A 114625-nucleotide genomic window follows, 5' to 3' on the forward strand; every position below is an offset into this window, starting at 1 on the left:
CCACCCAGACACTCTCCCTGAATCCGTTCAAGACCATGGCCATCACCGTGGAAGGGACGCTGAAACCCGGCGTCAGCTCCAAGGACATCATTCTCGCGGTCATCGCGAAGATCGGTACCGGCGGCGGTCAGGGATACGTGCTGGAGTATCGCGGCTCGGCCATCGAGCAGCTCTCCATGGATGCTCGGATGACCATCTGCAACATGTCGATCGAAGCCGGGGCCCGGGCCGGGATGATCGGCCCGGACGAGACCACCTTCGACTACATCAAGGGGCGCCCCCACGCCCCCCAGGGCGCGGACTGGGATGCCGCCGTCGAGAACTGGCGTGCGCTGCGCACCGACGAGGGTGCGGAGTTCGACGTCGAAGTGGTCATCGATGCTGATGAGCTCGAGCCCTTCGTCACCTGGGGCACCAACCCCGGCCAGGGAGTGAGCCTCTCGGGCGCGGTGCCGACTCCCGAGGACTTCGACGACCCGGTGGACCGCGACTCTGCCGAGCGGGCCCTGAAGTACATGGACCTCGCCCCCGGCACGCCGATGCGCGACATCCGGGTGGACACGGTCTTCCTCGGCTCCTGCACCAACTCCCGGATGGAGGATCTCCGTGCCGCTGCGGAGATCCTCCGAGGCCGCCAGAAGGACCCCCAGGTGCGGATGATCGTGGTGCCCGGCTCTCAGAAGGTCCGGCTGCAGGCCGAGGCCGAAGGACTGGACCAGGTCTTCAAGGATTTCGGCGCCGAGTGGCGCTTCGCGGGCTGCTCGATGTGCCTGGGCATGAACCCCGACCAGCTGCAGCCGGGGGAGCGCTGTGCCTCCACCTCCAATCGGAACTTCGAAGGGCGGCAGGGCAAAGGCGGCCGGACCCATCTGGTCTCCCCGGTGGTCGCCGCGGCCACAGCGGTGCGCGGCACCCTGTCCGCCCCCTCCGACGTCCTGACCCCTGAATCGCAGCCGGCCTGAACCGGACGCACTCACGAGGAGCTGAATCGAGCATGGAACCCATCATCCGGCACACCGGCGTCGGCGTCCCGCTGCGCGCCTCCAATGTGGACACCGACCAGATCATCCCGGCGGTCTATCTGAAGAGGATCACCCGCACCGGCTTTGAGGACGCCCTGTTCTCCTCCTGGAGGAAGGACCCCCAGTTCGTCCTCAACCAGCCGGAGTACAAACACGGCACCGTGCTGGTCGCCGGGCCGGACTTCGGCACCGGGTCTTCCCGGGAGCATGCCGTCTGGGCGCTGAAGGACTACGGATTCCGCGTGGTCATCGCCTCGCGGTTCGCGGACATCTTCCGCGGCAACTCCGGCAAGCAGGGTCTGGTCACCGCGCAGGTCGCCCAGCCGGACGTGGAGCTCATCTGGAAGGAGCTCGAGAAGGAGCCCGGCGCCGAGGTGGAGGTGGACCTCGAGGCGCGCGCAGTGCGCTGCGGTTCGGTCGAGGCCGGCTTCGAGATCGACGACTACACCAGGTGGCGCCTCATGGAGGGCCTCGACGACATCTCCCTGACGCTGACCCGTGCTGAGGACATCGCGCAGTTCGAGGCCAGCCGACCCGAATGGAAGCCGAAGACCCTCCCGGCCAGGACCTGAGCTCCACGGGAGAGTGACTCAGATCCCCTTGTTGCTGGGGATCCGCTGGAAGCTCCCTGGGAGGGGCCTCCGTCATGGAATCGTTGCCTTCCCCCATGGCGGAATTGTCCGGTGCGGCCCGCGACGTTGGATACAGTGGCATGGCCACATCTCCTGTGCATCATGAAGGGATCGTCGAGTCACTATGGCCAAACTGCTCACCATCCAGGGTGGAAAGCCCCTCGAGGGCAGCGTCCGGGTACGCGGCGCGAAGAACCTCGTGCCCAAGGCCATGGTCGCTTCTCTGCTCGGCAGCGAACCGTCGGAGCTGCGGAACGTCCCGGAGATCAAGGACGTCGAGATCGTCACGAACCTGCTGACCATCCACGGGGTGCACGTCGATGTCGACCCGGAGACCGGCGACCTGACCCTGGATCCCCGGCAGATGCGCAACGCGGAGCACTCCGAGATCGACACCCATGCCGGAGACTCGCGCATCCCGATCCTCTTCTGCGGCCCGCTGATGCACAAGAATGGGGAGGCCTTCATCCCGGATCTGGGCGGCTGCCGCATCGGCGACCGCCCGATCGACTACCACCTGGAGGTCCTGCGGACCTTCGGCGCCGTCGTCGACAAGCAGGTCACCGGCATCCACATCACCGCGCCCAAGGGGCTCAAGGGGGCCAAGCTGGATCTGCCCTATCCCTCCGTGGGAGCGACTGAGCAGGTCCTGCTCACCGCCGTCATGGCGGAAGGCATCACCGAGCTGAAGAACGCCGCCGTCGAGCCGGAGATCCATGACCTGATCGCCCTGCTGCAACAGATGGGCGCGATCATCTCGGTCAACACCGACCGGACCATCAGGATCGAGGGTGTCGACCGGCTCGGCGGATTCAAGCACCGGGCAATCCCGGACCGTAACGAGTCCGCCTCCTGGGCCTCCGCCGCCCTGGTCACACGTGGCGACATCTACGTCCGCGGGGCGGCGCAGCGGGACCTCACCGCTTTTCTGAACACCTATCGGAAGATCGGCGGCGAGTTCCAGGTCGACGACGAGGGCATCCGCTTCTGGCACGCGGGGGATCCGCTGAAGCCGCTCGTGCTCGAAACCGACGTCCACCCGGGCTTCATGACCGACTGGCAGCAGCCCATGGTCGTCGCGCTCACCCAGGCCCACGGCGTCTCCATCGTCCACGAGACGGTCTATGAGAACCGCTTCGGCTTCACCGAGGCGCTCCAACGCATGGGGGCCTCCATCCAGCTGCACCGCGAGTGCCTGGGGTCCAATCCGTGCCGGTTCGGCCAACGAAACTTCCTGCACTCGGCGGTCATCTCGGGCCCGTCCGAGCTGACGGGCACCGACATCGACGTGCCTGACCTGCGCGGGGGATTCTCCCACCTGATCGCCGCGCTGGCCGCCCAGGGCGTCTCCCGGGTGACCGGCATCGAGATCATCAACCGCGGCTACGAGCGGTTCATCGACAAGATCGCCGGACTCGGCGCCGACGTCGAGATGACAGAGCGCTGAGGCTGGGTAGGCTTTCTGCTGTGACACCTCCCCGAGACGAACCTGCCTCGCTCAGCATCCGCGCGGCCGCAGGCGTGGTCCGACCTGCACTGAACCTGCTCATGGGCAAGCAGTGGGACGGCATGGAGCGGCTCCCCCGCGGCGGCTACATCGTGGTCGCCAACCACGTCACCGAGATCGACCCGTTCGCCGTCGCGCACGCCGTCTACAACGGGGGGAGCACGCCCCACTTCCTCGCCAAGGACTCCCTGTTCAGCCTCCCGGTGCTCGGCGGCATGCTGCACCGGCTGCAGCAGATCCCCGTGGCTCGGAACCAGCGTGAGGCGCAGGGCTCCCTGGAGCGGGCCCGCGAGGTCCTCGCCGACGGCGGGGCCATCATCATCTATCCGGAGGGCACTCTCACCCGTGACCCGCAGCTGTGGCCGATGCGCGCCAAGACCGGGGCCGCTCGGCTGGCGCTGAACACCGGCGCCCCGGTGATCCCGATCACCCACTGGGGGGTCCAGGATCTCCTGGCCCCCTATGGCAAGGTCCCCAAGGTCCTGCCCCGTCGCCGCTACCGACTGTGCGTGGGGGAGGAGGTCGAACTCAGCGACCTGCGTGAGCGACCCCGGACCCGCCAGGTGCTCGCCCAGGCGACCGAGCGCATCGAGGATGCGCTCACCGCCGGAGTGGGCGCCCTGCGAGGCGAGGAGCCGCCGGAGCTGATCTGGGATCGGGCGCTGCGCCAACGTGTCCCCCGTCGCCAGGTCGAGGAAGGGTGAACCATGACCACGCTGAGCAACTCCGCACAGGCTGAGTCCGTCGGCGGGGCGGTCCCGGCCGTGCGCATCGCAGTCCTGGGTGCCGGCAGCTGGGGGACCACCTTCGCGAAGGTCCTCGGCGACGCCGCCCGATCCTCCGCCGCGCCGGTCGACGTCATGCTGTGGGCCCGGCGGGAGGAGGTCGCCCGCGAGATCAACCAGGAGCACACCAACTCCTCCTATCTGGGTCAGACCGTCCTGCCCGACTGCATCCGCGCCACCACCGACCTCACCGCGGCGGTCTCAGCCGCCGACGTCGTGGTGCTCGCCGTCCCTGCGCAGTCCCTGCGCTCGCATCTGGCGGCCGTGGGTGAGGCGCTGTGCGAGGATGCCGTGCTGGTCTCCCTGATCAAGGGGCTCGAACGTGGCACGGACATGCGCATGTCCGAAGTGATCGTCGAGGAGCTCGGGGTGGACCCCGCTCGGGTCGCGGTGATCTCCGGCCCCAACCTGGCCATGGAGATCGCCCGTGAGGAGCCCACGGCCTCCGTGGTGGCCTGTACCGAGGCCGCGGTGGCTGAACGCATCGCCGCGCTGTGCAACAACGCCTACTTCCGGCCCTACACCAACACCGACGTGGTCGGGGTCGAGATCGCCGGCATCGTGAAGAACGTCATCGCCCTGGCGGTGGGAATCTGTGACGGCCAGCGTCTCGGCGACAACTCCAAGGCTTCGGTGATCACCCGTGGCCTGGCCGAGACCACACGGCTGGCCAGTGTGCTGGGCGGACAGCTGGAGACCTTCTCCGGACTGGCGGGGCTGGGTGACCTCGTGGCCACCTGCGCCTCCCCGCTGTCACGGAACCGCAGCGCCGGCCGGCTGCTCGGCGACGGGCTGACCGCCGAGCAGGTCGCGGCAGAGCTGACCCAGACCGCCGAGGGGATGAAGTCAGGATCGGCCGTGGTCGACCTGGCGCGCCGCCACGGGGTGGAGATGCCGATCTCGGAGGCGGTCGTGGCCGTGCTCGAGGGCACCCTCGCCGTGGACCGTATCGCCTCGCTGCTGCTGGCCCGAGATCTCAAAGCCGAAGGGAAGTGACCCCCTCCATGTCAGAACCAGCACAGCCCCGCCCGCGCGTGCTCGTGCTCTACGGCGGCCGCTCCTCGGAGCATGCGGTCTCCTGCGTGACCGCAGCAGGTGTGCTCAACGCCGTCGACGAGGAGAGGTTCGACGTCGTGCCGGTGGGCATCACCGCCTCGGGGCAGTGGACGCGCCCCTCCGTGGATCCACGAGACTACTCCTTCGGGGCGGGGGAGCTGCCTCGGGTTGCGCCCACGGCCTCGACCGTGACGCTGCACAGCGGAGCCGACGGCGCCGAAGGACGCACCGGCGAGCTGCTGGAGGTCGGTCCCGACGGCGTCAGCACCGCGCTGGGACCGATCGACGTCGTGCTGCCGCTTCTGCACGGGCCCTTCGGCGAGGACGGCACCCTCCAAGGGATGCTGGAAGCGGTCGGAGTGCCCTATGTGGGCGCCGGAGTGCTGGCCTCCGCCGTCGGCATGGACAAGCATTTCATGAAGATCGCCTTCGCGTCCGCCGGGCTGACCGTGGGCCCCTACGAGACGCTGACCGCCCGGCAGTGGCGGCGCGACCCGCAGGCCGCGCTGGAGAGGGTGCGCCGGCTGCAGCTGCCGGTGTTCGTCAAGCCTGCCCGCGCAGGATCCTCAGTGGGGATCACCCGGGTGGACTCCTGGGAGCAGCTCGAGGAGGCCGTCGCGCTGGCGCAGAAGCATGATCCGAAGGTGGTCGTCGAACAGGGCGTCTCGGGCCGAGAGATCGAGTGCGGGGTCCTGGACGGTCGCGCGGGTGAGTCCCCGCGCGCCTCGCAGCTGGGGGAGATCGTCGTCCACGACGGCGGCGAGTCCCACCAGTTCTATGACTTCACCGCCAAGTACACCGACGCCGCGGCCGCCGATCTCAGCTGCCCGGCCGATCTGCCGGCCGAGGCGGCGGAGGAGATCCGGCGCCAGGCGGTCATGGCCTTCGAGGCAGTGGACTCCGAGGGCATCTCCCGGGTGGACTTCTTCTACACCGACGAGGGGGAGGTGCTGATCAACGAGATCAACACCATGCCCGGATTCACCCCGATCAGCATGTACCCGCAGATGTGGCGCGCCACCGGGATCGAGTATCCGGAGCTGATCACCGAGCTGATCACGCTGGCCCTGCAGCGGCCCGTCGGCCTGCGCTGAGCAGAGGGTCTCAGCCGTCTGACTCCGTGCCGCCAGAGGTGCCGCCAGAGGTGCCGCCAGAGGTGCCGCCCGAGGTGCCGCCAGAGGTGCCGCCGGGGTCTTCGACGACCGCGTCGGAGTCCTGGGTCTCCTCGATCTCCTGCTCGGTGGAGGTGCACTGTCGGGTCTGCTCCACACGTTCGACAGCCCCGGCGAACGCCAGCATCACCGTCGACGAGGGGGCCTCCTCCACATCCAGCAGCACTTCCACTGCGGGTTCGCGGCCGTAGCTGACCAGCCGCCAGTCGTTCCCGTCCTCCTCCATCGCGAGCCAGTCCACTCCGTCGGCGGTCACGCAGTGTTCGGGGCTGGGGCCCGGCGGCTCCACCCCGCAGCGCACCACCACGCTGCTCGGATCTCCCCAGACGGAGGTGCCCTGCGAGTCGGTCTCCCGCTGGGCATGCTCTCCGATCACCTCCGGCATGGCGAGCATCACTTCGGCACAGATCGGATCGGCGGCGTGCGGAGCGGGTTCGACGGAGGCGATCCCGCCGGAGCAGGCTGACAGCGGCACGAGGGCCGAGGTCAGCAGGGCCAGGGCAGGCAGACGGCGGCGCGAGGAGACGGTCCGATCATGGGGCATGGTCCACACGGTAGCGGAGCCGCCGCACCCGATGCTGTCATGGCTCGTCACAGTTCTGGCCTATCCTGGGAGGATGTCGACCTGCCTGCCGCTCGTCGACCGCCGGATGCCGTTCACGCGTCCCTGCCGCCGTCCGGCGGTCGGAACGCGCCCACCCGAGGAGAACCCCAGTCATGGCCGAACAGTCCGTCTCACCGCCGCGCCCTCGGCGCAGGAACCGTCGTCGGATCGTCGTCGGCGTCGTGCTGGGTTCCCTGGTCGTCCTGCTCGGCGGTGCGCTGATCGCCTCGTTGGTGTATCTGAACTCGTTGTCCCGCAGCTATGAGGACAACGTCCAGACCTTCACGGAGGAGGACACCTTCCCCGAGGAGTCTCGCCGACCGGCCAAGGAGGACGACTCCGTCAACATCCTGCTCATCGGCTCCGACGAGCATGGAGGCTCCGGAGAGTCGGAGGACCTCCCTCGGGTGCCGCAGGGTGGACGCTCCGACACTATGATGCTGGTGCACATCCCCGACGACCGGGACAGCGTGCAGGTGATGTCCATTCCTCGAGACCTCTGGGTGGAGGTTCCCGATCATGGGTGGCACAAGGTCAACGCGCCGCTGGCGCTCGGCGGCATCTCGCTGACCGTCGACACGCTCGAGGAGCTGTTCGACGTGCGCATCGATCACATCGCCTCAGTGGACATGCTCGGCTTCATCGGCCTGGTCGACTCCCTGGGCGGCGTGGCGGTGGATTCGAGCTACCCGGAGGCCTTCACCACCGGAGAGGGCTACACCTTTGAGCCGGGAACCCAGCACATGGACTCCGAAGAGGCGCTGTCCTTCGTGCGGCACCGGGCGACGTTCCCCGACGGCGACCTGCAGCGCGTGCGCAACCAGCAGGCCTTCATCCGTGCGGTGATCCAGGAGTCGCTGGCGCCGTCGAACCTGTCCAACCCCGGTCAGGTGCAGGACATGGTGGAGACCTTCTCCCCGCACTTGGTGGTCGATCAGACGTTGGACTCGTCCACCGTGGCGTCCCTGGCCTGGAGGATGCGCGGCGCCACCGGTGACATCCAGCTCTTCACCCTGCCGACCGGTGACTCAGGACGATCACCCGACGGCCAATGGATCTGGCACCAGGACACGGAGGTCATCGCGGAGATCTCCGAGGCGCTGAAGGACGGCACGCTGCAGGAGTACGTGGACGACCACGACCTCTGAGTCCGTCGGCACGAGCACACAGCACGAGGAGGACCATGAGGGGAAAGGTCAAGGGCCGCCAGGCGGTCCTGGAGTGGTTCGCACGGGCAGAACAGGCGTTGGAGACCCACCGGGGCCAGCTGGACCAGCTCAACGTCTTCCCCGTCCCGGACTCCGACACGGGGACGAACCTGCTGGCCGCGACACAGACATGTCGCCGGGCTGCGGAGGGTTCCACGCAGGAGGACCTCGGCGAGCTCCTCGCCGAAGTGGGCTCTGCGGCGATGGTCGAGGCCCACGGCAACTCCGGGACTCTGTTGGCGGTGCTGCTCTCCGGGATCGCGGAGCCCTTCCATGGTCAGGAGCGGCTCACCGCGCCACAGCTGGCCGATGCCTTGGACCGCGCCAGCCTGCGTGCCTGGACCGCACTGTCCGAGCCGGTGGCCGGCACGATGCTCTCGGTGCTCGACGCGGTCGCCGTGGAGATCCGTTCCTGTGCCGCCGAGATCCAGGAGCCGGAGAGCCGTGCCGCACTGGAGGACTGCCTGCGGCGGGCGCTGCGCACCGGACGCGCCGCGGTGGAGGCCACGACGGATCAGCTCGAGGTGCTCCGCGCCGCCGGTGTGGTCGATGCCGGGGGTGCCGGCCTGCTGCTGATCCTCGACGCCCTGCGCGCCACGGTCTGCGGAGAGGCCCTCAGCGAGGATCTGCTCGAGGGCCTGCCCGGCCTGCAGGGGGCCGAGTCTGAGACCGAGGCGCATTCGACTCATGACCAGGGTGCCCCCCAGGGAGCCTCCTGGCCGCACACAGAGCCCGCCCACGGGGCCCACCTGGTGGAGATCATGGCCACGGTGCGCCTCGATCCGCTCGGGGCCGCGTCGCTGCGGCACCGGCTCGACGAGCTCGGTGATTCGGTGATCATCACCCCGGTGGATGCTGAGCCGGATGCCGCCGGGGCCTATCGGTGGCGGGTCCATGTCCATACCGGGCGCCGTGCTCCGACGGCCGAGGCGATCCGGTCCGCCGGGTCTGTGGAGGCGCTGACCCTCACGGAGCTCGGTGTATGACGGGACATGGACCGGACACGCCGCTGGAGCGGCTGCTCGGGGAGTCGTCAGCCCGGACCCTGGAGCGGGAGCTCGGTCTGCGCACCGCCGAGGACCTCCTCGACCATATTCCGCGCCGGTGGGTCGAGCATGGGCAGCTCTCCTCCTTGGCGGAGCTGCGTGAGGACGAGCATGTCAGCTTCGTCGCGCGGGTGGTCAGCTCCTCGAAACGCCGGATGCAGCGTCGCCGTGGCTTTCTGGTCGAGGTGCTCGTCGAGGACGACGACGGCGTCCGCCTGCAGATGGCGTTCTTCCAGGGACATCAGGCGCACCGGGACCTGGGCTCCGGGGTCCGGGCGATGTTCCATGGCAAGGTCGGCAGCTACGGCGGCCGACTGACGTTGAACAACCCGGACTATTCGGTCCTGCCCTCGGACGACGGAGGGGTCTCTGACCTGGTGGACCATGGCCCGGCCGGAGCTCCGCTGCCGGGGGAGGGCCGGTCCACTCCGGTCCCGCTCTACCGGGCGACCGGAAAGGTCTCCAGCTGGGAGATCTACCGCTGTGTGCGGCTCGTGCTGGAGATGGTGGACCTGGATGCCTGGCCGGATCCGGTGCCCGCGAGCGTGGCTGAGGCGGAGGGGCTCTGCGCGCTCGCCACCGCCTATCTGCTGATCCACCGTCCCGCCGGCATGGAGGACCCCGCCGACGGGCTGCGGCGTCTCCGGTTCCAAGAGGCCTTCCTGCTGCAGGCGCTGCTGGCCCGGCGGCGTGCAGTGGCCGGCGGCGGGATCGGTGCCCCGCGACCGCAGCGCGCCGATGGCCTCCTGGGGGTCTTCGACGCCGGGATGCCGTTCACGCTCACACCGGGTCAGCAGCGCTGCGGTGCGCTCATCGCCGAGGACCTGGCCGGCGCAGAGCCGATGAATCGGCTTCTTCAGGGCGAGGTCGGATCAGGCAAGACACTGGTGGCCCTGCGGGCGATGCTCCAGGTGGTCGACGCGGGCGGACAGGCTGCCTTGGTGGCCCCCACGGAGGTCCTCGCGGCTCAGCACGAGCGGTCTCTGCGCGCGATGCTCGGCCCGCTGGCGGGCACGGACCTGCTCTCCGCCTGGGAGGGTCCCGACCACGCCCCTGCAGTCACGGTGACCCTGCTGACCGGCTCGATGAGCGCGGCCGAGCGCAGACAGGCGCTGCTGGACATCGCCTCTGGGGCCGCCGGCATCGTGGTGGGCACCCATGCGCTGCTGGGGGAGAAGGCCCAGTTCGCGGATCTGGGGCTGGTGGTGGTCGATGAGCAGCACCGGTTCGGCGTCGAACAGCGGGACGCGCTGCGGCACCGGTATGCGGTCACCCCCCACATGCTGGTGATGTCGGCCACGCCGATTCCCCGTTCGGTCGCGATGACCGTGTTCGGGGATCTGGAGCTGACGGTCCTGGACGGGCTGCCGGCAGGCCGTCAGCCGATCCGGACCCATGTGGCGCAGATGACACAGGGGCCCCGGGTCATCGGCCGAGTCTGGGAACGGATCGGTGAGGAGGTCGCCGCCGGCCATCAGGCCTATGTGGTCTGCCCGAAGATCTCCGAGTCCGACCAGCGGGAGGACCCCGGCTCAGGGGTGCAGATCGAGCAGGACGCTTCGGTCGAGCTCCTCGCCGACCGGCTCGCTGACCATCCGATCATCGGTCGGCTCCGCCTGGCCTGTCTGCACGGACGGATGGACGGAGCGGAGAAGGAGGCGGTGATGACCTCCTTCGAGCGCGGCGAGATCGATGTGCTGCTCTCCACCACGGTGATCGAAGTGGGCGTGGACGTGCCCAACGCCACGGTGATGGCGGTGCTCGACGCCGACGCCTTCGGCCTCTCCACGCTCCATCAGTTGCGTGGCCGCATCGGGCGGGGATCGGCCCAAGGGCTGTGTCTGCTGGTGACCCGCCTGCCGGACGGACATCCCTCCCTGGAGCGGCTTCAGGAGGTGGCCGCGCACAGCGACGGCATGGAGCTGGCCCGGCTGGACCTGCAGCGACGTCGTGAGGGTGATGTGCTCGGAGCCTCGCAGGCGGGCCGCAGCTCGACGTTGAAGCTGGTGCGCCTCGTCCGGGACGAGCAGATCATCGCCCGCGCCGCGGAGCATGTCCGAGCGATGACCGCGGCGGACCCGCCATGGGAGGGGCACCCCGTGCTGCGGGCTGCGGTCGATGCGTGGATCGCCCGCAGCGACGGCGCTGATGCGTATATCGAGCGTGGCTGATCAGGACCAGATCATCGAGCGGGGCGGCCGGCCCCTCCGGTGGTCTCGTGGGACCGTACGGACAGAAACTGCAGGCAGGGAGGCATGCTCGTGGCGCGGATCATCGCCGGCACGCATAAGGGCCGTCGGCTGGCGTCAGTGCCGGGGGAGGGGACCCGGCCCACCAGCGATCGGGTCAAGGAGTCGCTCTTCTCCCGGCTGGAGGTCTATGACGCGATCGGTGACGCCGTCGTCGTCGATCTCTTCGCCGGTTCGGGGGCGCTCGGCCTCGAGGCGTTGAGCCGGGGGGCACGCCACGCGGAGCTGGTGGATCGGGCCGAGCCCGCCCTGCGCACGCTGCGGCGCAATGCCTCGCTCTTCGACCCGACCCGGGTCAGCGTGCACCGCGCCGATGCCCTGCGCCATCTCCACCGCCGGGACGGCGGGAGCATCGAGCTGCTGTTCATGGACCCGCCCTATTCGTGCGCGGAGGAGGAGCTCACCGCCGTGCTGGAGGCGGCGCTTCCGCAGCTCCATCCGGCCGCCACCGTGGTGCTGGAGAGGGACGCCCGGAGTCCTGAACCGCTGTGGCCGGCCGGGCTGGAACGGTTTCAGGAGCGCGCCTACGGCACGACGCGGCTCTGGTTGGCCGAGCCGTCCTGAGAGCCGAGCCAGGCTGTCAGGTCCCGGTCGGTGAGCACCTCGCCCGGGTGCGGGCCGGCGGCCCAGACGGCCTCAGCTGAACGGGACCGGATCGGGGAGTCGGTGACGGCGACCACCAGGTTCCCGGCCGCTTCGGATGCGAGGACATCGGCCGGGGCAGTGACCAGGCACCGTGAGGGGTCCCCGTCGCCGGCGGCGGCGAGGAGCCGACGGATCAGCTCGCGGGCGAAGGTCAGGTCCGGCTCGTCTCCGAGGTTGACCACCAGCACACCGCCCGGGGCCAGCCGCGCGCGCAGGCGGCGGCAGAACTCGCCCGAGGTGATCGTCTCGGGAGCATCGGCACTGTTGAAGAGGTCGACGACGACGGCGTCGTGCACGCTGCCGGAGAGGACCCCGCCCGGTGCGAGCGCCTCCGCTGCGTCGGCGACGACGGTCCGCGGGCGGGTGCGCATCGGCAGGGCGTCGAGCACGAAGTCCATCAGCTCGGGCTCGATGTCCAGCACCGTCTGCGGGGCGATCCGCACTCCTCGGGCGACGGCCCGCTGTTCCACCCATCGGGGCAGGGTCAGCGCGCCGGCGCCCAGATGCAGCACGCGCCACGGGACCGGGGAGGCGGGACGATCGCCCAGCGAGTCGAGCACTGCGGCGATCCGCACGGTGTAGTCGTGCAACAGCCAGGCGGGGTCGTCGGTCTCCACATGGGACTGCTCGACGCCGTCGATGGTGAGCACCACGCCGGCGTCGGTGAGGTCGTCGGTCCGCAGCTCGGCCAGCGTCCCGGAGGCGGAGAGCCGGACGCTGCGTGGCAGGCTGCGCCGCACCGCCGGAGGGTCATCGTTCCTCGTCGGAGGGGCCATGGGATTCAGCCTCGCGCCTGGGGCAGACGCTGCCGGAGGCGATGCATGGCCTCATCGATGGTTCCGGGCTCCTTGCAGAACGCGAAGCGGACCATGCGCTGCAGCTCGTCCTCCGGGTCGGCGCGGTGCTGGATGGTCAGCGCGGAGACCGGGATGGCGGCGACGCCGACCTCGCGGGCCAGCCTGTGGCAGAAGTCCGGGCCGGAGAGGTCGGTGACCTCGCTGATGTCCGCGACCACGAAGTAGCCGGCCTCTGCCCGGTGCGGTCGGAGTCCCGCTGCATCGAGGCCCTCGTGCAGCCGGTCGCGGGCGGTCGCGAGAGCGGCCGCATTGGCGGCGAAGAAGCCCCGGTCGTCCTGCAGTCCGTGCGCGATCGCCCACTGGTAGGCGGGTCCTGACGAGAAGCTGAGGAACTGCTTGACTCCGCGCACCTGGTTGAGCAGGGCGGCGGACCCGGTGATCCACCCGATCTTCCAACCGGTCAGCGAGAAGGACTTCCCGGCCGACCCGACGGCGACGGCCACCTCGTCGGCGCCCGGCACCGAGAGGATCGTGTGATGGGGGTGCGCGGCGTCGTCGAAGACCAGGTGTTCGTAGACCTCGTCACACATGATGCGCAGATCATGCCGCCGGGCGATGTCGACCGCCCGGCGCAGCTCCTCGGCGCTGAACACGGTTCCGGTGGGGTTGTGCGGGGTGTTGAGCAGGATCAGCGAGGTCCGGTCCGTGATGGCGGCTTCGAGGGCGTCCATGTCGGGACGGAAGTCGGGCGCGCGCAGCGGCACGCCCTTCAGCTCGGCCCCGGCCAGTGCGGTGCAGGCGCCATAGGAGTCGTAGTGGGGTTCGAAGGTCAGCACTTCGGAGCCCGGTTCGGCGAAGGCCAGGATGGCCGCGGTGATGCCTTCGGTGGCCCCGGTGGTGATCATCACCTGCTCCACCGGGTCGAGGCTGACCCCGTAGCGTCGTCGGTGGTCTTGGGAGATCGCCTCGCGGAGCAGCGGCAGGCCCAGCCCCGGAGCGTACTGGTTCGGCGGGCCCACCTGGGGATCTGTGATGGCCTCCGCCGCGGCGGAGAGCAGCCAGTCCGGGCCGTCCCGGTCGGGGAACCCCTGGCCGAGGTTGACGGCTCCGTGGGCGAGTGCTGCGGCGGTCGTGCGCTCGTAGATGGTGGGCAGCACCGCTCCGGTCTCGAAGTCGAACGTGTTCGCCCCGATCGCGGCCTTGACCCATAGGGGGCGGTGGTCCAGCGGGATGCGGGAGAGGGCGGCGGGAGTGGAGTCGGACCGACGGTCGGCGCTGGAGGGCATGTCTCCCATCGTAGACACTTCTGCGGACACTTCTGCGGACACTTCTGCGGACACACCTGCGGACACGTCGGCCCATCCGCGTGCCGGGGGGAGCTCACCTGCAGTAGTGTCCTGTCTATGCAGTCAGCAGTGTGTCCCGGATCCTTCGACCCCCTGCACAACGGGCATGTCGAGATCATCGCCCGTGCCTCCAACCTTTTCGACGAGGTGATCGTCGCCGTCTCGCCGAACATGCACAAGAACCCCATGTTCTCCGTCGAGGAGCGCATGGAGATGGTCCAGGAGACGTTCTCCTACGTGCGAGGCGTGATCGCCAAGCCGCTGGGCGAGGGGCTGCTGGCTGACTTCTGCAAGGCGCACGGCGCCAACGCCGTGGTCAAAGGGCTGCGGGATGCGAAGGACCTCGCCTATGAGACGCCGATGGCGACGATGAACCGCCATCTCAGCGGACTCGAGACGATCTACCTCCCGGCCGACGGGCGGTACACCCATCTGTCCTCCACTCTGATCAAAGAGGTGCACAGCCTCGGCGGGGATGTCTCCGAGCATGTGCCCCGCGCGGTCCAGCGTCGGCTCACGGATCGGCGTCATGAGAGCTGATCCGCACCGGGTGTGAACCGGCACCGTGCTAGATTCCTCGATACCGTAGTCCTGCGTCTGAGGAATCCTCGCCATCCGACAGGAGTCCTCGACATCCGAGGTGCGACACAGAGAGGTCGATGCGCATCATGAAGCCGATCACCAAGGCCGTGATCCCGGCGGCGGGTCTGGGGACCCGGTTCCTGCCGGCGACGAAGGCGATGCCCAAGGAGATGCTGCCGGTCGTCGACGAGCCGGCCATCCAGTACGTGGTGGCCGAGGCCTCCGCGGCGGGGCTCGACGACATCCTGATGATCACCGGGCGCAATAAGCGCTCTCTGGAGGACCATTTCGACCGGGTGCCCGCTCTCGAGGCCACTTTGGAGGCCAAAGGCGACACCGAGAAGCTGGCCGCGATCCGCGAGGCCACCGAGCTGGGGGACATCCACTACCTGCGTCAGGGAGACCCCAAGGGTCTCGGCCACGCGGTGCAGTGCGCACGCCAGCACGTCGGAGCAGAGCCGTTCGCCGTGCTGCTCGGTGATGACCTGATCGACCCTCGTGACGAGCTGCTGACCACGATGCTGGACACCCAGCAGAAGCTGGGCGGCTCGGTCATCGCGGTGATGGAGGTTCCCCCGGAGGACATCAGCTCCTACGGTGTGGTCGACAGCGGGCAGGCTCATCTCCGGGAGGAGACCGTGGTGCCGGTGACCGGACTCGTGGAGAAGCCGCCTGTGGAGGAGGCGCCGTCGAACCTGGCGATCATCGGTCGCTATGTGCTGCATCCGGCGATCTTCGACCAGCTCGAACAGACGCCGCCGGGGCGCGGGGGCGAGATCCAGCTGACCGACGCGCTGCAGGCGATGGCCTCGCAGCCGGCCGAGCAGGGCGGAGGGGTGCATGCCGTCGTCTTCCGCGGGCGCCGCTACGACACCGGGGACAAGCTCAGCTACATCAAGGCCGTGGTGACCCTGGCAGTGGATCGCGAGGACCTCGGCGAGGACCTGCGCAGCTGGCTGAAGGAATTCGTCACCGGCCTGTGACCCCTGCTTCGCGGCTCGACACGGCCGCCAGCCGGTGGTCCGGATTCGTCACAGCTGCTCGGGGTGGGATAGACTGGCTCGTCGGTCCTCGAGGATCGAAGTGTTCGTCGTCCGCAGGGAGTGTCCGCCGTGGCTGCACCGCACGGAAGTGCCCTGGTGATCGATGTGAAGGAGCTCCGGGGCAGACCCGGGACCCAGCAGCATCTCACCAGAACCCTCGGCGTGCCCGCCGGCTTCTCCACTGTGCTGGTGGGGTTCCCCGAGGGTGAGGACCTCGAGCTGGATCTTCGGCTGGAGTCGGTGCATGAAGGCGTGCTGATGACCGGTGCCGTTTCGGCACAGATGGTCGGTCAGTGCGGACGGTGCCTCGATGAGCTGGGACATCTGCTCACCGTGGATGTCATGCAGCTGTTCACTTATCCCGAGCGTGCCTCCGAGGCGGCCGAGGACGAGGAGGACGAGCGCCTCATCGGCGAGGACCTGCTGATCGATCTGGAGCCGGTGCTCCGGGACCTGATGGTCTCGGCACTGCCGTTCCAGCCGGTCTGCCGCGAGGAATGCCCCGGGCTGTGCTCCCAGTGCGGACTCCGCATGGAGGACGACCCCGAGCATTCCCACGAGCAGATCGACCCCCGTTGGGCGGCCCTGGCCGAGCTGCGGGACGGGCTGGACGAGCCTGAGAACTGAAAGACTCCACCTGGGGAGGGGCCGTGGCTCCTCCTGCTGACCTGACCGACACCGAGAGAGAAGAGAGACACCGTGGCTGTTCCGAAGCGGAAGAAGTCCCGTGCCAACACCCGTCACCGCCGTTCGCAGTGGAAGGCCCAGGCGCCTTCGCTGGTCAAGACGGTCGAGAACGGACGTGTCGTCTACAGCCAGCCGCATCAGGCCAAGCTCGTGACCGACTCGGCCGGCACGCCGCTGTTCTACGAGTACAAGGGCCGCAAGGTCGCCGACGCGTGACCTCACCGGCTCCTTCCGGCGGACCCGTCGGAGCGGATGACCAAGAATCACTGGTGAAGAGTCTCGGGGTGCACATCGACCCCGAGACTCTTCGCTGTGCCCTGACGCATCGGTCCTACGCCTACGAGAATGATGGGATCCCGACCAACGAGCGCTTGGAGTTCCTCGGGGATTCGGTGCTGGGCTATGCCGTCACCGACTACCTGTTCCGCACGTATCCGGATCACGCAGAAGGCGACCTGGCGAAGCTGCGCTCCGCTCTGGTGAGCACCCGGGCGCTGGCGCGCATCGCCCGGGGGCTGAACGTGGGCCCGCACATCAGCCTCGGGGCCGGAGAGCGGCGCACCGGCGGACAGGACAAGGATTCGATCCTCGCCGACACCATGGAGGCGCTGATCGGGGCCGCCTACCTGTCGACCTCCTTCGAGACTGCCCGTCGGTTGGTGCTCCGACTGGTGGTGCCCCTGCTCTCCGACGCCCAGGCGATGAGCGCCGGCAAGGACTGGAAGACCACGATCCAGGAGATCTCCGCCCATCGCGGGCTGGGGGACATCCGCTACGTGCTCGAGGATTCCGGTCCGGACCATGACAAGACCTTCACCGCGACGCTGACCATCGGGGGTGCGCCGTACGCCTCCGGGACCGGCAAGTCCAAGAAGGACGCCGAGCGGGAGGCCGCTCGGCGCACTGCGGAGAAGCTCGCGGAGGGCTCCGAGGGTGACGACGTGCTCAGCGGTGGCCTGGACCGCTGAACTGCTGATCGGCCTGCCATGCCTGAACTTCCCGAGGTCGAAGTCGTCCGTCGTGGACTCGTGACCTGGGCCGCCGGTCGCGAAGTCACCGCCGTGGACGTCCACGACGAACGCAGTCTGCGTCGTCATGAGCCGCTCGACGAGCAGACCGGTGGGGATGGGCAGGGGCGCTCCTGCGGCCTGCCCCCGGCACCGGAGCCCGTCACCCGCTCCGAGGACTTCCGTGGCCGACTGGTGGGCCGCACCTTCGGGGAGCCCCAGCGCCGTGGCAAGTACCTCTGGATTCCCCTGGACCAGACCGACGCGGCGCTGCTGGTTCACCTGGGGATGAGCGGCCAGCTTCTCGTCCAGGACCGTGCGGCTCCGGTGGAGAAGCACCTGAAGATCTCCTTGGACCTCTCGGTGCGTCCCGGGGCTCCCGAGCAGCTGCGTTTCGTGGACCAACGGATCTTCGGCGGCATGCAGGTCACGCCGCTGATCGCCGCCGAGCATCCCTCCGGCGCCCTGCCGAGTCCTGCGGCGCATATCGCCGCAGATCCCTTCGAGACGGAGGCGGACGGCGCTGCTGCCGAGCGACTCTTCCGCGCGCTGCGCCGCCGACGCACCGGACTGAAGCGCGCCCTGCTGGATCAGACCCTGATCTCCGGCATCGGGAACATCTACGCCGACGAGGCGCTCTGGCGGGCGCGCCTGCACTTCGCCCGCCGCACGGAGACGATCACCCGCGCCGAGACCGCGCGGCTGCTCGAGGCGGTCCGCGAGGTCATGGCCGCCGCCCTCGAGGCCGGCGGCACCAGCTTCGATGCGCTCTATGTCAACGTCAACGGGGCCTCCGGCTACTTCGATCGCTCGCTGACCTGCTATGGGCGTGAGGGCAGACCATGCACCCGCTGCGCCGGCACGTCGCGTGCGGCGGTGATCCGCCGCACCGCTTTCATGGGCAGATCCTCCTACTGGTGCCCGAGCTGCCAGCCGCGGCCCCGCCAGGGGCGCTGGTGAGACCCCTGAGTCCGCTAGCATGGCGTGGATGACCGGAGGGCACGAGCAGGCCCGACGCATCGACGGTGCGAGCACCGACGCGCCGATGACACGACTGTTCCGTTCCGAGGGGAGGACCCGTGGCTGATCGCCACTCTGCCGCCGGGCGGCAGCCCCACCGCCCGCGTCGGGCCAAGCGCCTCAGCGAGAGCGCCGCGACGGCGGGGCCCCCGGCGGGCTCCCCGGAGCCCGCGGCACCGCAGGACACGCAGGACAAGCAGGCACGTCGTCGTCGCCGCCGTCGCATCGCGGGATGGTCAGCCGCCGTGGTGGCGGTGGTGCTCACCGTCGCCGTCGTGGCCGCCGGACTCTATCTGCGTCAGCTGCAGAGCGACTTCGACGACAACCGCAACGTGCTGCAGATGGACCTGGAGGACGAGACCGCTGACCGGACCAACGACGGCGTGATCAACATGCTGCTGCTCGGTTCGGACAGCCGCGGCGACGGCCTCGACCTTGCCGAGATCAAGGGGGAGGACGGGGAACGCTCGGACACGATGATGTTCGTGCACATCCCGGCGGACCGGTCCGGGGTCTACGTCATGTCCATCGTCCGGGACCTGTGGGTGGACGTCCCCGGACACGGGGAGGGCCGCATCAACTCGGCCCTCGACGCGGGCGGCTACGAATTGGTGATCGATACTGTCGAAGAGCTGCTGGACACCCATATCGACCACATCGGGATCATCGACTTCGACGGCTTCGAGGATCTCACTCAGGCGCTGGGCGGAGTCTACGTGGACAACCCGATGGCCTTCTCCGCCGGTCAGCTCAACCCTGCCTTCTACCCGGAGGGCACCATCCGGCTCGAAGGCCCCGATGCTCTGCGCTACGTGCGGGAGCGGAAGTCCTTCATCGAGGGTGACTTCATGCGGGTGCAGAATCAGCAGCGGGTCGTGCACGCGATCGTGGACCGGTTCCTCAGCGCCGACACGCTGACCAGTCCGCAGCGGGTCTCCGGTGCGGTCAACAGCATCGTTCCCTACCTCTGGATGGACGAGGGCCTCGACTCCTCCACGGTGGTGGACTACGCGCTGCAGATGCGGGATCTGCGCTCCGAGGACATCCACATGTTCACCATCCCCACCGGTGAGCCGACAGTGACCTCCGGGGGAGCTCAGGTGCTGCTGCAGGATGAGGACGCGCTGCGGCTTCTCAGCACATCGTTGCGCCAGGAGAACCTCGACGGCTTCCTGGAGTACATGGAGGTCCGCGAGCAGGACGAGCTGCCTGAGGACCTCACCGAGGACCCGGAGGACCAGCCCACCGAGGTGCCCCAGCCATGAGGCGCGCGCAGCTGCTGACGCATTCGTACTGGCCCGAGTCCACGCCCCCGCAACGAAGGTGGCAGCGGCTGACCGCCGCGCTGGTCGACGACGGCTGGGGGGTCGACGTCGTGACCCCCTCCGCCGACCCGCGGCACACGTCGGTGGCTCATCGCGACCAGGGGAGGATGCGGTGGCCAGCGAGCGATGGGCCCGGCGGAGAGCGTATCCTGCGGGTCCCACGGATCCTGCTGCGCGACTCGCGGGCCGGACGCTTCGCCTCGGACGCGGTGGTGTCGGTGCTGATGGTGCCGCGGGCGCTGGTCGCGCCGCGCCCGGACGTGGTCATCGCGACGGTTCCCGCCCTGCCGGTGATCTGCGCCGGTTGGCTCACCGCCCGGCTGCGCCGTGTTCCGCTGGTGGTGGACATGCGCGATGCCTGGCCCGACCTGGCCCGGGAGGCCGGGGTGCGGGCCGGGCCTGCCGGGCGGCTGATGGAGACGGTGGTCACTGGGGTCCAACGGGACGCTGACCTGGTGGTCACCGTCACTGCCGGCTTCGCTCGGCGGCTCGTCGGGCGCGGAGTGCCGCGGGTCGCCACGATCAGCAACGGGGTGGACCTGGCCGGGGTCCCCGCATTGGAGCAGCGTGAGCGCGAGCCCGACACTCTGCGGGTGACGTATCTGGGCAACCACGGCGAGAGCCAGGCCCTGGAGGCATGCATCGATGCGGTCAAGGCAGTCCATGAGACCGGGGAGGTCGACGTCGTGCTGCGGATGATCGGCTCGGGCACGCAGAAGGAGCGCCTGCGGCGGCGCGCCGCGGACTGTCCTGCGATCGAGTTCGGCGATCCCTGTCACGGCGAGGAGGTCTGGGACCACTATCGCTGGGCGGACACCGCTCTGGTGAGTCTGCGCACCGACTGGGCGTCCTTCGCCTGGACGGTGCCGTCGAAGACTTTCGAGCTGCTCGGACTGGGCAAACACATCACCGCTGCGGTGACCGGGGAGGCCGCCGAGATCCTCCGGCAGGCCGAGAACGTCACGGTGATCGATGACGCCGGTGAGGGTGGAGCCCGGGCCGAGAGGCTGGCGGCGACGTTCACCGCGCTGGCCCGCGACCGGGACTCTACACCGGTCTCCCGCCAGGGCCGCCGCTGGGTGGCCGAGCATGCGGACCTGCCCCAGCTCGGACGGCGCTATTCGGAGCTGTTGGACGAGCTCGTCCCGGACGACGGGGGCCGGTCGCCGGCCGGGGGCTCCCGGGATCCGCGGGCCGGCGCCGTGCGCCCGCCCGTGGACTGGGAGCGGCTCTGGATCTGTGTGTGCACCTACCGGCGCAATGACCTGCTCGCTGATCTGCTGAAGTCTCTGCGGGCCCAACGTGTCCCCCGCAGGCCTGGGCTGCTGGTGGTCGACAACGATCCCGACGGCGGTTCCGAGACCACGGTGCGCAGGCTCTGGCCCGAGGCTCGCTGGGTCCACCAGCCGCAGCCGGGGATCGCCACTGCCCGCAACACCGCTCTGGAGGCTCTTCCCCAGGACGCTTCGGCCGTGGTCTTCATCGATGACGACGAACGGGCCCACCCGGACTGGCTCGCCGCCCTGGTGCGCACCGCCGACGCCTCAGGCGCCGACACGGTCTCCGGTCCCGTGAGGTCCCTGATGCCGCCGGGGACCCCGGCGGGCCTGGCTGACGAGGGGTTCATCCGTCGCATCGATTTCCCGACAGGCCCCTGGGCGATGCGTCCGGCGACGAACAACGTGCTGGTCCGCGCTGACTGGTTCACCGCTGAGCCGGCCTTCCGCTTCGACGAGGACTTCAACTTCAGCGGCGGAGAAGACTCGGAGCTGTTCGGACGCATGCAGTCCGTCGGCGCCGTCAGCTGGTGGTGTGCCGAGGCAGAGGTCGTCGAAGAGGTGCCGGCTGACCGGGCCACAGTCCAGTGGATGCGCGCCCGGGGGGTCCGCGCCGGCCATGTGCGGGCGAAGAAGGCTGCCAAGGGCGGGCACGGGAGCGTCCGCATCGCCGGTGAGGCGATGGCACGTCTCAGCCTCGGAGCGGGCCGGGTGGCGCTGCGCCGCCTGCAGCGACGGCGGGTCAGCTATCAGGACAGCCTGTGGTGGCGTGAAGGCGTCGGCATGCTCCAGGCCGTCACCGGCCGGTCTCGCGACGAGTACGCCCGCTGAGCCCCGGGGTGGCCGGGGAGCCGCCCGCCGCGGGCGTCGAGTCCGGAGTCGAGTCCGGCGTCGAGTCCGGAGTCGAGTTCGGAGCTGAGGCCTGCAGGGCCTGGTCCACGACCTGCTCGGCAGCCATCACCGTCTCCCAGGGCCCGTTCGGGGCCTCGAGGCGTTCCTGGTCCTCACGCAGGTCGGCCATCATCTGCCGCTGAGCGGTGGGCTCCGGCTTGAGCGTGCGACGGTACACGGCGCCCAGCACTCGGCCGCCGGCGGTCCGCTTGAACGCCGCGGCGCGGCGGGAGACCTCGCGGAGGATCCTCCGGCGGGCCGCCCCGGCGGCGGGGCGCAGCGCGGTGGGGGCCGGCAGTCGGCCGCGCAGGGCCTCCCGGGGTCCCGCCAGACCGAAGAATCGCAGCGCCTCCGGTGTGCGCCACCGGTGGGCGCTGGGGTCCGGGACGTATTCGGCGACGATCTGGCGGATGACCTCCTCGGCCTGCTCCCGCAGCTCCGGGGCCACCTGCTCGAGCTTGCGCAGGTACCAGGTGACCAGGAAGTGTTCGAAACGGGTGTCCAGGTAGTCCTTCAGCAGTCCCGTGCGGCGCAGCCAGGCGGCGCGCGCCGCTTCGAGGATCAGGTACTTGCGGAAGTAGCGGGGGGTGACCACGTTGACGATGGAGGTGTCCACCGCCCCGTAGTAGACGTAGACCGGACGGTCCACTGCGAGGTACGCCCGCGTGTGGTGCAGCAGCTGCTGGAAGAAGAACGTGTCCTGTCCAGTGGCGCCTTCGGGCTGGGTCAGCCCCAGGCTCTGGAGCCACTCGCGGCGCGCCACCATCCCCTCGATGCTGGCCGGCCGGAAGCCGACGGCGCGGAGCGAATCCCGCGTGGGCCGGCGCAGGCCGTCGGCCTCGGGGATGCCCGCGTTGAGCCACCGGTGGACGTCGAGGACCATGCGCCCCTCGTCCCAGGTGATCTGCGTCCCTAGGGCGAAGTCGGCCTCATCGGCGTCCTGCAGCCGATCCATCAGGTGGAGGTAGCCGTCCTCGTACTGCTCGTCGTCAGGGTCGAGGTAGGTGACGAACGGGGTGAAGGCCAGCTCCAGCCCGGTGTTGCGCGGTCGGGACGCCGACCCGGAGCCGCCCGGCCGGTGGTGGAACGCCGAGACGTTGGCATGGGTACGGGCGAGCTCGTCGACCGTGGCGGCTGTGACGCCGTCGGTGGAGCCGTCATCGACGAGCAGCACGTGCATCCGGTCGAAGGACGTCGAACGTCGCAGAGAGGCGAAGGCCTTGTGGCGCAGATGGTGACCGTTGTTGTAGATCGGCACGATCACGGCAAGCTCCAGGTGGAGGCCCTCCGCGGTCCGGCGGAATCGGCGGCGGGCCTCGGCCAGGTCCTCAGGAGCGTCCACGGCACCGGTGGGCCCGTCCCCACCGGTCGGGTCCTGGGTCGGGTCCTGGGTCGGGTCCTCCGTCGGCTCGCGGAGGTCGAGGCGGCCGATGGCCTTCCGGTGCTGCAGGTGGTCGAGGGCGTAGGCGCGCTCGGCGGCCAGGGCCCGCGCGAGGTTCTCGGGGGAGCTCAGCGCCTCGCGGTCCCAGGTGCCCGCTGCGATCCTGTCAGCGGGGCGATGCAGCGCCGTGAGGTCGAGGGAGCCCCCTGCGCTGCGGAGCTCGTCGAAGCGGTGGTGGCGGTGGGCCGTCGGGTCGGTGTCAGCCGCACCGCCGTCGACGGCGACTGTCAGCGCCGCGGACTGCAGGCGGAAGGCCGCGGCGTGGTCGGCGGTGTAGTCCGGTGCGTAGCGGCGAGCCGAGCTCACCGGCATCAGGAGATCAGCCTCCTCGGCACGGTCGGGAAGCTGCTCCCAGCTGATGACCTCCACCGGCCCGCGGCTCTGCGCCGCGAGATCCGCCCGAAGCTGATCGGTGGGCTGCTGGGCCACTGCGAGCATCGTCTCACCGGGGAGGTCCACTGCGGCGCCGACGAACTCCGCCAATCGGGCGAGCAGATCGACGCCGTGGTTCTCCAGGAAGACCTGGCGGATGCCGTCGCTCTGGACGCGTCGCAGGGTCTCCAGGTCCAGGTCACGCAGCGTGGCGGCGACGTCGTCCGCGGAATTGGCGATGTGCACCTGCGGATAGTAGGAGTTCAGGCCTTGGTTGTAGGTGGAGAGCACCAGAGTGCCGGCGGCCTGCAGCTCCAGAGCACGGTTGGCGAACATCGTCTGGCTGGCCAGCACGGAGTTCAGATTCACCGCCACGTCGGTCACCCGCTGCAGGCCCATCAGCGCATGGTGGTCCAGAGAGGGGACCCGGTAGGGCCAGTACTCATAGGGCAGCAGCTGATTCGGGCTGGGCAGCGCGACGTCGTGGTAGCGGTCGACCACCGCCAGCGGGCGTCCGGCCTGGAGGACTCCGTCGAGTATCCACCGGCCGTAGGTGGCCCGTCGGGGGTACTTCCTGCCCATCCAGGACCCGGCGAAGATCACCGGCCGTCGGGCCGAGGACCAGTCGGGCTCTCCGGCGCCGGGCCGTGAACCGAGGGGCGTGTGCAGCAGCGGGTTGACCGCGAACGGCAGCACGTCCACGCTGCGGGCCTGCGGACAGTCCCGCCGATAGTCCTCCACGACCTCGGCCGCCGTGGTGAGGATGTGCTCGCAGGCTCGGGCGACATCGAGGAACTGGCGGTAGTCGGGCGGGTCCTCCTTGCCGTAGTAGACGGTGGGGACTCCGGCCCGCCGGAACGCCGGGATGAGCGTCTCGGTGAGCAGGCGACGGCGACATCGCGCCTGGGCTGACGTGACGTCCCAGGAATGTCCGTCGTGCCCGCGCCAGGTCGCGGCGACCAGCAGCACGTCGACGTCCTGGAGGTGACGGCGCCACGTGGTGGGGGTCAGCGGGATCAGCTCGGCCAGTCCGGAGAAGGTGTCGAAGAGGAACCGGTCGCAGACGATGCCGATGCGCAGCGGCAGTCGAGGGCGGGTGATGCCGTGCTCGGGGGCGGGGAGCGCGGCGGCGGCCTCGAGGGCCTCCTCGACCGCGCGGCGTGCGGTGGCCCTGGCCTGGGCGGATTCGGTCACCGGAGAGTCGGCGGTTCCTGCGGCGGTGGCACGGCGGCGCATCTGCGTGGCGCGGCGGCGGTGCGCCTCGGCCAGCGGCCTCCAGATGTCCGGGCGCCGCGTGTGCAGCATCGCCGCGGCGGCATCCTCATGGGCGCCGGCCGCGCTGACCAGCTCGGGCTCCGGGGATTGGGCGGTGCGGGGAAGCTCGGAACTCACCCCTCGAGGGTATCCCGACCGGGCCGATCGCCGATGACGCCGCGTCGGTTTTGGCCGGGGCGCGGGGTCTTGCTAAGCTGAATGACCGTGACGGCAGAGGCCGTCAACGGGGATGTAGCTTAATGGTAAAGCTTTGGTCTTCCAAACCAACGACGCGGGTTCGATTCCCGTCATCCCCTCCATCTCCTTCCTGATCTCCTCTGCCTCCTCAGGAGTGTGTATGCGAGTCCCCGGCCGTCGAGCGTCCCGGGATCGCGAGTCCCAGCCGCGGGTCTTCCTGGTCGTCCAGCCGACCGTCTCCCACTACCGTGAACCCCTGCTCAGGCGTCTGCTCGCCAGTGAGCGCCTTGAGATCGATCTGGTGGGCCGGTTCCGCAACAGCGAGGGTTCCGCCGCCGACCGGATCCAATCGGCGTCGCCGGAGCTGCTGGAGCAGGTGACGCCGCTGCGATTCCTCTCCTGGGGCGAGTTGTGGTGGGAGCGCGGACAGGTCTCCGCGGTGCTCTCCGGTGAGCATGACGTCTACGTCCTCGCCGGTCGCATCTACACGCTCTCCGCCTGGGCGGCCATGCTGGCCGGTCGGCTGACCGGCCGCACCGTGCTCCTCTGGGGGCATGGATGGAAGCGTGCCGAGGCGGGGGTGAAGCGCCGGCTGCGGCTGGCCTTCTACGCCCTCTCTGACGGCCTGCTGGTCTACGGCGACCGTGCCCGTCAGCTCGGGAGCTCCTACGGGGTTCCCGAGGAGAAGATCGCCGTGGTCTACAACAGCATCTACTCAGAGGATCAGCTCGCCGAGGGCCCGCTCGAGGAGCAGGGAGACCTTCCTGCGGGCGTCGCCGGGGCTCCGGAGCGCCCGCGACGCCCCACGCTGATCTACAGCTCGCGGCTCACCGCCCGGCATCGGTTGGACACTCTGGCTGAGGCGCTGGAGCATATGCCGGCCGAGACCCGGCCTAAGGTGTTGGTGGTCGGTGACGGCGTCGAACGCCCCCGCCTGGAACGGCGCTTCGCCGAGGCCGGGGTGGAGGCCGAGTTCCTCGGAGCCGTCTACGATCTGCCCACGCTCCGGCGGCTGTACGCTCAGGCGGACGCCGCCGTCTCCATCGGTGGGGCCGGGCTCAACGTCATCCAGGCCATGAGCCTCGGGGTCCCGGTGGTCGCCGAGGACGGCAACCCGGACTCCAGTCCGGAGATCGAGGCGGTCGTCGAGGGGCAGACCGGACGCTTCTACCGCAGCGGGGACCCTGAGTCCCTGCGTCAGGTGCTCGGGGAGCTGGTCGAGGATCCGGCCTCCCTGCGGCGGATGGCTCGCCGGGGGCTGGAAGCCGTGCGCAATCGGTACACGGCCGAGCGTCACGCGGAGGCGATGGAGGAGGCTGTCCTCGCCTTCCTGGACGCCCGAAGGGCGTGGCGGAAGACGAGGACGTCACCGCAGCCGACAGCAGACTGACCGGTCAGGACGCCGGGGTGCGCGCCCCGGAGGCGACCAGCATCGCGTCGAACTCTGCGGTCACCTCGGTGTCGTCGCGCCAGGTCAGTCGCGAGACGAGCCAGGCGGCGAGCGTGGCGAGCACGAAGCCGGGGACGATCTCGTAGAGGACCCCGGAGAGTGCATCCACGGTGCCCCAGACGCCCACAGTGACGGCCCCGGTGATCATCCCGGCCAACGTCCCCTCCATGGTCAGGCGCCGCCAGTAGAGGCTCAGCAGGATGATCGGGCCGAAGGCCGAGCCGAAGCCGGCCCAGGCGAAGCCGACCAGCTCGAGGATCGTGGAGTCGGTGTCGAGGGCCAGCAGGGCGGCGATCACGGCCACGGAGAGCACTGCGCCCCGGCCGAGCATGAGCTGCTGCCCGCGTGTGGTCTCCCGGCCCAGGGACATGTAGATGTCCTCCACCAGTGCGGAGGAGCAGACGACCAGCTGCGAGGAGATCGTGGACATCACGGCTGCCAGCACGGCGGCGAGCAGCAGCGCGGCCACGAACGGGTGGAACAGGGCCTGCGAGAGCACCAGGAACACGTGCTCGGAGTTGGCCAGCTCGGTGCCCTGCTCGCGGAAGTAGGCGACGCCGATCAGCCCGGTGAACACCGCGCCGGTGGCGGCGATGGCCATCCATCCGATGCCGATCCGCCGGGCTGCGGGCGCATCGGCCGCAGAGCGCATCGCCATGAACCGTACGATCACGTGTGGCTGTCCGAAGTACCCCAGGCCCCAGGCGGCGGCCGAGATCACGCCCAGCGCGGAGGCGCCGACCAGGAAGCTCATCCGGTCCGAGTCTGCGGCGGGGTCGGCGGCGTTCACCGCGGCGTCGGCGGCGGCGACACCGGCGGTGACCTCGCTCCAGCCGCCCAGCACCGCCAGGGCGACCAGCGGGACCAGCAGCAGTCCCAGGAACATCATCGACCCCTGGACCACGTCGGTCAGCGAGGCGCCCAGGAAGCCGCCCACCAGCGTGTAGACCACGGTGACGCCGGCGACGATGAGCATGCCCTGCAGGTAGTCCAGCCCGAAGGCCACCGTGAAGAACTCTCCGCCGGCGACCATGCCTGAGGAGACATAGAAGATGAAGAAGGCCAGGATGATGATCCCGGCGATGATGCGCAGCGAGTGATTGCTCGTGCGGAACCGCGCCTCGAGGAAGCTGGGGATGGTGATGGAGTTATTCGCGACTTCGGTGTACGCCCTCAGTCGCGGGGCCACGAACTTCCAGTTCAACCAGGCGCCGATGGTCAGGCCGATGGCGATCCAGGCCTCCACCAGCCCGTTGAGATAGATCGCGCCGGGCAGCCCCATCATCAACCAGCCCGACATGTCGGAGGCACCGGCGGACAGCGCGGCCGTGGAGGGTCGCAGCTTGCGCCCGGCGAGCATGTAGTCGTTGAGGTCGGAGGTCCGGCGGTAGGCGTAGTACCCGATGGCGACCATGCACGCGAAGTACAGGATCACCGCCACCAGCTGGACAGTGGTGTTGGCAGTCTCGATCATAGAAGCGAGTATGGCACTCGGTGAGCTGCCTCACCGATCATTGCCACGCGGGTGCGCTCATTCTGCAGGCCGGGCCGCTCAGTCCCTGGGGGCGAGGATCATGTTCGTCATCCGGGCCGTGGAGAGTCGGCGACCCTGCTCGTCGCGCATCACGATCTCATGCGAGGTCAGCGTCCGCCCCAGGGTGATCGGAGTGCAGGTGCCGGTGACCAGGCCGTCGGTGACCGCCCGGTGGTGGGTGGCTCCCAGCTCGGTGCCCACCACGGCGTGGGGCAGATCCAGGGTGAGGCGCACATGCAGGATGGCGGCCAGCGAGCCCAGAGTCTCCGCCAGCACCATGTGCGCACCGCCATGGAGCAGCCCCATGTTCTGCTCATTGCCGGCGACCGGGAGGGTGGCCACCACCCGTTCCGGGGTCATCTCCTCGAAGCGCAGCCCCATCTTCTGCCCGAGCGGGGCCACTCCGTGGGGGCCCATCAGCGGGTGCAGGTGCTCCGGGACTCCGGCGGCCTGGAGCAGGGCGGTGCGCTCGGCATCGTCGGGGACCCGGTCGGCGGCCGGCGGCAGGTGCGTCTCAGGGGCGATGCGGGCGGTGAAATCTCCACTCATGCCCACTAGAGTTGCACTGTGAGCCCGAAGAGTGAAGCCAGCCCCGAGAATCCGCCCGCCGCAGCACCCGCCTCCGGGGGTGAGAAGCTTCTCGTCGTCGACGGTCACTCGATGGCGTTCCGGGCGTTCTACGCCCTGCCGCCGGAGAGCTTCATCACTGACTCCGGCCAGTACACCAACGCCGTGCACGGCTTCACCAATATGCTGCTCAAACTCATCCGTGAGGAGGAGCCCACGCACGTCGCCCTGGCCTTCGACCTGGACACGCCCACCTTCCGGCACGAGTCCTACGATGAGTACAAGGGCGGGCGGGACAAGACCCCGGAGGAGTTCCGCGGCCAGATCACGCTGATCAAGCAGGTCGCCGAGGCGATGAACATCCCCGCGGTCACCGTCGAGGGCTATGAGGCCGACGACATCGTCGCCACCTACACCAGCCAGGCCGAGGACGCCGGCTGGCAGACCCTCATCGTCTCCGGGGACCGCGACGCCCTGCAGCTGGTCACCGACCGCACCACGCTGATGTACCCCACCTCGGGGATCTCCAAGGTCACGCTGCTGGACCCCGCAGGGGTGGAGGCCAAATACCTCGTTCCGCCAGAGAAGTACCCGGACCTCGCCGCCCTGGTCGGCGAGTCCGCCGACAACCTGCCCGGTGTTCCGAAGGTCGGTCCGAAGACCGCCGCGAAGTGGATCGGACAGTACGGCTCCGCGCAGGAGATCATCACCCAGGCCGATCAGATCGGCGGCAAGGTCGGGGAGAACCTGCGCGCCGCGCTCGACGACGTGCGGCGCAACCTCGAGCTCAACCGGCTCGTGCGCGATCTCGACCTGCCCGTCGCCCTGGAGGACACCGCGCTGCGGCTTCCTGACCGGGAAGCGATCGAGCCGCTCTTCGACGCCCTGCAGTTCAACCAGATCCGCGAGCGCCTCTTCGAGACCTTCGCCCTGCGGTTCCCCGAGGCCGCGGTCGCTCCAGAACCCACCGAGGAGCTGCCGACGCTGCGGATCCTCGGCGAGTCCGGCGAGCTCACCCAGGCGCTGGAAGCCGCCGAGGGTCCGATCGCCGTCGCCCTGTGTCTGGACCGCAGCGGGGAGGGGCTCTCCACCAAGGCCAAGCGGGACGAGGCTGCTCGGGTGGCCGAGGCGCTCGCCGTGGTGCTGGTGCCCTCGCCCGGCACGGAGGCGATGGTGATCTCGCTGACCGAGGCCGACGCCGACGTCGAAGCCGCCCTCGGGGCGTGGCTGGCAGATCCCGGACGGCCGAAGCTCATCCATGACCTCAAGGACGCCGGACGGCGTCTGGCTCGGCGCGGTCTGCGGCTGGCCGGTGCCGTCGAGGACACTCTGGTCTCCGGCTACCTCATCCAGCCTGATCGGCGCAGCTTCGCCTTCGCCGACCTGGTCACGCAGTACCTGGGCGCCTCCACCGAACCGGAGGACTACCTCAGCTCCTCCGCGGCACAGGACGTCGAGTCGGGCGGAGGAGACACCCTGTTCTCCGCCCAGGACGCCGTGTCCGGGGTGAGCCGCGCAGACCTCGAGTCCGCCGCGGTCCAGGGGATGCTGCTGCACCGGCTGACCGTGGTGCTCGGCGAGCAGGTCGCCGAGCGGGAGGCCTCGGGGCTGCTGCAGGATCTGGAAATCCCCCTGGCCGAGGTGCTGCTGCAGATGGAGCTGACCGGGATCGCAGTGAGCCGAGAGCGCCTGGAAGCCCTCGATGCCGAGTTCGAGGACTCCATCCGTGCGTCGGCGGAGGAGGCCTACGCCGCCGTCGGGCATGAGGTGAACCTGAGCTCGCCCAAGCAGCTGCAGACGGTGCTCTTCGACGAGCTGGGTCTGCCGAAGACCCGTAAGACGAAGACCGGGTACTCCACTGATGTCGAGTCCCTGCAGGATCTGCTCGCCAAGACCCAGCATGATTTTCTGGTCCATCTGATGGCGCATCGCGACGCCACCAAACTGCGCCAGACCGTCACCGGGCTGCGGGGGGCCGTCGACGATGACGGTCGGATCCACACCACCTACGCCCAGACCGTCGCGGCGACGGGTCGGCTGTCCTCCCTGCATCCGAACCTGCAGAACATCCCGGTGCGCACGGCCGCCGGACGCCGCATCCGCGACGCCTTCGTGGTCGGGGACGGCTACGAGAGCCTGCTGACGGCCGACTATTCGCAGATCGAGATGCGCATCATGGCCCACCTCTCCGGGGACCAGGCGCTCATCGCGGCGTTCCGGGCCGGGGAGGACCTGCACAGCTTCGTCGGAGCTCGGGTCTTCGGCGTCGGCACCGACGAGGTGACGGCTGAGATGCGCTCGAAGGTCAAGGCGATGAGCTATGGGCTGGTCTACGGTCTCTCCAGCTTCGGTCTGTCGAAGCAGCTGGGCATCGGGGTGGACGAGGCCCGGGACCTGATGAACGAGTACTTCCAGCGCTTCGGTGCGGTGCGGGACTATCTGCGGGAGGTGGTGGAGCAGGCCCGCACCGACGGATACACCTCCACGCTCTACGGTCGGCGTCGGTACCTGCCGGATCTCACCAGCGACAACCGGCAGCTGCGGCAGATGGCCGAGCGGGCCGCGCTCAACGCGCCCATCCAGGGATCGGCGGCCGACATCATCAAACAGGCGATGCTCGACGTCGATGCCGCCCTGCGGGAGTCCGGCCAGCGCTCGCGGATGCTGCTTCAGGTCCACGACGAGCTCGTGCTCGAGGTGGCGCCCGGAGAACGTGACGCGGTCGAGCAGCTCGTGGTGGAGAGGATGCGCGCCGCCGCGGAGCTCTCCGTCCCGCTGGACGTCCACGTGGGAGTCGGCGGATCATGGCATGAGGCCGCCCACTAGAAGGCGACGGGGGTGAGATCGAGGCGCGGAGGCGGCTCGGGGGTGACTCGGGGACATTCCTCGATAAGCTGGCCCCGTGACTTCTGAGACCACCACGCCGTTCGCCCCTGCTCCGCGTCCGCCTGCTGTGGCCCCGTTGGCCGACGGCCTGCGCGCTGAGACGTTCCCCGTCGTCGCGGACGCCGAGGGGAAGGTCGGCGACCCGCGCGTCACCGCCTTCGCCCGGGGGGTGGGTCAGGGCTTCTACGAGCGGTGGTCCGCCCAGGAGCAGGTCGACCGCTGGGTCGCCACCTTCGTGGAGGACGGCCAGGTGCTGACCGGCGTCTATGTGGACGCAGGCCGGGCGTCCAGGGAGCCGTGGGGCGAGACCCTCGAACGTCTCGGGCACGGGCCCGATCACCCGGTGGGAACCTTCGCCGAATGGGACAAGACCCTCAACGCCGGTGGGCCGGAGCTGCTGGAGGCCCGGCTGATCTCCGCGGTCACGGTGAACCCAGGTTTCCGGCGCCGGGGGATCCTGGCGCATCTGATGACCTCCCGGCTGGCGGCCGCCGTCGAGGAGGGCATGCCGCTGGCCGCGCTGACGGTCTCCGAAGGCGGCATCTATGGGCGTTTCGGCTATGGAGCGGCCACGCGCGAGCAGGAGATCCAGGTCAACGCCACGCCTGCCGGCGAGGGTTTCGGGCTGCGCACCCCGCCCACGGGGACCGTGCTGCCGGTGGACCCCACCCGGCTGGGGGAGACGCTGGACGGGCTCTTCGCCGCCCAGCACGCCGCCACCCGGGGATCAGTGGGTCGTCAGGCGGCCCACCGTGAGTTCGCGACCGCCCGGTGGAGTCCGGACGACGTCAGTGCGTGGAACCGTGCGGCCCGCGCCGTGGTGCATGTGGCGGAGGACGGGGAGATCGGCGGATGTGCGGTGTTCTCCTTCGAGGGATGGGACACCGAGCCGCCCACCCTGCGTGTGATCGACATGGTCGCGCGCGACGGCGCCAGTCGGGTGGAGCTGTGGCGTCACCTGACCAGCATGGATCTGATCCAGCGGGTGGTGCACCGGCAGGCCCCGGTCGAGGACCCGCTGGCCCACGCGCTGGTCAACCCGCGCGCCCGGAAGGTCACCGGGGTCCAGGACGTCCTCTGGGTGCGTGTGCTCGATGTGGTGCGCTGCCTGCAGGCTCGCCAGTGGGTCGCCGACGGGCGGATGCGCCTGCGGGTGGAGGACCGGCTGGGCATCATCGACGGCGACTACCGGGTGACCGTGTCCGCCGGACGCGCGCAGGTGGAGCAGCTCGAGTCGGGACGGCCGGGACAGGGCGGCGCAGGGTCGGTCGAGCCGGAGGTGCCGACGATGAGCGTGGACGCCGACACTCTGGGCACCCTGCTGCTGGGCGACGTCTCGCTGCGCACCCTCCACGCCGCCGGACGGATCGGGATCGAATCGGCCCGGGAGGCCGACCTGTCTCAGCTGGCAGCGACCTGGGACCTGCCGACTGCTCCGCATTGCGCCACGCATTTCTGAGGCGCTCCTGAGATGCTTCTGAAGCGCTGACGCCGGGGGATCCCCGCGGATGCAGTTGAACAGGATTGGGCGCGGAGTATAGACTGGGCGGGCGCGTTCTGCGCACAGAGTCGATTCAGACCTCTGACACAGATCCTGTTCGGCCCAGACGCCTCCGGCGCCCGGGCCCGGAGTATGTCATTCGTCCGTCGCTCAGTGCATGGAGAACCGTGCACTGACCAGTTCAAGCAAACGATCCATATCGGAGCCCCTACTACATGACCACCACCGCAACCGCCCCGCAGGTCGCCATCAACGACATCGGCACCGCTGAAGAGTTCCTCGCCGCCGTCGACGAGACCATGAAGTACTTCAACGACGGCGACCTCGTCGAGGGCACCATCGTCAAGGTCGACCGTGACGAGGTCCTCCTCGACATCGGGTACAAGACCGAGGGCGTCATCCCGTCCCGCGAGCTGTCCATCAAGCACGATGTCGACCCGGACGAGGTCGTCGCCGTCGGCGACCAGGTGGAGGCTCTGGTCCTCACCAAGGAGGACAAGGAAGGGCGTCTGATCCTCTCCAAGAAGCGTGCTCAGTACGAGCGCGCCTGGGGCGACATCGAGCGCATCAAGGACGAGGACGGCGTCGTCTCCGGCACCGTCATCGAGGTCGTCAAGGGCGGCCTCATCCTCGACATCGGGCTGCGCGGCTTCCTGCCCGCCTCGCTGGTCGAGATGCGCCGCGTCCGCGACCTGGCCCCCTACATCGGCCAGGAGATCGAGGCGAAGATCATCGAACTGGACAAGAACCGCAACAACGTGGTTCTGTCCCGCCGCGCCTGGCTGGAGCAGACGCAGTCCGAGGTCCGCTCCTCCTTCCTCAACAAGCTCGAGCGCGGCCAGGTCCGCACCGGCACCGTCTCCTCGATCGTCAACTTCGGCGCCTTCGTGGACCTGGGCGGCGTCGACGGTCTGGTGCACGTCTCCGAGCTGTCCTGGAAGCACATCGACCACCCGAACGAGGTCGTCGAGGTTGGCCAGGAGGTCACCGTCGAGGTCCTCGAGGTGGACATGGACCGTGAACGCGTCTCGCTGTCCCTGAAGGCCACCCAGGAAGACCCGTGGCAGACCTTCGCCCGCACCCACGCACTGGGCCAGATCGTGCCCGGCAAGGTCACCAAGCTGGTGCCCTTCGGTGCGTTCGTCCGCGTCGAGGACGGCATCGAGGGTCTGGTGCACATCTCCGAGCTGGCCGTGCGCCACGTGGACCTGGCCGAGCAGGTCGTCTCCGTGGGCGAGGAGCTCTTCGTCAAGGTCATCGACATCGACCTGGAGCGTCGCCGCATCAGCCTCTCGCTGAAGCAGGCGAACGAGGGCGTCGACCCCGAGGGCGAGGAGTTTGACCCCGCGCTGTACGGCATGGACGCCGAGTACGACGACGAGGGCAACTACAAGTACCCGGAGGGCTTCGACCCGGAGACCAACGAGTGGATGGAAGGCTTCGAGGAGCAGCGTGCTGCCTGGGAGGCCCAGTACGCCGCCGCTCAGGAGCGCTGGGAGGCCCACAAGAAGCAGGTGGCCGCCGCCATCGCCGCCGACGCCGAGGCCGCCGCTCAGGCGTCCATGGGCGGAAGCAGCTCCTCCTCCTCGCCGGCGAAGGCTGAGCCCGCGCCGTCGAACTACTCCTCCGCGCAGCCGGCGGAGGACGCAGGGACCCTCGCCTCGGACGAGGCGCTGGCCGCGCTGCGTGAGAAGCTGACCGGCAACGGCTGATCCCGCAGATCGGCTGAGCCGCACGGCTCGAGAACATTCAGGCCCCGTCCCACTTTCTGGTGGGACGGGGCCTGATGTCGTACCGGGGTCGTCTCGCAGGGAAGCGGGTTCAGGCGCGCGTCGACTCGGTGACGGTGAACTTCGGGTTGCGGGCGAGCTGGCGAGTGGGTCCGACCTCTCGCACCAAGGCGGGCCGGTGCCGCAGGTGGGAGTTCCAGACGCAGAGCAGCCGTCCCCCGGGCTCGAGCACGCGGCCGGCCTCGGCGAAGAGACGGTGGGCCACGGTGGGGTCCACGGCGTTGCCCCGGTGGAAGGGCGGGTTCAGCAGGATGAGGGGAACGCTGCCGTCCTCCCAGGAGGTCAGCGCATCATCGCGGACGGTGTGCACCCGGTCCGCGACGCCGGCGGCCTCGGCGCTGCGGCGTGTCGAGATCACCGCTGAGGCGGACTGGTCCACCGCCGTCACCTGGGCCCGCGGGTTGCGGCGTGCGGCCCAGACGGCGATGGTGCCGTTCCCGCAGCCGAGGTCCACCAGCTCTGTGCCCGCGGGAAGCAGCTCCTGGGTGGTGCGCTGGGAGGTGCCCTGGGCGAGGGTGCGCAGCAGGAATCGTGTGCCGGGGTCCAGGCCCGTTCCGCCGTAGACCGCGCCTTGAGCGCACAGCGTCAGCTCCGAGCTCAGGCCGAGCTCACCGACATCCTGGTGGGAGCGGCGGCGCGGAAACGGCGCCGTCACGCCGCGCCGCGGTCCTCGTGCGGTCAGTACACGGGCCTTGCCTCGGCCGCGGCCCGGGACGACGTCGGTGAAGTGCTCCTCCAACACGGTGTTCATCGACCGGGACATGTGCTTGTCCCGACCGCCGGCGAGCAGCACCACTTCGTCGGCGGCGTGCTCGGCCACCAGCCAGGCCCAGTCGGCGAGGGTCTCCAAGGACCGGGGGAGAGGCATCAGCACGGTGCGGCTGCCGGAGAGCATCGTGGCGGTCACCTGTGGGGTCCTGCTGATCTGGGCGAGGCGGGTCGACAGCCCCGACCGGTCCGCGTTGGCCTCGAGAGCGATCTCTGCGCTCCGGGAGTCCTGGCCGAGCCGGAGGGTCGGTCTGCTCGACGCCGGCAGGCCGGCCAGCAGGCCCAGAGTCACCGCACCCCAGTGGTCGTCGACCACGGCGATCTCCTCGCACGGATGACCGGCCGAGAACCAGGCTGCGGCTGTGTCGAGGAGCAGGCGGTCGGCGGCATCGGCGCCCGGGCCGTCGGGCGGATGCCGGGTCAGCGGGTCGAGGGTCTCCGGCCGGGCCAGCACCGAGGGCGCGACCTCGGGGGTCTGGCCTGGGGGCACGGCGGGCTGCTCTCCGGGGGAGGGACTCATGGCAGCTCCACCCACCCGACACCGTCGTCGTCGAGGACCGTCCGGCCCGCGGTCAGCTGCGCGAGGCGGTCGTCAAGGGCTCGGCGGTCCTGCGCGGTGTCGTTCACCGCCAGCCGCAGCACGGCGGAGGATCCTGCCCCGTACTCGGTCCCGAGGACCTCCACATCGCCGGAACGGAGCTCGTTCTCCCAGCGTCCCACCACGGCGACCGGGGCAGTGAGGCGCAGGTGCCGCATCCGTCGTCGACGGCGCAGCGCCCCCTGATCCCGGGCCTGGTCCACTGCGGCGACGACGGAGTCGGAGTAGGCGCTGACCAGCCCTCCCGCACCCAGCAGGGTGCCGCCGAACCAGCGGACCACCACGGCGACGACGTCGGTGAGGTCCTGCTCTCCGGCAGGCATGGTCGCTCGGCTGAGGGCCTCCAGCATAGGCGCTCCGGCCGTGCCGGAGGGCTCCCCGTCGTCGTGGCTGCGGCGGACCTCCCGGGTGGGGCCGATGAGCCAGGCGGAGCAGTGGTGCCGGGCGGTGTGGTGCTGACGGCGCAGCCCGTCGATGATCGTCTGGGCCGCCTCCGCGGTCTCGGCCCGGCGAAGGACGGTGAGGAACCGGGACTTCCTGCGCTCGAGCTCGACGACGACGGCGGCGTCCTCGGCGAGGACGGTGCACAGCCGGCCGGGGGAGGAGGACGTCATAGTCCCCCAGTCTAGTGGAGCGCACAGATGGTCAGGTTATGACCAGGAAATGATCAGCTGATGATCACAGTGCAATCACGAAGCGCCTTCTTTCGGAGTCATGAGCCGGTCCTGTTTCCGTGATCTGAATGAGACTGCCCGGATCTGGTCGCCGAGCGGGCCTGGCCGTAGAGTGTAGGCATTCACCTGGAGCTACACGCCGCCACGGCCTGAAACGTGAAAACAAACGACTATTCTTCTACGGTGAGTCCCACGATCCGGATCACCGACATCGGCGGGCCGGAGGCCAGGCAGACCCCATGAAAGGCGACCTGATGCTCGAGAGGTTCCACGACCTGTTCAGACTGCGCACGAGTCCTGTGGTGTTCTTCGTCTCGGCGGCGATCATCCTCGGGTTCGTGGTACTGACCCTGATGATGCCGGACCGGATGGGCGAGTTCTTCGGCACCGGCTCCGGCTGGATCTACGACAACCTCGGCTGGTTCTACGTCTCCGGGGTCACGATCTTCCTGCTCTTCCTGATCTACATCGCGCTGGGGCGATTCGGCCGGATGCGCCTCGGCCAGGACGACGAGACCCCAGAGCATTCCGACATCTCCTGGTTCGGCATGCTCTTCGCCGCCGGCATCGGCACCATCCTGATGTTCTGGGCGGTGGCGGAGCCGGTCAACCACTTCGCGAACCCGCCGCGCGGGATCTCGGCCGAGGAGGCTTCGGAGATCGTCGAGGGCGGCGGCTCGGTCGACCCGACCACCGTGGTCGGCGGGACGGCGGAGGCGGCCTCCGAGGCGATGGGTTTCACGCTCTATCACTTCGGACTGCACACCTGGACGATCTTCGCCCTGCCGGGGCTGGCCTTCGCCTACTTCATCTACAAGCGCAATCTTCCGCCGCGGGTCTCCTCGATCTTCCAGCCCTTGCTGGGGGAGAAGATCCACGGGCCGGCCGGCAAGGCCATCGACATCCTGGCCATCGTCGGCACCGTCTTCGGCGTCGCGGTCTCCATCGGTCTGGGCACGATGCAGATCAACTCCGGGCTGGCCGAGCTCTTCGGCCTTGAGGAAGATGCGCTCTCTCAGATCATGATCATCGCCGCGGTGACGATCGTGGCGCTGATCTCCACGCTGCTCGGAGTGAACCGGGGCATCAAGCGGCTCTCGAACTTCAACATCTGGGTGGCGATCGCGCTGCTGGTGTTCATCCTGATCACCGGCCCCACCATCTATCTGTTGCGCGGGATGATCGAGTGGACCGGCGTCTACGCGTCGATGCTGCCCGAGCTGGCGTTCTGGAACGACACCATGGCCGACACCGGCTGGCAGGACAGCTGGACGATCTTCTACTGGGCCTGGACCATCACCTGGTCACCCTTCGTCGGCATCTTCATCGCCCGCATCTCTCGCGGGCGCACGGTCCGGCAGTTCGTCGCCGGAGTGCTGGGACTGCCGACGCTGTTCACCATCGTGTGGTTCGGCATCTGGGGAACCGGGACCTTCGACATCGAGATGCACGGCGACGGCGGCCTGGTCGAACGGGTCGTCGGCGAAGGGGACATCCCGGGGGCGCTGTTCGCCTTCCTCGGCGACTTTCCGCTGGTCACGCTGACCTCGGCGGTGGCGATCATGCTGGTGTCCATCTTCTTCATCACCTCCATGGACTCCTGCGCCCTGGTGCTCAACGACATGTGCTCCGGCTTCGAGGGCAAGGTCCCGGCGCACCAGAAGGGCTTCTGGGCCGTGGCCATCGGGCTGATCGCCGCTATCCTGCTCACCGCCACCGGAGACGGAGGGCTCGGCGCGCTGCAGAACGTGGCCATCGTGCTGGGACTGCCGTTCTTCCTGCTGGGGTACCTGATGATGTTCAACCTCTCCCGGGCCATGCGCGAGGACGCCGGCGAGATCGGTCTGCTCCGGACGAGGCGCTGGCTGAAGACCCTCCCGCCGGAGGAGTACGAGCGTCGGATGGAAGAGGCCGACGACTCGCTCGTCGAGGCCGTGGTCGCCCCGGACTTCCAGGAGGGGACCCAGCCCGAAGGGGCGCCAGAGGTGGACCATGTCGAGCAGCCGGAGATCGTCGAGGAGTACCGCATCCGCACCGGCGAGGCCCCTGTGGTCGATGCCAGGGATGCCGGCGACGTCCGCAGCACAGGGGACTCGGACCGGAGCTGAGTCCGCGGGTGCTCACTGCGGCGGCTGCACGCAGCGCAGCGGGGCTCCGTCTCGGGGGACGTTGGTGATGTTGCGCAGCCGGGTGCCGGCCGGCCGCTCGGCCACCGGCTCCACCTGCCGCAGCACTTCGCGGAGCACCTCGACCCCTTCCATCTGGGCGAAGGCCGCGCCGAGGCACCGGCGCACCCCGCCGCCGAACGGGATCCAGGTGTGCGGGTCCAGGGAGCCGTCCAGGAAACGCTCGGGGCGGAAGTCCTCCGGAGCGTGCACATGGCGAGGATCCGACTGGGTGAGCATGATCGCCGGGGCGACCGTCACACCGGCAGGAAGCGTCCAGCGGCCGACCCGCTGCTCGCTGCGCAGCGTGCGGGCGACGAAGTCGATGATCGGATGTAGCCGCAGGGTCTCCTTAAGACAGGCCTCCAGAAAGTCGTCATCGCCGCTCTCCGCGGCCTGACGGGCGCGTCGGCGCACCTGAGGGCGACGGCCCAGCTCATGCAGGGTCCAGGCGAGCGCGGAGGCCGTGGTCTCGTAGCCGGCCAGCACCAGGGTGACCAGCTGGTCCCGCAGCTGCGCGTCGTCCAGTCCTGCGGCGATCAGCAGAGCCAGCACGTCGGGGCGGTGCGGGACGTCCTCGGCGTGCTGCTCCGCCCGTCGGGCGGCCAGCTCCTCGGCGATCAGCTGGTCCACCTCCTGCAGGTTCCTTCGCTCGCCCCGCCACGGGGGCACCCCACGCAGCGGGGGATACAGCCATCCCAGGGCCACCACCGGACCGACGTCCACCAGCCGCAGGAGGCGGGGGCGCAGCCGCTCCAGGCGCTCGGTGGAGCTCACCCCGAAGACCACCTGCAGCATCACCTCCAGGGTCACCGCACTCATCCGGGCCGACGTGTCGACGGTCTCCCCGGGGCGCCAGCCGGAGACCTCGTCCTGCACGAGACGGCGGACCGTGTCCCGATGCGAGCGCACAGCCTGCGGGGAGAAGGCGGGCATGAGGGCCCGACGGAGCGCTCGATGGTCCTCGCCGTCGGTGAGCATCACCGATCGATCACCCATCGCCGCACGGAGCACCTCGTTGCCCCCGGCGCCGCTGAACTCCCAGGAGTCTCCGGCGAAGATCTCCCGGACATCGGCGGGATCGGAGAACAGGACGACAGTCTGCGGTCCCGGCAGCAGTCGGAGCCTGATCGTGCTGCCGTAGCGGGCCCGCCATCGGGGAAAGGCCCGGCGGCGGTCGCCGTACGCCATCAGTGTCTGCACGAGTGCGGGCAGCCGTGGCCCGGGAGGAAGCGCCATGAGCGGATTCTTGCATAGACTCACCCCATGATCGGCAGTTCCACCGCCCGCCCGCCTCACTCCGGCGGGGAGTCAGGCGCTGACTCCCACGCTGCGTCAGCCGAGCCCCCCACGCCCGCACGTGCGGGACCCGCCGCCGACACGCTCCTGGTCGGCCTCACCGGCAGCATCGCCTCCGGAAAGTCCGCCGTCGCGGCCCGGATGGCCGCACGGGGCGCCGTCGTGATCGATGCCGACGTCCTCTCCCGCTACGCGCTGCAGCCCGGCGGTGAGGGGCTCACTGAGGTCGCTGAGGCCTTCGGGGGGTCGGTGCTCCAGGCCGACGGCGCGCTGGACCGGGCGGCACTGGGAGCGATCGTGTTCGCCGACCCGGCGGCCCGCCGGCGGCTGAACTCCATCGTCCACCCCAAAGTCCGCCGACAGGCCCGGGAGCTGCGCGAGAAGGCCCCTCCCGGCAGCGTCGTCGTGGAGGACATCCCTCTGCTGGTGGAGACCGGTCAGGCGGATCGCTTCGATCTGGTGGTGGTGGTCCACGCCCCGGAGGAGGAACGCATCCGCCGGATCGTCGAGGACCGGGAGGGCACCGAGGCCGACGCCCGGGCCCGCATCGAAGCCCAGGCCACCGATGCCCAGCGGGCGGAGGTGGCCGATGTGGTGCTGGACAACTCGGGAACCCTGGAAGAGCTCTATGCCCAGGTGGACGAGCTCATGGACCGCCTGATGCGGCCGGACCGCGGCGGTCTGGTCGACCCAGCCCGATGAGCCGGGCGCGTCGGGCGGACAGTCCCGGGGGCGGGCTCGGCAGGAGACGTGGGTCGAAGACTTCTTCGAGGTGGACGCGGTAGGCTGTCCGGGGCGGATCGGAGCCCCGGTCCGCCGCATCCACGAGACGGGAGGCGAGTGGACGATGTCTCTGGCGCCGAAGATCAGTCGCACGGTGGCCCCCTTCGAGGTGATCAGTCCGTACCAGCCCTCCGGAGACCAGCCGAAGGCGATCGAGGAGCTGGCGGAACGGATCGAAGGCGGCGAGAAGGACGTCGTGCTCATGGGTGCCACGGGCACCGGCAAGTCGGCCACGGCCGCCTGGCTCGTCGAAAGGGTCCAGCGTCCCACCCTCATCATGGTGCAGAACAAGACGCTGGCCGCCCAGCTCGCCAACGAGTTCCGAGAGCTGCTGCCGAACAACGCAGTGGAATACTTCGTCTCCTACTACGACTACTATCAGCCCGAGGCCTACGTCCCGCAGACGGACACCTTCATCGAGAAGGACTCCTCCGTCAACGAGGAGGTCGAGCGGCTGCGCCATTCGGCGACCAACGCCCTGCTGACCCGCCGTGACGTCGTGGTCGTCGCGACCGTCTCCTGCATCTACGGACTCGGCACCCCGGAGGAGTACATCGCGCAGATGGTGCCGGTACGTCGGGGGGACATGCTCGACCGGGACGAGCTGCTCCGCCGCTTCGTGACGATGCAGTACGTCCGTAACGACACAGACTTCCACCGCGGCACCTTCCGGGTCCGCGGGGACACGGTGGAGATCATCCCGATGTACGAGGAGCTCGCCGTGCGCATCGAGTTCTTCGGCGACGAGATCGAGGCGATCCACACGCTCCACCCGCTCACCGGCACCGTGGTGCGCGAGGAGGAGGAGATGTACATCTTCCCCGCCAGCCACTATGTCGCCGGCGACGAGCGCATGGCCCGAGCCGTCACAGCCATCGAGGACGAGCTGCGGGACCGCCTCGAGGAGCTGGAGTCCCAGGACAAGCTGCTCGAGGCGCAGCGGCTGCGCATGCGCACCACCTACGACCTCGAGATGATGCAGCAGATGGGCTTCTGCAACGGCATCGAGAACTACTCCCGGCACATCGACGGACGTCCGGCGGGTTCGGCGCCGCACTGCCTGCTGGACTACTTCCCCGACGACTTCCTGCTCATCGTCGACGAGTCCCATGTGACGATCCCGCAGATCGGCGGCATGTACGAAGGCGACATGTCTCGCAAACGGACGCTGGTGGAGCACGGGTTCCGGCTGCCCTCGGCGATGGACAACCGTCCCCTGAAGTGGGACGAGTTCCTCGAAAGGATCGGACAGACGGTCTACCTGTCGGCGACCCCCGGGCCCTACGAGCTCGGCGTCTCCGACGGTGTCGTCGAGCAGATCATCCGTCCGACGGGGCTCATCGACCCGGAGGTCGTCGTCAAACCGACGCAGGGGCAGATCGACGACCTGCTCGGCGAGATCCGCTCCCGTACGGAGCGCGACGAACGGGTGCTGGTCACCACGCTGACCAAACGGATGGCCGAGGACCTCACCGAGTACCTGCTGGACCACGGGGTCAAGGTCGAATACCTGCATTCGGACGTGGACACGCTCAGACGTGTGGAGATCCTCCGGGAGCTGCGCCGCGGGACACACGACGTGGTCGTCGGCATCAACCTGCTCCGCGAGGGCCTGGACCTGCCCGAGGTCTCGCTGGTCTCGATCCTGGACGCCGACAAGGAAGGCTTCCTGCGCTCCACCCGGTCGCTCATCCAGACCATCGGCCGTGCCGCCCGCAACGTGTCCGGTCAGGTGCACATGTACGCGGACCGGATCACCGATTCGATGCGGCAGGCCATCGACGAGACGGAGCGACGTCGGCAGATCCAGCAGGCCTACAACGAGGAGCACGGGATCGACCCCCGCCCGCTGCAGAAGAAGATCGCCGACATCACCGACCAGCTTGCTCGGGAGGACGCCGACACCGCCGATCTGCTCCAGGGTATGGGCGGCCTCGCCACCGGCTTCGAGTACGGCAAGGGCCACCGCGGCTGGACCGGATTCCAGAAGGACGGAGCCGGCGCCCCGGAGGAGGCGGCGTCGGGCACTGCCGCCTCGACGACTCCGGCCACGGATCTGGCCGATCTCATCGAGCAGATGACCGGCCAGATGCACCATGCCGCCGAGGAGCTGAACTTCGAGCTGGCGGCTCGGCTCCGGGATGAGATCGGGGATCTGAAGAAGGAGCTGCGCCAGATGCAGCAGGCCGGGCACGACTGAGCCCGGGCGGGCGGGTGTATGCTGAACCCCTGCGTGAGGGAGTATCCGTCAGCGCTGTGCACGTCAGCACGCGGGTCGTCGTCGACCTGCCGGGCACTGCGGCCGGGAGCCGCCAGATCCGCCAGGATCGTCGAGGCGCCCCGGGGGAGAGACTCGCGAGGACCGTCCACATCCTCGTGACCCTCGAAAGGATCCTCTCCCGTGGAGATCACCCCCCTGGTCTGGGGACTCACCATCCTGCTCATCGTCGGGCTGCTCGCCTTCGACTTCATCGTCCATGTGCGCAAGGCCCACATTCCCAGCATCCGCGAGGCTGCGGTCTGGTCGGCCCTCTACATCGGCGCCGCACTGGTCTTCGGCCTCGTCTTCCTGATGCTCGGCGATCCGGCGCTGGCCGCCGAGTACTATGCCGGCTACGTCACCGAGAAGGCGCTCTCGGTGGACAACCTGTTCGTCTTCCTGGTGATCATCGCCAGCTTCAACGTCCCCCGTGAGGATCAGCAGAAGGTGTTGCTGTTCGGGATCGTCTTCGCGCTGATCGCCCGCACCGGCCTCATCCTGCTCGGCGCCGGGCTGATCCACGCCTTCTCCGACGTCTTCTACCTCTTCGGCATCATCCTGCTGGCCACCGCCGTCCAGCTGCTGAGGAAGGGCGCCGGAGGTGAGGACGCCGCCGACGAGGCGGACAACGTCATCATCCGGCTGGCTCGGCGGTTCCTGCACACCACGGAGCACTACGACCGCGACCGGCTCGTCACGCGGGTGGACGGCAAGCGGATGCTGACCCCGATGCTGCTGGTCATGGTCGCCATCGGCGGTACCGACATCCTCTTCGCCGTGGACTCCATCCCCGCGATCTACGGGCTGACCCAGGAGCCGTACATCGTCTTCGCCGCGACCGCCTTCTCGCTGATGGGGCTGCGGCAGCTGTACTTCCTGATCGACGGCCTGCTGGACAGGTTGGTGCACCTCTCCTACGGGCTGGCGGTGATCCTCGGCTTCATCGGCGTGAAGCTGCTGCTCCACGGGCTGCACGAGAACGGCCTGCCGTTCGTCAACGGCGGGGAGCCGGTGGCGGTCCCGGAGATCTCCACCGGCATGTCGCTGATCGTGATCGTCTCGGTGCTCGCGGTGACGGTGGTCAGCTCGCTGCTCTCGCCGGCGGGCCGGGCGCTGCGCGGCGCCCGGCCCGCCGGCGACGAGCCTGTCCGGGAGCAGCCTGGGCTGCCTCAGGCCTCCGGCAGCGAGAAGTCGGCCCGCCGTCCCTGAGGCACCAGGTCCAGGTAGCCGCCGTCCTCCTCGGAGGCATGCTTGGCGATGAAACTGCGCACCAGCGGGCAGTACGGCAGCACCGAGAGGCCCTCGGCCCGGGTCTGGTCGAGAGCCTGGCGCACCAGCTGGGAGGCCAGGCCGCGGCCCTGGTGGGCCTCCCCGATCTCGGTGTGGGTGAAGGATCGCGACCCGTCGCGGGCGGAGCGGTACTCGGCGAAGCCTGCCAGGGCCCCGTCGACGAGGATCGCGAAACGGGTCTGGTCGGCCTGATTGACGACCTCGACGCCGTCCTCAGTCGACTCGGGCGTGGGTGAATCGCTCATCAGGGGTTCCTTCCGGTGTGGGTGCGTCCGGATCAGGCGACGCCTCCTGCTCCTCGGATCCCTCCTCGGGAGAAAGCACCACGGGGGCGGGGGCGTCGGTCAGGTGGAGCAGCTCGCGCAGGATGCGGGCGCCGTCGTCGTGAAGACCGTCGTGGTGGAACTCGTCGGTCTCCCATACGCGGAGCCCCTGAACCTGCGCGGCGGTCTCCCATGACAGCTCACGGGCCACGTAGACGTCGTCGGTGTAGACGGCGGCCGCGGCCGGGACCGTGTTCCGCCCCAGCTGTGCCACGTCGTACAGCGGCTCCCAGTCGTCGACGGCGGCGAGGCGGTCGGCTGCCTCGGCCAGCGGGGCCAGGGCCGGGTCCAGGGCGACGTGGTGACGCAGGATCATCTCACCGGTCAGCAGGGGAGAGGCCGCCGCGGGGGAGAACTCCGGGTACTCATCCAGGACGCGTGCGGCCGCCCAGTCTGTGGCGCCCCGACCCGCGGTGAGCTCGGCGGGCTGTCCGTAGATGGACTCGTGCATCACCGCGTACATCGGGGCCGAGGCGAATGAGATCTGCTGATGCACCGCGTGGAGAAAGGTGTCGGAGAGCTCATCCCGGGTGGGTGAAACGAAGGCCTCCTCGAGGAGGAAGTGCAGGGAGTCGGCCCGGGTGTTGCCGCCCAGCAGCATTCCGAGCATCTGCAGGCGCGGCACGGTCAGCGGGGACCCGTCCGGCAGCCGCTCATCGGCGCGTCGCAGGTGGTCGATCACGGCGTCCAGGCGTTCGCGGTCCTCGGGGAAGCGGGAGAAGTGCTCTCGGTTCCGAGCCGCCATCCTCGCGTAGGTCGCCTGGTAGACACGGTCGGCGTGGCCGGTCAGCGGTGCGAGGCCTCCGGTGATCAGCGCCCGGTCGAGGGAATCAGGGGAGAAAGACAGGTAGGTCAGGGTGCAGAAGCCGCCGAAGCTCTGCCCGAGGACGCTCCAGGTCTCCAGACCCAGGCTCCGGCGGAAGGCCTCCGCGTCACGCACGATGGAGTCCGCGCGGAAGTGTCGCAGGTGGGCGGCCTGCTCGGCGCCGCGGCCGCGGCGCAGCAGGGACCGGCGAGTCAGCGGTGTGGACAGTCCGGTGCCGCGCTGATCCAGCATCAGGATCCGGAACCTGCGGCCGGCCTCCTGCATCCATCCGGGCAGGCGCGGCGGACGCACTCCCTTGCCGCCGGGCCCGCCCTGGAGATAGAGCAGCCACGGCATGCTCGCCACGCGCTCCTCGCCTCGCTCGGCGGCCTCCGCACTGACGAACTCGCGGGCGAAGACCTCGATCTGCTCGCCGTCGGGGAGGGCATGGTCCAGGGGCACCTGCAGACGGTGCTCCACCAGACGGGTGCCGTCCAGGAGGGTGCGGGCGGGGGAGGACGTCGGGGTCATGCTGCCTCTCTCTGCTGACCTCTCGGGCCGGCGTCGTCGTCGGGTCCCCGGAGGCGACCCGTCGCCGCGGTGGGAACGCGCTGAGGTGGGACGATGGGAGCTGACTCGGGCGAGGTGGTCAGCCCCCACCGCGGACCAAGTGTGTCACAGGCCACAGCGGTCGGTCATCTCTGCGACGTCGGACGGGTTCAGGTGACGGGGGCGTGCTGGACTTCGCCCACGTGGTCCACCAGCACCACCGGGGCACCGATCTCGTCGGAGGCGGCCAGGTCGATCCACGCATGGACGCCCCAGTCATGGTTCCCGTCGGCGTCGTCGAGCACCTGCACCGCACGCCAGAAGCCGGACCGGCCCGCCGGAGCCTCATCGATGCGGATCAGCCCGGGCCCGCGCGCGGAACTGTCGGTGAAGACGTCGTCATAGACGTCGAAGAAGGCGTCCATCGCCGCGCCCCACCGGTCGGCGTCCCACCCGGCGTCGCCATCGAGCCGCTCCAGCTCCTGCTCGTGCTCGTGAGCGAAGAGCTCGGCCCGCAGGAACATCGCATTGCGGACCATGACCCGGAAGGCCCGCACGTTGTGCGTCACGCCCTCCGGCTCGGCCGGGGCGGCATCGGTGAGCTGAAGGTCCTCAGCCGTCGCGTCCTCGGCCCCCGCGGCGAGGCGCTCCCACTCCTCGAGCAGCGAGTTGTCGGTCTGCCGGATCATCTCGCCCAACCACTCCACCAGGTCCTCGAGCCCTTCGGTGACCCGGTGCTGGGGCACGGTCTGGCGCAGGGCCTTGTAGGCATCGGTGAGGTAGCGCAGGAGCACGCCCTCCGAACGGGAGAGCTGGTAGTGGTTGACCATGTCGGTGAAGCCGAATGCCCGCTCCACCATGTCGCGGACGACCGCCTTCGGGGCGAGCTCATGGTCGCCCACCCACGGTGCCGAGGAGCGATAGACCTCGAACTGCTGGGTGAGGAGATCTGCCAGCGGCTGGGGGTGGGTCATCTCGTCGAGGATGCGCATCCGCTCCACATATTCGACGCCGTCCGCCTTCAGCTCGGCGATCTTCTCAGACTTCAGCTTCTTCACCTGAGCCCCGGTGACCTGGTAGGGGGTCTCCAGGATCGCCTCGATCACGGAGATGACATCCAAGGCGTAGGTCTCGGACTCAGGGTCCAGCAGCTCCAGCGCGGCCACCGCGAACGGCGCCAGCGGCTGGTTCAGCGCGAAATCATCCTGCAGGTCCAACGTCAGGTCGACGGTCCGTCCGTCCTCGTCCGGCTCTTGGAGCCGTTCCAGCACGCCGGCCGTCAGCAGCTCCCGCAGGATCTGCAGGGCCCGCCGCTGCAGGAGCGCCTGACGCGCGGGTGTCTCATCGCTGCCGCGGATCAGCCGTCGCATCGCCAGGATCGGGTCCTCCGGTCGTTGCAGCAACTGCAGGACCATCGCGTAGCTGATCCTCATGCGGGAGGCCATGGGCTCCGGAGTCGCCTCGATCAGCCGTTCGAAGCTCTTCTCCGACCAGCTGACGAAGCCGTCCGGCGGCTTCTTCTTCCCGGCAGAGCGGACCGCCTGGGCGACCTTCTTCTCATCGTCTCCGTGCTTGGCGCGGGCCTTGCTGAGCGCCTGCAGGTTCTCGATCACATGCTCCGGAGCCTGGACCACCACACGCCCCTCGGTGTCGAAGCCGGCACGGCCGGCCCGTCCGGCGATCTGGTGGAACTCGCGGGCGTTGAGCTGGCGGGTGCGTTCGCCGTCATATTTGCTCAACGCCGTGAGCAGCACGGTGCGGATGGGCACGTTGATCCCCACACCGAGGGTGTCCGTGCCGCAGATGACCTTCAGCAGGCCCTCCTGGGCGAGCTGCTCCACCATGCGCCGGTACTTGGGCAGCATGCCGGCGTGGTGCACGCCGATCCCGGAGCGCAGCAGGCGGTTCAAAACCTTGCCGTAGCCCTTGGCGAACCGGAAGGTCTCCAGCCGCTGCCGGATGAGCTCGCGGTCCTCCTTGCCGACCACGTTCAGCGAGGCCAGCCCGGCGGCGCGCTCGGCCGCTTCACGCTGGGAGAAGTGCACCACGTAGACCGGAGCCTGGTGGCCGCCGACCAGCTCCTCGAGCTTGTGCTGCAGCGGGGTCGTCGAGTACTCGAAGTGCAGCGGGACCGGACGGTGGGCGGAGGAGACCGTGACGACGTCGCGACCTGTCCGCTCCGCGATGCGCCGCTCGAACCGGCTGGTGTCGCCGAGGGTGGCGGACATCAGCAGGAACTGCGCCCGTGGAAGCTCCAACAGGGGGACCTGCCAGGCCCACCCCCGCTGCGGGTCGGCGTAGAAGTGGAACTCGTCCATGACGACCGGGCCGACATCGGCCTCGGCGCCGTCGCGCAGAGCCTCGTTCGCAAGGATCTCCGCCGTGCAGCAGATGATCGGGGCCTGCGCGTTGACCGCAGAGTCACCGGTGACCATGCCGACGTTCTCCGCGCCGAAGATCTCCACCAGGGAGAAGAACTTCTCCGAGACCAAGGCCTTGATGGGGGCGGTGTAGACACTGCGCTCCCCACGGCACAGCGCGAAGAAGTGCGCGGCGGTGGCCACCAGGGATTTGCCCGAGCCGGTGGGCGTGGCCATGATGACGTGCCGCCCGTCGGCCAGTTCCAGGACGGCGTCCTCCTGGGCGGGATAGAGCGTGAGGCCACGTTGCGCGGTCCACTGCGTGAAGGCCTCGACGAGGCGTTCGGGATCCGGTGCGCCCCCTTCGGCGGAGGAAGGGCGCAGGGTGTCGAGTCGGGGAGCCGCCACTACCAGCCGCGCTCCCGCCACTGGGCGAGCTGCGGACGTTCCGCCCCCAGAGTGGTCGGATCACCGTGACCGGGATGGATGACGGTGTCGTCGGGGAAGGCGGCGAAGAGTCTCGTCTCGACATCGTCGATCAGGGCGCTGAAGTCGTCGTCGGTCCAGGTCTTTCCCACGCCCCCGGGGAACAGCGAGTCGCCGGTGAAGACATGGGTCGGTCCGTCCTCGACGGGGTAGACGAAGGCCACTGAGCCAGGGGTGTGTCCCCGCAGCTGGATGACGTCCAGCCCGATGCCGTCGTACTGGACCAGGTCGCCGTGGGCCAGTGTGCGGTCGATCCGCACGCCTTCGGCATCGGCGATCGCGGCGGCGTCGTCCTCGCCGGCGGCAGTCTCCACGCCCTGGGCCAGGACGGCCAGCGCGCGGATGTGGTCCCAGTGGCGGTGAGTGGTGAGCACGGCGCGCAGCTGCGGGGCACACGGCGTGTCCGCGGCCGCCTCGGCGAGCATCCCGCGGATCGCCTCGGCGTCGTCGGCGGCATCGATGAGCACCTGGACCCCCGACTTCTTCGCCGTGAGCAGGTAGACGTTGTTGCTCATCTCGGAGACCGCGATGCGACGGACGGTGATCGCCGGAAGGTCGTGGATCAGTGAGCTGTCGGTGGCCATGGATGACAGTCTATGGTCTGCTGTCGGTCAGATGCCATGGCGTCGTCGAGCGGTGGGAGCGCACTGTCTCCAGCAGCCCGGCCAGCGCGGCGCGGAGCCCCTCGGCGTCGTCGACGACGGCATCGCTCCCAGCGGCCTCCAGTTCGCCCGCGGGCGCGCAGCCCCAGCTGACCCCGACACACGGCATCCCGTGGGCGTGGGCGCCTTCGACGTCGAAGCGTCGGTCACCGACCATCACCGCCGGCGCCTGGCCGGGGGCGAGTCCCAGCGACTCCAGCGCGGCCGCGAGGATGGGGCCCTTCCCGGCGTGGGGGACGGACTCGTCCGCCGAGGAGCCGGCCACCGCATCGAAGGCCGCGGTGAGCCCCTGGACCTCCAGAAGCCGCTCCGCCAGCGGCTGGGGCTTGGAGGTGGCCACTGCGAGGGTCGCTCCGGCGGCGCGCAGTGCGGCGAGCAGGTCGCGGACTCCGGGGTAGACGGTGGAGGCCGCCATGCCATGGGCGAGGTAGCCTCGCCGATAGTGCTCCACGACGTCGGGCACCAGCTCCTCGCGCATCCCGGGCAGCGCGAGGAGACTCGCGGCCAGCGGCGGGCCGACCATCGCCTGCAGAGTCGCGGAATCCGGGACCGGGACCTGGTGGGCGTCGAGAGCAGCGGCGATTCCTCCGGTGATGGACCCGGCAGGGTCCACCAGGGTGCCGTCCAGGTCGAAGAGCACCACTGCGTCGGAGAAGCCCCCCGTGAGATTCTCGGTGAAGTTTTCGGTGAGATTCTCGGTGAGATTTTCGGTGAAGTTCTCGGTGAAGTTCTCGGCGGAGCCGGGCACGGGTGTGGGATCGTCCATGCCTCCATCCTGCCAGCAGCCGGCGTTCCGCGGAGGCGGTGTGTCGAATGTTTGTTCGATCGGCGTCGCGGGCATACACTGGTGCGCGTGTCTGAGCGAGTTGTCGAGGTCGGCGGTCCAGTGATCCAGTCTGAGGGTGACGAGGACCGCCCTGGTCAGCGCCGGGGAGCTGGTGCCAACGGCGTCGTCGGGCGTGCCGAGGCGGATCGGATCGTGGTCCAGGGCGCCAGAGAGCACAACCTCCACGACGTCGGCGTGGAGCTGCCCCGCAACGCCTTCATCGTCTTCACCGGCCTCTCCGGCTCCGGGAAGTCCTCGCTGGCGTTCGACACCATCTTCGCCGAGGGCCAGCGCCGGTACGTCGAGTCGCTCTCGGCCTATGCGCGCATGTTCTTGGGGCGGGTCGACAAGCCCGACGTCGACTTCATCGAAGGGTTGTCCCCGGCCGTCTCCATCGATCAGAAGTCCACCTCGCGGAACCCTCGGTCCACAGTGGGCACGGTCACCGAGATCCATGACTACCTCCGGCTCCTCTGGGCCCGCATCGGGGTGCCCCACTGTCCGGTCTGCGGCGAGAAGATCGACCGGCAGACGCCGCAGCAGATCGTGGACCAGATCCTGGACCTGCCGAAGAGGGCCCGGTTCCAGGTTCTGGCGCCGGTGGTGCGCGGTCGCAAGGGGGAGTTCAAGGACCTCTTCCGGGAGCTCGCGGGGCAGGGGTTCGCGCGGGCCACCGTCGACGGTGAGCCGGCCCAGCTCAATGACCCGCCGGTGCTGGAGAAGCAGATCAAGCACCACATCGATGTCGTGATCGACCGCCTCGTCATCCGCGAGGGCATGCGCCAGCGGCTCACCGACTCCATCGAGACCGCGCTGCGCCTGGCCGAGGGACGGGTCGTGGTCGATCTCGTCGACCTCGCCGACGACGGCAGCGCCGAGAACCCCGACCGCGTCCCGGACGGACTCACCGGCCCGAAGCACCGCAGCTTCTCGGAGAATCTGGCCTGCCCCAACGAGCATCCCCTGGCGATCGATGAGATCGAGCCGCGCTCCTTCTCGTTCAACTCGCCCTTCGGCGCCTGCCAGACCTGTTCCGGCATCGGTTCCCGCCTGGAGGTGGATGAGGAGCTGGTCATCCCTGATGACACCCTGTCCCTGCAGGACGGGGCCATCGCTCCGTGGAACCGCGGCAAGGCCTCCAGCGAGTATTGGATGCGTCTGATCCGAGCCCTGGCCGAGGACCTGGACTTCTCGCTGACCACGCCGTGGCGCGATCTGCCGAAGAAGGCACGCAAGGCGCTGCTCCACGGGCGCCATCACAAGGTGGTCGTCCAGTACCGCAATCGCTTCGGGCGTGAACGGAAGTACTCCACGGGATTCGAAGGGGTCCTGTCGTATCTCCATCGCAAGTATGAGGAGACCGAGTCCGACAACGCCCGGGACCACTATGAGCAGTATATGCGCCAGATCCCCTGCCCGGACTGCGACGGGCAGCGGCTGAACCCCGCCTCGCTCTCCGTGCTCATCGAAGGTCGCTCCATCGCGGAGGTCTCCCGCCGGCCGCTGGACGAGATCGTCGAGTTCTTCTCCACGCTGAGCCTCTCCGCCCGGGACGCCACGATCGCTGAACAGGTCCTCAAGGAGATCCTCGCCCGGCTGAACTTCCTGCTCGACGTCGGCTTGGGCTACCTGAACCTGGAGCGCGCCGCCGGCACGCTCTCCGGCGGGGAAGCCCAGCGCATCCGGCTGGCCACGCAGATCGGCTCCGGACTCGTGGGTGTGCTGTATGTGCTCGACGAGCCCTCCATCGGCCTGCACCAGCGGGACAACACCCGGCTCATCGGCACGCTGACCCGGCTGCGTGATCTGGGCAACACGCTCATCGTCGTCGAGCATGACGAAGACACGATCGCCGCAGCCGACTGGGTGGTCGACATCGGCCCCGGAGCAGGGGAGCGGGGCGGGCGCATCGTCCACTCCGGCTCCGTGGAGGGGCTGACGGCCAATGAGGACTCCATCACCGGGGACTACCTCGCCCGGCGCCGGGTGATCGCGGTGCCGGAGGGTCGGCGCCCGGTCGACTCCCAGCGGATGCTGCGTGTCGTGGAGGCCTACGAGAACAACCTGGTCGACGTCAGCGTCGACATCCCGCTGGGTGTCTTCCTGGCCGTCACCGGGGTCTCGGGCTCGGGCAAGTCCACCCTGATCAACGAGATCCTGTACAAGTCTCTGGCCAACCGTCTCAACAATGCTCGGCAGGTGCCCGGCCGTCATCGGCGCATCGACGGCATCGACCACCTCGACAAGGTCATCCATGTCGACCAGAGCCCGATCGGGCGCACCCCACGGTCGAATCCCGCCACCTACACGGGCGTCTTCGATCACATCCGACGGCTGTTCGCCGAGACCCAGGAGGCCAAGACACGCGGTTACCAGCCCGGCCGATTCTCCTTCAACATCAAGGGCGGTCGCTGCGAGTCATGCTCGGGGGACGGGACGCTGAAGATCGAGATGAACTTCCTCCCTGACGTCTACGTCCCCTGCGAGGTCTGCCATGGCGCCCGGTACAACCGGGAGACCCTGGAGGTCCACTACAAGGGTCGGAACATCGCCGAGGTCCTGGCCATGCCGATCGAGGAGGCCGCGGAGTTCTTCTCCGCCTTCGCGCCGATCGCCCGCCACCTGAACACCCTGGTGGATGTGGGCTTGGGGTACGTGCGTCTCGGCCAGGCGGCCACCACGCTCTCCGGCGGAGAGGCCCAGCGGGTCAAGCTCGCCTCCGAGCTGCAGAAGCGCTCCAAGGGACGCAGCATCTATGTCCTCGACGAGCCCACCACCGGGCTGCACTTCGAAGACATCCGCAAGCTCCTGGGGGTCCTGCAGAGCCTGGTGGAGAAGGGCAACACGGTGGTCACCATCGAGCACAACCTCGACGTGATCAAGTCGGCCGACTGGATCATCGATCTCGGGCCCGAAGGGGGCACCGGAGGCGGACGGGTCGTCGCCGAAGGGACGCCGGAGCAGGTCGCTGAGCGGGCCGAGGAGGCCGGCTCCCACACTGGGGCGTTCCTCCGTACGGTGCTGTGACCTGCGGGGCGGGCTGTCGCACTGGCTGTGACGGGCCGCTCACCGGGTAGACTGAACTGCGGCCCAGCACGGACGGCGCTCTGCGCCCGGCGACACGAAGGATCAGCACGTGAGCACAGACCCCACCGCGCCTGCTCAGAAGCGCGTGGTCACCCACGATGCGATCCGCAAGGCGTTCGCGGCCTATGTGAAGATGACCTGTCGGCCCACGATCACCGGCCTGGACAACGTGCCCGACGAGGGTGGCTTCGTGGTGGCCAGCAACCACCTCTCCTTCCTCGACTCGGTGCTCATCCAGGCGATCTTTCCGCGGCCGGTGAGCTTCTTCGCCAAGGCCGAGTACTTCACCCAGTCCGGCCTCAAGGGGCGGGCCATGAAGATCTTCTTCGAGTCGGTGGGATCGGTGCCGGTGGAGCGGCAGAAGAAGTCTGCCAGCGTGGAGGCCCTGCACCAGCTTGGGGACATCGCCTCCTCCGGTCACGGCGTCGGCATCTACCCCGAGGGGACGCGGAGCCGCGACGGGCGCCTCTACCGCGGCAAGAACGGCGTGGGCTGGCTGGCCCTGGCCACCGGCACCCCCGTCGTGCCGGTGGGACTCCGCGGGACCGAGAACCTCCAGGCCCCGGACTCGAACCGCGTGCGTTCGGCGAAGTTCGAGATGCACGTGGGTGAGCCTCTGTACTTCGACCACGTGGGTGAACGCCATGCGTTGCCGGCACGCCGTGAGGCGACTGCCCGGGTCATGGACGCCATCGGGGAGCTCACCGGTCAGGAGCGCGTGGACGCCTACAACAGTCCACCGGTCGACAGGAGCGGCGTCGGCGACGATGGCTGATCCCGCCTCCTACCGGCCTCGGCCGGGAGAGATCCCCACTTCGCCCGGCGTCTACCGGTTCATCGATCCGCACGGTCGAGTCGTCTATGTGGGGAAGGCCAAGAACCTCAGGTCGCGGCTGAACTCCTATTTCGCGAGCCCGGCCGGGCTGCCCGCGAAGACCTACACCATGGTGCACACGGCAGCGCAGGTCGAGTGGACCGTCGTCGGCTCGGAGCTCGAGGCCATCCAGCTCGAGTACACCTGGATCAAGCAGCACACCCCACGCTTCAACATCATGTACCGGGACGACAAGTCCTACCCGTACCTGGCTGTCACGATGAACGAGAAGTTCCCCCGGGTGCAGGTCATGCGCGGTGATCGACGGCCCGGGGTGAAGTACTTCGGGCCGTTCCACCCCGCCAAAGCCATCCGGGAGACCGTGGACACCATGCTCCGGGTCTTCCCGGTGCGCAGCTGCTCCGCCGGCGTGTTCCGGCGGGCCGAGGCCGCGGGGCGTCCGTGCCTGCTGGGGTACATCGACAAGTGCTCCGCTCCCTGTGTCGGGCGGATCAGCCCGGAGGACCATCGTCGGCTGGCGGAGGAGTTCTGCGAGGTGATGGCCGGTCGCCCGGGGCCGCATATGCGGCGCATCGAGGAGCAGATGACGGCGGCCGTCGCCGAGCTGCGCTATGAGGACGCCGCCCGGCATCGCGATGACCTGGAGGCGCTGCGCCGGGTCTTCGAGCGCAACGCGGTGGTCCTGGCCGAAGACACTGACGCGGACATCTTCGCCTTCGCCGAGGATGAGCTCGAGGCCGCGGTCCAGGTGTTCCACATCCGTCAGGGGCGCATCCGTGGTCAGCGCGGCTGGGTCGTGGAGAAGGTGGAGGAGACCGATTCCGCCGGACTGGTGGAGCAGCTGCTGCTGCAGGTCTATGGGCCGATCGAGGATGCCGAACGCATTCCGCGCGAGGTGCTGGTGCCGGCCCTGCCCGAGGACGCCGAGCAGGTCGGTGCCTGGCTGCGGCAGCGTCGCGGCGCGGTGGTCGACCTGCGCGTGCCTCAGCGAGGAGACAAGGCGGCGCTGTTGGGCACTGTCCGGGAGAACGCCGAACAGGCCTTGGCCCTGCATAAAGCGCGGCGGTCCTCCGACCTCACCACGCGATCGCAGGCGCTGCGCGAGCTGCAGGAGGCGCTGGGCGCACCGGAGCCGCTGCTTCGGGTGGAATGCTTCGACATCTCCCACACCTCCGGCACCCACGTGGTGGCCTCGATGGTCGTGCTCGAGGACGGTCTGCCCAAGAAGAAGGACTATCGGCGCTTCTCGCTGCGCGGAGAGGCGGCCCGGGACGACACCCGCGCGATGCATGATGTGATCACCCGGCGGTTCACCCGCCATCTCGAGGAGCAGATGCATCGTGAGACCCTGGGGGAGCAGCCGGCCGGTCCTCAGGCCGCCCAGGCCGCGGACGCCGAGCCGCTGACGGACACCGCGACGGACCGTGAGGACGGGCGTTTCGCCTACCCGCCCAGCCTGGTCGTCGTCGACGGCGGCCAGCCGCAGGTGGCCGCGGCCCGGGATGCGCTGGATGCGCTGGGGATCACCGATCTGCCGGTCATCGGTCTGGCGAAGCGCCTCGAGGAGATCTGGCTGCCTGATGACGAGTTCCCCCTGGTGCTGCCGCGTTCCTCCCAGGCCCTCTACATGCTTCAGCGCATCCGTGACGAGGCCCACCGCTTCGCGATCGCCTATCACCGCAGCAAGCGGTCGCAGCAGATGACCGCCTCCGTGCTCGATGACGTCCCGGGTCTCGGCCCTGCCCGCCGCCGGGCCGTGGTGGAGCACTTCGGCTCCGTGGCGACGCTGCGGCAGGCCAGCGTCGAGGAGATCGCCGAGGTTCCCGGAGTCGGGGAGACCACTGCCCGGAGGATCCGCGAGCATCTCACCGGTGAGGAATGAGTCCCTGCTCAGCGCTCCGGTCAGGGCCCTGGACGACGGGAGACCTGGAGAGATTGTTGAGCCTGGCGCAGGGGACGTAGGCTTCCGTGTATGAGCGATGGACTGACCCCGGTGAAGCCCCCTGAGAATGAGCTGCTGATCGTCACGGGGATGTCCGGCGCCGGACGCACCACAGCTGCCCATGCGCTCGAGGACTTGGGGTGGTACGTGGTGGAGGGCCTCCCTGCTGAGCTGATCGGGACCATGATGGATCTCATCGCGCGGAACCCCGGCTCCGTGGAGAAGCTCGCCGTGGTCATCGACGTCCGCTCCCGGGGGCCGTTCTCCGACATGCTCGACGCACTCGGTCAGGTCCGCACCGCCGGGATCACGTACCGGATGCTTTTCCTGGACGCGTCCGACGAGCTGCTTGTGCGTCGCTTCGAGCAGGCCCGTCGGCCGCATCCGCTGCAGGGATCGGGGCGCATCCTCGACGGCATCGTCGCCGAACGGGACGTGCTCAAAGAGGTCAAGGCCGGTGCCGAGGTCGTCGTCGACACCACGGACCTGAACGTCCACGGCTTGGCCCGGGAGATCACGGAGATCTTCGCCGAGGACGGACCCATCCAGCTGCGGCTGAACGTGATGAGCTTCGGCTTCAAGTACGGGGTCCCCGCGGACGCCAACTTCATCGCTGACGTCCGGTTCGTCCCGAACCCCCACTGGGTCCCGGAGCTGCGGCCCCTCACCGGACTCGATGAGCCGGTCCGGGAGTACGTGCTCGTCGATGAAGGCGCCGGCGAGTTCGTGGACCGCTATGTGGAGGCCCTCAAGCCGGTTCTGGAGGGATATCGGCGGGAGAACAAGCACTATGCGACCTTGGCGGTGGGCTGCACCGGAGGCAAGCACCGTTCCGTGGCCATCTCGGAGGAGCTGGCCCGCCGACTGGACCAGGTTCCCAACGTCACGGTGAACACAGTGCATCGGGACCTGGGTCGGGAGTGACGATGGGGCAGCCGTACCCCGCCCCGCAGCCGACCGGGCCCGTACCGCTCGTCCCGTCATCAGCGGAATCGCGGAACCCGCATCCGGCACGTCGCCGCTCCTTCCGCGTCACGGCGCTCGGCGGCGGCCATGGGCTCTCCGCCACCCTGGCCGCACTGCGGATCATTGCGGCAGAGCACCTGACGGCGGTGGTCACCGTGGCAGACGACGGGGGCTCCTCGGGCCGCATCCGGCAGGACATGGACGTCCTGCCGCCCGGTGACCTGCGCATGGCCCTGGCCGCCCTCTGCGACGACACCGAGTGGGGGAGGACGTGGGCGCAGGTCATGCAGCATCGTTTCCGGTCCCGGGACGGGGTCTCCGGCACCCTCGATGATCACGCGATGGGGAATCTGCTGATCGTGGCCCTGTGGGAGCTGATCGGAGACCCGGTGGACGGTCTCCGCTGGGCCGGAGCGCTGCTCGGTGCGCGGGGGCAGGTGTTGCCGATGTCTCGTGAGCCGCTGACGATGTCCGGGCTGGTCCATCGTCCGGCGTCCGCGGCAGGCCGGCGTCCGGAACCGATCCGCATGTCCTCGCAGGTGGAGCTGGCGCGGGCGGGACGGCTGGGCCGGCTGACCGACGTGCGCATCCATCCGGAGCAGGCCCAGGCCTGCAGCGAGGCGGTCACGGCGATCGAGCTCTCCGACTGGGTGGTCTTCGGACCCGGATCCTGGTACACCTCGGTGCTGCCGCACCTGCTGCTGGACGGTCTGCGCACCGCGCTGTGTGAGACCGAGGCCAAGAGGTGTATCGTGATGAATCTCTCGGCAGACACGGATGAGACCGTGGGCATGACGCCGGCGGACCACCTCAGCGTCCTGACCGATCATGCCCCGGAGCTGCGTGTGGATCGGATCATCGCGGACCCGGCCTCCGTCCGGGACGACGAGCGCGCCGCCTTCGAGGAGGCGGCGGCGCGGCTGGGTGCCCGGGTCAGCTATCACCGGGTGCATCAGGAGGAGGATCTTCAGGTCCATGATCCGTTGCGTCTGGCCATCGCCTTCGACGAGGTGTTCGGCGGCTGAGTCCCCTTCCCGGCCGGAAGGGTGCCCACCGGACGTCGTCCGGATCACATCCTCGACGTCACGTCCAGCTGATTCCAGTACCATGTCGAAGCCCGTTGCCGAGCTGACCGCGACAGAACCCACCGGAGGATCGTTCATATGGCGCTGACCGAGTCGGTCAAGGAAGAACTCTCACGCCAGGAGGTCTCCACATCCTCCGAACGCAAGGCCGAGGTCTCGGCCATGCTGCGCTTCGCCGGGGGACTGCACATCATCTCGGGACGGATCGTCATCGAGGCCGAGCTCGACCATGCGGCGACGGCCCGGCGCCTGCGAGCCGCGGTCTCCGAGGTCTACGGCCACTCCAGCGAGATCATCGTCGTCTCCGGCAACGGCTTGAAGAAGGGCAGCCGCTACGTGGTGCGCGTGGTGCGCGAAGGTGAGGCCCTGGCGCGCCAGACCGGCCTGCTCGACGCGAGGGGGCGACCGGTTCGGGGACTGCCCTCGGTCATCGTCAACGGCTCTGTCGCCGACGCCGTCGCCGTCTGGCGCGGAGCGTTCCTGGCCCATGGCTCGCTCACTGAGCCGGGCCGCTCCTCCTCCCTGGAGGTGACCTGCCCCGGACCGGAGGCGGCCCTGGCGCTCGTGGGTGCCGCGCGACGGTTGGGCATCGCGGCCAAGGCGCGTGAAGTCCGGTCCGTGGACCGCGTGGTCATTCGTGATGGGGACTCCATCGCTCAGCTGCTCACCCGGATGGGGGCCCACCAGGCACTGCTGGTGTGGGAGGAGCGGCGGATGCGTAAGGAGGTGCGCGCCACGGCCAACAGGCTGGCGAACTTCGACGACGCGAACCTGCGCCGGTCCGCCCAGGCCGCCGTCGCCGCCGGAGCACGGGTGGAACGGGCCCTGGAGATCCTCGGCGACGAGGTGCCCGAGCATCTGCGGTATGCCGGGGAGCTCCGCCTGCAGAACAAACAGGCCTCACTGGACGAGCTGGGGCGGATGGCTGAGCCGCCGATGACCAAGGACGCCATCGCTGGACGCATCCGGCGGCTGCTGGCCATGGCGGACAAGCGGGCGCAGGAGCTGGACGTGCCCGGCACCGACTCCAATGTCACCTCGGACATGCTGGAGAATTGAGGCTGCGAAGCGGTCATGACCTGGGTGGCCCCGCCGGGGACCAGTTTTTAGGAATGACTAAATATCGGTTTCACGGGTAGTTTTCCTCCCATGGTGAACATCGGCTGTCATAGTCGGTAACCCCTTATGTGATGTGGGGCTGAGTCATAGGATTGACAGCGAGCGGGGCTCGACGGCCCCGGCCCGATGAATCCCCGTTGCAAGGAGTACCGCATGGCTGAGTACACGCTTCCTGAGCTCGACTACGACTACGCGGCCCTGGAACCGCACATCTCTGCGCGCATCATGGAGCTGCACCACTCCAAGCATCACGCCACCTACGTCAAGGGGGCGAACACGGCGCTGGAGAAGCTCGCCGAGGCGCGGGAGAACGGCGACTACGCCACCACGCCGAAGCTGCTGAAGGACCTGCAGTTCAACCTGGGCGGCCACACCAACCACTCGATCTTCTGGAAGAACCTCTCCCCGGAGGGTCAGGAGCGGCCCGAGGGTGAGCTCGCCGCCGCCATCGACGAGTTCTTCGGCTCCTTCGAGCAGTTCCGGGAGCAGTTCACTCAGGCCGCGCTGACGATCCAGGGCTCCGGCTGGGCCATCCTGGCCTTCGAGCCGATCGGCGGCAACCTGGTGATCGAGCAGTTCTACGACCAGCAGAACGGCGTGCCGGTGGCGACCACCCCGCTGCTGATGCTGGACATGTGGGAGCACGCCTTCTATCTCGACTACCAGAACGTCAAGCCGGACTACGTGAAGGCCTTCTGGAACATCGTGAACTGGGAGGACGTGGCCCGGAGGCTCGACGCGGCTCGTTCCGGAGCGGCCACGCTCGTCACTCCGTGATGCCGCCCCGGGGCTCCTCCCGGCGCTGCTCGATGTTCCACATGGTGGACTCATGCCGAGAAGCATCCCCACGATGCTCCGCGGTATGCGAGAATATGAGCTGATAATTCAAGAGTGCGTTCTACAGACAACCTGAGAACAACGATGTTGTTGGGGGTCAGTGGTGCAGGCTGGAAGCCCGCGCCGCTGATCCCCAACGCGTTTCTCGGACCGTTTCAGGCGGTGTTCGCCGGATGACCGTGTTCGCCGGATGACCGTGTTCGCCGGATGACGCTGCCGCACGCACCACGCGCACCTCATCGGTCCGCCGACCCGGTGGACGGAGAAGTCAAGGAAGGGAACCTATGGCGACGAAGATCGCGATCAACGGCTTTGGACGCATCGGCCGCAATGTGCTGCGGGTGATCGAGGACCAGGGGCATGACCTGGAGCTCGTGGCGATCAATGACCTCACCGAGCCGGGCCAGCTGGTCAACCTGACCAAGTACGACTCGGTCCTGGGCCGCTTCCCCCAGGAGGTCTCCCTCGACGGCGACCACCTCGTCGTCGGCGACCGGCGGATCCGTCTGCTCTCGGACCGCGACCCGGCCAACCTGCCGTGGGGCGAGCTGGACGTCGACGTCGTGCTGGAGTGCACCGGCTTCTTCACCACCCAGGAGACTGCCGGCAAGCACATCGAGGCCGGTGCCAAGAAGGTCATCGTCTCCGCTCCGGCCAAGGGCGTGGACGCCACGCTGGTGATGGGCATCAACGAGGACACCTTCGACGCCGAGAAGCACACGGTGGTCTCCAACGCCTCCTGCACCACCAACTGCCTGGCGCCGCTGGTGAAGGTCCTGAACGACGAGTTCGGCATCGTGGAGGGACTGATGACCACGGTGCACGCCTACACCGGTGACCAGCGTCTGCATGATGCGCCGCACGGCGATGCCCGCCGGGCCCGCGCGGCCGGTGTGAACATGGTCCCGACCTCCACCGGGGCGGCCGCAGCGATCGGCGCAGTCCTGCCCGAGGTGGACGGCAAGCTCGACGGCTACGCCGTCCGGGTTCCCGTGATCACCGGATCCGGGACTGATCTCACCGTGACCGTGGAGAAGGACGGTGTGACCCCCGACGACGTCAACGCCGCCTTCAAGAAGGCCGCCGAAGGCGAGCTGGCCGGCATCCTCGCCTACAACGAGGACCCGATCGTCTCCTCCGACATCGTCGGCGACGCGCACTCGTCGATCTTCGACGCCCCGCTGACGAAGGTCATCGGACACACGGTGAAGGTCTTCTCCTGGTACGACAACGAGTACGGCTACAGCTCGCGCCTGGCGCAGATGGCTGTGCACGTCGGTTCCAAGCTCTGAGCGGGCCCTCGCCCCTGCAGCCGGTGATCCGATGAGCAAGACCCCGCCTGCCCGACCGCCCGCGCGGACCGGGCCGGCGGGGTCTTGCACGTCCTGCCCCTTCGACCGATTGGTACTCTGACCCCATGAATGCCTCCACTCTGGACACCCTGCTGGCCGACGGCGTCGCCGGACGTCGTGTCCTGGTCCGTTCGGACCTCAATGTCCCCCTCGACGGCGAGACCGTCACCGACGACGGCCGCATCCGCGCCTCCCTGCCGGTGCTGGAGAAGCTCGCCCAGGCTGGTGCGAAGGTGCTGGTCACCGCGCATCTCGGCCGCCCGAAGGGCCAGGTCGACCCCCAGTTCTCCCTGGCGCCGGTCGCCGCCCGGATGGCTGAGCTGAGCCAGGTTCCGGTGCATCGGGCCGCCGACCTGGTCGGCCCCTCGGCGAAGCAGGCCTCCGCCGACCTTCCCGACGGGGAGATCCTGCTGCTCGAGAACGTCCGCTTCGACCCCCGGGAGACGGCCAAGGACGACACGGAGCGCGCCGGGCTCGCTGCGGAGCTCGCGGCACTGACCGGCTCCTCCGGAGCCTATGTCAATGACGCCTTCGGGGCGGTGCACCGTCGGCATGCCTCGGTCGCCGACATCACCGCTGAGCTTCCCGCCTACCAGGGAGACCTGGTCCGTGACGAGCTCGTGGTCCTGGAGCGGCTCACCGAGTCGCCCCAGCGGCCCTACACGGTGGTGCTGGGCGGATCCAAGGTCTCTGACAAGCTGGCCGTCATCGAGAACCTCATGTCCCGGGCGGACACGCTGCTCATCGGCGGAGGGATGGTCTTCACCTTCCTGAAGGCCCAGGGGCACGGGATCGGCAACTCTCTGGTGGAGGACGACAAGCTGGACACCGTGCGCGGCTTCCTCGCCGAGGCCGAACGGCACGGCTGCCGCCTCGTGCTGCCCACCGACATCGTGATGGCCTCAGCCTTCGCCGCCGACGCCGAGCACGAGGTGCTGCCGGTCGAGAAGCTAGAATCCGGCGCGCACGGTGCCGAGGCGCTCGGGCTGGACATCGGCCCGCAGACCGCTGAGGTGTTCGCCCGGGAGATCGGGGATTCCAACACCGTCTTCTGGAACGGTCCGATGGGTGTCTTCGAGATGCCGGCCTTCGCGGCCGGCACCACCACGGTGGCGCGCGCCCTGACCGAGACGCAGGCGTTCACCGTGGTCGGAGGAGGTGACTCCGCCGCGGCCGTGCGCAGCCTGGGCTTCGAGGAGTCCGGATTCGGCCACATCTCCACCGGAGGGGGCGCCAGCCTCGAGTACCTGGAGGGCAAGAGTCTCCCCGGCATCGACGCCCTGAACTCCTGAAACCCCGATGACCTGGGCGGTGCCTCGCCCGCCGCCGCGCAGACTCTGCGACCGACCACTGCTGGAAGGACCACCTCACTCATGACTGCACAGAAGGACGGACAGTTCATCCGCCGCCCGCTGATCGCCGGCAACTGGAAGATGAACATGGACCACATGCAGGGCATCGCCCTGGTCCAGAAGCTCGCCTGGACCCTCGACGACGCCGGACATGACTACGACCGGGTACAGGTCTCGGTCTTCCCCCCGTTCACCGACCTGCGTGGCGTCCAGACGCTGGTCGCCGGTGACAAGCTCTCCCTGGAGTACGGGGCCCAGGACCTCTCCGAGCACGACTCCGGTGCCTACACCGGCGACATCTCCGGACAGTTCCTGAACCGCTTGGGCTGCTCCCAGGTGCTGATCGGCCATTCGGAGCGGCGGGAGGTCCACGGGGAGTCCGACGCGCTGCTCAACCGCAAGATCCGTGCGGCGCTGCGGCACGAATTGGCTCCGGTGCTCTGTGTGGGGGAGGGGCTCGAGATCCGGCAGGCCGGCGAGCATGTCTCCTCCACACTGGCCCAGCTTGACGGTGCCCTGGAGGGACTCACCGCTGGGGAGCTCAGTGAGCTGGTCGTCGCCTACGAGCCGGTCTGGGCCATCGGCACCGGTGAGGTCGCCGGGCCTGAGGACGCGCAGGAGATGGCCGCAGCGATCCGTGCTCACCTGGCCGAACGTCACTCGGCGGAGTTCGCCGACGGCGTGCGCGTCCTCTACGGAGGTTCGGTGAAGGCGAAGAACGTGGCCTCCATCCTGGCCGGCGAGGACGTCGACGGCGCCCTGGTCGGCGGGGCGAGCCTGGAGGCTGAGGAGTTCGCGAACATCGTCTCTTTCGAGAAGCATGTCGACACAGGCCACGCCGGCTGACCAGTCGGGTTATCCTGGTAGCTGCTGAAACACCAACCGTCCACGAAAGGCCGCTGTGTCTGCACTGACCATCGCCCTCCAGGTCCTCCTGGCCGTCATCAGCGTGCTGCTGATCCTGCTGATCCTGCTCCACAAGGGTCGTGGTGGAGGAATGTCCGACATGTTCGGCGGCGGCGTGACCTCCTCGCTGGGTTCGTCCGGCGTCGCGGAGCGCAACCTCAATCGGCTCACCATCGCCCTCGGCGTCATGTGGGGGCTGATCGTCGTCGCGCTGGGCCTGCTCATCCAAGTCAACGTGGACATCTGAGGCACCCCGGGGGCCAACGCCCCGCGCTGTCCACGCCGAAAGGCCCGCGACCCGCCCCTGACAGGGCGGGTCGCGGGCCTTTCGGCGTGGACAGCAGGCCTCAGGTCTGCTGCGGTTGTGCCGCGGCGGCCTGGTCCACATGCCAGACGGTCTCTTGAGTGCCGCGGGCGTTCTTGGCAGGGACCGCCGTCACGGTGGTGGCGTCCTGGGCGGCCAGATGCACGGCGTCGGCCTTGTCCTGTCCGGAGACGACCAACCAGACACGGTCCGCGGAGTGGATCGCCTCGAAGGTCAGGGAGACGCGGGGCGGCGGAGGCTTGGGGGAGTCCTCCTCCCCGACGGTGGTGCGGCCGACGGCCTCCAGTGAGGCCTTCCCCGGGAAGAGGCTGGCGACGTGTCCGTCGGGCCCCACCCCGAGCAGGATCACGGTGAAACGAGGCAGCGGCAGGCCGCGGTGCCCTCCGTCCGGGGCATGGGCGGCCAACTGCTCGGCGTATCGCTGCGCCCCGGCCTCCGGAGTGCTGGCCTGCCCGGTGGCGGGCATGCGGTGGATGTTCCCCCCCGGGAGGCCATGGTCGGCGACCAGCAGATCGAGCAGCGCCTCGTCAGCCTGCTGGGCATTGCGCGCGGGATCGCCGGCCGACACCAGGCGCTCATCGCCCCACCAGAAGTGCACGGCGGCCAGGTCCAGGTGCTCAGCCTCGCCGGCGCGGAACAGCTCCGCCGCCGCGGCCAGCGTGCCGATGCCGGCTCCGCCGCCGGTGAGCGCCACATGGGCCGCGCCGTCGCGCTGCACACTGTGATGCAGCACCTCGATCAGCTTGCGGGCCACGGTCCGGCACAGCGCCTCCTTGTCGTCGAACAGCTCAGTGCGGGGCTCGGCGAGCGTCGGGCGGGACGGGACGGTCATGGCAAGGCCTCCTGGGGATGTGGGACAGCGGCGTGAAGCGTTCAGAGAGCGGACTGCTCCACGCAGGCGGTGAGGTCGGTCTGGTGAAGTCCGCAGGTGAGGACCTCGCCGAAGACCTCGTCGGCGTCGAGACGCCGCATCTCCTCGGCCAGGCAGTCCTCCAGAGTGCGCCGTGGCAGCGGCACCTGCTGCACGGGAGCGTCCTGCAGGTGCAGTGAGGCGATCTCGCCCTCGGGCCGGGACAGCACGACGTCGCCCGCGTCGGTGTGCAGCCGCACGGCACTGAGCCCGCCGGCCACCGTGTGCCGGGTGAGGGTGACCGGCACCTGCAGGGCCAGCTGCAGCCAGGCGGCCAGGAGTGCGGAGCTGGGCAGCTCGGGAGCGGACTCCACGGTGGCGCCGGTGATGTCGGCGGGATTCATCGTGTCGAGGATGCTGGCCAGCTGGATCCGCCATCCGGTGATGCGGGTCCAGGCCAGATCCGAGTCGCCGTCATGGTAGGTGCCGGAGAGCGTGTGCAGCGCCTCCAGGGGACGGGCCGCCTGCGCGCTGTCGGTGATGCGCCGATGCGCGATGCGTCCGATCGGGGTGCGGCTGAGGTCAGCAGGAATCTCATCGGCCCACCAGGCGACGATCGGTGCGTCGGGCAGCAGCAGCGCGGCGACCATGGCCTCGTTCTGTTCGGAGAGCTCGCCCGAGGCGCGCAGCACGATCACCTCCGAGGCGCCGGCGTCGCCTCCGACGCGGACCTGGGCGTCCAGACGGGTGGGACCGTCAGGATCGCCTGCGGCGAGCACGATGATCCGACACGGGTGCTCCCGCGATGCCAGGTTCGCCGCGGCGATGGCGGGCTCCGCGTTCTCCTCGGAGGCCAGGATCACCAGCGTCAGCACACGGGTCAGCGCGACGACGCCGCCGGCCTCGCGCATCTGGTTCAGCTGTTTGGAGACTTTCGAAGTCGTGGTGTCCGGAATGTCAACGATCACAGGTGTTCTCCTCGTCTCGCGCGCCTATGGCCGGCGCCAGGTGCGTCCGTCGCGGGCCAGTAGCTCCTGGGCCGACGCGGGCCCCCAGCTGCCCGGAGCATAGGGCTCCGGCTGCTCGTCCAAGGAGGCCCAGTGCTCCTCGAACGGGTCGAGGATCTTCCAGGAGAGCTCCACCTCCTCGTGCCGAGGGAACAACGGGGGCTCGCCGAGCAGCACATCCAGGATGAGCCGCTCATAGGCCTCCGGGCTGTCCTCGGTGAAGGCGTGCCCGTAGCCGAAGTCCATCGTGACGTCACGGACCTCCATCTGGGTGCCGGGGACCTTGGAGGCGAAGCGGATCGTCGCTCCCTCGTCCGGCTGGACCCGGATGACCACGGCGTTCTGGCCGAACTCGTGGTCGTCATGGTCCAGGAACAGCAGATTGGGGGCGCGCTTGAAGATCACCGCGATCTCGGTGACCCTGCGCCCCAGGCGTTTGCCGGCCCGCAGGTAGAAGGGAACCCCCGCCCAGCGGCGGGTGTTGATGTCCAGCTTCAGCGCTGCGAAGGTCTCGGTCTTCGAGGCGGGGTTGAATCCCTCTTCGTCCAGGAAGCCGACGACCTCCTCGCCGCCCTGCCAGCCGGAGGTGTACTGACCACGGGCGGAGGCCGCGCCGAGATCCTCAGGAAGGGTGACCGCGGCCAGGACCTTCTCCTTCTCCGCACGGAGATCCTTCGCGTCGAAGGAGATCGGCTCCTCCATGGCCGTCAGCGCCAGCAGCTGCAGCAGGTGGTTCTGGATCACGTCGCGGGCGGCGCCGACGCCGTCGTAGTAGCTGGCGCGACCGCCGATGCCGATGTCCTCCGCCATCGTGATCTGCACATGGTCGACGTGCTGGGCGTTCCACAGCGGCTCGAACAGCTGGTTGGCGAAGCGCAGCGCCAGCAGGTTCTGCACCGTCTCCTTGCCCAGGTAGTGGTCGATGCGGAAGACCGAGTCTGAGGGGAAGACCTGCTCCACGACCCGGTTCAGTTCGCGGGCCGAGGCCAGATCGTGGCCGAAGGGCTTCTCGATGACCACGCGGCTCCAGGGGGCGGAGCGGCCGTTGCGGGCGGCCGTCTCCTCCTCCCGGGAGGCCAGTCCGTGCGAGGAGAGCTTCTCGCAGACGATCTCGAAGGAGTTTGGCGGGATCGAGAGGTAGAAGGCGTGGTTCCCGCGGGTGCCGCGGGAGGCCTCGACCTCCCGGAGCGTCTCGCCCAGACGGGCGTAGGCGTCGTCGTCGTCGAAGCCGGCCGCGGGGATGAAGCGCAGCCCGGCGGAGAGCTGGTCCCACACGCGCTGGTCGAAGCTGGTGCGCGCCGAGGCCTTCACATGGCCGAGGACCTCCTCCGCGAACTGCTCGTGGGTCCAGTCCCGGCGACCGAAGCCGATCAACGAGAAGCTGGGCGGCAGCAGGCCTCGATTCGCGAGGTCATAGATCGCCGGCAGCAGCTTCTTGCGGGCCAGATCGCCGGTGACGCCGAACATCACCATGGCACTGGGCCCGGCGATGCGGTTCAGCCGTCGATCACGGACGTCGCGCAGCGGGTTGCCTCCGCGCGGAGCTCGGCTGCTGCGCTGGGTGCTCCGAAGAGTCGGATTCATACGGATCTCTCTGTGTCTCTCCTGGTCAGGACAAGGTGCCGTGCCCGAGGCTCAGGCCAGGGCATCGACGGCGTCGAGGACCTGCTGCAACCCGGTCACACGGTCGGTCAGGTGCAGCTGCAGCACCGGCATGCCATGACCGGCGAGCACCTGCGCGTCACCTGCCGCCTGGGCGCTGATGAGCTTCTGCAAGGTGAAGGGCCGCTGTGGGACCTCCAGGTCCTCGGCAGCCTCGGCGGTGATCTGCAGGAAGGCGCCCACATGGGGCCCTCCCTTGTGGAACTGCCCGGTGGAGTGCAGGAACCGCGGTCCCCAGCCGAAGGTGACCGGGCGGTTCGTCAGGGCCGCCAGCTGTGGACGCACCTCCTCCAACTGCGTCTCGGTCGTCCGGTCCAGGTATGCCATGACCGCCAGATAGCCGTCAGCGGGGACCTTCTCCAGCAACGCCTGGAGTGCGGAACTCAGATCTCCGCTCGCCTCGGCGCCCCCGGCGGCACGGATCTCCACGGCACCGTCGACGACGGCCTCGCCGGTCTCCGGGGCGGGGGAGTCCAGCAGTCCGCGGGCGGCCGTCTTCGCCGACTCCACATCGGGCTGGTCGAAGGGGTTGATGCCCAGCAGAGAGCCGGCCACGGCGGTGGCGACTTCCCAGAGGACGAACTGGGCCCCCAGGCTTCCGCCGGTCCGGACCACGTGCGGAGTCACCACCGTGTCGGCGAGGTCACCGTCCACGGAGGCCCCCTCCTCGGCGTCCGGATCGATGATCTGCGCGACGAGGACGTCGTCGAGCTCCTGAGTCAGCTCGGGCTCCCCGTCAGCGACGATGACCGGGAGCACCCCGGTGCCTTCTTTGCCGGTGGACTCGGCGATCAGCTGCTCGATCCAGGCCCCCAGCCCGACCAGCGGGGATCCGGCGTCGGTGATGACCAGCTTGTTGCGCAGCGGCCGGGTGCCGCCGAGGGCCGAGCCGAGCTGCAGGCCCGGGTTCGCGGCGTCGTCGCCGGCCAGCACGCTGGCCGCGTCCTCCGCGTCGTCGAGCAGGCGCTCGACGTCGGCGCCGGCCAGCCCGGAGGGCACCAGCCCGAAGGCGGTCAGGGCCGAGTAGCGGCCGCCGACGGTGGGGTCGGCCTCGAAGACCGCGCGGACGCCGTCGGCGGCGGCGGACTCGGCGAGCGGGGAGCCCGGGTCGGTGACGACCACGGTGCGCGAGGCGGCGTCGATGCCGGCTGCGGCGAAGGCGGCGGAGACGATCCGGCGCTGGGAGTCGGTCTCCACGGTGGAGCCGGACTTGGAGGAGACCACCAGGACGGTGCGCTCGACGGCGGTGCCGACCACGGCGGCCACGTGCTGCGGGTCGGTGGAGTCCAGCACCGTCAGCTCGACGCCGTCGGTGGCGCAGATGACCTCGGGGGCGAGCGAGGACCCGCCCATGCCGGCGAGCACCACGCGGTCCACGCCGTCGGCGGCCAGGGCCCGGCGGAGCTCGGCGATGCGGGGCAGCAACTGCCGGGAGTCCTCGAACAGCGAGACCCAGCCCAGCCGCTTCGAGGCCTCACCCTCGGCGGCGGCGCCCCAGAGCGTGTGGTCCTGGGCGGCCAGGCGACTGGCGAACTCGTGGTCGATCAGGCCAGGGACCTGGGCGTCCACGGCGTCGCGGGCGGCGCCGCGCAGGGAGAGGGAGAGCGAACTCATGGTGTGCGTCCTTTCGAAGCTGAGCTGTCGAGGCAGGCTGTCGCGACGGATGCGAGGTCCGCAGGGTCGCAGGGAGCCGGACGGACCTCAGAGGCTGGGGATGGAGCGGGGTGGTGCTGGTCAGTGGGGCCGCTCCGGGGAGCGTCCGGTCCCTGCCGGGCGACGTCGGGACTTCTGGCGCCGCCCGGCAGGGCGCAGGGTCGGTCAGCGGCTCATCGGCCGCTGACCGACCCTGGGGTCCTCAGGCGACGACGCGGCGCAGCCCGGCGTCGATGGTGCTGAGCAGACCTTCCCAGGACTGCTCGAACTTGTCGAGGCCCTCGGTCTCGAGGGCCTCGACGACGTCGCGGTAGCTGATGCCGGCGGCCGCGATGCCGTCGAGGACACGGTTGGATTCGACATAGGTGTCGGTCATCGTGTCGCCCTCGACCACGCCGTGGTCGGCCAGGGCCATCATCGTCTTCTCCGGCATCGTGTTGACCACACCGGAGGCGACCAGCTCGGTGACGTAGAGCGTGTCCGAGAGGTTCGGATCCTTGGTGCCGGTGGAGGCCAGCAGCAGCCGCTGCGGGCGTCCGCCCCGCTCGGCCAGCAACTGCCAGCGCTCGGAGCTGAAGGACTCGCCGGCGATCTGGTGGGCGAGGCGGGCGTTGGCCAGCGCGGCGGTGCTGCGCAGCTTCTCAGTGCCCGGCTTGCCCTCCTCGGCGGCCAGCTCCAGGCGCTTGTCCACCTCGGCGTCGACGCGGGAGACGAAGAAGGACGCCACCGAGTGGATCGTGGAGATGTCCTTGCCGTCTGCGTGGGCCTTCTCCAGGCCGAGCATGAAGGCGTTGATGACCGCGCGGTACCGCTCCAGGGAGAAGACCAGGGTCACGTTGACGCTGATCCCCTCGCCCAGGACGGCGGCGATGGCCTCGATGCCCTCCACGGTGGCGGGAATCTTGATCATCACGTTCTCGCGACCCACCGCCTCCCAGAGCTGCTTGGCCTGGGCGATGGTGCCCTCGGCGTCGCGGGCCAGGCGCGGGTCCACCTCGATGGACACACGGCCGTCGACGCCGTCGGTGCGCTCGTACACACCGGCGAAGACGTCGCAGGCCTGACGCACGTCGGAGGTGGTGATCTCGAAGACGGCCTTCTCGGCGTCGGCGCCTGCGGCGGCCAGCTCGCTGAGCTGCTTCTCGTAGGCCTCGCCCTTGGCCAGGGCGTTCTCGAAGATCGTCGGGTTGGTGGTCACGCCGACGACGTGATGGCTGGAGATGAGCTTGGCCAGCGAGCCGGAGTCGAGCCGCTCACGGGAGAGGTCGTCCAGCCAGATGGAGACGCCCTGCTCGGAGAGCGCCTGGGTGTTCGGGTTCGTCATGGGAATGTCTCCTGGTGACAGGTCAGCGGGCGGCGGCGCCGCCCTGGGGTCGGATCAGCGGTGCTGCGCTCAGCGCGCGGCGGCGACGGACTCCTCGGCGGCCGCGGCGACGGCCTCGGAGGTGAGGCCGAACTCGCGGTAGAGGGTCTGGTAGTCGGCGGAGGCGCCGAAGTGGTCCAGGCCGACGATGCGACCGGCGTCGCCCACGTACTGGTGCCAGCTCATCGGGTGGGCGGCTTCGACAGCCACCCGGGCCTTCACCGAGGAGGGCAGGACCTGCTCCCGGTAGTCGGCGTCCTGCTCGGCGAACCACTCGAGGCAGGGCGCCGACACCACGCGGGCGGCGACGCCCTTGTAGGCCAGCTGCTCGCGAGCCTCGACGGCCAGCTGCACCTCGGACCCCGTGCCGATCAGGATCACCTCGGGGGTGACCACCTGGCCATCCTTGACGGCCTCGGCGAGCACATAGGCGCCCTGGGCCGCGCCCTCGACGGAGCCGAAGGAATCGGCCGTGGCCGCACCCTCGCCGCGCTCGTAGGTCGGGATGCCCTGGCGGGTGAGCGCCAGACCGGCCGGACGGTCTCCGCGGCGCAGCACCTCGCGCCAGGCGACGACGACCTCGTTGGGGTCGCCGGGGCGCACGACGTCGAGGCCCGGGATGGCGCGCAGGGAGGCGAGCTGCTCCACCGGCTGGTGGGTGGGCCCGTCCTCGCCGAGGCCGATGGAGTCATGGGTCCACACGAAGATGGAGCCGATCCCCATCAGCGCCGCCAGGCGGACCGCCGGGCGCTGGTAATCGGAGAAGATCAGGAAGGTGCCGTTGTAGGTGCGCAGCGGCGTGGAGAGCTGAATGCCGTTGGTGATGGCCGCGGCGGCGTGCTCACGGACGCCGAAGTGCAGGTTCCGCCCGTAGGGGTTGCCGGAGAACTTCGAGGTGGAGCGCTGCTCCGGGACGAAGGACGGGGAGGCGGCGATCAGGGTGTTGTTGGACCCGGCGAGGTCGGCGGAGCCGCCCCAGAGCTCGGGCAGGACGTCGCCGACGGCGTTGAGGACCTTGCCGGAGGCGGCGCGGGTGGCCACGGCCTCGCCGGCGGGGAACTGCGGGAGGTTCTCCTCCCAGCCCTCGGGCAGCTCACCGGCGGTGAGCCGGTCCAGCAGCTCGGCGGCCTCGGGGTTGGCCTGGCGCCAGGCCTGGTAGGCCTGGTCCCACTCGGCGTGGGCGGCGGCACCGCGGTCCACCACCTGGCGGGCGTGGGCGAGGATCTCATCGTCGACGGCGAAGTGCGCCTCCGGGTCGAGCCCGAGGACCTGCTTCAGGGCGGCCAGCTCGTCGCCGCCGAGCTTGGCGCCGTGGATGCCGCCGGTGTTCTGCTTGGTCGGAGCGGGCCAGCCGATGATGGTGCGCAGGTTGATCAGCGAGGGCCTGTCGGTGGTGGCCTGGGCCTCGGCGATGGCGCGCTCGAGCTCTGCCACGTCCTCGACGTAGTCGCCGGTCTTCAGCCAGTCGACGTGCTGGACGTGCCAGCCGTAGGCCTCGTAGCGGGCCGAGACGTCCTCGGTGAAGGCGATGTCAGTGTCGTCCTCGATGGAGATCTTGTTGTCGTCGTAGATGACGACGAGGTTGCCGAGCTGCTGGTGGCCCGCGAGCGAGGAGGCCTCGGAGGTGATGCCCTCCTGCAGGTCGCCGTCGGAGGCGATGACCCACACGTGGTGGTCGAAGGGGCTCTCGCCGGCGGCGGCGTCGGGGTCCAGCAGACCGCGCATGCGGCGCTGGCCGTAGGCGAAGCCGACGGCGGAGGCGAGCCCCTGGCCCAGCGGGCCGGTGGTGATCTCGACGCCGTCGGTGTGGCCGAACTCGGGGTGGCCCGGAGTCAGCGAGTCCCAGGTGCGCAGGGCCTTGATGTCGTCCAGCTCGAGGCCGTAGCCGGTGAAGAACAGCTGGAGGTAGAGGGTCAGCGACGTGTGACCGGGGGAGAGGATGAACCGGTCGCGGCCGATCCAGCCGGGGTCCTTCGGGTCATGCTTCATGACCTTCTGGAAGAGCAGGTAGGCGGCGGGAGCCAGCGACATGGCCGTACCGGGGTGGCCGGAGCCGACCTTCTCGACGGCGTCGGCGGCCAGCACGCGCAGGGTGTCGACGGCCCGCTCGTCGAGATCGCTGAAGACGGCGGAGTCGTTCACGGCTGTTTCGGTCACTGAGGTTCCTCCAAGGGATTGACGGTTGACAACGAGGCCGCACATCGTCGTGCCGCGCGTGTCCAGACTACCGGGGTCGAGCATATGTGTCTCGCATCATGTGGGGATTGCCGAATGCTCACGCGAGCGGCACCGCAGCGTGAGGAGCGGCCTGCGGACGATGGCGTCGGCGTGCTGGCCAGGGACGACGGGGAGTTCCGCCTGTTCATCGGCGAGCACGCTGATGGGTTCAACAATGGAATGCGGTTTCCCATTTCCCGGCGGATGCGTCTCCCGCACCACGTTTCGCTCAGATGAGCGGCCCATACGAGCATCACAGCACGTCTCAGTCCAGACCCAGGGCGAGACTGACCAGCTCCAGCGAACGATGGCGGATGACCAGGTCAGCCTCCTCTGCCAGGGCGGGCTTGGCGCAGAAGGCGACGCCGACCCCGGCCGTCGTCACCATATCGAGGTCGTTGGCGCCGTCGCCGACGGCCACTACGGACTCGACCGGGATCTCCTCCTCGGCGGCCCAGCGGCGCAGCCGGTCCTCCTTGGCGGCCCGGTCCACGACCGGGCCGTCCACCCGTCCGGTGAGCCGCCCGGCCTCGACCTCGAGCACATTGGCGTCCGTCCGGGTCAGGCCGAGCCGGGAGGCCAGCGGATCCAGGACCTGGACGAAGCCGCCGGAGACCGCGCAGGCGGACCAGCCCCGGCTTCGGAACGCGGCGACCAGGGCGGAGGCTCCGCAGGTCGGGGAGACCGACTCCACTGTGGAGTCGATCACCGAGAGTGGCAGGTCCTTCAGAACGGCGACCCGCTCATGCAATGAGGCGGCGAAGTCCAGCTCGCCGCGCATCGCCCGCTCCGTCACTTCGGCGACCTCCTGCTCTCGGCCCGCATGCCGTGCCAGCAGCTCGATGACCTCCTGGTCGATCAGCGTGGAGTCGACGTCCATCAGCAGCAGGCGCGGTCCCTGGGGGCGCATGACGGCAGGGAGGACCGTCGTGGTCACCGGGGCCGCTCCGTGGAGCGCCTCCTCGCCGGCGCCCTCGGCCTCCAGGAGCTCCGCGATCCGGTCCGCCACGTCCTGCAGCAGGGAGACCAGCAGCTGGGTGCCGTAGGAGTCGTCGGAGTCATCCAGCGTCACGGACCATCGGGCGACCTCCACCTCGCCGTCGCCGGCCGCGTCACGCACCCGCACGCGACGCGACTCCACACTGTGCACTGTCCCGCGGCGTTCGAGCTCGGCGGTCAGCGAGCGCAGCAGGGGGACGTCGAGACGCCGCGCGGCGATCATCGCGACCGTGCCGGGCGGGAGATCCGGGGAGGCCGGAGCCTCCCCAGAAGGGGCTGAGGAGGGGTGAGGAGACACGCGGCCGGAGGATGCAGTCATAGTGCGTCCAGCGTATCCGGCTTCGATAGTGTGGGGCGCATGAGTCCAGTCCTCGACATCCAGGGCGTCAGTGTGCGCCGCGGCCGGAAGAACCTGCTCGACGACGTCACATGGTCCGTCGCCGAGGACGAGCGGTGGGTGGTGCTGGGGCCCAACGGAGCGGGCAAGACCACGCTGCTGCAGATCGCCGCGGCCCGGCTGCACCCCACCGAAGGCTCGGTGCAGATCCTGGACGAGACCCTGGGCGCTGTGGACGTCTTCGAACTGCGCCCGCGCATCGGGCTGTGCTCGAACGCGCTGGCCTCGACCATGCCGTCCTCGGAGAGGGCCCTGAACATGGTCGTCACCGCCGCCTACGGTGTCACCGGCCGGTGGCGCGAGGAGTACGAGCGGCTGGACGAGCGGCGCGCCTTCGGTCTGCTCGACGACTGGGGCGTGAGTACCGTCTTCGACCGTCCCTTCTCCACCCTGAGTGAGGGGGAGCGCAAGAGGGTGCAGATCGCCCGTGCGCTGATGACCGACCCCGAGCTGCTGCTCCTCGACGAGCCGGGCGCCGGGCTCGACCTCGCCGGGCGCGAGTCGCTCGTGCAGCGGACCACCGAGCTGGTCTCCTCCGAGGAGGCCCCGACCACTGTGCTGGTCACCCATCACCTCGAGGAGATCCCGCCCGGGTTCACCCATGTGCTGCTGCTGCGCGACGGCCGCACCGTCGCGCAGGGCCCCATCGCCGAGGTGCTGACCTCGGAGAACCTCACCACCACCTTCGACATGCCGCTGGAGCTCCACGCGCGGGACGGACGCTACTCCGCGTTCGCCGCCGCCCGCTGAGGTGGGCATGGAGATCCTCGGTCTGGGGCTGGACCAGGCCCTCATCATTGCGCTGGCCGCCGTCTGGGCGGGTGCGATCAACGCCGTGGTCGGCTCCGGCACCCTGGTGACGTTCCCGGTGCTGGTCGCGATGGGCTTCCCGCCGGTGACCGCCACCATCTCCAACGCCATGGGGCTGATCGCCGGCAACATCGCCGGCACCTGGGGGTATCGCCGAGAGATCGCGCAGGTCGGCCGGACCCTGCTGCGGCTCGTCCCGGTCTCACTGGCCGGCGGCGTCGTCGGCGCGCTGCTGCTGCTGACGCTCCCCGAGGAGGTCTTCGAGACCGTCGCCCCGGGGCTGATCGTCGTCGCGCTGGCCTTCGTCGTCTTCCAGCCGCGCCTGCAGCGGTGGGTGCGTGCCCGTAAGGCCGCAGAACAGGAGCGGCGCACGGAGGTCGCCGTGCAGAACGGTGAGGAGCCCCCGGCGGAGCGTCCGGACGTGGGCCCCCTGCTGATCGGGCTGGTGTTCTTCGCCGGGGTCTACGGGGGCTACTTCGTCGCCGCCCAGGGAGTCCTGCTGGTCGGCATCCTCGGGGTGTTCCTCGCGGCCACCATGCAGCAGGCGAATGCGGTGAAGAACGCCCTGGTGCTGACGGTCAACGTCACCGCCGCCGTCAGCTACCTGTTCCTGGCCATCGACCGCATCGAATGGGCGGTGGTGGCGATCATCGCGCTCGGCTCCACGATCGGCGGCTTCGCCGGAGCCTGGGTGGGGCGCCGGCTCAGCCCGCTGGTGCTGCGCCTGGTCATCGTCACCCTGGGACTGGTCGCCCTGTTCGTGATGCTCCGGAACCTGGTGGGCGCCTGAGCATGGAGACAGGACGTCCCGGGGCCGCAGAGGGCCGAGCGGTCCCCAATCCGATCATCACGCTGGACTCCGCCGAGGATCCGCGGGTGACCGACTACCGGTCCCTGACCGACGCCGCGCTGCGCCGCCGTCAGGACTTCGTCCACGGCATGTACATGGCCGAGTCCAGCCAGGTGGTGCGCCGCGCCGTCGCCGCCGGGCACCGCCCACGTTCCTTCTTCATGGAGCAGCGGCACCTCGACGGCCTCGCCGACGTCGTCGCGCGGTGGCCCCAGGCGCCGGTCTACGTGGGGGAGCAGCAGGTGCTGCAGGACATCACCGGCTTCCATCTGCACCGTGGCGCACTCGCCGCCATGCATCGTCCCCCGGAACAGGCGTTGGACGAGGTCCTGGCCGGAATCGGGTCCCGTGCGGGTGAGGGGAGGATCCGCATCGGGGTCCTCGAAGACCTCACGGACCACACCAACGTGGGGGCGGTGTTCCGGTCGGCGGCCGCGCTGGGCATGGATGCGCTGCTGCTCTCGCCTCGGTGTGCGGATCCGCTCTACCGACGGGCGATCCGCGTCTCCATGGGTGGGGTCTTCCACGTGCCGTGGACGAGGATCGATCCTTGGCCCCAGGGCATCGAGCAGCTACAGAACGCGGGGTATCTGGTGGCCGGCATGTCGCTGGGGGAGGGCTCGGTGGCGTTGGATGACCTGGTGGCCCAGGACTTCTCGAAGCTAGCCCTGGTATTCGGCAACGAAGGCGACGGTCTCAGGCCCGAGACAGATCATCGACTGGACATGCGCGTGACGATCCCGATGATGCCCGGGGTGGACTCGCTGAACGTGGCGGCATCGTCGGCGGTAGCGTTCTACGCGACGAAGTGATGGGTCTGATGCACGGATAGGTGACAACCGATCTGCCTAGTTGAGAGACCGGGCTGGAAGGATGTTCACCGTGTCCGAGCAGTGCCCCAATGGGTTCCGTGACGACGTTGTCCGGGCCGCACGGAAACGTGAGCCCGGTGTCGGGCTGGATCAGATCGCTAAGGACTTCGGGATCCACTTCACCACGCTGTGCTCGTCGATGAAGAAGGCCGATATCGAGGACGGCATCCTCGTCACGTGAACTCGCCGGGTGCTCACGATCACTCGCCAGCCCTACTACCACTGGCGCTGATCAACGCCGGGCGTGGCGATGAGGTGGATGCGATGACTGAGACCACCGTGGAGTACTACGAGGACCTCTTTGACCAGCATGTTGAGACTGTGGAGATCAGTCGGCCAGACGGGGTGAACACCAAGGTGATCGAGTACCGCGTCAGCATCGGGGGCGAGACCTATGTCGAACAGAGCCGGGACGCAGCGATGAATCGCCTCAACGACTATGAGTCTGAGCGGACGTTCAACCGTGCACGACAGAACGACGTGCAGACTGAGGCATCTGACCAGTATCACCAGTCGTTGGCGGAGCGACACTTCGATGAGCACGTCACGAAGCAGTGGGTTCGGTCGGAGCGCTTCTTCGGTGTGATTCCTGAGTTCGTCTACTTCGTCGACGTGGGGGGTATGTGCTATCAGGCGGATACCCGGGCTGAGGCGGTTGATCTGCTCGCGGAACACTACGCTGAGCATGGGACGCCAGACCAGGGAGGTGCCTGATGCGTGACATGAGAAAGCGGCAGCCAACCCGCGGTACTGGGCACGCGACGCCGGCGGGCCGTGGTCGGTGGTTGCCTGCCGGGGCGCTGGTCACCGTCCTGCTGCTGACGAGCTGTGGCGAGGGTGGCGAAGAGCCGGGCGCTGAGGGCAATGACGGACATGGGGGTTCTGAGGAAACCATGAGTGGCCAGGACAACGAAGGAAGTCCAGGAACCGATGAAGACATCACTTCGGGGTTGATCGATATCGAGGGTGGATTGACCCACGAAGAGCAGATGGCCGAGTTGGAGATCGTGGTGGAGGTGATGCGCGAGTACTTCGGTGAGGATGTGGCGACCATCGATGGTGAACCCTGGAGTGTGGAGCTGCATGAGACTGAGGTGACGCCGCGTCCTCGAGGGGATGATGTGTTCCGGCAGCGGGTCGGGTTCGATGTGCCGTTCGGGGATCTGGAGGAGACCTACGAGGTGGCTGAGGAGATCGCTGAGCGCCTGGGGCTGAGCGAGAACTCCGGGAACACTCAGGGGGTCTCTCAGTACGAGAAGATCTTCTATGGCGCTGGGTTCGCTGAGGGGCGAGGATTCCTGATCGCCAGTAATACTGAGGGGGATGGATTCCGTTCGTTCTATCGGACAAGGTCTTCGGATGATCCGAGTATGCGGGAGGCGTACGAGCGGGTGATTGATAAGAACCGCCGGGAACGTGAAGAAGAGTTCGATGTCGATAATCCTCGGCAGCTGGAGGATATTGATGATCCGTTCGATGATGACTCTTCCGACTAGGCCAGGGTGGTGACCAGCCTGTGGGATTCGAGAGATCGGATGACGTCGCGCGTGGACGAGGTGATGTGGAGCCTCCAGAATCTGAGAGGCTGAGAGCGTCTCGCGCGGTCGGTCTCCTCGTCGGTGTTGTCACTGCCGTCGTGGCTCAGTTCATCGTCCATGTGTGGTACTCCGGCGATGCAGGTATCTCTGGAGCTCAGGCCGCGCTCGGCTGCGGTGTGCTGGTCGTGGTCGTCGTCGGTGCCATTGTGCTGTCGACCACTGAGAAAGCCGTTCGCACGTCCTCGGAACCACCATGGGACATGTCGGTGGTGACCGGGTGGGCTGTTATCGCGTTCCTGCTGGTCAACACCCTTGCGACGGTGATCTACGCTTTCGCGATCACTAGCGGCGAACTTGTCGGGTTCGTCGTCTTCGCCTACGGGGCCCCCAGCTCGGGGATCGGCTTGGTGATCCTGGTAGTGCTGGCGCTCCTGCTTCACCTGTTCAATCGACACAGGACTGAACCTTGACTGCACCTGGATCCTCACCAGGGAAGGTACGGGCCACCCTGGCCACGTCGAGGAAGCCCACGGCCTGCCACTGTGCTTCCTTCAATGACGACCCCGGTCCGGCTCGGCAGCACACCGCGGGAAGATACACCTCAGCGGACGAGACTGGCTGGGGCTATTTGCCGCTGGGAGCCGCCCACAGAGGGGTGGGCTGCCGGAGAAGCCCGGCTCACCATCCCGTCCTGGAGCTTCCCGCAGAGATTCGGGGGCGGCTCCGCTCGAGAGCTCTGAGCCAAGACGACGGTCCGCGTGCCGTTCCCAGCGGGGCCATCTGTCTCGGTGTCGACGGAAGTGTCTCGCGCGGCTCAGTCGACCTTGCCCTCGAGCCACATGGAGGCTCGCTGTTCCCCTTCGGTGATGCTGAAGTTCAAGACCTCGTCGAGAGAGGGATCACACGCTTCTGCTACGAGAGTCGCGTCGATCTGGAGCGACGAGCCAGACGCGGCGTCCTCGTCCACTGACACCCCGTGATGCCCTCAACTGATGTAGAGCGACGTGAACAGACGTGGGGTCTTCACCAGCTCGAGCAGACGAACACGCAACTGGTCCGTTCGATCGGCAACCCTTCGCCGCAGCGGCAAGGAGTTCCGGTCGGCGGCCGCGCTGGGCATGGATGCGCTGCTGCTCTCGCCGCGGTGTGCGGATCCGCTCTACGGACGGGCGATACGGGTCTCCATGGGGGCGGTGTTCCAGGTCCCGTGGACGAGGATCGATCCTTGGCCGGAGGGTCTTCGGGCGCTGCAGGGGCAGGGTTCGTGGTGGCGGGCCTCTCCCTGGGCGAGGGTTCGGTCTAACTGGACTCTCTGGTGGCCGCGGACCATCCGCGTCTGGGACTCGTCCTGGGCGCTGAACGTGGCCGCCGCCTCAGCCGTGGCGTTCTACGCGACGCGGTAGGCACGGGACGGGCCCTTCGACCAGGCCCTCTCCGAGGGTCAGGCCGGCCCGCTCCTGGAGCAGACCATGAGCAGGTTCCCGTCCGGGTCGCGGAACTGCAGGAAGCAGACGCTGCCGATGTCGACGACGTCGGAGGCGAGCGGCACCTCGAGCGCGTCGAGGTGCGCCACCACGGCGTCGAGGTCCTCCGCCCACCAGAAGAACCGGGGCGGCCCGTCAGGGGGGGAACGGCGCATTCGCATCGAGCGCCACACCAGGTCCGGACTCCATCGGAATGTCGAGGATCGTGTCCTCCTGCGACGGGTCTGGGAGGTCGATGCCGAACAGGCGCGCGTACCAGGCACCTGAGCTGCGCACAGAGCGCACCGGAATGAAGACCTGGCCGATCTCGCGGCGGACGGGTGAGGGCGACTGGACCATGCGGCTGATGATCTCACGTGGCGGGCGCGACGGCGGCGTCCCGCGGGCCGCCGTGCGGGAGCCTCGGCCTCACGCGCCCTGCAGCGCTGTCCAGCGCCCCTCCGAGACGACGTCGACGGCGTCGCCCGCCACCCGGATGGCGCTCTCGTCGTCGATCGCGTAGGCGGTCCCTGCGATCTCCTTCGCCCATTCCTCGGCCTGCTCCGTCGTCTGGTGATCCCAGCCCGGATAGTCCAGATGCGGGAAGATCGAGAAGTCCACGATCCCCAGCGTCCGGTCCTCGCCGTCCGGCTCGGGCCAGGTCACGAAGCGCTCGCCGATCCTGGGCGTCATCACCATGCTGCCGGCACTCATCCCCACCCAGACGGTCTCCGGGAGCTGCGGGAGGAGGTCCGCGAGTCCGGACTGCCGCATCCAATGGCATAGGTACATCGCATCGCCGCCGGAGGCCAGCAGCACATCAGCCTCCTCGACCCATCGGACCCACCGGCGCCGCTCGATGCTGGGCAGGGCGGTCAGTTCCAGGACGCCGACGGAGTCCCACCCGGCATCGACGAGTCCACGGCCCGCCGGTCCTCGTCCCGCGATGCCCTGCCAGGTCAGCTGAGGCGTGCATGCGGCGTGGCCATGCATGGCGGTGGGGATGTACAGCGCCCGGCACGCCTCGGTGGGCCGACCCAGCAGCTCCGTGAGGGCGGTGCGGATCGTCGGGTTCGTGATGCCTCCCGAGGTCAGCAGCAGCTCCATGAGGTCCTCCGTCGTCGATCGCCGCATGCGGTGCTCTGTGATCCTGGCACCCCGGAGCTCCCCGGGGCGAGGTCTGGGAGCCCGACTGACGGGCGCACGTTCTGCGGCGTGTCCTGTGACACACTGATGCGCATGCGCATCGCACTGACAGGGTCCTCAGGAAAGCTCGGTTCCGTGGTTGCGCGGGAGCTTCGCGCCGCCGGCCATCACGTGATCGGCCTGGATCGCGTGGGGGAGAGAGACCGTGACTTCGTACAGATCGATCTGACGGACCACGGCGAGGTCGCCGACGCGCTCGCCTCCGTGAACGACACGCACGACGGCGTCGACGCACTGGTCCACCTGGGCGCGATCCCCGCACCCGGACTGGCGCCCGACGTCGCCACCTTCCACAACAACATGCTCTCCACATTCAATGTGTTCTGGGCCGCGACGAAGCTCGGCGTCCGGAGGATCGTCCACGCCTCCAGCGAGACTGTGCTCGGCCTGCCCTTCGACGCGCCCCCGCCCTACATCCCCGTCGATGAGGAGTATCCGGCGCGCCCGGAGTCCGTCTACTCGCTGGTCAAGCACCTCGAGGAGCAGATGGCGATCGAGCTCGTGCGGTGGAATCCCGAGCTGTCCATCACCGCGCTGCGCTTCTCCAACGTCATGTGGCCGGAGGATTACGCCGCCTTCCCCTACGACGCGGACCCGAGGGACCGGAAGTGGAACCTGTGGGGCTACATCGATGCGCGCGACGGCGCCCAGGCGGTGGTGAAGGCGCTGCAGACCGCGCCTCCGGGCTTCGACCGCTTCATCATCGCCGCGGCCGACACGGTGACCTCGCGCAGGAACGCGGACCTGGTGGCCGAGGTGTTCCCAGACGTGCCCGTCACCCGGGACCTCGGCGAGCACGACACCATGCTCTCCATCGACAAGGCGCGCCGACTGCTCGGCTTCGAGCCGCAGCACTCCTGGCGCTCATGACGCGTGTGGGAAGTTGGGCGAGTGCCCCGCTCTGGGATAGCATGGTGTGCTGGTCCGCAGAGGGCCCCCTGATCCACGAGCTTCTGGCAAAATCCAGCGGCAGACACGAAGGACATCCGAACCATGAAGTCTGACATCCACCCCACCTACGGGCCGGTCATCTTCAACGACCTCTCCTCCGGCGAGAAGGTCCTGACCCGCTCGACCGCCACCTCCGACAAGACCATGGAGTGGGAGGACGGCAACACCTACCCGGTGATCGACGTCGAGATCTCCGCGGCCTCCCACCCGTTCTACACCGGCAAGCAGCGGATCATGGACTCCGCCGGCCGTGTGGACAAGTTCAACAAGCGCTTCAAGGGCTTCGGCGGCAAGAAGTGAGACTTCGCCACCGCCGCTGACGCTCCGGCGTCGGCAGGCAGCACGACGAGGGCCGCGGCATCTGCCGCGGCCCTCGTCGCGTCTCTGGGGGCGTTCCGCAGGCGGCCCGCACCCTCAGTAGGATGGACGCCGTGACGAGCGAACAGCACAGCAGCGCAGATCAGGGCCCCGCGCCCCACGTCTCAGCGGCCGCGGCGGTGGACCCCGCCGCCTCCGCCACACGCCACGGCGAGTACAAGGTTGTCGGCGGAAAGCTGGTCGTGGTGGACCTGGACGTCGACGAGGAGGCCGGACGCATCGCAGCCGCCTCCGTCAACGGCGACTTCTTCCTGGAGCCCGATGAGGCGCTCGAGGACCTCAACCGAGCCCTGGTGGGGCTCGACGTCGACTCCGGCCGGGAGACGATCGTCCGGGCCGTGGAGTCCGGGATGCCCGAGGGCTCTCAGATGGTCGGCTTCGACGCCGACGCCGTCGGCATCGCCGTGCGTCGGGCTCTGGGGCACGCCACCACCTGGTCGGACCACGAGTGGGAGGTCCTCCCGCCGGTGAAGCTGCCCATCGCGCTGAACGTCGCCCTGGACCAGGTGCTCACGGAGGAGGTCGGCCGCGGGTCCCGCCCGCCGCTGATGCGGCTCTGGGACTGGAGTGAGCGGGCCGTAGTCATCGGCTCCTTCCAGTCGCTGGCCAACGAGGTCGACGCCGAGGCCGCCCGCGCGACCGACACCACCGTGGTTCGGCGCATCTCCGGCGGGGGAGCGATGTTCATGGAGTCGGGCAACTGTGTGACCTACTCCCTGTGCTTCCCCCAGTCCCTGGTAGACGGGATGAGCTTCGCCGACTCCTACCCCTTCCTCGACGCCTGGGTGATGGAGGCCCTGCGTGAGGTCGGCGTCGACGCGGCCTACAAGCCGCTCAACGACATCGTCTCTGCGGCCGAGGGGGAGTCCCACGGGCGAAAGATCGGCGGGGCGGCGCAGAAGCGGCTCGCCGACGGGGCGATGCTGCACCACGTCACCATGAGCTACGACATCGACGCCTCGGCGATGATGGACATCCTGCGGATCGGACGCGAGAAGATCTCCGACAAGGGGATCGCCTCGGCCACCAAACGGGTGGATCCGCTGAGAAGCCAGACCGGACGCAGCCGCGAAGAGATCCTCGAGACCTTCATGCAGGTCTTCGCCCGACGCAGCGGCGCCCGCACCGCGCAGATCCGGCAGACCGAGCTGGACCGCGCCCACCAGCTGGTGGAGGAGAAGTTCGGCACCCCGGAGTGGACGGGGCGAGTGCCCTGAGCCCGGTGGGGCCGGACGGTGACGCGTCAGCCGTCCGGCGAGGTACGGATGTGAGGCCTCGCGCTCGATTGGTGATCTTCGCTCCAGGGTGCTAGAGTCTCATGTCGTTGCCCACGGGCGTTCACCACCTGCGCGGGTGGCGGAATAGGTAGACGCGCTAGCTTGAGGTGCTAGTCCTCTATTAATGAGGGTGGGGGTTCAAGTCCCCCTCCGCGCACTGACAGACCCCGGTCTGACCAGGAGATCTCCTGATCAGGCCGGGGTCTTCTCGTCGTGCGCCGACGTCGAGGCTCTCCTCCGCCCACCCTCACCCGCCGGCGGGCCGAGGTCCGGGTGAGGCAGAAGCGATCGCTGGGGGTGGGCTCCACGTTCCGGGCGGGTGACAGGGGTGGGCGATAAGGTGGTCTCATGACTGACGCACTCGACCCCGCTGCCCGTGCCGAGCAGGACGTCGTCGACTTCTGCCGGGACCTGATCCGGATCGACACCACCAACTGGGGGAACGGGCGTTCCCACGGAGAGCGAGTGGCCGCCGAGTACTGCGCGGAGGTCATGCGCCGGGCCGGCCTCGAGCCGCAGATCTTCGAATCCGCCCCGGGCCGGGCCTCTGTGGTGGCACGCATGGCCGGCACCGACCCGGAGGCCGGGGCGCTGGTAGTCCACGGGCACCTCGACGTCGTCCCCGCCCGGGCGGAGGACTGGCAGATCGACCCCTTCTCCGCAGAGATCGTCGACGGCATGATCTGGGGGCGCGGTGCGGTGGACATGAAGGACATGGACGCGATGATCCTCGCCTCCATGCTGCGCATGCACCGTGAGGGCCACCGGCCCGTGCGCGACATCATCTTCGCCTTCTTCGCCGACGAGGAGGACAACGGCACCTACGGCGCCGGATGGCTGGTGAAGAACCACCCGGAGCTGTTCGACGGCGCCACCGAGGCGATCAGCGAGGTCGGCGGGTTCTCCACCGAGATCGCCGGAACCCGGGCCTACCTGATCCAGACCGGGGAGAAGGGCCTGCACTGGACGAAGATGATCGCCTCCGGCACCGCCGGCCATGGCTCTGCGATCCAGCAGGACAATCCCGTGGTCACCCTCGGAGCCGCGGTCGCACGCATCGGCGAGCACGAGTGGCCCATCGAGTACACCAAGACCACCCGTGCCCTGATGGAGCAGCTCTCTGAGCTCACCGGAATCCCCTTCGACGAGCAGGACCCTTCGGCTCTGCTGGAGGCCACGGGCAGCACCTCGAAGTTCATCGCCGCGACGCTGCGCAACACGTCGAACCCGACGGTGCTGGAAGCCGGGTACAAGCACAACGTGGTCCCGGGGACCGCCGAGGCGCTCGTCGACGCCCGCACCCTCCCCGAGCAGGACGAGAAGGTCGCCGCGACGCTGCAGGAGCTGGCAGGAGAGAAGATCCGCTTCGAGCTGCAGAACGGGGGACCCTCCTTGGAGGTGCCGTTCTCCGGCGCCCTGGTCGAAGACATGGTCGCCTCTCTGCGGGCGGAGGACCCTGACGGCGTCGTGCTGCCCTACATGCTCGGCGGCGGCACCGACAACAAGCATCTGTCCACGCTCGGTATCGCCGGCTACGGGTTCGCCCCGCTGCGGCTGCCGGCCGAACTGGACTTCACCGGGATGTTCCACGGCGTGGATGAGCGGGTCCCGGTGGACTCGCTGACCTTCGGCGTCCGGGTCCTGCACCGGTTCCTGATCGCGCAGTGACGGCCGGAGTCCGACGCCGTATGCGGGACATCGCCTGAGACCTGAGAGGAGCGCCCCGATGGCCTTCGATGCTGACGATCTGCTCGCCGAGCACCCGGACCCGGCGCTGCGCGAGCGCGTCGCCGCAGTGCTGACCCCCGACCTGCTGGGAGCCATCCACTCCCGGGCGGCCGGCTACGACGAGCGCAATGAGTTCTGCCACGAGGATCTGGCTGAGCTGATCGACGTCGGCTACCTGCGTGCCCTGGTGCCCGAGGCGCTCGGCGGGCTGGGCTGGGACCTGCCGGCCCTGGCCGCGGGGCAGCGACTGCTGGCCGCCCATGCTCCGGCCACCGCCCTGGCGGTCAACATGCACCATGTGTGGGTGTCTGCGGCCCGGCAGATGGTCGCGCACGGCCATGAGGAGTTCCGGCAGGTTCTCCAGGAGGCCGCTGCGGATGAGATCTTCGCCTTCGGGATCTCCGAGCCGAGCAACGACGCCGTCCTGTTCGACTCCTCCACCGAGGCTCGCGTGGCCGAGGACGGGTCAGTCTCCTACACCGGGACGAAGATCTTCACCACGCTGGCCCCCGTCTGGACCCGGCTGGGCCTCTTCGGCCGCGACGTCGACGGCGGCGAAGCTCCGCTGATCTACGGGTTCCTGGAGCGCGATGCCGCCGGCTGGCACAGTCTCGACGACTGGGACACCCTGGGCATGCGGGCCACACGGTCGCACACCACAGTGCTCACGGGCGCCCGGGTGCCCGCCGAGAGAGTCGTGCGGCGCCTGCCCGCGGGGCCGAACCGAGATCCGCTGATCTTTGCGATCTTCTCCTCGTTCCTGGGGCTGCTGGCCGCCGTGTACACCGGCATCGGGGACCGAGCCCTGCAGCTCGCCACCGGTCATGCGGCCTCCCGCACGGCGCGCACCACCGGAGAGCCGCTCAGCACGGACCCGGACATCCGCTATCGCGTCGCCGAGGTGCGACTGCGTCAGCTCGCCCTCGACGCCCACCTGCGGGCACTCATCGGGGAGATCGAGGTCGGCGCCGATCACGGCGAGCTGTGGTTTCCGCGGCTGGTGACGCTGCGGACCACCGCCACGCGCACCGCCCGGGAGGTCGTCGACGCGGCGCTCCAGGTCAGCGGGGGAGGGCAGTACCGGCGCCTCTCCGAGCTCAGCAGGCTCTACCGTGACGTGCTCGCCGGGGTGCACCATCCCTCCGACGATGAATCGGCCCACCGGACGCTGGCGACCTCCCTGTGGGGGCCGCTGGAGGGATGACCCCGTCGGCCGGGGCGAGCATCAGGAGGGGTCAGAGCGTGGGTCGGACCTTCATGATTCGGCGCCGCAGCCAGTACTTCCGCACACCGCCGGTGTAGATCCGGCTCCGGCGCAGCTCCCACTTGCCGTACTCGGCATGGTCGACGATCCGGCGTCGGACCTCTGGGAGGGACTCCCGCGGCTGACAGGTGATCACCATGTACTCCCAGTTGGGCCCTGCACCGTCCTCGGTGGTGTACCGGTCGGTGACAGGGGGCGGGAGCGGGGAGAACTGCTGGGACATTCCTGCCGATCACGCTCGCTCTCTCCAAGTGCCGCCCTCAGGCGATGTCACGGGCGATGTCACCAGCGATGTCACCGCGATGCCAGCGGTGCATCGCCTCTGCGATTGAGTGCACCTTAGCACCCGACCCCGGCGCTGACGTCAAGGCGGCGGGGCAGGTGTTCGGAAACTCCTCGTGAGGGCTTACCGAACGGCCGTGGCGTTGATACCGTGAGGGCTATGAACATCGATCCGCGCGTCGCACTGAGCACGCTGACGAACGCTCTGGAAGAGCATCTCTCTGCTTCACTCAACCGCCGCGGCGAGGACGACCCGGCGGTGGAGTCGGCCTTCTACGCGGTCGCCGACGCCTTCGAGGGGTACGAGGACGCTCTCTTCGCGGCCACGGGGGAGGTCACCCCGCTGGACATCTATGACGAGGACGACGACGCCGACGACGTGCTGGACGAGGAGGACGACGACGCCCTCGATGAGGAGGATGACGACGAGCGCGAGGACGACGACACCCTCCGCTGAGAGCTGAGGCGACGGCGCGGAGGCCACCGTGGCCGATCTCACCGTCTGAGCTGCTCCGGCGGATCGGTCCCGATGCTCTAAGCTCAGCCTGTGCAGTGGATTGAAGCGATCATCCTGGGGCTGGTCCAAGGCCTCACCGAGTTCCTCCCGGTCTCCTCCTCAGCGCACCTGCGCATCGTGGGAGAGTTCCTCCCCGGAGCGGCCGACCCGGGCTCGGCGTTCACCGCGATCACCCAGCTCGGCACCGAGACCGCGGTGCTGGTCTACTTCTGGCGCGACATCGTCCGGATCCTGCGTGCGTGGTGCGCGGCCCTCGCGGGGCGGCTTCCGCACCGGGACCCGGACGTCCGGATGGGCTGGCTGATCATCGTCGGCACCATTCCCATCGTGGTGCTGGGCCTGCTCTTCGAGGACCTCATCGACACCACGTTCCGCACATTGTGGTTGGTCGCCACCATGCTCATCGTCTTCGGTGTGCTGTTGGCCGTGGCCGACGCCTACGGTCGCCAGAAGAAGCCGCTGGCGGAGCTGACGATCCGCGACGGCGTCCTCTACGGCTTCGCCCAGTCCCTGGCGCTCATTCCGGGGGTCTCCCGGTCAGGCGGGACGATCACCGCGGGTCTGCTGATGGGCTACACCCGGGAGGCGGCGGCCCGCTACTCCTTCCTGCTCGCCGTGCCGGCCGTCTTCGGCTCCGGGCTCTACAAGCTGCTGGGGTCCCTCGGTGAGCATTCCGGTCCCTACACGATGGGGCAGACCCTGGTCGCCACAGTGGTGGGCTTCGTCGTGGCGTACGTGATCATCGGCTGGTTCCTGCGCTATGTGTCCAGCCATTCGTACACGCTCTTCGTCACCTACAGGATCGTGGTGGGCCTGGCGGTCTACGGCCTGCTCGGACTGGGCGTCATCAGCGCCTGAGACCCCGGCGCGTACCCCGGCGCGCACCGGGGGAGCAGGGGACTTCGGCCCGTCGGAAATACCGAGCCCTCGGCGCGTGTTGCCCACTGATCGGACTGCCCACGCTGAAAGGACCCGCGCGTGAAATCCTGGACCTCCCCGGCCGTGCCGAGCCTGCCCCCGCTGCCCGAGGCTCTGCAGCTGCATGACACCGCCCGAGGCGGTACGGCCGACGTCGTCTCCCGCGAGGGTGTGGGCTCGCTGTATGTCTGCGGCATCACCCCCTACGACGCCACCCACATGGGCCACGCGAACACCTATCTGCAGTTCGACCTGTTGGTCCGCTACTGGCGGGCCTGCGGACTCGACGTGCGCTATGTGCAGAACGTCACCGACATCGACGACCCGCTGCTGGAACGCGCCGCTGCGACCGGGGCGGACTGGCACGAGCTGGCCGAGCAGCAGACCGAGCTCTTCCGCTGCGACATGCAGGCCCTGGGGGTGATCGCTCCCGACGTCTACCTCGGTGCGGTGGAGTCCATCCCTGCCGTGGTCGAGGACGTCGAGTCGCTGGTGGCCCTCGGCGTGGGGTACCCCGTTCCGGTCCCCGCCGAGGAGCTGGCCGACGGAGCCGACGACGCTGCGGACATCTACTTCGACATCGCCGCCGCCGAGGCGCGCACCGACTGGAGGCTCGGCAGCGTCGGAGCCTACGACCGCGGCACCATGGAGGAGCTCTTCCCCGAGCGCGGGGGAGACCCGGGGCGGGCCGGGAAACGGGACCCGCTGGATCCGCTGCTGTGGCGCGCCCGCCGCCGCGGAGAGCCCTCGTGGGAGGGACAGAGCCTCGGGGAGGGCCGTCCCGGCTGGCACATCGAGTGTTCGGTGATCGCCCGCCGGCACCTGCCGGCACCGTTCACCGTCCAGGGCGGCGGGTCTGACCTGCGTTTCCCCCATCACGAATTCTCCGCCGCGCACGCCACCGCCGCCGATGGCGTGTCGTTGGCCGAGAACTACGTCCACACGGGCATGGTGGGGCTGGACGGAGCGAAGATGTCCAAGTCGCAGGGCAACCTCGTCCTGGTCTCACAGCTGCGCCAGGACGGAGTGGACCCGCAGCTGATCCGAATCGCGCTGCTCGGCCACCACTGGCACCACGACTGGAGCTGGACTGACGATCTCCTCGACCGCGCCCGGGCGCGCCTGCAGCGCTGGAACGAGGCCCTGAAGCGGGCCCCCGCCCACCATCACGGCAGCGCCGACGTCCCCGAGCACCTGCAGTACGCGCTGCACTCGGCGCTCTCGCTGAATCTCAACGGTCCCGCGGCGCTGGAGCAGCTGGACCTGTGGGCCGACGGCCAGATTGCCGGCGACACCGGTCAGGACCGTGCGCGCGACGTCGTCGCCTCCCTGCTGGGGATCTCCCTCGGCTGAGAGACACCGGCCCGACCGCGGGCATCAGTCCTCCCCACGCTCCGGGGGACGACGGCGACGCAGATACCGCTCGAACTCCCGGGCGATGGCCTCCCCGCTGGCCTCCGGGAGGTTCGGGGTGTCGGTGGCCTCCTCCAGGCGCTGGACGTATTCGGCGATGTCGGAGTCCTCCTGCGCGAGCTCGTCGACTCCACGCTCCCAGGCCTCCGCATCCTCGGCGACCTCCTCCACCTCCAAGGTGAGACCGAGCAGATCCTCGAGCTGGCGCATCAGCGCCAGCTGAGCCTTGGGAGAGGGCGCCTGCCCGACATAATGGGGCACCGCCGCCCACAGCGACACGGCGGGGACGCCGGCCTGATCCGCCGTGTGGGCGATCACCCCGACGATGCCGGTGGGCCCCTCATAGGTCGGCTCGTCCACGTCCAGAGCGTCCTGCAGGGCGGAGTCCTCGCTGGACAGCGCAGCGGGTATCGGACGAGTGTGCGGCACGTCCGCCAGCAGAGCGCCCACCAGCACGATGGCCGAGACCCCATGCTCGGCGGCCTTGGTCAGGATCTCCGCGGTGAACGCCTGCCAGCGGAAACTGGGCTCCACCCCGCTGACCAGCAGCAGGTCGAGCTCGCACGACTCCGGCCGCGCCCGATAGACCTTCGTGGAGGGCCAGACGATCTCCCGGTGGGAGCCGGTGCGCCGCACCCGGGGCCGGGTGAACTGGTAGTCGTAGTAGTCCTCGTCGTCGATGCGTTCCACCAGCTCACCGTCAGCCGCCGTGGTGATCGATCGGACGGCCGACGACGCCGCCCCGCCGGCGTCGTTCCACCCTTCGAAGGCCAGCACCATCACAGTGGGCCGGGTCTCGCGGGTCTCCGACGACTCGCGCAGCTGTCGGGCGAACCGGACCGCACGGGGCTCGGTCGCCTGGGGGGCGTCCTCGGGCTGGCTCTGCTCATCCACAGTCTTCACACTAGCCCCGGCCCAGGGGGGAGGGAAGAGCTGACCTGGGCGTGTGACTGCCATGACGGCGCCAGCGGGGGCGCACCGCTTAGGATGGAGAGATGGCACGCCCCACCCCCTCAGCCGACTCGTCGCGCCGACTCCAAGCGGTGTTCTGGGACATGGACGGCACCCTCGTCGACACCGAGCCCTACTGGATCGCCTCCGAGTACGAACTCGTCGAGGCCCACGGCGGGACCTGGTCCCAGGAACAGGCACACTCCCTGGTGGGCCAGGCCCTCACCCACAGTGCCGCAGTCCTGCAGTCGGCGGGGGTGGAGCTCAGCATCCGGGAGATCATCGATCACCTGGTCAGCCGGGTGGTGGACAAGGTCCGGAAGCAGATGCCGTGGCGCCCAGGGGCCCGCGAGCTGCTGGAGGCGCTCCACACCTCCGGGGTCCGTTGCGCGCTGGTCACCATGAGCGAGGGTCCGCTCGCGCAGGAGATCGTGGACGCGCTGCCTGCGGGGCAGCTGGAGTTCATCGTCTCCGGGGACATGGTCACTCGCGGCAAACCGGACCCCGAGGCCTACCACCAGGCCTTCGCCCGCATGGCCGCCGACCACGACGAGCCCCTGGAGCGCGGGCGCTGCCTGGCCGTGGAGGACTCCGTGCCCGGCACCGCGGCCGCGGCCGCCTCCGGGATCATCACCCTTGCCGTGCCGCATATGAGCCCGCTTCCCTCCTCCGGCCGCTGGCATGTGGTGCCCACGCTGCGCGGCCTCGACGTCGAGGCCCTGGAGCACCTGGTCTCCGTAGCGCCGGGAACTCCTCTCGGCTCCCTGGCACAGGCATGAGTCGCCCGAGCCGCAGCGGGTTCATGATCGCCCGTGTGGCAGGCGCCCCGGTCCGCCTGCAGTACTCCTGGTTCCTGATCAGCGGCGCGATCATGGTGCTGTTCGGGCCCCAGGTGCAGCGCATCTTCCCGGAGCTCGGCGCATCGGCCTACCTGGTGGCCGGCGCCTATGCGCTGCTGCTGCTGGTCTCCGTGCTGGCCCATGAGCTCGCCCATGCGCTCACCGCGCGGGCCTTCGGCTGGCCCGCCACCGAGATCGAGCTCAACCTCTGGGGTGGTCATACCCAGTTCGTCACCCAGGACGCGACCCCGGGCAGATCCCTGGCGGTGGCGCTCGCGGGTCCGACGGCCAATCTGCTCATCGCCGCCGTCGGCTGGGCGCTGATCGGGGCCCTGGAGCCGGCGGGTGTGCTCGGGATGCTGGCCTCCGTCACCGTGCTGGTCAATCTCCTCGTCGGCCTGTTCAACCTGCTGCCCGGACACCCCCTCGACGGAGGACGCCTCGTGGAGTCCGCCGTCTGGCACCTCACCGGCAGCCAGGATCGCGGCATGCTGGCCGCCGGATGGACCGGGCGTGGGGTCTCCCTGGCCGTCGCGGTGACGGTGCTGGTACTGGCGGGGACCGGGTCGCCACGGGTCAGCGTGGTGGTCGTCGTGGTGGCCACGATGGTGTGCTTCTTCCTCTGGCAGGGTGCGTCAGAGTCGGTCCGTGTGGCGCGTGCCCGGTTGGTCCGGCGTCGGCGTCTCGACGGCAGGCGCGAGGGCCCCGGGGAGCGATAGGCTCGGCAAGGACAGCGCGTCGGGACCAGCTCCGGCCAGCGGCGCGCGCAGGACCAGACCCTTCCGACGAGAGTGAGATCCGTGAGCACCACCGCAGAGTCCGCATCGGCAGAGCCCGTGACCGAGGGCCGCGGCCCCGTCGGCGTGCACATGCGCAAGGGTCCGCTGCAGCCCGGGCAGCGGGTCCAACTGACAGATCGACGCGGCCGGCCCAGCACCATCACTCTGCATCGCGGCGGCGAGTGGCACACCCACCAGGGCGTGCTGCGCCATGACACGATGATCGGCCAGCCCGAGGGGGTCGTCGTCGCCAACGACGCCGGTCACGAGTACCAGGTGCTGCGCCCTCTGCTGAACGACTATGTCCTGTCCATGCCTCGTGGAGCCACTGTGGTCTACCCGAAGGATTCTGCGCAGATCGTGCAGGTCGCCGATGTCTTCCCCGGTGCGCATGTGGTCGAAGCGGGAGTGGGCTCAGGAGCGCTCACCCTGTCACTGCTGCGCGCGGTGGGGGACCAGGGCTCCGTGCACTCCTACGAGCGTCGGGAGGACTTCGCCGAGATCGCTCAGGGCAACGTGGAGGGCTTCTTCGGACAGCGGCACCCGGGCTGGCAGGTCCACGTCGGTGACATGCAGGAGCAGGTGCCTCAGGTCGAGTCCGCCGGCTCGGTCGACCGGGTGGTGCTGGACATGCTGGCCCCCTGGGAGTGTCTCGACGCGGTCCGCCACGCGCTGGCGCCTGGCGGCGTGTGGGTCAGCTACGTGGCCACTGTCACCCAGCTCTCCCGTCTGGCCGAGGCGATCCGCGCCTCCGGGGTGTTCACGGAGCCGGAGGCGCATGAGACGATGCTGCGCACCTGGCATCTCGACGGGTTGGCCGTGCGCCCCGATCACCGGATGGTCGCCCACACCGGCTTCCTGCTCTCGGCCCGTCGGCTGGCCGACGATCAGGCCCCACTGCAGCTGAAGAAGCGGGAGAAGCAGTCCGCGGTCACGGCGGAGGACATGCAGGCGTGGCTCCCGGAGGACGCCGTCTGGGACGAGGAGACGCTGAAGCGCCGCACCGTCACGGGGCGGAAGGCCCGGAAGGCCGCATCCCATGCGAAGAAGATCGCGGACGCGGCCCGCAGTGCGGACGAGGCCCCGGCCGACGGCCTGAACGCACCCGACAGCGGCTCTCAGGACGCAGCAGGAGGAGACGCACCAGCAGAGGAGGAGTCACGATGAGTGAGCACAGCGGCGGCGGGGCCTCACCCGAACCTGCGGCCGTCTCGGTCGAGCAGCTGCAGGAGCGGCTGGACCGCGCCCATCGGCAGCTGGACTCGCTGCGTCAGCGCAGCCGTCAGCTCGAGCAGCAGCTGCAGACCGCCGGATCGAACAACCAGCGGATGGCCCGCCTGCTGGAGACCACGCGGCATCAGATGGAGGAGCTGCGACAGGCCCTGCATGCTGACGGGCAGGCCCCGTTCACCTTCGGCACGGTGATCGCCTACAGGGCGAAGCACGAGCTGGTCGCAGGTCGGGAGATCGACGCCGCCACCGGGCCGGGCGTGGACGTTCTTCATGCCGGTCGGAAGATGCGGGTGAGCCTGTCGCCGCTGCTGGACCCGGAGGAGCTGAGCCCCGGGCGGGAGGTGCTGCTGAACGAGCATCTCACTGTGGTCTCGGTCCTGCCGGCTGAGGACACCGGTGAGCTCGCCCGGGTCAAGGAGGTGCTGACCGACGGGCGGCTGGTGATCCTGATCCGTGGAGAGGACGAGCGCCTCGTCCGGCTCGCGGTCGACCAGCATCAGGTCCCGGTCCGCGTCGGCGACGCCGTCACGGTGGACCTGCGCACCGGCACCGCGACCGAGGTCGTCCCTCTGTCCGAGGTCGAGGACGTGGTGCTCGAGGAGACCCCGGACGTCTCCTACGCCGACATCGGCGGCCTGGCCGATCAGATCGAGCAGATCCGTGATGCTGTGGAGCTGCCGTTCCTGCATTCCGACCTGTATCGCGAACATGGGCTCAGCGCCCCGAAGGGCATCCTCCTCTACGGTCCACCGGGCTGCGGCAAGACGCTGATCGCCAAGGCGGTCGCCTCCTCCCTGCAGGGCACGGACGAGGCCGGCGACGGGGAGGGGCCGCGCAGCTTCTTCCTCAACATCAAGGGCCCTGAGCTGCTGAACAAGTACGTCGGTGAGACCGAGCGGCACATCCGGGTGATCTTCTCCCGGGCGCGGGAGAGGGCCTCCGCCGGTCATCCGGTGGTCGTCTTCTTCGACGAGATGGAGGCGCTGTTCCGCACCCGCGGGACCGGTGTCTCCTCGGATGTGGAGACCACCATCGTCCCGCAGCTGCTCGCCGAGATCGACGGGGTGGAGTCCCTGGACAACGTCATCGTCATCGGAGCCTCCAACCGCGAGGACATGATCGACCCGGCGATCCTGCGTCCCGGACGCCTGGATGTGAAGATCCGTGTGCGTCGGCCCGGGGCGGCAGGCGCACGGGAGATCCTGGGCATCCACCTGGGCGGCCGGCTGCCGCTGCGCGCGGACTATGTCGCGGAGAAGGGCGGCCATGCGCAGGCGGTGCAGGCGCTGGTCGACGCCGTGGTCGCACATCTCTACCCGGAGGACGCGACGCCCCGGGTCCGTCTGGTCCACGCCGACGGCGCCCACACCGACTTCGCCGCCGCGGACTTCATCTCCGGTGCGGTGCTGAGCAACATCGTCGATCGGGCGAAGAAGTCAGCGATCAAGGAGTTCCTGGCCTCGGAGCGTCGGCTCGACGCCAAGGGCCTCACCGAGGAGCAGCTGCTGGCCTCCGCCGAAGCGGAGCTGCGTGATCAGGAGGACCTGGTGAACACCGCCGACCCTCAGGAGTGGGCCCGCGTGCTCGGCGCCGCACCGTCGCCGGTGGTCGGCGTCGAGCGGCTGCGAGGAGACGTCCGGTGAGTGTGCGGCGGCTGATCGGCATGGAGACCGAATACGGCATCCACGCCCCGAAGAACCCTTGGGCCAGTCATGTGGCACTGTCCATCGAACTGGTCAACGCCTACGCGGCTGCGGTCACCGAGGACGGCGGGGCGGTGGCCGGCACGGAGTGGGACTACCAGTCGGAGTCCCCGCTGGTGGATGCCCGCGGCTGGGTGCTGCCGCGGTCTGCGGCGCACCCGAGTCAGCTGACGGACACCGGCGAGGCGCTGGGCGGTGTCAGCGGCGGGGACCCCGCCCCGGCGGACGTGCCGGCCGCCCGGGAAGAGGACGCCGGAGCGGCGAGTCCCGCGGACATCTCCGAAGGTCACCTCGGCCATGGCGACTCGGAGTTCCACGCCCCCGGATCCGCGCACTGGCGGGGCGACTTCTTCCAGCTGCGTGAGGGGCAGCCGCAGCTGCTGATGAACCTCGTGCTGACCAACGGCGCCCGGCTCTATGTGGACCACGCCCATCCCGAGTACTCCGCGCCGGAGACCATCGGGGCGAAGCGGGCGGTGCTCTATGACGTCGCAGGCGACGTCATCGCCCGGCGTGCCGCGCAGCGCCTGGCCCAGGAGGAGGGCAGCCCGGAGCTGCTGCTCTACAAGAACAACACCGACGGAAAGTCCGTGTCCTACGGTGCCCATGAGAACTACCTGGTCCCCCGACACGTGCCCTTCGACCAGCTGGTGGCCGGGCTGATCCCGTTCTTCGTGACGCGGCAGGTCCTCTGTGGTGCCGGTCGGGTCGGAATCGGTCAGCGAGCCTCCCGCAGCGGATTCCAGATCTCCCAGCGGGCCGACTTCTTCGAGGAGGAGGTGGGACTGGAGACGACGGTCCGTCGGCCGATCATCAACACTCGAGACGAGCCTCACGCCGATGCCGACCTGCACCGGAGGCTGCATGTGATCATCGGTGATGCGAATATGAGCGAGTTCTCCGCCTGGATGCGGGTGGGCACCACGGCCCTGGTGCTGGACCTCATCGAGGCCGGGCGGGCCCCTCAGCTGCGCCTGCACGATCCGGTGGAGGCGCTGAAGGCGATCTCCCATGACCCCACCCTGACCACCACGGTGCGGACCAACCGTGGGGACATGACGGCCCTGGAGATCCAGCGGCTCTATCTGAAGGCCGCAGGCTCCCGGGCCTCGGAGAAGTCGGGACCGAAGGCGGCCCACACCGCTCCGGACACCGAGACCGCGGAGGTCCTCGACGCCTGGGGGACGTTGCTGGAGGACCTCACCGAGGACGTCTCTCTGGCGGCGGACCGGGTCGACTGGGTCGCGAAGCTGTCGCTGATGGAGTCCTATCGGCGGCGGGACGGTCTGGACTGGGACGCTCCGCAGCTGAAGCTCATCGACCTGCAGTACGCGGACCTACGACCGGAACGGGGACTCTATCACAAACTCGCGCGCGCCGGTCGGATGCGGCGACTCTTCTCCGACGAACAGGTCGCCTGGGCGGCCGTGCATCCCCCCGAGGAGACCCGTGCCTGGCTGCGCGGCCAACTGGTGTCCCACCATGCGGAGCAGCTGGTCGGGGCGAGCTGGGACCAGATCCTGCTCCGGGCGGATCCGCTGGCCAGCACCACACGCCTGACGATGGCTGATCCGACTCGGGGGTCCCGCAACGACGCCGAGCGTGTGCTGCTGGGATCCGACACCCCGGAAGAGCTCATCGCCGGACTGGCCCGGCTGCTGCAGACCTGAACAGAGGCGGCCCAGGTCGCTCGGCGGCAGGCCGGTGGCGACGGCGTCGTAGACTCGACCTGAGCCACGAGACAGACCAAGACCGAGACACACCCAGCCGGACCAAGACAGACCCAGACAGACCCAGACAGACCGAGACAGACCCAGACAGACCCAGACAGACCAAGACCGTTCGCGGTCGGTGCCCGGCCCGGGCGACGTCGCCCCGGCGGGCAGAAAGGGGAACGAACATGCCGTCCCAGCCACAGCGCCGTTCCGGCGAGAGCGCCCAGGACCACCCAGGAGTCCCGGAGGAGGACACCGGGGCCCCGCCGTCCTCCGGAGGCGGCACCCAGGCCCAGGGGCGAGCCGAGGAGCTGGACAGCCTGCTCGACGAGATCGACTCGGTGCTGGAGACCAACGCGGAGGAGTTCGTCAAGGGCTTCGTCCAGAAGGGTGGGCAGTAGGTCCATGGAAAGGCGCGTCGTCGGCGTGGAGACCGAGTTCGGGCTCGCCCACCACGGGGAGGGACATCGTGGCCTGGCACCCGACGAGGCGGCCCGGTATCTGTTCCGACCGGTGATCGACTGGGGGCGCAGCTCCAACGTCTTCATCCCGAACGGCTCCCGGCTGTATCTCGACGTCGGCTCCCACCCGGAGTACGCCACCGCCGAGTGTGACGACCTGTTCGATCTGATCGCCTCGGACCGTGCCGGTGAGCTGATCATGCATGATCTTGCGGTGCGCGCCGAGGAAGCCATGGCCGCCGACGGTCTGGCCGGTGCGGTGTACCTGCTGAAGAACAACATCGATTCCCAGGGAAACTCCTACGGCTCGCATGAGAACTACCTCATCCCGCGGACCACCCACTTCCGGCGGCTCTCCACCGTACTGTTGCCGTTCCTGGTGACCCGGCAGATCATCGCCGGAGCCGGCCGCATCGCGCCCGCCGCTGAGGGTCAGGCCGCCCACTTCGCATTCTCGCAGCGGGCGGACCACATGTGGGAGGGCATCTCCTCGGCCACCACCCGATCCCGCCCGATCATCAACACCCGTGACGAGCCTCATGCGGATGCGGCCGTGCACCGGCGTCTGCATGTCATCGTCGGAGACTCCAACATGGCGGAGCCCACCCAGCTGGTGCGCTTCGGCTCCACCGATCTGGTGCTGCGGATGATCGAGTCCGGGGTGCCGCTGGGTGACCACGAGCTGGAGAACCCGATCAGTGCGATCCGCACCATCAGCCACGACCTCACCGGCCGGGCCGCCGTCCGCACTCGGGACGGTCGGCAGGTGACGGCGGTGCAGATCCAGCAGGACCTGCTGGAGCGGGCCCGACGCTTCGTCGCTCGGCATGGGGCCCATCATGACCACGTGGACGGGATCCTCGACCTCTGGGGACGGGCCGTGGACGCGGTCGCCTCCGGCGACCACTCATCCATTGATCAGGAGATCGACTGGGCGATCAAGAAGCGGCTCCTCGACGAGGTCGCCGGCCGGGCCGGTCTCAGCCTCGGGGACGCCCGACTGGACCAGATCGACTTCGCCTATCACGACATCCATCCGGACCGCGGGCTGTTCCCTCTGCTGGTCCGCCGAGGGCGGGCGGTGCGGCTGCTCGACGAGGCGCGGCTGCGGCGGGCCGTCACTGACCCACCTGAGACCACCCGCGCCGCGGTGCGCGGACGGTTCCTCTCGGCGGCACGCGCGCATGGCGCGGGGCACACGGTCGACTGGGTCCACCACAAGCTCGTGGACCGCCCCCTGGAAGCGGTCATGGTCAAGGATCCGTTCGCCGCCGAAGATCCGCGGGTCGAGACCCTGCTGAGTCGGCTCGGCGGAGACCTCCGCGAGCTCGACGACGCTGAGCGGGAGGCCCAGCCGGGGCCCCTGGCGCTCTCCGAGCGTTACGTCAGGGCGACCCCGGCGGCACCGCCGGAACCGCCCTTCATCTGAGAATGGGGTGACCTGGAACGACGGTGGAGGCCTGAGCGTGCCTCCCGGTCGACCCTGTAGGATTCTCTCTGGCGGCATCCCCGCCCACCCCGATCAGTTGTGGAGGACCCCCTTCGTGCGAAAGATGCAATACGCCCTGGCCGCCCCTGCCGTCCTGCTGCTGGCCGGGTGCTCCGGCGACGGGCTCGGTGACAGCTCGGCGCTGACGGGCATCGACCTGCACTTCACCGACGAAGGCGTCCCCGAGGTGCTGATCAGCAACCCGGTCGAGTCGGACGAGGAGTCCTCGCTGATCCTCACCCAGGGAGACGGTGAGGAGCTGGATCCGGAGCAGATCCTGCACGTGTCCTCGGCGACGGTCGACCCGGCCAACGGGGAGGTCCACCAGGAGAACTTCAGCGAGGATACGCCTTCGCTACTGTACCTGCCGATGATCCAGCAGCAGAGCGAGTTCATCTACGACTCGCTGGTCGACACCGGTGCGACCGTCGGTGCCGACATCGCTCTGTACGAGCCCGGCACGGCCGAGACCGGAGGCGCCGACTCCCTGGTCATCCTCCGCATCGAGGATCAGGTGCCCGCTCACGCCACCGGTGAGGAGCAGGACCAGAGCGGGGAGCTGCCGGAGATCACCTCCGAGATCGGCGAGGCCCCGGAGCTGCCCGCGGCTCCGACCGAGGACGACGAGGCCCCGGAGGAGACCGAGAGTGAGGTGCTGATCGCCGGCGACGGTGCGGAGATCGGCGCCACTGATCAGCTGGTGGTGCGCTACACCGGCTGGAAGTGGTCCGACGGCGAGATCTTCGACTCCGCCTGGCCGGGCATCACTCCGCCGAGCCAGGAGGACGACGGCGAGCACGCCGAGGAGGACTCGGGGGAGGACGCTGGAGAGGACGCTGGGGAGGACGAGGCCTCCGAGGAGGAGGCCCCGTCGATGCCGCCGGCCAGCTTCGCCCTCGGTGACCTGGTCACGGGCTGGGCCGAGGGCCTGGAGGGCAAGCATGTCGGTGACCGCGTGCTGCTGGTGATCCCGCCCGAGGCCGGCTACGCCGAGGCCGAGGGACACGAACTGCAGGACGAGACGCTGATCTTCGTCGTCGACGTCATCGAGGCGGCTCCGATGCCGGAGCAGACTCAGCAGCAGATGCCGGAGCAGCCCGAGCTCACCGAGGAGGAGCTCGAGCAGCTGGAGGAGATGCTCGAGGAGCAGGGCGGCGATGACGCCGACGTGTCCGAGGACTCGGACGACGACGCTGACGCCGATGATTCAGATGAGGACGACTCGGACGAGGACGACTCAGACGACGAGTGATCTCCTGGCGGTGATCCGACCCTCCGGGAACGCCCCGGGAGCTGACCTGAGGGTCTGGCTCCCGGGGCGTGTGTCGCATCGGCCGGGTCACAGTGCGGCCGGTGGGCGCGGCGCGGGCCCGGGCGGGGACGTCCGGCTCCGCCCGCTCCGTTAGGCTGGAGCCGGACGTCCCTGCATCGGAGAGGAAGGCACCCATGTCATTCGGTCAGCGCACCTACGACCGCACCCGCCCGGAGATCGACTTCCCCGGCGAGACCCCGCCGTCGGAGCTCGTCGTCGAGGAGCTCATCCCCGGCGGCGGCCAGGCCGTCGAGCCCGGTGACCAGGTCTCCTGCCACTATGTGGGCGTGTCCTGGTCCACCGGCGAAGAGTTCGACGCCTCGTGGAACCGCGGCCAGCCGCTGGACTTCACCGCCGGTGTCGGCCAGGTCATCGCCGGTTGGGACCAGGGGCTGATCGGGATGAAGGAGGGGGCGCGGCGTCGCTTCGAGATTCCGCCGCATCTGGCCTATGGCGAGCGGGGAGCCGGGGCCGCGATCGGGCCGAACGAGACCCTGATCTTCGTGGTCGACCTGGTCGGCGTCCGCCGAGCCCGCTGACCCCCATGGTCGGGTACCGGCATATCAGCCGACGCGCCCCGGACCGTGTCCCGGGAGTGCATGCGGAATACGCGGCAGAGCCTCATGCCGCGAGGCTGGACGGCGCCCAGGACGTCACCGCCGACAGCGGGGTCAGCCGGGCGCTCTCGCTGGCCGCCACGCTGATCGACGCCGCCCCGGCCGGTCTCACCAAGGCCGAGGTGCGTGAACGTGTCGAACAGTACCGCGCCGACGGTGGATCCGTCTCCGCAGAGGCCTTCGAACAGCAGTTCAGCCGGGACAAGCGGCATCTGCGGCGCATCGGCATCGAGATCACCGAGCATGGCGGCGCCGGTGAGCAGCGGGACGGCCACGGCGGTGACCATGAGTTCCGCTATCTCATCGACCCCCAGGCCCATGGCCTGCCGACGCTGCAGCTGGAGGCCGACGAGGTCATCGCCCTGCGGCATGTCGAGCTGCTGTGGAGCGGCACCAGGGCTCAGCTGGCGATCCGTCAGGCCGCCGGGGCGCTGCTGGCGCCGCATATCGGTGCGGGCCGGGACGCTGACATCGTCGGGACTCTCCCGCCCCAGCCGGCCGCCGTACGCCTGGGCCTGGCCGATGACCAGGTCCTGGACCACCTCGGCGTGCTGGCGGATGCCCGTGGCCTGCGGGCGGTGAGCTTCGCCTACGGCCCCCGAGGGCGGCACCGCACCGAACTGCGGCGCACCCTGCCTCTGGGGGTGGGATCACGCGGCGGGTGGTACCTGGTGGGCCACGATCTCGATCGGGACGCGGTGCGGGTCTACCGGCTGGACCGCATCCGCGGGCAGATCACCACCCTGCCGGGACAGCACGACGTCGTCGATGCGGTCCTGACGGCGATCGAGGAGTCACGGCTGGACCCCCGACAGGTGACGGAGCAGCATCTGGAGGCCCTGGGGCCGGTCCATGACACCGAGACCGTCCGTCTGGAGGTCGCCGAGCCCGTGCTGGCGTCGTTCCTCCCGCATGCCCGTCCGATGGATGAGACCTCGGCGGGGCCGGCTGGATCGGCAGGATCAGCGGGGTCGGCTGGATCAGCCGGGTCGGCGGGCTCGGCCGGGTCTGCACGGTCCGCAGGGACGGAGGCGGAGCAGGAGGATCCGAGCACCGCGAAGGGTCCGCATCAGCTCACTGTGGACACCACGTTGCATGACTCGTTCATCGGTAAGGTCGCCGCAGCGATGCCGCAGGTGCGCATCCTGACCGGCGAGCGGCTCACCAGCTTGGTCCGGTCCCATCTGGCGTCGGTGCTGCGGGCCCACCGGGACCGTCCTGCAGAGCCGGTCACGCTGAAGCCGGTCTCCTCCGGAGTGCGGAACGACGCCGAGGTCAAGATCGCCCGGGTGGTGAGCATCGCCGCCTATCTGCAGGCCACCGGAGGAGCGAAGGTGAGCGATCTGCTGGTGCGCTATGGCCTCACGCCGCGCCAGCTGCATCGGGATCTGCTCTCACTGCAGCAGTCCGCAGCCTTCGACGACGCCCAGTTCGGGCACTACATCGACATCGCCCCGGAGCTGCCGCTGACCCGGCGGGCCTTTGAGGAGCAGGTGCTCGCCGAGGACCCGGTGATCCGGGTGGAGCTTCCGGGGGAGCGGCTCAGCAGCACGCTGGGCAGGCCGCTGCGGCTCTCCGCTCCGCAGGCGCTCTCGCTGCTCATCGGTCTGGAGGGGCTGATCGCCTCCCAGGAAGCCGCCGAGCAGCCGGTCCGCCGGGCCGCGATCCGGCTCCGGGACCGGATCCGAGCGATCGTGCCCGAGGCCCTCGACTCCACCGCGGAGGAGCTCAGCCTGGTCTGGCGCAGCGGAGACGAGTTCGGGCGTGAGCCGCAGCTGCGGGAGGCGCTGGAGTCCGGTCACGCGGTGGAGCTGCTCTACGAGGACGTGTTGGGACGGCACAGTCGGCGGATTGTGGATCCGGTGACGCTGCTCCATGACGGTCCGCGCACCTACCTGCGGGCCTGGTGCCGCTCTGCCCAGGCGGAGCGCCATTTCCTGCTCACCCGGATGCTCGAGCTGCGGGCATTGCCGGAGTCGCCGCTCAGTGAGGAGTCGCGTCGCCTGGCCGAGGAGCCGGCACGGCGTCCTGTGGTGCCGCGGCTGCCAGATGACGTGCTGGTGACCCTGCGGTTCAGCCCCTCGGCGGCGGCGGAGGCCGAGGGATGGGATCCGCTGCGCGAGGTCTGGCACGACGACGGCGCCCGGACCGTGGAGGTCGCGCTGCGCAGTCGACGCCTCGCGGTGGATCTCGCCCTGCGCTCCGGCGGGGACGTGACGGTCATCGGGCCAGAGGAGGTGGCGGTCGAGGTGCAGCGGCGGGCCGCGGACGCCCTGAAGTCCCTGGGGTGAGGTCCGTCCAGTCGGGTGGAGTATCCTGGGGGCAGACGAAAGGACGCACGCCATGAACATCACCGGTTGGCAGATCGCCATCATCGCCCTGCTCATCATCCTGCTGTTCGGTGCGCCGAAGCTTCCGCAGCTGGCCAAATCAGTGGGGCAGTCGATGCGGATCTTCAAGTCTGAGGTCCGCACGATGAGCGAGGAATCCCAGTCCACCGACTCTCAGGACCAGGAGTCCGAGACTGGGTCCGACGAGCGTCCGGCCGTGGAGGGGCGCGTGATGGGCGCTTCCGAGAATCCGCGCCGCAGCGGCTCGAAGCAGCGTCGGGACCACGCCTGAGGGCCGATGGCAGGGACGCACGACGACGATCCCCGCAGCTCCGGACGACGCCGCAGGAAGAGACGCCGCAGGGACCCTGAGGGCAAGATGCCCCTCAAGGAGCATCTCCGCGAGCTCCGCAACCGCCTGATCAAGGCGTGTCTGGGCATCGTGATCGGCGCGGTCGCGGGCTTCTTCCTCTACGACATCATCTTCGGGCTGCTGAGTTCTCCGGTGGTCGACTTCGACGACGTCGACCGCAGCACCGAGATCGCCTTCAACACAGTGGGCCAGCCGCTGGACCTGATGATCCGTATCTCGCTGTTCGTCGGGATCGTCATCTCCTCGCCGGTCTGGCTCTACCAGGTGTGGGCGTTCATCATGCCGGGGCTGCAGAAGAAGGAGAAGCGGTACGCGATGGGTTTCATCGCTGCCTCGGTGCCGCTGTTCGTCATCGGGATCGCCATGGCCTATGTGGTGCTGCCGCGGGCGATCCAGTTCTTCTTCACGCTGAACCCCGAGGGGACCTCGAACATCATCGCACCGGATGTGTACTTCACGTTCGTGCTGCACCTGTTCCTGGCCTTCGGCGTCGCGATGGTCATTCCGGTGGTGCTGGTCGGGGTCAATATGATGGGTCTGGTCTCTGGGCGCCGGGTGCTGAAGAGCTGGCGGGGCACCGTGATGTTCATCGCGCTGATCTCGGCGATGGCCGCCCCCGGGGGAGACGCGATCACGATGTTCTTCATCGCCGGGCCGCTGGTGGTGCTCTTCGGCGTGGCGATCCTGCTGTGTCTGCTCAACGACAAGCGCCGAGCCAGGCGCGTGGCCGCGCGGGAGGCCGCCAACGAGGACCTCGTCGACAGCCCGTGATCGGGGTGCGGATCGTCTCTCCGTGAGAGATCGTCGCCGAATCAGGGGGCGATCTCTCACGGAGAGACGATCTTCTGCGGGACGCCGGGTCTAGGTCGGGTCAGCTCCGGTGGGTGGGTCCAGCACAGACCAGCCCAGTACAGATCAGCCTGACCCGGTTCGGTTCAGGACAGATCGGTCCGGCCCGGTTCTGCCGAGCCCGGTTCACCGTCGTGCCGACTGCTGGGCACGCAGTCCGCGCAGCAGATGGTCCTGCTCCTCGATGAGGATCCGGCGCAGGGCGGCCGGAGCGGTGCCGTGGGTGCGGAGCCATTCGGCGGTGCGCCGCACCACCGGATGATCCTCCGGTTCCTGGCCGACGGCCAGGTCCTGGGTCCCGGGGTACAGGCCCGACACCACCCGGGTGGCCTGGCCCTGGCTCATCCGCGCCCAGACGTCCTGGAGAGAGGCGAAGTAGTCCTCCTCGAAGGGTGCGGTGAGCGTCGCCGGTCCGCAGCGGAACCCGTCCACTGTGGCGGTCAGGTGGTCGTTGGAGAGCTCCTCGCCGTGCTTGTCAGTGCCGGCGATCGCCTGGGCGAAGGCCTCCTGCTTGATCTGGGGGCGCGGACGGGCCGCCAGCGCCAGCCGGTGGGCGATCCGGCCGCGTGCCGTCGTGCGGGCGGCCAGCTCCGCGTCGAGCACGTCCCGCTCCACCCGGCCGTGCACGGCCAGTGCCTGCAGGATCGCCCAGCGGATCTCCTCGTCGAGGTCCAGACCGGAGATCCCCAGCGCGGCGGCCTCGCCGTCGAGCAGCGCGGAGAGCAGGTCCAGCTGGACCGTGGTGCGGCGGGACAGGGTCGCCAGGGCTCGGACGGCGGCGCGCTGGCGATCGCCACCCTCCTCGTCAGCGATGAACTCAGCCAGGCGTGCGGCGAACCGGTCCTGGAGGGCCTCTCGCTGCTCGACCGGGGTGTAGAGCTCCAGAGCACGGCCGCTCTGCCGCAGCAGGCCCTGGACGACGACGACCTCCTCGATCTGCAGGCCGAGAGTCATCACGGCCTCCAGGAATCGGGAGGCCGGCAGCTCACCATCGCGGACCATCGACCACAGGGCGGCCCAGACCGTGGCTCGGGCCAACGGATCCTGCACCGGGTGGGTGAGTGCGGCGGCCACGGAGGCCGCGTCCATGCTGAGCTTGGCGTAGGTGAGGTCCTCCTCATTGGCCAGCAGCAGCCGCGGGGTGCCCGGCTCGGGCATCGGCAGCCCGTCGACCACGGTACGGCCGTCGAGGGCGACTCGTGACGTCCCGGTGCGCTGCAGCGTGCCGGTCTCCTGATCGAGCGCGTGCACGCCGACCTCCACCACATGCGGGCGGGTGAGGTGCTCTCCGGTGGCGGGATCCGTGCCGCCCTCGTCGACGACGACGGCGCCGTCGTCGACCGTCGCGGCGATGACGGGCACCCCGGCAGTCTGCAGCCAGGCCTGGGCCCAGCCGGTCATGTCCTGGCCGGAGACCTCGCCGAGCACCGCGAGAAAGTCCTCCAGGCTGGCGTTGCCGAAGGCGTGCCGGGAGAAGTACCGGCGTGCGGCGTCCCGGAACGCCTCCCGGCCCACGAAGGCCGCCAGCTGCTTCAGCACGGAGGCGCCCTTGGCGTAGGTGATGCCGTCGAAGTTCTGGTCGGCGGCCTCCAGATCGGTGATGTCGGCGACGATCGGGTGGGTGGTGGGGAGCTGATCCTGCACATAGGCCCAGGCCTTGCGCCCGTTGGCGAAGGAGATCCAGGCGGTGGTCCAGTCGGTGGCCTCGTCCACGGCGAGTGAGCCCATGTAGTCGGCGAAGGACTCCTTGAGCCAGAGATCATCCCACCACCGCATGGTCACCAGGTCCCCGAACCACATGTGCGCCATCTCGTGCATCAGGGTGTTGGCCCGTGTCTCCCGCTGGGCATCGGTGGCGACAGTGTCGAAGACATAGGCTTCGGTGAAGGTCACCAGCCCCGGATTCTCCATGGCTCCCAGGTTGTACTCCGGGACGAAGACCTGGTCATATTTTCCCCACGGGTAGGGGACGGCGAACTCGGCGTGGAAGAAGTCCAGGCCGCGGCGCGTGAGCTCGAGCAGGTCGTCCGCGTCGAAGTGCTCGGCCAGCGAGGCCCGGCACAGCACAGCCAACGGCACCTCGAGAGGGTCGCCGTCGTCCACCCGGCCGCTCCAGTGCCCGTCCACCCGGTGGTAGGGGCCCGCGAGCAGCGCGGTGATGTAGCTGGACATGCGGCGAGTCTCGGCGAACCGGACCCGTACCAGGCCGACGCCCGGCAGGCCTGTGGCGCCGCCCGGGACGGACTCCCGCGAGATCTCCGCACCGTTGGAGCGCAGCTCCCAAGTCTCCGGACCGGTGAGGGTGATCCGGAACGTCGCCTTGAGGTCAGGCTGCTCGAAGACCGGGAAGACCCGCCGGGAGTCGGCGGGCTCGTACTGCGTGTAGAGGTAGACCTGACCGTCGGTCGGGTCGACGAAGCGGTGGAGGCCCTCTCCGGAGCGGGAGAACCGCGAGGTGGAGCGCACCTGGACCACGTTCTCCTCGGCCAGCTCCGGAAGCCGGATCCGGGCGGCGCCCACGTGCTCGGACACCTCCAGTGCCGTGCCGTTGAGGACGAGCTCCTCCACGGTGGCGCCCAGGTAGTCGAGAAAGGTCTCCTGTCCTTCAGCAGAGGTGCGGAAGCTGATGCGGGTGGTCACCGGGTAGGTCGTCGCGTCCTCGTCGGCGGCACCGGAGAGGTCGACGTCGACCTCATAGGAGTCCACCTGCAGGTGCGCGGAGCGGGCCGCGGCCTCGTCCCGGGTGAGGTTCTCCACCTCGGCCCGGGGGAACGGGGAGCGCGGCCCGGCGGATGCGTGCATGTCAGTGATAGTCATGTCACCATTCAAGCCGCATCCACCGAGCGGGGCAAAGCCCGTTACCGAGGGGACCAGTCAGCGGCTCAGCCGCCCTGGCGCTGGGCGCGGCGCTCCTGCTGGCGCCGCTTGACGAGGATCTTCTCGTCCACCGGGGCGTCGGAGGAGGCCCGCAGCACCCGATAGTGCTCCATGGCTTCGGCCTGCCGCTCCTGCTCCGCACCGGAGGCTACCTCCATGCGCACATGGTCGGCGGTGTAGCCGAAGGAGTCCACGATGTCCTGTGCGAGCGGACGGAGCCGCGCCACCAGTCGGTTGATGTAGGGGGAGAGGGTGCGTGCTCGCTGGGCCGAGATCCGGCCGTTGATCAGGTACCAGTCCAGGCTCTCCTCGATGCGGGTGAGCGCGTAGACGTCCCGGAGCCAGGTCAGCACCTGGCGGGTCCCGGCGTGCTCCACCTCCTCCAGGGCCTCGGTGAAGGACTCCCACACCAGCAGGTCAGCATGGGCCTTGGCGGCGTTGATGATCTCGTACTGGTGTTCGTTGAACGTGGCCGCCTGCTCCGCGGCGGGCTTGCGGGCCACGCTGCGCAGCTCACCGGCGACGTCTGCGACCATCTGCCGGACCCGGTCGGTGAGCAGATCGCGCTGCACCTCGGTCTGCTTGAACCAGTTGGCGCTGCGCCGTTCGTCGCCGGTGTCCTGCACGGACTGCAGTGCACGGCGCAGTCCGAAGCGGTGCAGCACGGTGGACTGCGCCTGTGAGGCCACGTAGCGGGAGAGCGCCCCGACGTCGGCGTCCTTGAACTCTGCGGCGTAGTCGCCGAGGAGGCGCTTGGCGACCAGCTGCAGCAGCACGTTGTTGTCACCTTCGAAGGTGACGTAGATGTCCAGGTCGGCTCGCAGCGTGGCGAAGCGGTTCTCCGCGATGAATCCGGCGCCGCCGCAGGCCTCCCTGGCCTCCTGGAGAGTGTCGAGGGCATGCCAGGTGGCCACCGGTTTGATCGCCGCGGCCAAGGTCTCGAGCTCCTGGCGGTTCTCGTCGCTGTCGTCGGCGCCGGAGAAGACGTCGTCGAACTTGGTCAGCAGCTTCTCCTGGGCGAAGCCCAAGGCGATGGTGGAGGCCAGCCGGGGGATCAGTCGGCGCTGGTGCAGCTGGTAGTCCATGATGACCTCCTCCTCCACCGGGGAGGAGGCGTTGAACTGGCGGCGCTGGTTGCCGTAGGTCACGGCGCCGATCAGGGCCAGCTTCGAGGCCGCCACAGAAGCCCCGGAGAGCGAGACACGTCCCTGCACCAGGGTGCCGATCATGGTGAAGAAGCGGCGGCCGGGGCTCTCGATGGGGGAGCTGTATGTGCCGTCGGCGGCGACGTCTCCATAGCGGTTGAGCAGGTGGGTCCGCGGGATCCGGATCGAGTCGAAGGCGACCCGGCCGTTGTCGATCCCGTTCAGGCCGCCCTTCTGGCCGTCATCGGTGATGGTGATGCCCGGCAGCGGGTTGCCGTCGTCGTCCCGCAGGTGGGCGTAGAAGCAGTGCACCCCGTGGTTGACGCCGTTGGTGATCAGCTGCGCGAAGACGGCGGCGTCCTTGCCGTCCACGGCGGCGTTGCCCAGATAGCGTTTGGTGGCCGCAGTGAAAGGTGTGTGGAGGACGAACTCCTCCGTCTCGGGATCGTAGGTCGCCGTGGTCCCGATGGAGGCGACGTCGGAGCCGTGGCCGATCTCGGTCATCGCGAAGGCGCCCGGCACGCTGAGGTCCATGATGCCGGGCAGGAAGCGTCGGTGATGCTCCTCGGTGCCCAGGTGGAGCACCGCGGAGCCGAAGAGGCCCCACTGGACTCCGGCCTTGATCTGCAGGGACGGGTCGGCGGTGACCAGCTCTTCGAAGGCGGCGATGTTTCCACCGTGGGCGTCCTGACCGCCGAACTCCTTCGGAAAGGCGCGGTGGACGGCGTCGGCGGCCACGAGCTCATGGAGCTGACCCAGCACCCGCTGGCGATGGTCCTCCTTGGTGAGGCCCTCGACCTTGTGGAATCGCTCCTCGGTCATGAGGGCGCGGGAGACCCGGCGGGTGTCGGCCCACTTGCCGAGCAGGATCTCCTCGAGGAGACCGGTGTCCAGGGATGGTGAGGGCACCTCGTGTTCAGTAGTGTCGGTGGTGCTGTGACTTGTGGTCTGACTCGTGCTGTGACCCGTGGTCTGACTCATGGTCCGACTCCTTCGCCCGCGTGGGGGAGTTGTGACAGTGATGATCAACACAGGTAGTCTAAGATACTGAGTAGTAATAAAGCCAAGTCCTGGTTCACCGACTGGAGGAGAACACTTCGTGACCATCACTGATCAGACGCGCGACGTCGTCGTCATCGGAGGCAATCGCCTCCCCTTCGCCCGAGCCCACGGCGCCTACGCCACCGCCTCGAACCAGGACATGCTGACCTCGGCCCTCAACGGCCTGGTGGCCCGGTTCGGCCTGCAGGGCCAGCGGATCGGGTCGGTGGCCGGAGGTGCGGTGATGAAGCACTCGAAGAACTTCAACCTGGTGCGCGAGTCCCTGTTGGGGACCCCGCTGGACCCGGCCACCCCCGCCACCGACGTGCAGATGGCCTGCGCCACGGGCATGGAGGCGATCGGTTCGTTGGCTGACAAGATCCGCCTGGGGCGGATCGAGTCCGGCATCGGCGCCGGCGTGGACTCCATCTCGGACGCGCCCATCGTGGTGACCGACGCACTGCGCAGGATCCTCATGGAGGCCAACCGCGCCAAGACTCCGGGCCAGCGGCTCAAGGCCCTGGCGAAGATCCGCCCGGGCCACCTCGCCCCGCAGGCTCCGGGTGTGAACGAGCCGCGGACCGGGATGTCCATGGGTGAGCACATGGCCGTGACGGCCCATGCCTGGGGCATCGGCCGTCGGGAGCAGGACGAACTGGCCCTGGCCAGCCACCAGAACCTCGCCGCCGCCTATGACGACGGCTTCTTCGACGACCTGGTCACCCCCTTCAAGGGTGTCCAGCGAGACACCAACCTGCGGCCCGACTCCACTGTGGAGAAGCTCGGGAAGCTCTCCCCGACCTTCGGCCGGGATCTGGGGGAGGACGCCACCATGACGGCGGCGAACTCCACTGCGCTGACCGACGGCGCCTCGGCGGTCCTCCTCGGCTCCGAGGAGTACGCCGACGCCCACGACCTGCCGAAGCTGGCGAACTTCGTCGACTACGAGCAGGCGGCAGTGGACTTCGTCGACGGTGCTGAAGGGCTTCTGATGGCGCCGACCTATGCCGCGGCCCGGATGCTGGACCGCCATGGTCTCACCTTCGAGGACTTCGAGTACGTCGAGATCCACGAGGCCTTCGCCTCGACCGTGCTGGCCCAGATCGCCGCCTGGGAGGACGCCGACTTCTGCCGGGAGAAGCTCGGACTCGACGCTCCGCTGGGCCGCATCGACCGCAGCCGACTGAACGTCCACGGCTCCTCGCTGGCGGCCGGTCATCCGTTCGCCGCCACCGGCGGCCGCATCGTGGCCAGCCTGGCGAAGATGCTCCACGGCAAGCCGGGCAAGCTCGGGTTCATCTCGGTCTGCGCGGCCGGCGGTCAGGGCATCACTGCGATCGTGGAAGGCAGGTGAGCATCTCCATGGCTCGAGACACCTATACCGAATTCGTCAACACCCCGGTGGGCAAGCGCCTGACCAAGACGCTGGGCCTGCCGCAGCCAGCGAAGCTGCGGCGTCACCGACCCGGTGAACCGGTCGTCACGGGTCCCGTCGTGGTGGTCGGCACCAGCTCCGCCTCGGACGAGATCGCCTCGCTGCTGGTGGGGTGGGGCCTCGACGTCCGTCGCCATGTGGAGCCGCGGGAGCGGGTCGCGGCGGTGATCGCCTGCTTCGACGTCGTCTCCACCCCGGCGGACCTCAGCGAGGTCGCGCTCGGACTGGGCGCAGTACTCAAGCAGGTGGCGCCCTCCGGGCGGGTGATCACCGTGTTCCGCCGCCCGGAGACGAGCGAGGACCCCGCCGTGCGCGCCGCCCGGCAGGGCGTGGAAGGACTGACCCGATCGGTGGCCCATGAGATGCGCGCAGGCGCCACCGCCAACGGGCTGGTCCTCGCTGACGATCTCGACGTCGCCGCCCCCTCCGTCGCCGGGGGCCTGCGCTTCCTGCTCTCCGGACGGTCGGCCTTCGTCTCCGGGCAGTTCCTCAGTGTGGACTCCGTCAACGGTGCTCTGCCCGAGGACTGGGACCGCCCCCTCGAGGGGCAGGTCGCGGTCGTCACCGGCGCGGCCCGGGGGATCGGGGCCGCCATCGCCGAGACTCTGCACCGGGACGGGGCCCGCGTCATCGCAGTGGACGTGCCGGCCGCGGGCGAGCAGCTGGCCGCCACAGCCAACCGGGTGGCCGGCACGGCGCTGCAGCTCGACATCACCGCCGAGGACGCGGGGGAGCGGATCCTGGCGCACGCTCGTCAGCATCATGGCCGACTCGACATCGTCGTCCACAACGCCGGCATCACCCGGGACAAGCTGCTGGGAAACATGGATGCTGCACGGTGGGACTCCGTGATCGCGGTCAACATCGAGGCCCAGCTGCGGATGAATCGTGCGCTGCTGGCCGATGAGCTGTTCAGCCGGTCCGAGGGGCCCAGCGGGCCGCGCATCGTCTCGCTGGCCTCCACCTCCGGCATCGCCGGAAACCGCGGACAGTCCAACTACGCGGCCTCCAAAGCCGGTGTCATGGGGATGGTCGCCGCCACCTCGGCGCAGATGGAGGCGCGGCACGGCACGATCAACGCCGTCGCCCCGGGGTTCATCGAGACGGAGATGACCGCCCGCATCCCCTTCGCCACTCGTGAGGTGGCCCGCCGCCTGAACTCGCTGAACCAGGGCGGCCGTCCCGTCGATGTGGCGGAGACGATCGCCTATCTGGCCTCCCCGGCGGCCGGCGGCACCAGCGGGCTCACCCTGCGCGTCTGCGGGCAGAACCTGATCGGTGCCTGAGCGAATGGGTGGACACGCACCCGCGAACATGACACGGAGGACACGCACAACAGGCAGGCAGGAGCAGAGCATGAGTCCACAGCAGTTCCGCCGCATCGGGCTGCCGACGCTGGCCCAGGTGTACCTGCGGGCCGGCTGGGGGGCAGCCCGCACCACCCTCGGTCGCCGAACCCCCGAGGGCGGGCCGGACGGCCTGCCGGAGCGCGGAGTCGTCGCACGGCACGCGGGGGTGACACCGGAGCAGGCCGAGGCCTACCGGGGGCTCATGGCCGGTGAGGCGTTCGACGGAGTGCATCGCCGTGCGCTGCCGTCGGTGCTGGTCCACATCATGGGCTTCCCTGTACAGATGGGGCTGCTCGCCGGGGACGACTTCCCGCTGCCGCTGATGGGCATGGTGCATCTCAGCAACGAGGTGGACCATCGTCGTCCCGTGAGGCCAGAGACTCCGGTGCAGATCCGGGCATGGGCCGAAGGGCTGCGTGCCCATCGCCGCGGCACCCAGTTCGACGCGGTGGTCGAGGTGCTGACCGACGGAGCCGATGTCGACCAGCCGGAGGCAGAGCAGATCCTCTGGCGCGGCACCTCGACCTATCTCAGCCGAGGAGTGCATCTGGCCGGTCGGCCGGATCCCTCCACGGGGGAGGGCCGGTCCGGTCGGGAGGAGTTCACCGCACCGCCGAAGACGGGTCAGTGGTGTCTGGCCGCCGACGTCGGTCGTCGCTATGCCGCAGTCTCGGGGGACTGGAACCCCATCCATGTCAGCGGTCTCAGCGCACGGATGCTGGGCATGCCTCGGGCCATCGTCCATGGCATGTACGCCGCGGGCAGGGTGCTCGAAGGGAGGGAGCCTGAGCAGGCGGGCCACCGCTGGCACATCCGCTTCGAAGCTCCCATGCGGCTGCCCGGCACTGTCGCGCTCCACGTCGCGCGTGCCGACGCCGTCGGAGCCCCTGTGGAATCGTTCACCGGTTGGGATCCCCGCGCCGGAAAGCGGCATTTCCAGGGAGAGCTGCACCTGCCCTCCTGAGGGCGCCCTTCGTGGAGGGCCCCTGGTGACAGTGTGCCGTGAGGTCCGCGCGCGGACCTACAGAGCCTCTAGGATTGTTCTCATGGCAGCGGCTCAACGTAGTTCAGGACAACGCGGCTCGACATCGCGCGGCGGCCAGCGGGGGCGCAAGGGAGCCGCCGCCGGCGAGGATTTCCGCACTGTCGAGCCCGCGCCGCTGATGCTGCTGCGCGGACCTGAGGACTACCTCGCCTCCCGCGCGATGGACCGGATCAAGGCGCACCTGCGCGCGGAGCATCCCGATCTGGAGTACACCCGCCTCGACGTGAGCGCGGCCGCCGCGGGGGAGCTGGCCACCCTGGCGTCGCCCTCCTTGTTCGGGGAGGCCCGGCTGATCCTCGCCGAGGATCTCGCTCAGATGAACGACACCTTCCAGGCGGAGGCGCTGGCCTACCTGGGGGAGATGGCCGAGGACGTCACTCTGGTGATGCGTCATTCCGGCGGCAACCGGGGCAAGAGGCTGCTCGACGCGCTCTCCGGCCGGGCCGTCGTCGTGGACTGCTCCGCGGCGAAGACCGAGACCGACAAGATGGACTTCCTGCGCCGCGAGTTCCGGGCGGCAGGTCGGGAGATCCAGCCCGACGCCGCCCGTGCCCTGGTCGCGGCGGCGGGCTCCTCGCTGTCCGACCTGGGGGGTGCCTGTCAGCAGCTCATCCGAGACGTGGCCGGCCAGATCACCGAGGACGACGTCGACCGGTACCACGGGGGCCGGGTGGAGGCCACGGCCTTCAAGGTTGCGGATGCAGCCTTCGAGGGACGCCGTGACGCCGCCACTCGCCTCTACCGTCATGCTGTGGCCACTGGGGTCTCCCCGATCGCCGTCACGGCCGCGTTGGCCCGGAAGGGGCGGCAGATAGCCGCCCTGGTGGACCATCGCGGCAGCGCCGATCGGCTCGCCTCCAGCCTGGGGGTGCCCCCCTGGCAGCTTCGTCAGGCGGCGGAGACGGCTCGACGCTGGCAG

At 69.2% G+C, this 114625-nt stretch carries 97 protein-coding genes, 2 tRNA genes and 1 pseudogene (2 of these 100 running past the window's edge); 71 read left to right on the forward strand and 29 right to left on the reverse strand.

The features are described from left to right. From leuC to ACYVKI_RS03990, 6 genes are all read left to right on the forward strand, one after another. On the forward strand, positions 1-962 hold the 3' portion of the coding sequence (gene leuC / locus ACYVKI_RS03965; RefSeq protein WP_460689028.1) for a 3-isopropylmalate dehydratase large subunit. Its footprint begins 484 nt before the window's first position; 962 of the gene's 1446 nt are visible here — the last part of the coding sequence; its start codon lies off the left edge, out of view; its stop codon occupies positions 960-962. A 32-nt stretch (positions 963-994) separates the two neighbouring features. After that, positions 995-1594, forward strand: a complete 600-nt coding sequence (gene leuD / locus ACYVKI_RS03970) for a 3-isopropylmalate dehydratase small subunit (protein WP_460689029.1) — start codon at positions 995-997, stop codon at positions 1592-1594. Between the two features lie 184 nt (positions 1595-1778). Continuing rightward, complete coding sequence (gene murA, locus ACYVKI_RS03975) at positions 1779-3101, forward strand: UDP-N-acetylglucosamine 1-carboxyvinyltransferase (RefSeq protein ID WP_460689030.1); 1323 nt, start codon at positions 1779-1781, stop codon at positions 3099-3101. A 20-nt stretch (positions 3102-3121) separates the two neighbouring features. After that, positions 3122-3865, forward strand: coding sequence for a lysophospholipid acyltransferase family protein (locus ACYVKI_RS03980; RefSeq protein WP_460689031.1), 744 nt, complete (start codon positions 3122-3124; stop codon positions 3863-3865). Between the two features lie 3 nt (positions 3866-3868). Beyond that, entirely contained in the window at positions 3869-4942 is a 1074-nt protein-coding gene (locus tag ACYVKI_RS03985; protein WP_460689032.1) for an NAD(P)H-dependent glycerol-3-phosphate dehydrogenase, read from the forward strand. 8 nt (positions 4943-4950) lie between these two features. Continuing rightward, on the forward strand, positions 4951-6096 hold the full coding sequence (locus ACYVKI_RS03990) for a D-alanine--D-alanine ligase family protein (RefSeq protein WP_460689033.1): 1146 nt from the start codon (positions 4951-4953) through the stop codon (positions 6094-6096). 10 nt (positions 6097-6106) lie between these two features. Here ACYVKI_RS03990 and ACYVKI_RS03995 read toward each other — a convergent pair whose 3' ends face one another. Further along, positions 6107-6718 (reverse strand): DUF3515 domain-containing protein, encoded by a 612-nt coding sequence (locus ACYVKI_RS03995; RefSeq protein WP_460689034.1) that lies wholly within the window; start codon positions 6716-6718, stop codon positions 6107-6109. Positions 6719-6891: 173 nt separating this feature from the next. Here ACYVKI_RS03995 and ACYVKI_RS04000 point away from each other — a divergent pair, with 173 nt between their 5' ends. The 4 genes from ACYVKI_RS04000 to rsmD all read left to right on the forward strand — a co-directional run bounded on the left by ACYVKI_RS04000 (position 6892) and on the right by rsmD (position 11845). After that, the gene (locus ACYVKI_RS04000; protein WP_460689035.1) at positions 6892-7926 is read left to right on the forward strand and encodes an LCP family protein; all 1035 of its coding nucleotides are present in this window, start codon (positions 6892-6894) and stop codon (positions 7924-7926) included. 35 nt (positions 7927-7961) lie between these two features. Further along, the gene (locus ACYVKI_RS04005; RefSeq protein ID WP_460689036.1) at positions 7962-8972 is read left to right on the forward strand and encodes a DAK2 domain-containing protein; all 1011 of its coding nucleotides are present in this window, start codon (positions 7962-7964) and stop codon (positions 8970-8972) included. Continuing rightward, positions 8969-11203 (forward strand): ATP-dependent DNA helicase RecG, encoded by a 2235-nt coding sequence (locus ACYVKI_RS04010; protein WP_460689037.1) that lies wholly within the window; start codon positions 8969-8971, stop codon positions 11201-11203. The genes ACYVKI_RS04005 and ACYVKI_RS04010 overlap by 4 nt, the downstream gene beginning before the upstream one ends. Before the next feature lie 84 nt (positions 11204-11287). Further along, positions 11288-11845, forward strand: coding sequence for a 16S rRNA (guanine(966)-N(2))-methyltransferase RsmD (rsmD, locus tag ACYVKI_RS04015; protein WP_460689038.1), 558 nt, complete (start codon positions 11288-11290; stop codon positions 11843-11845). Here the strand turns inward: rsmD and ACYVKI_RS04020 are convergent. Both ACYVKI_RS04020 and ACYVKI_RS04025 read right to left on the reverse strand, forming a co-directional pair. Next, entirely contained in the window at positions 11806-12702 is an 897-nt protein-coding gene (locus tag ACYVKI_RS04020) for a spermidine synthase (RefSeq protein WP_460689039.1), read from the reverse strand. The two genes, rsmD and ACYVKI_RS04020, sit on opposite strands and share 40 nt — an antisense overlap. A gap of 5 nt (positions 12703-12707) precedes the next feature. Further along, complete coding sequence (locus tag ACYVKI_RS04025) at positions 12708-14009, reverse strand: aminotransferase class I/II-fold pyridoxal phosphate-dependent enzyme (protein ID WP_460689040.1); 1302 nt, start codon at positions 14007-14009, stop codon at positions 12708-12710. A 117-nt stretch (positions 14010-14126) separates the two neighbouring features. On the opposite strand from ACYVKI_RS04025, the gene coaD reads away from it, so the two are divergent. The 8 genes from coaD to ACYVKI_RS04065 all read left to right on the forward strand — a co-directional run bounded on the left by coaD (position 14127) and on the right by ACYVKI_RS04065 (position 21841). After that, the gene (gene coaD / locus ACYVKI_RS04030) at positions 14127-14609 is read left to right on the forward strand and encodes a pantetheine-phosphate adenylyltransferase (protein ID WP_460689041.1); all 483 of its coding nucleotides are present in this window, start codon (positions 14127-14129) and stop codon (positions 14607-14609) included. Positions 14610-14728: 119 nt separating this feature from the next. Further along, complete coding sequence (galU, locus tag ACYVKI_RS04035) at positions 14729-15634, forward strand: UTP--glucose-1-phosphate uridylyltransferase GalU (protein WP_460689042.1); 906 nt, start codon at positions 14729-14731, stop codon at positions 15632-15634. Between the two features lie 129 nt (positions 15635-15763). Next, positions 15764-16321 carry a YceD family protein gene (locus ACYVKI_RS04040; protein ID WP_460689043.1) on the forward strand — a complete coding sequence of 186 codons (558 nt, stop codon included), beginning with the start codon at positions 15764-15766 and terminating at the stop codon, positions 16319-16321. A 72-nt stretch (positions 16322-16393) separates the two neighbouring features. Continuing rightward, entirely contained in the window at positions 16394-16597 is a 204-nt protein-coding gene (gene rpmF / locus ACYVKI_RS04045) for a 50S ribosomal protein L32 (RefSeq protein WP_179542570.1), read from the forward strand. A 68-nt stretch (positions 16598-16665) separates the two neighbouring features. Further along, the gene (gene rnc, locus ACYVKI_RS04050; RefSeq protein WP_460689044.1) at positions 16666-17349 is read left to right on the forward strand and encodes a ribonuclease III; all 684 of its coding nucleotides are present in this window, start codon (positions 16666-16668) and stop codon (positions 17347-17349) included. Between the two features lie 18 nt (positions 17350-17367). Next, complete coding sequence (gene mutM / locus ACYVKI_RS04055; RefSeq protein WP_460689045.1) at positions 17368-18348, forward strand: bifunctional DNA-formamidopyrimidine glycosylase/DNA-(apurinic or apyrimidinic site) lyase; 981 nt, start codon at positions 17368-17370, stop codon at positions 18346-18348. Positions 18349-18467: 119 nt separating this feature from the next. Beyond that, positions 18468-19673, forward strand: a complete 1206-nt coding sequence (locus tag ACYVKI_RS04060; RefSeq protein ID WP_460689046.1) for an LCP family protein — start codon at positions 18468-18470, stop codon at positions 19671-19673. Then, positions 19670-21841, forward strand: a complete 2172-nt coding sequence (locus tag ACYVKI_RS04065) for a glycosyltransferase (protein WP_460689047.1) — start codon at positions 19670-19672, stop codon at positions 21839-21841. The genes ACYVKI_RS04060 and ACYVKI_RS04065 overlap by 4 nt, the downstream gene beginning before the upstream one ends. On the opposite strand, the gene ACYVKI_RS04070 is transcribed toward ACYVKI_RS04065, so the two are convergent. Continuing rightward, positions 21807-25106, reverse strand: coding sequence for a glycosyltransferase (locus tag ACYVKI_RS04070; RefSeq protein WP_460689048.1), 3300 nt, complete (start codon positions 25104-25106; stop codon positions 21807-21809). The genes ACYVKI_RS04065 and ACYVKI_RS04070 overlap by 35 nt on opposite strands. A gap of 108 nt (positions 25107-25214) precedes the next feature. Between ACYVKI_RS04070 and ACYVKI_RS04075 the strand changes: the two genes are divergently transcribed. Together ACYVKI_RS04075 and ACYVKI_RS04080 are read left to right on the forward strand one after the other, a co-directional pair. After that, positions 25215-25288, forward strand: a tRNA-Gly gene (locus ACYVKI_RS04075). A gap of 38 nt (positions 25289-25326) precedes the next feature. Then, positions 25327-26556, forward strand: coding sequence for a glycosyltransferase family 4 protein (locus ACYVKI_RS04080; protein WP_460689049.1), 1230 nt, complete (start codon positions 25327-25329; stop codon positions 26554-26556). Between the two features lie 4 nt (positions 26557-26560). Here ACYVKI_RS04080 and putP read toward each other — a convergent pair whose 3' ends face one another. After that, on the reverse strand, positions 26561-28090 hold the full coding sequence (gene putP / locus ACYVKI_RS04085; protein WP_460689050.1) for a sodium/proline symporter PutP: 1530 nt from the start codon (positions 28088-28090) through the stop codon (positions 26561-26563). Positions 28091-28168: 78 nt separating this feature from the next. Next, on the reverse strand, positions 28169-28699 hold the full coding sequence (locus tag ACYVKI_RS04090) for a hotdog fold thioesterase (RefSeq protein WP_460689051.1): 531 nt from the start codon (positions 28697-28699) through the stop codon (positions 28169-28171). 18 nt (positions 28700-28717) lie between these two features. Here ACYVKI_RS04090 and polA point away from each other — a divergent pair, with 18 nt between their 5' ends. The 3 genes from polA (at position 28718) to rpsA (ending at position 34816) form a co-directional block, all read left to right on the forward strand. Next, positions 28718-31543, forward strand: coding sequence for a DNA polymerase I (gene polA / locus ACYVKI_RS04095; protein ID WP_460689052.1), 2826 nt, complete (start codon positions 28718-28720; stop codon positions 31541-31543). Positions 31544-31619: 76 nt separating this feature from the next. Next, positions 31620-33062: a GNAT family N-acetyltransferase gene (locus tag ACYVKI_RS04100; protein WP_460689053.1), complete on the forward strand. Its 1443-nt coding sequence runs from the start codon at positions 31620-31622 to the stop codon at positions 33060-33062. Positions 33063-33319: 257 nt separating this feature from the next. Next, positions 33320-34816: a 30S ribosomal protein S1 gene (gene rpsA / locus ACYVKI_RS04105; RefSeq protein ID WP_460689054.1), complete on the forward strand. Its 1497-nt coding sequence runs from the start codon at positions 33320-33322 to the stop codon at positions 34814-34816. Positions 34817-34925: 109 nt separating this feature from the next. On the opposite strand, the gene ACYVKI_RS04110 is transcribed toward rpsA, so the two are convergent. Together ACYVKI_RS04110 and ACYVKI_RS04115 are read right to left on the reverse strand one after the other, a co-directional pair. Further along, a complete protein-coding gene (locus ACYVKI_RS04110) occupies positions 34926-36182 on the reverse strand; it encodes a class I SAM-dependent methyltransferase (RefSeq protein WP_460689055.1) in 1257 nt (418 codons plus the stop codon). After that, on the reverse strand, positions 36179-36874 hold the full coding sequence (locus ACYVKI_RS04115) for an IMPACT family protein (RefSeq protein WP_460689056.1): 696 nt from the start codon (positions 36872-36874) through the stop codon (positions 36179-36181). Before ACYVKI_RS04115 ends, ACYVKI_RS04110 begins: the two co-directional genes overlap by 4 nt. 314 nt (positions 36875-37188) lie before the next feature. Between ACYVKI_RS04115 and ACYVKI_RS04120 the strand changes: the two genes are divergently transcribed. Next, positions 37189-39042: a BCCT family transporter gene (locus tag ACYVKI_RS04120; RefSeq protein WP_460689057.1), complete on the forward strand. Its 1854-nt coding sequence runs from the start codon at positions 37189-37191 to the stop codon at positions 39040-39042. A 12-nt stretch (positions 39043-39054) separates the two neighbouring features. Here the strand turns inward: ACYVKI_RS04120 and ACYVKI_RS04125 are convergent, their stop codons facing one another. Continuing rightward, positions 39055-40338, reverse strand: coding sequence for a cytochrome P450 (locus ACYVKI_RS04125; RefSeq protein ID WP_460689058.1), 1284 nt, complete (start codon positions 40336-40338; stop codon positions 39055-39057). A gap of 27 nt (positions 40339-40365) precedes the next feature. Between ACYVKI_RS04125 and coaE the strand changes: the two genes are divergently transcribed. The 3 genes from coaE to ACYVKI_RS04140 all read left to right on the forward strand — a co-directional run bounded on the left by coaE (position 40366) and on the right by ACYVKI_RS04140 (position 44650). Next, positions 40366-41100 carry a dephospho-CoA kinase gene (gene coaE / locus ACYVKI_RS04130; RefSeq protein WP_460689059.1) on the forward strand — a complete coding sequence of 245 codons (735 nt, stop codon included), beginning with the start codon at positions 40366-40368 and terminating at the stop codon, positions 41098-41100. 145 nt (positions 41101-41245) lie between these two features. After that, entirely contained in the window at positions 41246-43381 is a 2136-nt protein-coding gene (gene uvrB, locus ACYVKI_RS04135) for an excinuclease ABC subunit UvrB (RefSeq protein ID WP_460689060.1), read from the forward strand. 201 nt (positions 43382-43582) lie between these two features. Beyond that, positions 43583-44650 carry a TerC family protein gene (locus ACYVKI_RS04140; protein ID WP_460689061.1) on the forward strand — a complete coding sequence of 356 codons (1068 nt, stop codon included), beginning with the start codon at positions 43583-43585 and terminating at the stop codon, positions 44648-44650. Here ACYVKI_RS04140 and ACYVKI_RS04145 read toward each other — a convergent pair. The 5 genes from ACYVKI_RS04145 to ACYVKI_RS04165 all read right to left on the reverse strand — a co-directional run bounded on the left by ACYVKI_RS04145 (position 44611) and on the right by ACYVKI_RS04165 (position 50682). After that, on the reverse strand, positions 44611-44976 hold the full coding sequence (locus tag ACYVKI_RS04145) for a GNAT family N-acetyltransferase (RefSeq protein WP_460689062.1): 366 nt from the start codon (positions 44974-44976) through the stop codon (positions 44611-44613). The two genes, ACYVKI_RS04140 and ACYVKI_RS04145, sit on opposite strands and share 40 nt — an antisense overlap. Next, entirely contained in the window at positions 44945-46390 is a 1446-nt protein-coding gene (locus ACYVKI_RS04150) for an alpha/beta fold hydrolase (protein WP_460689063.1), read from the reverse strand. Before ACYVKI_RS04150 ends, ACYVKI_RS04145 begins: the two co-directional genes overlap by 32 nt. Before the next feature lie 188 nt (positions 46391-46578). After that, positions 46579-49176: a DEAD/DEAH box helicase gene (locus ACYVKI_RS04155; RefSeq protein ID WP_460689064.1), complete on the reverse strand. Its 2598-nt coding sequence runs from the start codon at positions 49174-49176 to the stop codon at positions 46579-46581. Then, positions 49176-49838, reverse strand: coding sequence for an MBL fold metallo-hydrolase (locus ACYVKI_RS04160; RefSeq protein WP_460689065.1), 663 nt, complete (start codon positions 49836-49838; stop codon positions 49176-49178). Before ACYVKI_RS04160 ends, ACYVKI_RS04155 begins: the two co-directional genes overlap by 1 nt. Positions 49839-49848: 10 nt before the next feature. Further along, positions 49849-50682, reverse strand: a complete 834-nt coding sequence (locus ACYVKI_RS04165) for an HAD hydrolase-like protein (protein ID WP_460689066.1) — start codon at positions 50680-50682, stop codon at positions 49849-49851. A gap of 210 nt (positions 50683-50892) precedes the next feature. Between ACYVKI_RS04165 and uvrA the strand changes: the two genes are divergently transcribed. The 7 genes from uvrA (at position 50893) to ACYVKI_RS04200 (ending at position 60553) form a co-directional block, all read left to right on the forward strand. Continuing rightward, entirely contained in the window at positions 50893-53769 is a 2877-nt protein-coding gene (uvrA, locus tag ACYVKI_RS04170; RefSeq protein ID WP_460689396.1) for an excinuclease ABC subunit UvrA, read from the forward strand. A 145-nt stretch (positions 53770-53914) separates the two neighbouring features. Further along, positions 53915-54604, forward strand: a complete 690-nt coding sequence (locus ACYVKI_RS04175) for a lysophospholipid acyltransferase family protein (RefSeq protein ID WP_460689397.1) — start codon at positions 53915-53917, stop codon at positions 54602-54604. Further along, the gene (uvrC, locus tag ACYVKI_RS04180) at positions 54597-56546 is read left to right on the forward strand and encodes an excinuclease ABC subunit UvrC (RefSeq protein ID WP_460689067.1); all 1950 of its coding nucleotides are present in this window, start codon (positions 54597-54599) and stop codon (positions 56544-56546) included. The genes ACYVKI_RS04175 and uvrC overlap by 8 nt, the downstream gene beginning before the upstream one ends. A 90-nt stretch (positions 56547-56636) precedes the next feature. Then, on the forward strand, positions 56637-57530 hold the full coding sequence (gene rapZ, locus ACYVKI_RS04185) for an RNase adapter RapZ (protein ID WP_460689068.1): 894 nt from the start codon (positions 56637-56639) through the stop codon (positions 57528-57530). Between the two features lie 2 nt (positions 57531-57532). Then, positions 57533-58597, forward strand: coding sequence for a gluconeogenesis factor YvcK family protein (locus tag ACYVKI_RS04190; protein ID WP_460689069.1), 1065 nt, complete (start codon positions 57533-57535; stop codon positions 58595-58597). A gap of 138 nt (positions 58598-58735) precedes the next feature. Further along, the gene (gene whiA, locus ACYVKI_RS04195) at positions 58736-59716 is read left to right on the forward strand and encodes a DNA-binding protein WhiA (RefSeq protein ID WP_460689070.1); all 981 of its coding nucleotides are present in this window, start codon (positions 58736-58738) and stop codon (positions 59714-59716) included. A gap of 213 nt (positions 59717-59929) precedes the next feature. Continuing rightward, the gene (locus ACYVKI_RS04200) at positions 59930-60553 is read left to right on the forward strand and encodes a superoxide dismutase (protein WP_460689071.1); all 624 of its coding nucleotides are present in this window, start codon (positions 59930-59932) and stop codon (positions 60551-60553) included. On the opposite strand, the gene ACYVKI_RS04205 is transcribed toward ACYVKI_RS04200, so the two are convergent. Next, entirely contained in the window at positions 60543-60665 is a 123-nt protein-coding gene (locus ACYVKI_RS04205) for a hypothetical protein (RefSeq protein WP_460689072.1), read from the reverse strand. The genes ACYVKI_RS04200 and ACYVKI_RS04205 overlap by 11 nt on opposite strands. A 232-nt stretch (positions 60666-60897) precedes the next feature. Between ACYVKI_RS04205 and gap the strand changes: the two genes are divergently transcribed. From gap to secG, 4 genes are all read left to right on the forward strand, one after another. Beyond that, a complete protein-coding gene (gene gap / locus ACYVKI_RS04210; protein WP_460689073.1) occupies positions 60898-61905 on the forward strand; it encodes a type I glyceraldehyde-3-phosphate dehydrogenase in 1008 nt (335 codons plus the stop codon). 125 nt (positions 61906-62030) lie between these two features. Next, positions 62031-63257, forward strand: a complete 1227-nt coding sequence (locus ACYVKI_RS04215; protein WP_460689074.1) for a phosphoglycerate kinase — start codon at positions 62031-62033, stop codon at positions 63255-63257. An 81-nt stretch (positions 63258-63338) separates the two neighbouring features. Further along, on the forward strand, positions 63339-64163 hold the full coding sequence (gene tpiA, locus ACYVKI_RS04220) for a triose-phosphate isomerase (protein ID WP_460689075.1): 825 nt from the start codon (positions 63339-63341) through the stop codon (positions 64161-64163). 55 nt (positions 64164-64218) lie between these two features. Continuing rightward, positions 64219-64470: a preprotein translocase subunit SecG gene (gene secG, locus ACYVKI_RS04225; protein ID WP_460689076.1), complete on the forward strand. Its 252-nt coding sequence runs from the start codon at positions 64219-64221 to the stop codon at positions 64468-64470. A 100-nt stretch (positions 64471-64570) separates the two neighbouring features. On the opposite strand, the gene pgl is transcribed toward secG, so the two are convergent. From pgl to serB, 7 genes are all read right to left on the reverse strand, one after another. Next, positions 64571-65380, reverse strand: a complete 810-nt coding sequence (gene pgl / locus ACYVKI_RS04230) for a 6-phosphogluconolactonase (RefSeq protein WP_460689077.1) — start codon at positions 65378-65380, stop codon at positions 64571-64573. 41 nt (positions 65381-65421) lie between these two features. After that, positions 65422-66366 carry a glucose-6-phosphate dehydrogenase assembly protein OpcA gene (locus ACYVKI_RS04235; protein ID WP_460689078.1) on the reverse strand — a complete coding sequence of 315 codons (945 nt, stop codon included), beginning with the start codon at positions 66364-66366 and terminating at the stop codon, positions 65422-65424. Between the two features lie 24 nt (positions 66367-66390). Continuing rightward, the gene (zwf, locus tag ACYVKI_RS04240; protein WP_460689079.1) at positions 66391-67989 is read right to left on the reverse strand and encodes a glucose-6-phosphate dehydrogenase; all 1599 of its coding nucleotides are present in this window, start codon (positions 67987-67989) and stop codon (positions 66391-66393) included. Between the two features lie 51 nt (positions 67990-68040). Then, positions 68041-69681, reverse strand: a complete 1641-nt coding sequence (locus ACYVKI_RS04245; protein WP_460689080.1) for a glucose-6-phosphate isomerase — start codon at positions 69679-69681, stop codon at positions 68041-68043. Between the two features lie 241 nt (positions 69682-69922). Continuing rightward, complete coding sequence (tal, locus tag ACYVKI_RS04250) at positions 69923-71044, reverse strand: transaldolase (protein WP_460689081.1); 1122 nt, start codon at positions 71042-71044, stop codon at positions 69923-69925. Between the two features lie 69 nt (positions 71045-71113). Then, positions 71114-73240, reverse strand: coding sequence for a transketolase (gene tkt / locus ACYVKI_RS04255; protein WP_460689082.1), 2127 nt, complete (start codon positions 73238-73240; stop codon positions 71114-71116). Between the two features lie 325 nt (positions 73241-73565). Further along, entirely contained in the window at positions 73566-74618 is a 1053-nt protein-coding gene (serB, locus tag ACYVKI_RS04260) for a phosphoserine phosphatase SerB (RefSeq protein WP_460689083.1), read from the reverse strand. A 39-nt stretch (positions 74619-74657) separates the two neighbouring features. On the opposite strand from serB, the gene ACYVKI_RS04265 reads away from it, so the two are divergent. The 8 genes and pseudogenes from ACYVKI_RS04265 to ACYVKI_RS04300 form a co-directional block, all read left to right on the forward strand. Beyond that, the gene (locus tag ACYVKI_RS04265) at positions 74658-75446 is read left to right on the forward strand and encodes an ABC transporter ATP-binding protein (RefSeq protein WP_460689084.1); all 789 of its coding nucleotides are present in this window, start codon (positions 74658-74660) and stop codon (positions 75444-75446) included. Positions 75447-75453: 7 nt separating this feature from the next. Beyond that, on the forward strand, positions 75454-76296 hold the full coding sequence (locus tag ACYVKI_RS04270) for a sulfite exporter TauE/SafE family protein (protein ID WP_460689085.1): 843 nt from the start codon (positions 75454-75456) through the stop codon (positions 76294-76296). A 2-nt stretch (positions 76297-76298) separates the two neighbouring features. Continuing rightward, complete coding sequence (locus ACYVKI_RS04275; protein ID WP_460689086.1) at positions 76299-77168, forward strand: TrmH family RNA methyltransferase; 870 nt, start codon at positions 76299-76301, stop codon at positions 77166-77168. A 70-nt stretch (positions 77169-77238) separates the two neighbouring features. Next, positions 77239-77409, forward strand: a complete 171-nt coding sequence (locus tag ACYVKI_RS04280; RefSeq protein WP_460689087.1) for a transposase — start codon at positions 77239-77241, stop codon at positions 77407-77409. Between the two features lie 83 nt (positions 77410-77492). Then, positions 77493-77942, forward strand: coding sequence for a hypothetical protein (locus tag ACYVKI_RS04285; RefSeq protein WP_460689088.1), 450 nt, complete (start codon positions 77493-77495; stop codon positions 77940-77942). Further along, positions 77942-78724: a hypothetical protein gene (locus ACYVKI_RS04290; protein ID WP_460689089.1), complete on the forward strand. Its 783-nt coding sequence runs from the start codon at positions 77942-77944 to the stop codon at positions 78722-78724. Before ACYVKI_RS04285 ends, ACYVKI_RS04290 begins: the two co-directional genes overlap by 1 nt. Before the next feature lie 140 nt (positions 78725-78864). Beyond that, complete coding sequence (locus ACYVKI_RS04295; protein ID WP_460689090.1) at positions 78865-79236, forward strand: hypothetical protein; 372 nt, start codon at positions 78865-78867, stop codon at positions 79234-79236. Positions 79237-79851: 615 nt separating this feature from the next. Further along, positions 79852-80066, forward strand: a pseudogene (locus ACYVKI_RS04300) (TrmH family RNA methyltransferase); the annotation flags it as partial. A 141-nt stretch (positions 80067-80207) separates the two neighbouring features. On the opposite strand, the gene ACYVKI_RS04305 reads toward ACYVKI_RS04300, so the two are convergent. The 3 genes from ACYVKI_RS04305 to ACYVKI_RS04315 form a co-directional block, all read right to left on the reverse strand. Continuing rightward, the gene (locus ACYVKI_RS04305; RefSeq protein WP_460689091.1) at positions 80208-80405 is read right to left on the reverse strand and encodes a VOC family protein; all 198 of its coding nucleotides are present in this window, start codon (positions 80403-80405) and stop codon (positions 80208-80210) included. Next, positions 80386-80589 carry a hypothetical protein gene (locus tag ACYVKI_RS04310; protein WP_460689092.1) on the reverse strand — a complete coding sequence of 68 codons (204 nt, stop codon included), beginning with the start codon at positions 80587-80589 and terminating at the stop codon, positions 80386-80388. The genes ACYVKI_RS04305 and ACYVKI_RS04310 overlap by 20 nt, the downstream gene beginning before the upstream one ends. Before the next feature lie 69 nt (positions 80590-80658). Continuing rightward, positions 80659-81336: a Type 1 glutamine amidotransferase-like domain-containing protein gene (locus ACYVKI_RS04315; protein ID WP_460689398.1), complete on the reverse strand. Its 678-nt coding sequence runs from the start codon at positions 81334-81336 to the stop codon at positions 80659-80661. 132 nt (positions 81337-81468) lie between these two features. On the opposite strand from ACYVKI_RS04315, the gene ACYVKI_RS04320 reads away from it, so the two are divergent. The 6 genes from ACYVKI_RS04320 to ACYVKI_RS04345 all read left to right on the forward strand — a co-directional run bounded on the left by ACYVKI_RS04320 (position 81469) and on the right by ACYVKI_RS04345 (position 86973). Then, the gene (locus ACYVKI_RS04320; RefSeq protein WP_460689093.1) at positions 81469-82305 is read left to right on the forward strand and encodes an NAD-dependent epimerase/dehydratase family protein; all 837 of its coding nucleotides are present in this window, start codon (positions 81469-81471) and stop codon (positions 82303-82305) included. Positions 82306-82428: 123 nt separating this feature from the next. Then, positions 82429-82686: a type B 50S ribosomal protein L31 gene (locus ACYVKI_RS04325; protein ID WP_460689094.1), complete on the forward strand. Its 258-nt coding sequence runs from the start codon at positions 82429-82431 to the stop codon at positions 82684-82686. Positions 82687-82883: 197 nt separating this feature from the next. Further along, positions 82884-83981, forward strand: a complete 1098-nt coding sequence (locus tag ACYVKI_RS04330; RefSeq protein WP_460689399.1) for a lipoate--protein ligase family protein — start codon at positions 82884-82886, stop codon at positions 83979-83981. Positions 83982-84111: 130 nt separating this feature from the next. After that, positions 84112-84198, forward strand: a tRNA-Leu gene (locus ACYVKI_RS04335). A 191-nt stretch (positions 84199-84389) separates the two neighbouring features. Beyond that, positions 84390-85709 (forward strand): M20/M25/M40 family metallo-hydrolase, encoded by a 1320-nt coding sequence (locus ACYVKI_RS04340; RefSeq protein ID WP_460689095.1) that lies wholly within the window; start codon positions 84390-84392, stop codon positions 85707-85709. Positions 85710-85767: 58 nt separating this feature from the next. Beyond that, a complete protein-coding gene (locus ACYVKI_RS04345) occupies positions 85768-86973 on the forward strand; it encodes an acyl-CoA dehydrogenase family protein (RefSeq protein WP_460689096.1) in 1206 nt (401 codons plus the stop codon). Between the two features lie 31 nt (positions 86974-87004). On the opposite strand, the gene ACYVKI_RS04350 is transcribed toward ACYVKI_RS04345, so the two are convergent. Continuing rightward, positions 87005-87256: a DUF5703 family protein gene (locus ACYVKI_RS04350; protein ID WP_460689097.1), complete on the reverse strand. Its 252-nt coding sequence runs from the start codon at positions 87254-87256 to the stop codon at positions 87005-87007. Between the two features lie 219 nt (positions 87257-87475). On the opposite strand from ACYVKI_RS04350, the gene ACYVKI_RS04355 reads away from it, so the two are divergent. The 3 genes from ACYVKI_RS04355 (at position 87476) to mshC (ending at position 90103) form a co-directional block, all read left to right on the forward strand. Next, the gene (locus ACYVKI_RS04355) at positions 87476-87772 is read left to right on the forward strand and encodes a primosomal protein (RefSeq protein WP_460689098.1); all 297 of its coding nucleotides are present in this window, start codon (positions 87476-87478) and stop codon (positions 87770-87772) included. Between the two features lie 90 nt (positions 87773-87862). Further along, complete coding sequence (locus tag ACYVKI_RS04360) at positions 87863-88690, forward strand: undecaprenyl-diphosphate phosphatase (protein WP_460689099.1); 828 nt, start codon at positions 87863-87865, stop codon at positions 88688-88690. A 120-nt stretch (positions 88691-88810) separates the two neighbouring features. Further along, complete coding sequence (gene mshC, locus ACYVKI_RS04365; protein WP_460689100.1) at positions 88811-90103, forward strand: cysteine--1-D-myo-inosityl 2-amino-2-deoxy-alpha-D-glucopyranoside ligase; 1293 nt, start codon at positions 88811-88813, stop codon at positions 90101-90103. Positions 90104-90127: 24 nt separating this feature from the next. On the opposite strand, the gene ACYVKI_RS04370 is transcribed toward mshC, so the two are convergent. Continuing rightward, a complete protein-coding gene (locus tag ACYVKI_RS04370; protein ID WP_460689101.1) occupies positions 90128-91066 on the reverse strand; it encodes a proteasome assembly chaperone family protein in 939 nt (312 codons plus the stop codon). Positions 91067-91158: 92 nt separating this feature from the next. Between ACYVKI_RS04370 and ACYVKI_RS04375 the strand changes: the two genes are divergently transcribed. From ACYVKI_RS04375 to tatC, 12 genes are all read left to right on the forward strand, one after another. After that, positions 91159-91893: an HAD family hydrolase gene (locus ACYVKI_RS04375; protein ID WP_460689102.1), complete on the forward strand. Its 735-nt coding sequence runs from the start codon at positions 91159-91161 to the stop codon at positions 91891-91893. Continuing rightward, positions 91890-92672 carry a site-2 protease family protein gene (locus tag ACYVKI_RS04380; protein ID WP_460689103.1) on the forward strand — a complete coding sequence of 261 codons (783 nt, stop codon included), beginning with the start codon at positions 91890-91892 and terminating at the stop codon, positions 92670-92672. The genes ACYVKI_RS04375 and ACYVKI_RS04380 overlap by 4 nt, the downstream gene beginning before the upstream one ends. 150 nt (positions 92673-92822) lie before the next feature. Beyond that, positions 92823-93899 (forward strand): tRNA (adenine-N1)-methyltransferase, encoded by a 1077-nt coding sequence (locus ACYVKI_RS04385; protein WP_460689400.1) that lies wholly within the window; start codon positions 92823-92825, stop codon positions 93897-93899. Continuing rightward, positions 93896-95608, forward strand: coding sequence for a proteasome ATPase (gene arc / locus ACYVKI_RS04390; protein WP_460689104.1), 1713 nt, complete (start codon positions 93896-93898; stop codon positions 95606-95608). Before ACYVKI_RS04385 ends, arc begins: the two co-directional genes overlap by 4 nt. Next, positions 95605-97338 (forward strand): depupylase/deamidase Dop, encoded by a 1734-nt coding sequence (gene dop / locus ACYVKI_RS04395; RefSeq protein WP_460689105.1) that lies wholly within the window; start codon positions 95605-95607, stop codon positions 97336-97338. Before arc ends, dop begins: the two co-directional genes overlap by 4 nt. Before the next feature lie 230 nt (positions 97339-97568). Continuing rightward, the gene (locus ACYVKI_RS04400; protein WP_460689106.1) at positions 97569-97784 is read left to right on the forward strand and encodes a ubiquitin-like protein Pup; all 216 of its coding nucleotides are present in this window, start codon (positions 97569-97571) and stop codon (positions 97782-97784) included. A gap of 4 nt (positions 97785-97788) precedes the next feature. Continuing rightward, positions 97789-99273 carry a Pup--protein ligase gene (gene pafA, locus ACYVKI_RS04405; RefSeq protein ID WP_460689107.1) on the forward strand — a complete coding sequence of 495 codons (1485 nt, stop codon included), beginning with the start codon at positions 97789-97791 and terminating at the stop codon, positions 99271-99273. A gap of 124 nt (positions 99274-99397) precedes the next feature. Continuing rightward, positions 99398-100585, forward strand: coding sequence for an FKBP-type peptidyl-prolyl cis-trans isomerase (locus ACYVKI_RS04410; protein WP_460689401.1), 1188 nt, complete (start codon positions 99398-99400; stop codon positions 100583-100585). Positions 100586-100779: 194 nt separating this feature from the next. Then, positions 100780-101184: an FKBP-type peptidyl-prolyl cis-trans isomerase gene (locus ACYVKI_RS04415; RefSeq protein ID WP_460689108.1), complete on the forward strand. Its 405-nt coding sequence runs from the start codon at positions 100780-100782 to the stop codon at positions 101182-101184. Positions 101185-101189: 5 nt separating this feature from the next. After that, positions 101190-103553, forward strand: a complete 2364-nt coding sequence (locus tag ACYVKI_RS04420) for a helix-turn-helix transcriptional regulator (RefSeq protein WP_460689109.1) — start codon at positions 101190-101192, stop codon at positions 103551-103553. A 52-nt stretch (positions 103554-103605) separates the two neighbouring features. Further along, positions 103606-103884: a Sec-independent protein translocase subunit TatA gene (gene tatA, locus ACYVKI_RS04425; protein ID WP_460689110.1), complete on the forward strand. Its 279-nt coding sequence runs from the start codon at positions 103606-103608 to the stop codon at positions 103882-103884. 6 nt (positions 103885-103890) lie between these two features. Further along, positions 103891-104736 carry a twin-arginine translocase subunit TatC gene (gene tatC / locus ACYVKI_RS04430; RefSeq protein WP_460689111.1) on the forward strand — a complete coding sequence of 282 codons (846 nt, stop codon included), beginning with the start codon at positions 103891-103893 and terminating at the stop codon, positions 104734-104736. 204 nt (positions 104737-104940) lie between these two features. On the opposite strand, the gene pepN is transcribed toward tatC, so the two are convergent. Then, on the reverse strand, positions 104941-107631 hold the full coding sequence (gene pepN / locus ACYVKI_RS04435; RefSeq protein ID WP_460689112.1) for an aminopeptidase N: 2691 nt from the start codon (positions 107629-107631) through the stop codon (positions 104941-104943). Positions 107632-107696: 65 nt separating this feature from the next. Continuing rightward, positions 107697-109817 carry an acyl-CoA dehydrogenase family protein gene (locus ACYVKI_RS04440; RefSeq protein ID WP_460689113.1) on the reverse strand — a complete coding sequence of 707 codons (2121 nt, stop codon included), beginning with the start codon at positions 109815-109817 and terminating at the stop codon, positions 107697-107699. A 118-nt stretch (positions 109818-109935) separates the two neighbouring features. On the opposite strand from ACYVKI_RS04440, the gene ACYVKI_RS04445 reads away from it, so the two are divergent. The 4 genes from ACYVKI_RS04445 to holA form a co-directional block, all read left to right on the forward strand. Next, positions 109936-111231, forward strand: coding sequence for an acetyl-CoA C-acetyltransferase (locus ACYVKI_RS04445; RefSeq protein ID WP_460689114.1), 1296 nt, complete (start codon positions 109936-109938; stop codon positions 111229-111231). 8 nt (positions 111232-111239) lie between these two features. Next, positions 111240-112598: a 3-oxoacyl-ACP reductase gene (locus ACYVKI_RS04450; RefSeq protein WP_460689402.1), complete on the forward strand. Its 1359-nt coding sequence runs from the start codon at positions 111240-111242 to the stop codon at positions 112596-112598. Between the two features lie 70 nt (positions 112599-112668). Next, entirely contained in the window at positions 112669-113625 is a 957-nt protein-coding gene (locus ACYVKI_RS04455; RefSeq protein WP_460689115.1) for a MaoC/PaaZ C-terminal domain-containing protein, read from the forward strand. Positions 113626-113707: 82 nt separating this feature from the next. Next, on the forward strand, positions 113708-114625 hold the 5' portion of the coding sequence (gene holA, locus ACYVKI_RS04460; protein ID WP_460689116.1) for a DNA polymerase III subunit delta. It continues 129 nt past the right edge of the window; only the first 918 of its 1047 coding nucleotides appear in the window; its start codon is at positions 113708-113710; its stop codon lies beyond the right edge, outside the window.

It is taken from the genome of Nesterenkonia suensis (assembly GCF_054782935.1).

Coding starts and splice junctions, on each gene's coding strand:
- leuD (WP_460689029.1), top strand. CDS start 995: ATGGAACCCATCATCCGGCACACCGGCGTCGGCGTCCCGCTGCGCGCC.
- murA (WP_460689030.1), top strand. CDS start 1,779: ATGGCCAAACTGCTCACCATCCAGGGTGGAAAGCCCCTCGAGGGCAGC.
- ACYVKI_RS03985 (WP_460689032.1), top strand. CDS start 3,869: ATGACCACGCTGAGCAACTCCGCACAGGCTGAGTCCGTCGGCGGGGCG.
- ACYVKI_RS03990 (WP_460689033.1), top strand. CDS start 4,951: ATGTCAGAACCAGCACAGCCCCGCCCGCGCGTGCTCGTGCTCTACGGC.
- ACYVKI_RS03995 (WP_460689034.1), bottom strand. CDS start 6,718: ATGCCCCATGATCGGACCGTCTCCTCGCGCCGCCGTCTGCCTGCCCTG.
- ACYVKI_RS04000 (WP_460689035.1), top strand. CDS start 6,892: ATGGCCGAACAGTCCGTCTCACCGCCGCGCCCTCGGCGCAGGAACCGT.
- ACYVKI_RS04005 (WP_460689036.1), top strand. CDS start 7,962: ATGAGGGGAAAGGTCAAGGGCCGCCAGGCGGTCCTGGAGTGGTTCGCA.
- ACYVKI_RS04010 (WP_460689037.1), top strand. CDS start 8,969: ATGACGGGACATGGACCGGACACGCCGCTGGAGCGGCTGCTCGGGGAG.
- rsmD (WP_460689038.1), top strand. CDS start 11,288: ATGCTCGTGGCGCGGATCATCGCCGGCACGCATAAGGGCCGTCGGCTG.
- ACYVKI_RS04020 (WP_460689039.1), bottom strand. CDS start 12,702: ATGGCCCCTCCGACGAGGAACGATGACCCTCCGGCGGTGCGGCGCAGC.
- ACYVKI_RS04025 (WP_460689040.1), bottom strand. CDS start 14,009: ATGCCCTCCAGCGCCGACCGTCGGTCCGACTCCACTCCCGCCGCCCTC.
- coaD (WP_460689041.1), top strand. CDS start 14,127: ATGCAGTCAGCAGTGTGTCCCGGATCCTTCGACCCCCTGCACAACGGG.
- galU (WP_460689042.1), top strand. CDS start 14,729: ATGCGCATCATGAAGCCGATCACCAAGGCCGTGATCCCGGCGGCGGGT.
- mutM (WP_460689045.1), top strand. CDS start 17,368: ATGCCTGAACTTCCCGAGGTCGAAGTCGTCCGTCGTGGACTCGTGACC.
- ACYVKI_RS04065 (WP_460689047.1), top strand. CDS start 19,670: ATGAGGCGCGCGCAGCTGCTGACGCATTCGTACTGGCCCGAGTCCACG.
- ACYVKI_RS04080 (WP_460689049.1), top strand. CDS start 25,327: ATGCGAGTCCCCGGCCGTCGAGCGTCCCGGGATCGCGAGTCCCAGCCG.
- putP (WP_460689050.1), bottom strand. CDS start 28,090: ATGATCGAGACTGCCAACACCACTGTCCAGCTGGTGGCGGTGATCCTG.
- ACYVKI_RS04090 (WP_460689051.1), bottom strand. CDS start 28,699: ATGAGTGGAGATTTCACCGCCCGCATCGCCCCTGAGACGCACCTGCCG.
- rpsA (WP_460689054.1), top strand. CDS start 33,320: ATGACCACCACCGCAACCGCCCCGCAGGTCGCCATCAACGACATCGGC.
- ACYVKI_RS04110 (WP_460689055.1), bottom strand. CDS start 36,182: ATGAGTCCCTCCCCCGGAGAGCAGCCCGCCGTGCCCCCAGGCCAGACC.
- ACYVKI_RS04115 (WP_460689056.1), bottom strand. CDS start 36,874: ATGACGTCCTCCTCCCCCGGCCGGCTGTGCACCGTCCTCGCCGAGGAC.
- ACYVKI_RS04120 (WP_460689057.1), top strand. CDS start 37,189: ATGCTCGAGAGGTTCCACGACCTGTTCAGACTGCGCACGAGTCCTGTG.
- ACYVKI_RS04125 (WP_460689058.1), bottom strand. CDS start 40,338: ATGGCGCTTCCTCCCGGGCCACGGCTGCCCGCACTCGTGCAGACACTG.
- coaE (WP_460689059.1), top strand. CDS start 40,366: ATGATCGGCAGTTCCACCGCCCGCCCGCCTCACTCCGGCGGGGAGTCA.
- uvrB (WP_460689060.1), top strand. CDS start 41,246: ATGTCTCTGGCGCCGAAGATCAGTCGCACGGTGGCCCCCTTCGAGGTG.
- ACYVKI_RS04145 (WP_460689062.1), bottom strand. CDS start 44,976: ATGAGCGATTCACCCACGCCCGAGTCGACTGAGGACGGCGTCGAGGTC.
- ACYVKI_RS04150 (WP_460689063.1), bottom strand. CDS start 46,390: ATGACCCCGACGTCCTCCCCCGCCCGCACCCTCCTGGACGGCACCCGT.
- ACYVKI_RS04160 (WP_460689065.1), bottom strand. CDS start 49,838: ATGGCCACCGACAGCTCACTGATCCACGACCTTCCGGCGATCACCGTC.
- ACYVKI_RS04165 (WP_460689066.1), bottom strand. CDS start 50,682: ATGGACGATCCCACACCCGTGCCCGGCTCCGCCGAGAACTTCACCGAG.
- uvrC (WP_460689067.1), top strand. CDS start 54,597: ATGGCTGATCCCGCCTCCTACCGGCCTCGGCCGGGAGAGATCCCCACT.
- rapZ (WP_460689068.1), top strand. CDS start 56,637: ATGAGCGATGGACTGACCCCGGTGAAGCCCCCTGAGAATGAGCTGCTG.
- ACYVKI_RS04190 (WP_460689069.1), top strand. CDS start 57,533: ATGGGGCAGCCGTACCCCGCCCCGCAGCCGACCGGGCCCGTACCGCTC.
- whiA (WP_460689070.1), top strand. CDS start 58,736: ATGGCGCTGACCGAGTCGGTCAAGGAAGAACTCTCACGCCAGGAGGTC.
- ACYVKI_RS04200 (WP_460689071.1), top strand. CDS start 59,930: ATGGCTGAGTACACGCTTCCTGAGCTCGACTACGACTACGCGGCCCTG.
- gap (WP_460689073.1), top strand. CDS start 60,898: ATGGCGACGAAGATCGCGATCAACGGCTTTGGACGCATCGGCCGCAAT.
- ACYVKI_RS04215 (WP_460689074.1), top strand. CDS start 62,031: ATGAATGCCTCCACTCTGGACACCCTGCTGGCCGACGGCGTCGCCGGA.
- tpiA (WP_460689075.1), top strand. CDS start 63,339: ATGACTGCACAGAAGGACGGACAGTTCATCCGCCGCCCGCTGATCGCC.
- pgl (WP_460689077.1), bottom strand. CDS start 65,380: ATGACCGTCCCGTCCCGCCCGACGCTCGCCGAGCCCCGCACTGAGCTG.
- zwf (WP_460689079.1), bottom strand. CDS start 67,989: ATGAATCCGACTCTTCGGAGCACCCAGCGCAGCAGCCGAGCTCCGCGC.
- ACYVKI_RS04245 (WP_460689080.1), bottom strand. CDS start 69,681: ATGAGTTCGCTCTCCCTCTCCCTGCGCGGCGCCGCCCGCGACGCCGTG.
- tal (WP_460689081.1), bottom strand. CDS start 71,044: ATGACGAACCCGAACACCCAGGCGCTCTCCGAGCAGGGCGTCTCCATC.
- serB (WP_460689083.1), bottom strand. CDS start 74,618: ATGACTGCATCCTCCGGCCGCGTGTCTCCTCACCCCTCCTCAGCCCCT.
- ACYVKI_RS04265 (WP_460689084.1), top strand. CDS start 74,658: ATGAGTCCAGTCCTCGACATCCAGGGCGTCAGTGTGCGCCGCGGCCGG.
- ACYVKI_RS04270 (WP_460689085.1), top strand. CDS start 75,454: ATGGAGATCCTCGGTCTGGGGCTGGACCAGGCCCTCATCATTGCGCTG.
- ACYVKI_RS04275 (WP_460689086.1), top strand. CDS start 76,299: ATGGAGACAGGACGTCCCGGGGCCGCAGAGGGCCGAGCGGTCCCCAAT.
- ACYVKI_RS04285 (WP_460689088.1), top strand. CDS start 77,493: ATGACTGAGACCACCGTGGAGTACTACGAGGACCTCTTTGACCAGCAT.
- ACYVKI_RS04290 (WP_460689089.1), top strand. CDS start 77,942: ATGCGTGACATGAGAAAGCGGCAGCCAACCCGCGGTACTGGGCACGCG.
- ACYVKI_RS04305 (WP_460689091.1), bottom strand. CDS start 80,405: ATGCGCCGTTCCCCCCCTGACGGGCCGCCCCGGTTCTTCTGGTGGGCG.
- ACYVKI_RS04310 (WP_460689092.1), bottom strand. CDS start 80,589: ATGGTCCAGTCGCCCTCACCCGTCCGCCGCGAGATCGGCCAGGTCTTC.
- ACYVKI_RS04315 (WP_460689398.1), bottom strand. CDS start 81,336: ATGGAGCTGCTGCTGACCTCGGGAGGCATCACGAACCCGACGATCCGC.
- ACYVKI_RS04320 (WP_460689093.1), top strand. CDS start 81,469: ATGCGCATCGCACTGACAGGGTCCTCAGGAAAGCTCGGTTCCGTGGTT.
- ACYVKI_RS04325 (WP_460689094.1), top strand. CDS start 82,429: ATGAAGTCTGACATCCACCCCACCTACGGGCCGGTCATCTTCAACGAC.
- ACYVKI_RS04340 (WP_460689095.1), top strand. CDS start 84,390: ATGACTGACGCACTCGACCCCGCTGCCCGTGCCGAGCAGGACGTCGTC.
- ACYVKI_RS04345 (WP_460689096.1), top strand. CDS start 85,768: ATGGCCTTCGATGCTGACGATCTGCTCGCCGAGCACCCGGACCCGGCG.
- ACYVKI_RS04350 (WP_460689097.1), bottom strand. CDS start 87,256: ATGTCCCAGCAGTTCTCCCCGCTCCCGCCCCCTGTCACCGACCGGTAC.
- ACYVKI_RS04355 (WP_460689098.1), top strand. CDS start 87,476: ATGAACATCGATCCGCGCGTCGCACTGAGCACGCTGACGAACGCTCTG.
- ACYVKI_RS04375 (WP_460689102.1), top strand. CDS start 91,159: ATGGCACGCCCCACCCCCTCAGCCGACTCGTCGCGCCGACTCCAAGCG.
- ACYVKI_RS04380 (WP_460689103.1), top strand. CDS start 91,890: ATGAGTCGCCCGAGCCGCAGCGGGTTCATGATCGCCCGTGTGGCAGGC.
- ACYVKI_RS04385 (WP_460689400.1), top strand. CDS start 92,823: ATGCGCAAGGGTCCGCTGCAGCCCGGGCAGCGGGTCCAACTGACAGAT.
- arc (WP_460689104.1), top strand. CDS start 93,896: ATGAGTGAGCACAGCGGCGGCGGGGCCTCACCCGAACCTGCGGCCGTC.
- ACYVKI_RS04400 (WP_460689106.1), top strand. CDS start 97,569: ATGCCGTCCCAGCCACAGCGCCGTTCCGGCGAGAGCGCCCAGGACCAC.
- pafA (WP_460689107.1), top strand. CDS start 97,789: ATGGAAAGGCGCGTCGTCGGCGTGGAGACCGAGTTCGGGCTCGCCCAC.
- ACYVKI_RS04410 (WP_460689401.1), top strand. CDS start 99,398: ATGCAATACGCCCTGGCCGCCCCTGCCGTCCTGCTGCTGGCCGGGTGC.
- ACYVKI_RS04415 (WP_460689108.1), top strand. CDS start 100,780: ATGTCATTCGGTCAGCGCACCTACGACCGCACCCGCCCGGAGATCGAC.
- ACYVKI_RS04420 (WP_460689109.1), top strand. CDS start 101,190: ATGGTCGGGTACCGGCATATCAGCCGACGCGCCCCGGACCGTGTCCCG.
- tatA (WP_460689110.1), top strand. CDS start 103,606: ATGAACATCACCGGTTGGCAGATCGCCATCATCGCCCTGCTCATCATC.
- tatC (WP_460689111.1), top strand. CDS start 103,891: ATGGCAGGGACGCACGACGACGATCCCCGCAGCTCCGGACGACGCCGC.
- pepN (WP_460689112.1), bottom strand. CDS start 107,631: ATGACTATCACTGACATGCACGCATCCGCCGGGCCGCGCTCCCCGTTC.
- ACYVKI_RS04440 (WP_460689113.1), bottom strand. CDS start 109,817: ATGAGTCAGACCACGGGTCACAGCACGAGTCAGACCACAAGTCACAGC.
- ACYVKI_RS04450 (WP_460689402.1), top strand. CDS start 111,240: ATGGCTCGAGACACCTATACCGAATTCGTCAACACCCCGGTGGGCAAG.
- ACYVKI_RS04455 (WP_460689115.1), top strand. CDS start 112,669: ATGAGTCCACAGCAGTTCCGCCGCATCGGGCTGCCGACGCTGGCCCAG.